Annotated in this window: 102 protein-coding genes, 1 pseudogene and 1 riboswitch (1 of these 104 only partly in view); of the genes and pseudogenes, 48 read left to right on the top strand and 55 right to left on the bottom strand. The window is 71.5% G+C overall.

Features of this window, described 5'->3' with window-relative positions; genetic code table 11:
- From IPH07_00750 to IPH07_00690, 13 genes are all read right to left on the bottom strand, one after another.
- A protein-coding gene (locus IPH07_00750; GenBank protein ID MBK6915904.1) for a PD40 domain-containing protein crosses the window boundary here: on the bottom strand, positions 1–1,760 show its 5' portion. Its footprint begins 1,312 nt before the window's first position; only the first 1,760 of its 3,072 coding nucleotides appear in the window; the start codon lies at positions 1,758–1,760; its stop codon lies off the left edge, out of view.
- A complete protein-coding gene (locus tag IPH07_00745) occupies positions 1,757–2,629 on the bottom strand; it encodes an alpha/beta hydrolase (protein MBK6915903.1) in 873 nt (290 codons plus the stop codon). The genes IPH07_00750 and IPH07_00745 overlap by 4 nt, the downstream gene beginning before the upstream one ends.
- A complete protein-coding gene (ptsP, locus tag IPH07_00740) occupies positions 2,626–4,515 on the bottom strand; it encodes a phosphoenolpyruvate--protein phosphotransferase (GenBank protein MBK6915902.1) in 1,890 nt (629 codons plus the stop codon). Before ptsP ends, IPH07_00745 begins: the two co-directional genes overlap by 4 nt.
- Complete coding sequence (locus IPH07_00735) at positions 4,512–4,784, bottom strand: HPr family phosphocarrier protein (protein MBK6915901.1); 273 nt, start codon at positions 4,782–4,784, stop codon at positions 4,512–4,514. The genes ptsP and IPH07_00735 overlap by 4 nt, the downstream gene beginning before the upstream one ends.
- A complete protein-coding gene (locus IPH07_00730) occupies positions 4,781–5,230 on the bottom strand; it encodes a hypothetical protein (protein MBK6915900.1) in 450 nt (149 codons plus the stop codon). Before IPH07_00730 ends, IPH07_00735 begins: the two co-directional genes overlap by 4 nt.
- Positions 5,227–6,081: an RNase adapter RapZ gene (gene rapZ, locus IPH07_00725; GenBank protein ID MBK6915899.1), complete on the bottom strand. Its 855-nt coding sequence runs from the start codon at positions 6,079–6,081 to the stop codon at positions 5,227–5,229. The genes IPH07_00730 and rapZ overlap by 4 nt, the downstream gene beginning before the upstream one ends.
- A 2-nt stretch (positions 6,082–6,083) precedes the next feature.
- Complete coding sequence (gene hprK / locus IPH07_00720; protein MBK6915898.1) at positions 6,084–7,094, bottom strand: HPr(Ser) kinase/phosphatase; 1,011 nt, start codon at positions 7,092–7,094, stop codon at positions 6,084–6,086.
- A gap of 42 nt (positions 7,095–7,136) precedes the next feature.
- Positions 7,137–8,618, bottom strand: a complete 1,482-nt coding sequence (gene rpoN / locus IPH07_00715) for an RNA polymerase factor sigma-54 (GenBank protein MBK6915897.1) — start codon at positions 8,616–8,618, stop codon at positions 7,137–7,139.
- A 278-nt stretch (positions 8,619–8,896) separates the two neighbouring features.
- Entirely contained in the window at positions 8,897–10,528 is a 1,632-nt protein-coding gene (locus IPH07_00710; protein ID MBK6915896.1) for a CTP synthase, read from the bottom strand.
- A gap of 79 nt (positions 10,529–10,607) precedes the next feature.
- Complete coding sequence (locus IPH07_00705; GenBank protein ID MBK6915895.1) at positions 10,608–12,191, bottom strand: acetyl-CoA carboxylase biotin carboxylase subunit; 1,584 nt, start codon at positions 12,189–12,191, stop codon at positions 10,608–10,610.
- The gene (locus IPH07_00700) at positions 12,112–12,453 is read right to left on the bottom strand and encodes a hypothetical protein (GenBank protein MBK6915894.1); all 342 of its coding nucleotides are present in this window, start codon (positions 12,451–12,453) and stop codon (positions 12,112–12,114) included. The genes IPH07_00705 and IPH07_00700 overlap by 80 nt, the downstream gene beginning before the upstream one ends.
- The gene (locus IPH07_00695) at positions 12,453–13,019 is read right to left on the bottom strand and encodes a DNA-directed RNA polymerase subunit omega (GenBank protein ID MBK6915893.1); all 567 of its coding nucleotides are present in this window, start codon (positions 13,017–13,019) and stop codon (positions 12,453–12,455) included. The genes IPH07_00700 and IPH07_00695 overlap by 1 nt, the downstream gene beginning before the upstream one ends.
- A gap of 199 nt (positions 13,020–13,218) precedes the next feature.
- Positions 13,219–13,650 (bottom strand): TerB family tellurite resistance protein, encoded by a 432-nt coding sequence (locus IPH07_00690; GenBank protein ID MBK6915892.1) that lies wholly within the window; start codon positions 13,648–13,650, stop codon positions 13,219–13,221.
- 330 nt (positions 13,651–13,980) lie between these two features.
- A riboswitch (cobalamin riboswitch) is annotated at positions 13,981–14,162 on the top strand.
- A gap of 159 nt (positions 14,163–14,321) precedes the next feature.
- Here IPH07_00690 and IPH07_00685 point away from each other — a divergent pair.
- The 7 genes from IPH07_00685 to IPH07_00655 all read left to right on the top strand — a co-directional run bounded on the left by IPH07_00685 (position 14,322) and on the right by IPH07_00655 (position 21,821).
- A complete protein-coding gene (locus tag IPH07_00685; GenBank protein MBK6915891.1) occupies positions 14,322–16,352 on the top strand; it encodes a TonB-dependent receptor in 2,031 nt (676 codons plus the stop codon).
- Positions 16,349–17,548: a hypothetical protein gene (locus IPH07_00680; protein MBK6915890.1), complete on the top strand. Its 1,200-nt coding sequence runs from the start codon at positions 16,349–16,351 to the stop codon at positions 17,546–17,548. Before IPH07_00685 ends, IPH07_00680 begins: the two co-directional genes overlap by 4 nt.
- Positions 17,545–18,231 (top strand): cell surface protein, encoded by a 687-nt coding sequence (locus IPH07_00675; GenBank protein ID MBK6915889.1) that lies wholly within the window; start codon positions 17,545–17,547, stop codon positions 18,229–18,231. The genes IPH07_00680 and IPH07_00675 overlap by 4 nt, the downstream gene beginning before the upstream one ends.
- Positions 18,228–19,079: an ABC transporter substrate-binding protein gene (locus tag IPH07_00670; GenBank protein ID MBK6915888.1), complete on the top strand. Its 852-nt coding sequence runs from the start codon at positions 18,228–18,230 to the stop codon at positions 19,077–19,079. The genes IPH07_00675 and IPH07_00670 overlap by 4 nt, the downstream gene beginning before the upstream one ends.
- On the top strand, positions 19,076–20,080 hold the full coding sequence (locus IPH07_00665) for an iron ABC transporter permease (protein ID MBK6915887.1): 1,005 nt from the start codon (positions 19,076–19,078) through the stop codon (positions 20,078–20,080). The genes IPH07_00670 and IPH07_00665 overlap by 4 nt, the downstream gene beginning before the upstream one ends.
- On the top strand, positions 20,077–20,856 hold the full coding sequence (locus tag IPH07_00660; protein MBK6915886.1) for an ABC transporter ATP-binding protein: 780 nt from the start codon (positions 20,077–20,079) through the stop codon (positions 20,854–20,856). Before IPH07_00665 ends, IPH07_00660 begins: the two co-directional genes overlap by 4 nt.
- A gap of 86 nt (positions 20,857–20,942) precedes the next feature.
- On the top strand, positions 20,943–21,821 hold the full coding sequence (locus tag IPH07_00655) for a TIGR01777 family protein (GenBank protein ID MBK6915885.1): 879 nt from the start codon (positions 20,943–20,945) through the stop codon (positions 21,819–21,821).
- Between the two features lie 11 nt (positions 21,822–21,832).
- Here IPH07_00655 and IPH07_00650 read toward each other — a convergent pair whose 3' ends face one another.
- The 3 genes from IPH07_00650 to IPH07_00640 are packed head-to-tail and all read right to left on the bottom strand — an operon-like array spanning position 21,833 to position 24,420.
- Positions 21,833–22,516: a hypothetical protein gene (locus IPH07_00650; GenBank protein ID MBK6915884.1), complete on the bottom strand. Its 684-nt coding sequence runs from the start codon at positions 22,514–22,516 to the stop codon at positions 21,833–21,835.
- Between the two features lie 33 nt (positions 22,517–22,549).
- The gene (locus tag IPH07_00645; protein ID MBK6915883.1) at positions 22,550–22,936 is read right to left on the bottom strand and encodes a hypothetical protein; all 387 of its coding nucleotides are present in this window, start codon (positions 22,934–22,936) and stop codon (positions 22,550–22,552) included.
- Positions 22,937–22,980: 44 nt separating this feature from the next.
- Positions 22,981–24,420, bottom strand: coding sequence for an adenylosuccinate lyase (locus IPH07_00640; GenBank protein MBK6915882.1), 1,440 nt, complete (start codon positions 24,418–24,420; stop codon positions 22,981–22,983).
- A gap of 227 nt (positions 24,421–24,647) precedes the next feature.
- Between IPH07_00640 and IPH07_00635 the strand changes: the two genes are divergently transcribed.
- The 6 genes from IPH07_00635 (at position 24,648) to IPH07_00610 (ending at position 32,777) form a co-directional block, all read left to right on the top strand.
- Positions 24,648–25,295, top strand: coding sequence for a sigma-70 family RNA polymerase sigma factor (locus IPH07_00635; GenBank protein MBK6915881.1), 648 nt, complete (start codon positions 24,648–24,650; stop codon positions 25,293–25,295).
- Positions 25,292–26,188, top strand: coding sequence for a zf-HC2 domain-containing protein (locus tag IPH07_00630; protein MBK6915880.1), 897 nt, complete (start codon positions 25,292–25,294; stop codon positions 26,186–26,188). The genes IPH07_00635 and IPH07_00630 overlap by 4 nt, the downstream gene beginning before the upstream one ends.
- Before the next feature lie 147 nt (positions 26,189–26,335).
- Positions 26,336–28,273 carry a response regulator gene (locus IPH07_00625; protein MBK6915879.1) on the top strand — a complete coding sequence of 646 codons (1,938 nt, stop codon included), beginning with the start codon at positions 26,336–26,338 and terminating at the stop codon, positions 28,271–28,273.
- Positions 28,270–30,069, top strand: a complete 1,800-nt coding sequence (gene hflX / locus IPH07_00620) for a GTPase HflX (protein ID MBK6915878.1) — start codon at positions 28,270–28,272, stop codon at positions 30,067–30,069. Before IPH07_00625 ends, hflX begins: the two co-directional genes overlap by 4 nt.
- A 26-nt stretch (positions 30,070–30,095) precedes the next feature.
- A complete protein-coding gene (locus tag IPH07_00615; GenBank protein MBK6915877.1) occupies positions 30,096–31,136 on the top strand; it encodes an undecaprenyl-diphosphate phosphatase in 1,041 nt (346 codons plus the stop codon).
- 90 nt (positions 31,137–31,226) lie between these two features.
- Positions 31,227–32,777, top strand: coding sequence for an AMP-binding protein (locus IPH07_00610; GenBank protein MBK6915876.1), 1,551 nt, complete (start codon positions 31,227–31,229; stop codon positions 32,775–32,777).
- Here IPH07_00610 and IPH07_00605 read toward each other — a convergent pair.
- Together IPH07_00605 and IPH07_00600 are read right to left on the bottom strand one after the other, a co-directional pair.
- Positions 32,735–34,108 (bottom strand): amino acid permease, encoded by a 1,374-nt coding sequence (locus IPH07_00605; protein MBK6915875.1) that lies wholly within the window; start codon positions 34,106–34,108, stop codon positions 32,735–32,737. The genes IPH07_00610 and IPH07_00605 overlap by 43 nt on opposite strands.
- Before the next feature lie 37 nt (positions 34,109–34,145).
- Positions 34,146–35,264, bottom strand: a complete 1,119-nt coding sequence (locus IPH07_00600) for a hypothetical protein (protein MBK6915874.1) — start codon at positions 35,262–35,264, stop codon at positions 34,146–34,148.
- Positions 35,265–35,398: 134 nt separating this feature from the next.
- Here IPH07_00600 and IPH07_00595 point away from each other — a divergent pair, with 134 nt between their 5' ends.
- Complete coding sequence (locus tag IPH07_00595; protein MBK6915873.1) at positions 35,399–36,355, top strand: AraC family transcriptional regulator; 957 nt, start codon at positions 35,399–35,401, stop codon at positions 36,353–36,355.
- On the opposite strand, the gene IPH07_00590 is transcribed toward IPH07_00595, so the two are convergent.
- Both IPH07_00590 and IPH07_00585 read right to left on the bottom strand, forming a co-directional pair.
- Positions 36,318–37,565, bottom strand: coding sequence for an MFS transporter (locus IPH07_00590; GenBank protein ID MBK6915872.1), 1,248 nt, complete (start codon positions 37,563–37,565; stop codon positions 36,318–36,320). The two genes, IPH07_00595 and IPH07_00590, sit on opposite strands and share 38 nt — an antisense overlap.
- The gene (locus IPH07_00585) at positions 37,562–37,975 is read right to left on the bottom strand and encodes a hypothetical protein (GenBank protein ID MBK6915871.1); all 414 of its coding nucleotides are present in this window, start codon (positions 37,973–37,975) and stop codon (positions 37,562–37,564) included. Before IPH07_00585 ends, IPH07_00590 begins: the two co-directional genes overlap by 4 nt.
- Here IPH07_00585 and IPH07_00580 point away from each other — a divergent pair.
- Positions 37,942–39,216 (top strand): ADP-ribosylglycohydrolase family protein, encoded by a 1,275-nt coding sequence (locus tag IPH07_00580; GenBank protein MBK6915870.1) that lies wholly within the window; start codon positions 37,942–37,944, stop codon positions 39,214–39,216. The two genes, IPH07_00585 and IPH07_00580, sit on opposite strands and share 34 nt — an antisense overlap.
- 7 nt (positions 39,217–39,223) lie before the next feature.
- On the opposite strand, the gene IPH07_00575 is transcribed toward IPH07_00580, so the two are convergent.
- Positions 39,224–39,970: an SOS response-associated peptidase gene (locus IPH07_00575; protein MBK6915869.1), complete on the bottom strand. Its 747-nt coding sequence runs from the start codon at positions 39,968–39,970 to the stop codon at positions 39,224–39,226.
- A 143-nt stretch (positions 39,971–40,113) separates the two neighbouring features.
- Between IPH07_00575 and IPH07_00570 the strand changes: the two genes are divergently transcribed.
- From IPH07_00570 to IPH07_00545, 6 genes are all read left to right on the top strand, one after another.
- A complete protein-coding gene (locus tag IPH07_00570) occupies positions 40,114–40,962 on the top strand; it encodes an acyltransferase family protein (protein MBK6915868.1) in 849 nt (282 codons plus the stop codon).
- Entirely contained in the window at positions 40,959–41,876 is a 918-nt protein-coding gene (locus tag IPH07_00565; protein MBK6915867.1) for an NAD-dependent epimerase/dehydratase family protein, read from the top strand. The genes IPH07_00570 and IPH07_00565 overlap by 4 nt, the downstream gene beginning before the upstream one ends.
- Positions 41,877–42,047: 171 nt before the next feature.
- Positions 42,048–44,795 carry a protein kinase gene (locus IPH07_00560; GenBank protein MBK6915866.1) on the top strand — a complete coding sequence of 916 codons (2,748 nt, stop codon included), beginning with the start codon at positions 42,048–42,050 and terminating at the stop codon, positions 44,793–44,795.
- Positions 44,796–44,825: 30 nt separating this feature from the next.
- Positions 44,826–45,410: a TetR/AcrR family transcriptional regulator gene (locus IPH07_00555; protein MBK6915865.1), complete on the top strand. Its 585-nt coding sequence runs from the start codon at positions 44,826–44,828 to the stop codon at positions 45,408–45,410.
- Between the two features lie 73 nt (positions 45,411–45,483).
- Positions 45,484–46,356 carry a hypothetical protein gene (locus IPH07_00550; protein MBK6915864.1) on the top strand — a complete coding sequence of 291 codons (873 nt, stop codon included), beginning with the start codon at positions 45,484–45,486 and terminating at the stop codon, positions 46,354–46,356.
- Positions 46,353–46,784 (top strand): DUF4281 domain-containing protein, encoded by a 432-nt coding sequence (locus tag IPH07_00545; GenBank protein MBK6915863.1) that lies wholly within the window; start codon positions 46,353–46,355, stop codon positions 46,782–46,784. Before IPH07_00550 ends, IPH07_00545 begins: the two co-directional genes overlap by 4 nt.
- 17 nt (positions 46,785–46,801) lie before the next feature.
- Here the strand turns inward: IPH07_00545 and IPH07_00540 are convergent, their stop codons facing one another.
- Positions 46,802–47,137 (bottom strand): hypothetical protein, encoded by a 336-nt coding sequence (locus IPH07_00540; protein MBK6915862.1) that lies wholly within the window; start codon positions 47,135–47,137, stop codon positions 46,802–46,804.
- Positions 47,138–47,261: 124 nt separating this feature from the next.
- Here IPH07_00540 and IPH07_00535 point away from each other — a divergent pair, with 124 nt between their 5' ends.
- The 3 genes from IPH07_00535 to IPH07_00525 are packed head-to-tail and all read left to right on the top strand — an operon-like array spanning position 47,262 to position 51,568.
- Positions 47,262–48,923: a von Willebrand factor type A domain-containing protein gene (locus IPH07_00535; protein MBK6915861.1), complete on the top strand. Its 1,662-nt coding sequence runs from the start codon at positions 47,262–47,264 to the stop codon at positions 48,921–48,923.
- Between the two features lie 2 nt (positions 48,924–48,925).
- Positions 48,926–50,782 (top strand): HAMP domain-containing histidine kinase, encoded by a 1,857-nt coding sequence (locus IPH07_00530; protein ID MBK6915860.1) that lies wholly within the window; start codon positions 48,926–48,928, stop codon positions 50,780–50,782.
- 57 nt (positions 50,783–50,839) lie between these two features.
- The gene (locus IPH07_00525; protein MBK6915859.1) at positions 50,840–51,568 is read left to right on the top strand and encodes a response regulator transcription factor; all 729 of its coding nucleotides are present in this window, start codon (positions 50,840–50,842) and stop codon (positions 51,566–51,568) included.
- A gap of 12 nt (positions 51,569–51,580) precedes the next feature.
- Here IPH07_00525 and IPH07_00520 read toward each other — a convergent pair whose 3' ends face one another.
- Positions 51,581–52,057: a CBS domain-containing protein gene (locus IPH07_00520; GenBank protein ID MBK6915858.1), complete on the bottom strand. Its 477-nt coding sequence runs from the start codon at positions 52,055–52,057 to the stop codon at positions 51,581–51,583.
- Positions 52,058–52,222: 165 nt separating this feature from the next.
- Between IPH07_00520 and IPH07_00515 the strand changes: the two genes are divergently transcribed.
- Complete coding sequence (locus IPH07_00515) at positions 52,223–52,900, top strand: Spy/CpxP family protein refolding chaperone (protein MBK6915857.1); 678 nt, start codon at positions 52,223–52,225, stop codon at positions 52,898–52,900.
- A 56-nt stretch (positions 52,901–52,956) separates the two neighbouring features.
- Here the strand turns inward: IPH07_00515 and IPH07_00510 are convergent, their stop codons facing one another.
- Complete coding sequence (locus tag IPH07_00510) at positions 52,957–53,640, bottom strand: isochorismatase family protein (GenBank protein MBK6915856.1); 684 nt, start codon at positions 53,638–53,640, stop codon at positions 52,957–52,959.
- A 30-nt stretch (positions 53,641–53,670) separates the two neighbouring features.
- Positions 53,671–55,134 carry a nicotinate phosphoribosyltransferase gene (locus IPH07_00505; GenBank protein MBK6915855.1) on the bottom strand — a complete coding sequence of 488 codons (1,464 nt, stop codon included), beginning with the start codon at positions 55,132–55,134 and terminating at the stop codon, positions 53,671–53,673.
- 265 nt (positions 55,135–55,399) lie between these two features.
- Between IPH07_00505 and IPH07_00500 the strand changes: the two genes are divergently transcribed.
- Positions 55,400–56,281 (top strand): hypothetical protein, encoded by an 882-nt coding sequence (locus tag IPH07_00500; GenBank protein MBK6915854.1) that lies wholly within the window; start codon positions 55,400–55,402, stop codon positions 56,279–56,281.
- Between the two features lie 19 nt (positions 56,282–56,300).
- Here the strand turns inward: IPH07_00500 and IPH07_00495 are convergent, their stop codons facing one another.
- From IPH07_00495 to IPH07_00480, 4 genes and pseudogenes are all read right to left on the bottom strand, one after another.
- Positions 56,301–56,879 carry an RNA methyltransferase gene (locus IPH07_00495; GenBank protein ID MBK6915853.1) on the bottom strand — a complete coding sequence of 193 codons (579 nt, stop codon included), beginning with the start codon at positions 56,877–56,879 and terminating at the stop codon, positions 56,301–56,303.
- A 2-nt stretch (positions 56,880–56,881) separates the two neighbouring features.
- A complete protein-coding gene (locus IPH07_00490) occupies positions 56,882–57,091 on the bottom strand; it encodes a hypothetical protein (protein MBK6915852.1) in 210 nt (69 codons plus the stop codon).
- Between the two features lies 1 nt (position 57,092).
- Positions 57,093–58,097, bottom strand: a pseudogene (gene plsX / locus IPH07_00485) (phosphate acyltransferase PlsX).
- Positions 58,098–58,225: 128 nt separating this feature from the next.
- A complete protein-coding gene (locus IPH07_00480) occupies positions 58,226–58,945 on the bottom strand; it encodes a GNAT family N-acetyltransferase (GenBank protein ID MBK6915851.1) in 720 nt (239 codons plus the stop codon).
- A 113-nt stretch (positions 58,946–59,058) separates the two neighbouring features.
- Between IPH07_00480 and IPH07_00475 the strand changes: the two genes are divergently transcribed.
- On the top strand, positions 59,059–59,850 hold the full coding sequence (locus tag IPH07_00475) for a hypothetical protein (protein MBK6915850.1): 792 nt from the start codon (positions 59,059–59,061) through the stop codon (positions 59,848–59,850).
- A 12-nt stretch (positions 59,851–59,862) separates the two neighbouring features.
- On the opposite strand, the gene IPH07_00470 is transcribed toward IPH07_00475, so the two are convergent.
- The 3 genes from IPH07_00470 to IPH07_00460 are packed head-to-tail and all read right to left on the bottom strand — an operon-like array spanning position 59,863 to position 62,377.
- On the bottom strand, positions 59,863–60,456 hold the full coding sequence (locus IPH07_00470) for a hypothetical protein (protein MBK6915849.1): 594 nt from the start codon (positions 60,454–60,456) through the stop codon (positions 59,863–59,865).
- Entirely contained in the window at positions 60,435–61,148 is a 714-nt protein-coding gene (locus tag IPH07_00465; GenBank protein ID MBK6915848.1) for a hypothetical protein, read from the bottom strand. Before IPH07_00465 ends, IPH07_00470 begins: the two co-directional genes overlap by 22 nt.
- Positions 61,145–62,377, bottom strand: coding sequence for a thioredoxin domain-containing protein (locus IPH07_00460; protein ID MBK6915847.1), 1,233 nt, complete (start codon positions 62,375–62,377; stop codon positions 61,145–61,147). The genes IPH07_00465 and IPH07_00460 overlap by 4 nt, the downstream gene beginning before the upstream one ends.
- A gap of 248 nt (positions 62,378–62,625) precedes the next feature.
- Between IPH07_00460 and IPH07_00455 the strand changes: the two genes are divergently transcribed.
- The 3 genes from IPH07_00455 to tsaA all read left to right on the top strand — a co-directional run bounded on the left by IPH07_00455 (position 62,626) and on the right by tsaA (position 65,451).
- Entirely contained in the window at positions 62,626–63,345 is a 720-nt protein-coding gene (locus tag IPH07_00455; protein ID MBK6915846.1) for a TerB family tellurite resistance protein, read from the top strand.
- 158 nt (positions 63,346–63,503) lie between these two features.
- Entirely contained in the window at positions 63,504–64,700 is a 1,197-nt protein-coding gene (locus tag IPH07_00450; GenBank protein MBK6915845.1) for a VWA domain-containing protein, read from the top strand.
- A 55-nt stretch (positions 64,701–64,755) separates the two neighbouring features.
- On the top strand, positions 64,756–65,451 hold the full coding sequence (gene tsaA, locus IPH07_00445; GenBank protein ID MBK6915844.1) for a tRNA (N6-threonylcarbamoyladenosine(37)-N6)-methyltransferase TrmO: 696 nt from the start codon (positions 64,756–64,758) through the stop codon (positions 65,449–65,451).
- A gap of 77 nt (positions 65,452–65,528) precedes the next feature.
- Here tsaA and IPH07_00440 read toward each other — a convergent pair whose 3' ends face one another.
- Entirely contained in the window at positions 65,529–67,166 is a 1,638-nt protein-coding gene (locus IPH07_00440) for a PPC domain-containing protein (GenBank protein MBK6915843.1), read from the bottom strand.
- Positions 67,167–67,365: 199 nt separating this feature from the next.
- Between IPH07_00440 and IPH07_00435 the strand changes: the two genes are divergently transcribed.
- Positions 67,366–69,015, top strand: a complete 1,650-nt coding sequence (locus IPH07_00435) for a beta-lactamase family protein (GenBank protein MBK6915842.1) — start codon at positions 67,366–67,368, stop codon at positions 69,013–69,015.
- Positions 68,922–69,803 carry a hypothetical protein gene (locus tag IPH07_00430; GenBank protein MBK6915841.1) on the top strand — a complete coding sequence of 294 codons (882 nt, stop codon included), beginning with the start codon at positions 68,922–68,924 and terminating at the stop codon, positions 69,801–69,803. Before IPH07_00435 ends, IPH07_00430 begins: the two co-directional genes overlap by 94 nt.
- Before the next feature lie 6 nt (positions 69,804–69,809).
- Here the strand turns inward: IPH07_00430 and IPH07_00425 are convergent, their stop codons facing one another.
- Both IPH07_00425 and IPH07_00420 read right to left on the bottom strand, forming a co-directional pair.
- Positions 69,810–71,249, bottom strand: coding sequence for a toxin-antitoxin system YwqK family antitoxin (locus tag IPH07_00425; GenBank protein ID MBK6915840.1), 1,440 nt, complete (start codon positions 71,247–71,249; stop codon positions 69,810–69,812).
- A gap of 11 nt (positions 71,250–71,260) precedes the next feature.
- Positions 71,261–72,289: a hypothetical protein gene (locus IPH07_00420; GenBank protein MBK6915839.1), complete on the bottom strand. Its 1,029-nt coding sequence runs from the start codon at positions 72,287–72,289 to the stop codon at positions 71,261–71,263.
- A 119-nt stretch (positions 72,290–72,408) separates the two neighbouring features.
- On the opposite strand from IPH07_00420, the gene IPH07_00415 reads away from it, so the two are divergent.
- On the top strand, positions 72,409–74,136 hold the full coding sequence (locus IPH07_00415) for an outer membrane protein transport protein (protein MBK6915838.1): 1,728 nt from the start codon (positions 72,409–72,411) through the stop codon (positions 74,134–74,136).
- 108 nt (positions 74,137–74,244) lie between these two features.
- Positions 74,245–74,697 (top strand): hypothetical protein, encoded by a 453-nt coding sequence (locus IPH07_00410; GenBank protein ID MBK6915837.1) that lies wholly within the window; start codon positions 74,245–74,247, stop codon positions 74,695–74,697.
- 38 nt (positions 74,698–74,735) lie between these two features.
- Here IPH07_00410 and IPH07_00405 read toward each other — a convergent pair whose 3' ends face one another.
- Positions 74,736–75,536 carry a hypothetical protein gene (locus IPH07_00405; GenBank protein MBK6915836.1) on the bottom strand — a complete coding sequence of 267 codons (801 nt, stop codon included), beginning with the start codon at positions 75,534–75,536 and terminating at the stop codon, positions 74,736–74,738.
- A 158-nt stretch (positions 75,537–75,694) separates the two neighbouring features.
- Here IPH07_00405 and IPH07_00400 point away from each other — a divergent pair, with 158 nt between their 5' ends.
- A complete protein-coding gene (locus tag IPH07_00400; GenBank protein ID MBK6915835.1) occupies positions 75,695–77,527 on the top strand; it encodes a protein kinase in 1,833 nt (610 codons plus the stop codon).
- A gap of 10 nt (positions 77,528–77,537) precedes the next feature.
- Here the strand turns inward: IPH07_00400 and IPH07_00395 are convergent, their stop codons facing one another.
- Together IPH07_00395 and IPH07_00390 are read right to left on the bottom strand one after the other, a co-directional pair.
- Positions 77,538–79,325: a choice-of-anchor L domain-containing protein gene (locus tag IPH07_00395; protein MBK6915834.1), complete on the bottom strand. Its 1,788-nt coding sequence runs from the start codon at positions 79,323–79,325 to the stop codon at positions 77,538–77,540.
- Positions 79,326–79,422: 97 nt separating this feature from the next.
- A complete protein-coding gene (locus IPH07_00390; GenBank protein MBK6915833.1) occupies positions 79,423–80,967 on the bottom strand; it encodes an OmpA family protein in 1,545 nt (514 codons plus the stop codon).
- A gap of 241 nt (positions 80,968–81,208) precedes the next feature.
- Here IPH07_00390 and IPH07_00385 point away from each other — a divergent pair, with 241 nt between their 5' ends.
- On the top strand, positions 81,209–82,084 hold the full coding sequence (locus IPH07_00385; protein MBK6915832.1) for a carboxypeptidase regulatory-like domain-containing protein: 876 nt from the start codon (positions 81,209–81,211) through the stop codon (positions 82,082–82,084).
- Positions 82,085–82,135: 51 nt separating this feature from the next.
- Here the strand turns inward: IPH07_00385 and IPH07_00380 are convergent, their stop codons facing one another.
- Complete coding sequence (locus IPH07_00380; protein MBK6915831.1) at positions 82,136–82,756, bottom strand: hypothetical protein; 621 nt, start codon at positions 82,754–82,756, stop codon at positions 82,136–82,138.
- 167 nt (positions 82,757–82,923) lie between these two features.
- Here IPH07_00380 and IPH07_00375 point away from each other — a divergent pair, with 167 nt between their 5' ends.
- Positions 82,924–84,318 (top strand): hypothetical protein, encoded by a 1,395-nt coding sequence (locus IPH07_00375; protein ID MBK6915830.1) that lies wholly within the window; start codon positions 82,924–82,926, stop codon positions 84,316–84,318.
- A gap of 375 nt (positions 84,319–84,693) precedes the next feature.
- The gene (locus IPH07_00370) at positions 84,694–85,032 is read left to right on the top strand and encodes a hypothetical protein (GenBank protein ID MBK6915829.1); all 339 of its coding nucleotides are present in this window, start codon (positions 84,694–84,696) and stop codon (positions 85,030–85,032) included.
- A gap of 55 nt (positions 85,033–85,087) precedes the next feature.
- On the opposite strand, the gene IPH07_00365 is transcribed toward IPH07_00370, so the two are convergent.
- Entirely contained in the window at positions 85,088–86,110 is a 1,023-nt protein-coding gene (locus IPH07_00365) for a hypothetical protein (protein ID MBK6915828.1), read from the bottom strand.
- A gap of 137 nt (positions 86,111–86,247) precedes the next feature.
- Here IPH07_00365 and IPH07_00360 point away from each other — a divergent pair, with 137 nt between their 5' ends.
- Positions 86,248–86,742, top strand: a complete 495-nt coding sequence (locus IPH07_00360; protein ID MBK6915827.1) for a biopolymer transporter ExbD — start codon at positions 86,248–86,250, stop codon at positions 86,740–86,742.
- Positions 86,743–86,815: 73 nt separating this feature from the next.
- Here the strand turns inward: IPH07_00360 and IPH07_00355 are convergent, their stop codons facing one another.
- From IPH07_00355 to IPH07_00340, 4 genes are read right to left on the bottom strand one after another with little or no spacing between them, the layout of a single operon-like run.
- Positions 86,816–87,676: an OmpA family protein gene (locus tag IPH07_00355; GenBank protein ID MBK6915826.1), complete on the bottom strand. Its 861-nt coding sequence runs from the start codon at positions 87,674–87,676 to the stop codon at positions 86,816–86,818.
- Positions 87,677–87,725: 49 nt separating this feature from the next.
- Positions 87,726–89,225, bottom strand: a complete 1,500-nt coding sequence (locus tag IPH07_00350; protein MBK6915825.1) for a DUF2083 domain-containing protein — start codon at positions 89,223–89,225, stop codon at positions 87,726–87,728.
- A 40-nt stretch (positions 89,226–89,265) separates the two neighbouring features.
- Positions 89,266–90,336, bottom strand: a complete 1,071-nt coding sequence (locus tag IPH07_00345) for a hypothetical protein (GenBank protein ID MBK6915824.1) — start codon at positions 90,334–90,336, stop codon at positions 89,266–89,268.
- A 39-nt stretch (positions 90,337–90,375) separates the two neighbouring features.
- On the bottom strand, positions 90,376–90,819 hold the full coding sequence (locus IPH07_00340) for a response regulator (protein MBK6915823.1): 444 nt from the start codon (positions 90,817–90,819) through the stop codon (positions 90,376–90,378).
- 359 nt (positions 90,820–91,178) lie between these two features.
- Here IPH07_00340 and aceB point away from each other — a divergent pair, with 359 nt between their 5' ends.
- The 4 genes from aceB (at position 91,179) to IPH07_00320 (ending at position 97,330) form a co-directional block, all read left to right on the top strand.
- Positions 91,179–92,780, top strand: coding sequence for a malate synthase A (gene aceB / locus IPH07_00335; protein MBK6915822.1), 1,602 nt, complete (start codon positions 91,179–91,181; stop codon positions 92,778–92,780).
- Positions 92,781–92,818: 38 nt separating this feature from the next.
- Entirely contained in the window at positions 92,819–94,090 is a 1,272-nt protein-coding gene (gene aceA, locus IPH07_00330) for an isocitrate lyase (protein ID MBK6915821.1), read from the top strand.
- Between the two features lie 219 nt (positions 94,091–94,309).
- Positions 94,310–95,674: a hypothetical protein gene (locus tag IPH07_00325; protein ID MBK6915820.1), complete on the top strand. Its 1,365-nt coding sequence runs from the start codon at positions 94,310–94,312 to the stop codon at positions 95,672–95,674.
- Between the two features lie 114 nt (positions 95,675–95,788).
- Positions 95,789–97,330 carry an alkaline phosphatase family protein gene (locus IPH07_00320; GenBank protein ID MBK6915819.1) on the top strand — a complete coding sequence of 514 codons (1,542 nt, stop codon included), beginning with the start codon at positions 95,789–95,791 and terminating at the stop codon, positions 97,328–97,330.
- Between the two features lie 17 nt (positions 97,331–97,347).
- On the opposite strand, the gene IPH07_00315 is transcribed toward IPH07_00320, so the two are convergent.
- Positions 97,348–98,073, bottom strand: coding sequence for a class I SAM-dependent methyltransferase (locus IPH07_00315; GenBank protein MBK6915818.1), 726 nt, complete (start codon positions 98,071–98,073; stop codon positions 97,348–97,350).
- 86 nt (positions 98,074–98,159) lie between these two features.
- On the opposite strand from IPH07_00315, the gene IPH07_00310 reads away from it, so the two are divergent.
- Entirely contained in the window at positions 98,160–98,765 is a 606-nt protein-coding gene (locus IPH07_00310; protein ID MBK6915817.1) for a hypothetical protein, read from the top strand.
- A 36-nt stretch (positions 98,766–98,801) separates the two neighbouring features.
- Positions 98,802–99,749 carry a hypothetical protein gene (locus IPH07_00305; protein MBK6915816.1) on the top strand — a complete coding sequence of 316 codons (948 nt, stop codon included), beginning with the start codon at positions 98,802–98,804 and terminating at the stop codon, positions 99,747–99,749.
- Here IPH07_00305 and IPH07_00300 read toward each other — a convergent pair.
- The gene (locus IPH07_00300; GenBank protein MBK6915815.1) at positions 99,736–100,980 is read right to left on the bottom strand and encodes a hypothetical protein; all 1,245 of its coding nucleotides are present in this window, start codon (positions 100,978–100,980) and stop codon (positions 99,736–99,738) included. The two genes, IPH07_00305 and IPH07_00300, sit on opposite strands and share 14 nt — an antisense overlap.
- 12 nt (positions 100,981–100,992) lie before the next feature.
- Complete coding sequence (locus tag IPH07_00295; protein ID MBK6915814.1) at positions 100,993–101,988, bottom strand: hypothetical protein; 996 nt, start codon at positions 101,986–101,988, stop codon at positions 100,993–100,995.
- Positions 101,989–102,227: 239 nt separating this feature from the next.
- On the opposite strand from IPH07_00295, the gene IPH07_00290 reads away from it, so the two are divergent.
- Together IPH07_00290 and IPH07_00285 are read left to right on the top strand one after the other, a co-directional pair.
- Complete coding sequence (locus IPH07_00290; protein ID MBK6915813.1) at positions 102,228–102,743, top strand: hypothetical protein; 516 nt, start codon at positions 102,228–102,230, stop codon at positions 102,741–102,743.
- Entirely contained in the window at positions 102,743–103,360 is a 618-nt protein-coding gene (locus IPH07_00285) for a hypothetical protein (GenBank protein ID MBK6915812.1), read from the top strand. The genes IPH07_00290 and IPH07_00285 overlap by 1 nt, the downstream gene beginning before the upstream one ends.
- Positions 103,361–103,375: 15 nt before the next feature.
- Here the strand turns inward: IPH07_00285 and IPH07_00280 are convergent, their stop codons facing one another.
- The 7 genes from IPH07_00280 to IPH07_00250 form a co-directional block, all read right to left on the bottom strand.
- Entirely contained in the window at positions 103,376–104,797 is a 1,422-nt protein-coding gene (locus IPH07_00280) for a DUF1552 domain-containing protein (GenBank protein ID MBK6915811.1), read from the bottom strand.
- Positions 104,797–106,530 carry a DUF1588 domain-containing protein gene (locus IPH07_00275; protein ID MBK6915810.1) on the bottom strand — a complete coding sequence of 578 codons (1,734 nt, stop codon included), beginning with the start codon at positions 106,528–106,530 and terminating at the stop codon, positions 104,797–104,799. The genes IPH07_00280 and IPH07_00275 overlap by 1 nt, the downstream gene beginning before the upstream one ends.
- A 76-nt stretch (positions 106,531–106,606) precedes the next feature.
- Complete coding sequence (locus IPH07_00270) at positions 106,607–106,774, bottom strand: hypothetical protein (protein MBK6915809.1); 168 nt, start codon at positions 106,772–106,774, stop codon at positions 106,607–106,609.
- Between the two features lie 77 nt (positions 106,775–106,851).
- Positions 106,852–107,085, bottom strand: coding sequence for a hypothetical protein (locus IPH07_00265; protein ID MBK6915808.1), 234 nt, complete (start codon positions 107,083–107,085; stop codon positions 106,852–106,854).
- A 207-nt stretch (positions 107,086–107,292) separates the two neighbouring features.
- Entirely contained in the window at positions 107,293–110,412 is a 3,120-nt protein-coding gene (locus IPH07_00260; protein MBK6915807.1) for a hypothetical protein, read from the bottom strand.
- A 170-nt stretch (positions 110,413–110,582) separates the two neighbouring features.
- A complete protein-coding gene (locus IPH07_00255) occupies positions 110,583–111,710 on the bottom strand; it encodes a hypothetical protein (GenBank protein ID MBK6915806.1) in 1,128 nt (375 codons plus the stop codon).
- Positions 111,711–111,762: 52 nt separating this feature from the next.
- On the bottom strand, positions 111,763–112,953 hold the full coding sequence (locus tag IPH07_00250; GenBank protein MBK6915805.1) for a hypothetical protein: 1,191 nt from the start codon (positions 112,951–112,953) through the stop codon (positions 111,763–111,765).
- Positions 112,954–113,187: 234 nt separating this feature from the next.
- Here IPH07_00250 and IPH07_00245 point away from each other — a divergent pair, with 234 nt between their 5' ends.
- A complete protein-coding gene (locus tag IPH07_00245) occupies positions 113,188–113,862 on the top strand; it encodes a hypothetical protein (protein ID MBK6915804.1) in 675 nt (224 codons plus the stop codon).
- A 26-nt stretch (positions 113,863–113,888) separates the two neighbouring features.
- On the opposite strand, the gene IPH07_00240 is transcribed toward IPH07_00245, so the two are convergent.
- Positions 113,889–115,325: a DUF1565 domain-containing protein gene (locus IPH07_00240; protein MBK6915803.1), complete on the bottom strand. Its 1,437-nt coding sequence runs from the start codon at positions 115,323–115,325 to the stop codon at positions 113,889–113,891.
- Positions 115,326–115,343: the final 18 nt, after the last annotated feature.

Below are 115,343 nucleotides of genomic sequence, written 5' to 3'. Positions count from 1 at the left end.
ATCAGCCACAGGTCGTAGCCGTAGGTCGAGTAGCCGACGTACGCGACCTTGCTGCCGTCGTTGCTGATCGAGGGCTCGAACGCCGCGCCGAGCACGTTGCTGACCTGGAACAGCTCGCCGCTCGCGACCTCGTAGGCGTAGAGGTTGAACACTGCGTCGCGATCGCTGGAGAACACCACGTAGCGCCCGTCGGGCGACCACGTCGGCGACAGGTCCATGTGGCGGTCGGCGGTGATGCGCGTGGTCTCGTCGCGGTCGCGATCGTAGAGATAGATGTCGCGGTAGCCGCCCTCGCGCCAGCCCGAGTACGCGACCGTGCGGCCGTCAGGGGAGAAGCGCGGGGTGAACACCTGCGAGATCTTCGACACCGCCGGCAGCTCGGTGACGTCGCCCGAGGCCAGGTCGAGGAAGCCCAGACGGCTCTGCGCGACATCGTTGCGGCGGAACACCACCGTGCGGCCGTCGGCGGACACGTGCGGCTCGGAGGCCCGCAGCCCGAAGGTCAGCTGCTCGGCGTCCTTGGGGTCGCCGCCGTTGTAGCGGTAGAGGTCGCTCCAGCGGTAGCGGAACTCGAACGCCGCGGTCTGCTCGAAGATGATGTCGCCGGTGTGACCGACGAACGACGACTCGCCGGTGCTCTCGATGTCGAGCACATGCTCGACATCGAGATCGACGCCCTGCCGCCCGATGCCGACGCCGTCACGGATGCGACCGCCGGTGGACGCAATGCGCTTGAGGCCCTCCTCGCGGTGGCCGTCGGCCTTGTAGAAGTAGATCCAGTCGTCGTCGGGTGACCACACGGGGTAGCGGGTCGCCTCACCCGAGAACGTCAATCGTCGGCCCTGCCGCAGGCCGCGATGGCGGATGCGCCGGGCCTCGGCCTCGAAGCGCTCGGTGGTGTCCTGCTTGAACTCCTGCCACAGGGTCTGGAAGTCGACCCCGAGCACCTTCATCACCGCGCGGTTGATGCCGAACGGCACCACCTGCCGCGCGTACATGTGGCTGAGCTCGCCGAGCTTGTCGTGGCCGTAGTGCGCCGCGATGTAGCCCATGAAGTGCGAGCCGTAGAGGTACACGCTGTTGCCGTGCGGGAAGATGCGCGCGACGCTGGAGACCTGATCGAGCGCCTGGAACTGCCGCTCGAGCACCGCCATGCGCATGAACGCGTCGAAGTGCGCCGAGCGACGGCGCCCCTGACTCGACAGCCGCGACTCCTCGACCACCGCCACGCCCTCGACCATCCACCGCGGCTGCACGACGTTGGGCGAGGTGATCTTGCCCAGCACGCCGAAGCCGAGCAGCGCGTTCGCCAGCCGCGAGAGCCCGTGCACGGTGTCGAGGTGCACCACGTGGGTGAGCTCGTGGGTGATGAGGATGTCGAGCCAGTCGTCGTAGGCCTCGAGCGGCGACTGGGCCTCGGGCGCAGTGGTGAACGCGTTGATGCGGGGATACGGCACCACGTTGGCGCTGCCGTTGGCGGTGTCCTGATCGTCCACCAAGGTGACGTGGATCTTGAGGAAGACGTCGTGCGACCACCCCAGGGAGAGCTCGCCGTAGGCCTTCTCGGCCACCATCGCCACGCGATCGGCGGCCTCTTCCTGGCCGGCGTAGTAGTGCACGAAGAAGTGCTCGGTCTCGATGGTTCGCCAGCGCAGGTCGGGGTTGCCGGCGCGCGCCGAGCCCGGCCACGCCAGCAGGACCCACAGCACCAACAGCGCCAGCGCCGTGGCCGGGCGCGACCGCAGGCGGCCGCGCCTCACCGCGCCTCCGCCGTGCTTCCGGCGAAGGCATCGATCGCCGCCAACAGCTCGCGCGGGCACTGCTCGGGCACCGCGTGGCCGCAGGCGAGCTCGCACCGCTGGGCCCGCGGCAGCGCCTCGTGCCAGCGCGTCGGATCGCCTGGCACGAGCGCGACGTCGTGCTGCGCGCCGACCAGCAGCGTGGGCGTCGGCACAGCTGCAAAGGCCCCCGCGAGCGCCGGCACGCGCGATAGCTGCAGCAGCATCGCCCGCGCGGCCGCGAGGCCGCCGTCGCGACCGAGCCGATCCCAGTAGACCGACGCGGCCAGCTCGTCGAGCGTGGCAGCGCCACTGCGCCAGCTCGTGAGGGTGCGGCGCAGATCCGCCGCTCGGTAGCCGCGCACGAACGCGACCTCGCCGATGCCGGGCAACGCCGCGAGTCGGCGCTCGTGGGCCAGCGCGAGCTCGCCGAACGGCGGCGTGATCGCGACCAGCCGCACGACCGCGTCGGGGCGCAGCACTGCCAGCGCCATGCCGACCAGGGCACCGACACCGTGCCCGACCAGCTCGACCCGCGGCACCGCCATCGCGTCGAGTGCCGACGCGACCACCAGCGCCAGCCACGACAGCTCGTAGTCGCGGACGTCGGCCGGCGGCGGACGATCGCTCTCGCCCGCACCCGGCAGATCGAGCACGAGCTCGCGGCGGCGCTCGTCGGCGAGCTCGACCACGGCACCGAACTCGTGCCCGCACAGCAGCAGCTCGTGCAGCCACAGCCGCGGCAACGGGTCGTCGGCGGGGCCGGTGTCCGAGACGAACAGCCGCAGCCCCTGCCCGCCCGCGACCGTCAGCAACCGCGAGCGATCGCGTGCGCCGACGGCCCCGCTCACCCGCCGTCCTCCTGCGCTTCGGCGGCGCGACGCGGTCGCCCCTCGTTGACGAACCGCTGTCCGCCGCCGTGCTGGAGGTGCTCGGGGAAGCGCCGCTCCATGATCTCGAGCACGCGCACCTCGGCGTCCTCGGCGTCCTCGACCTCGAGCACCTCGCGCGCCAGCGCCTCCATGTCGGACAGCGTCGAGCCGCGGATGATGTTCTTGATCACGGGAATCGCCGAGGGGTGCATCGACAGCTCGCGCACGCCCAGCCCGACCAGCACCCAGGTGTAGCGCGGGTCCGCAGCCATCTCGCCGCACAGGCTGACGTTGATGCCGGCGGCCTTGCCGGCAGCGCTGACCTTGTGGATGAGCCGCAGGATCGCGGGGTGCAGCGGACGATAGAGATACGACACCTCGTCGTTGGTGCGGTCGATCGCCAGGGTGTACTGGATCAGATCGTTGGTGCCGATGCTCATGAAGTCGACGTGGCGCGCGAGCACGTCGGCCACGAGCGCCGCCGATGGCATCTCGACCATGATGCCGATGGGCACCGACTGCGCGTGGGCGATGCGCTCCGACTCGAGCTGCGAGCGCGCCTCGGCGATGGCCGCCAGTGCCGCCCGCAGCTCACCGACGCCGCTGACCAGCGGCAGCATGATCCGCAGCGGACCGTGGACCGCCGCCCGCAAGAGCCCACGCACCTGGGTGATGAACATGTTGCGCTCGCGCAGCGCGAGTCGCAGCGAGCGCAGGCCCATCGCGGGGTTGTGCTCGCGTTCGCCGTAGCGCACGAGATCGGTCGGCTTGTCGGAGCCGAGGTCGAAGGTGCGGAACACCGCCGGATGGGGCGCGACCCTGCGCAGCACCTGCTTGGCGTGGCGGTAGTGCTCGTCCTCGGTCGGCGGCACCTCGCGGTCCATGTAGATGAACTCGGTGCGGTACAGCCCAACGCCCTCGGCGCCGTGGAAGAGCGACGATGCGATCTCGGCCTCGAGCGCCACGTTGGCGCGCAACACGATATGCGTGCCGTCCTTGGCGATCGCCGGCAGCCCGTGCTCCCGCTGCACCCGCTCCTCGAAGACGTCGTAGCGGGCGCGCACGTGCTGCCAGCTCTCGAGCTCCGCGGCGGTCGGGCGCACGAGGATGCGCCCGTCGATCGCGTCGACCACCACGGTGTCGCCGCTCTGGACGTGCGCGAGGATGTCCTCGACGCCGACCACCGCGGGAATCTCGAGCGAGCGCGCCATGATCGCGCTGTGCGAGGTCTGCCCGCCGACGCCGGTGACGATGCCCACCACCTGCGCGCGCGCCAGCTCCGCGGTGTCGGCCGGGCTGAGATCGTGGGCGATGACGACGCTGCCCGGCGGTGGCTGCAGCTCGCCGTCCCCCTGATCGCTCATGTGCAGCAGCACGCGCTCGGCGAGGAAGCCGATGTCGCTGCTGCGCTCCGCGAAGTACTCGTCGTCGGCACGCTCGAGCGTCTCGCGGATCTCGCCGGCGACGCGGTCGACCGCCCACTCGGCGCTGATGTTCTCGTCGCGGATCAGCGCCTCGACGCGCTGGCGCAGGTCGGGGTCCTGCACCATCAGCTGCTGCGCTTCGAGGATCGCCCGGTGCTCGCCGTGGGGTAGTCGATTCTTGATGGCCTCGAGCTGCGCGTGGGTACGCCCGATGCCGAGCGCGAAACGAGCGACCTCGCCGTCGGCCTCGCCGCCAGCGATCGCGCGGCGGGGCACGTGGAAGTGTCGACGATCGATGACGTACGCGTGACCGATGCCGACCCCCGGGCTGGCTGCGGTGCCCGACAGCTCCCTGCGCTGCTCGAGCGCGGCGTTGGCGATCGGCCGGCTGCCCTCGGAGCTACGCCGCGGCCGCGCGCCGTCCTTGTCGGAGTCGCTCACGTCTCACCAAAGCCCTCGACCACCAGTGCGGACAGCGCCTCGTATGCGGCATCGGCCTGGGCACCGGTGCAGCGCAGGGTCACGGTGGTGCCCTTGGCCGCGGCCAGCATCAGCACGCCGAGGATGCTCTTGCCGTTGACCTCGCGATCGCCGGCGCCGATCCACACCTCGGCGTCGAACTTGCTGGCCAGGCCGACGAACTTGCTGGCCGCCCGCGCGTGCAGGCCCAGGGTGTTCACGATGGTCAGGACGCCTCTTTTCTCGCTCATCCGCTCTCGCCCGCTCCCTCGGCGTCTTCGCCGGTTCGGTTGCGTCGCGTGACCGCGACGGCGCGACGACCCGCTTCGGCGCAGGCCTCCGCGATGCGCTCGAGCGGCAGCCCGACGCGATCGACGTGGCTGAGCTTGAGCAACATCGCGATCGAGAGGCCCGACACCACCACCAGCGAGTGGTCTTCGCCCTGCCGCTGCGCGCACTGGCAGGGGCTCGCACCCAGCAGATCGACCAGAATCACCACGCCACGGCCACGATCGGCGGCCGTGATGGCGGTACACATCACCGCCGACAAGGTCGCGTTCTCGCCGACCCCGGCGTCGATCGCCACCACGTCGTCGAGCGAGCCCGGCGCCGCGATGCTGCGCGCCGCCGACAACATCGCGCTCGCGGTGTTGCCGTGCCCGACCACCGCGACGCCCACTCGTGCCTGCGCGTTCATGTCGACCTCCCGACGTCACGATGACGCACGACCACCCGTACGCGCTCGTTGTCGACGGCCATGCCGACGATGCGCTGCTTGAGCGCCTCGACCAGCGCGACCGATCGGTGCTGGCCGCCAGTACACCCGAGCGCGACCGTCAGGTACGAGCGCCCCTCGGCGCGCATTCGGGGAATCACGAACTGAACCATGGTCTCGACGTGTCCGAGGAACTCGCGGGCGTCGGCCTGCTCGAGCACGAACCGCGCGACCGGCTCGTGCAGCCCCGAGAGCGCGCGCAGCTGCGGGTCTTCGTAGGGGTTGGCGAGGAAGCGACAGTCGAACACCATGTCAGCCTCGCTGGGCACGCCGCGGCGGAACGCGAACGACTGCAGCACCACGCGCAGCCCGGTGCCGCCGGCGTAGCGGTCGCGCACCAGCTGCCGCAGGGCTCGGCCGACCAGCATGCTGCTGTCGACGATGGTGGTCGCGCGCTCGCGGATCGTCGCCAGCGCGGCGCGCTCGAGATCGATCGCCGCCGGCAGCTCGCCCATGGGATGCAATCGACGGGTCTCCGCGAAGCGCCGCACGAGCACCTCGTTGGCGGCCTCGACGAACAGCACCTCGATCGCGACGCCGGCCTGCTCGAGCCGGGCATGGATCTCGGTGAAGGCGGCCAGGTGCTGGGTGTCGCGGGCGTCGACACAGACCGCGACCGCACGCTCGGGGTCGCTGCGCTGCACCAGCTCGACGAGCTCCGGCAGCAGCGGGATCGGGCAGTTGTCGACGCAGAAGACCCCGAGGTCCTCGAGCGCGCGCAGGGCGGTCGACTTGCCGCCGCCCGACAGCCCGGAGATGATCGACAGCCGCATGGTCACTCGACCTCCGTCATCGGGATGATGCCCGACGAGCCGGCCGGCAGCGGCTCGGGGCTCCAGTCACCGCCGCCGGCGGCGGCCAAGCGGGCGTTGATCTTGTCCTGGAACTCCCGCGCGCTGTCGTGCCCGCGGTACTTGAGCAGCTGGTTGCGCGCGACGACCTCGATGAGCGAGGCGATGTTGCGACCCGGTCGCAGCGGCATGCGCACCAGCGGCACGTCGACGCCGAGGATCGGCCAGACCTGGCCCTCGGTACCGAGGCGGTCGAAGTCGCCCTCGTCGACCTCGGACAGCTCGACGACCACCTCGATCTTCTTGTTGTCGCGCACGGCCGCCACGCCGAACAGGTGCGTGATGTTGAGGATGCCCATGCCGCGGATCTCCATGTGGTGCTGATGGAGATCGTTGGCGGCCCCCCACACGGTGTCGGGCGGGCGCACCGTGACCTCGACGACGTCGTCGGCGACCAGGCGGTGCCCCTTGAGCACGAGGTCGAGCGCGGCCTCGCTCTTGCCCACGCCGCTGCGGCCGATGAGCAGCACGCCGACGCCGAGCACATCGACCAGCACGCCGTGGATGCTGGCGGTCGGCGCGAGCAGCTCCTCGAGCCGTCGGGTGATGCGCGAGATGAAGGTCGAGCTCATCAATGGCGAGCCCAGCAGCGGCACGCCGGCATCACGCGCAGCGTCGACGAGCGCGTCGGGCGGCTCGAGCCCGCGCGTCACGACCAGCACGCAGGGATCGCGGGCGAGGTACAGGCGCAGCGCCTGCGCGACCATGCCGGGCTCGAGGCTGAGCAGATAGTCGATCTCGGTCAGCCCCAGCACCTGCACGCGATCGGGGTACACGTGCTTGGTGAAGCCGGCCAGCGCGAGCCCCGGCTTCTGGATGCGCGGCCGCGCGATGCGTCGCTCGAGGCCACCCCAGTTCGAGAGCAGCTGCAGCTGTAGACCGGCGGTGCCCTCGGACAGCAGCTGGCGAACTTCGACCCAGGCCTCGCGGCGCATCGTGGACTCGGCTTTCTTCGCGAGGGTTCGGACGCCGCGGCGCTAGAAGAGCCGCCGCCGCTTGCTGCTCGACAACAGGCCCAGCTGCTCGCGGTACTTCGCGACCGTGCGCCGCGCGATGTCGATGCCGTCGGCCTTGAGCAGCTCGACCAGGCGTTGATCGCTGTACGGGTGGGAGGTGTCTTCGTCGTCGATGAGCACCTTGATCTTGGTCTTGACCGCCTCGGACGCGAGGTCGTCGCCGTTGCTACGGCTGATGCCGGCGTTGAAGAAGTACTTGAGCTCGAAGATGCCCTGCGGCGTGTGCACGTACTTGTTGGTGGTCACGCGGCTGACCGTCGACTCGTGCATCTGGATGTCCTCGGCGACGTCCTTGAGGATGAGCGGCCGCAGGTGTTCGACCCCGCGATCGAAGAACTCGCGCTGGAACTTGAGGATGCTCTTGGTGACCTTGAGGATGGTGCGCTGCCGCTGCTGGATCGAACGGATCAGCCACTGCGCCGAGCGCAGCCGCTCGGTGATGTACTCCTTGGCCTCGCGGCTCTGGCCCATGGCGCCGCGGTAGAAGCCGCTGATCTTGAGCTTGGGCAGGCCGTCGTCGTTGAGCGTGACGATGTACTCCTCGCCGATCTTGGCGATGTACACGTCGGGCACGATGTACTGCGGCTCCTCCGACGCGTAGGCCCGCGCGGGGCGCGGCTCGAGGCCGAGCACGATCTTGGCGGCCTCGTAGACCTCTTCGATGTTCTCGCCCGTGTCGCGGGCGATCGCCGGGTAGGCGCGCTTCTCGAGGTTGCCCAGGTGCTTGGAGATGATCGCTCGCACCAACGGATCCTCGATGGGATCGTCGGGGTGGTTGACCTGCACCCACAGCGCCTCCGAGAGGTTGCGCGCGGCGATCGACACCGGATCGAGGTTCTGGATCCGCCGCAGCACCTCCTCGATGCGCAGGCAGGAGTAGCCCGAGCGCTTCGAGATCTGCGGCACCGTCTGGTCGCGCATGTAGCCCGCCGGCGACAGCGAGCGCACGATCCACTCGGCGATGTCCTCTTCGACCGGCGTGAAGTTCGACAGCCGGATCTGCCACATCAGGTGCTCGGCCAGGGTCTCGGGCCGCGACGCGGTGGCCTCGAGCGACGGCATCTCGTCGTTCTCGACCCGCACGCCCGAGCCGGTCGCCGGCGCGTAGCTGTAGTTCTCGAGGTAGGCCTCCCAGTCGAAGTTGTCCTTGGGACCATCGTCGACCTTGAGCTCCTCGGCGCGCTCGCGGGTGGCGCTGCGATCGCCGGCGTCGTCACGTTGGGTGTCGAGACCGTCCTGCATCTCGACCGACGACACCGGCTCGTCGACCGTCGAGCCCAACTCGGCGTGTTCGTCGAGCAGCGGGTTCTCGAGCAGCTCCCCGCGCACGAGGTCCTGCAGCTCGATGCGCGAGAGTTGGAGCAGCTTGATGGCCTGCTGCAGCTGCGGCGTCATCACCAGCTGCTGGCTCATCCGCAGCTCTTGGCGCATGTTGAGGGCCATGAGCGATCAGGAACTCCGTCGAGGCATCCGCGGCAAGGGTGGGCTCGTTCGCCAGGCCGACGGACGTCGGACGGCGGCGTGACCGCGACCGGCAGGATAGCACTGTCGGCGTGCGATGGCGGCCCGACGATTGCAAGTCGCGGCGGGCCCCGCAGCGCGATTGGGGCGCTCGCGTCGGCGCGCCGGGCCGCCCGCGGGTGGGCGGCCGAGCGCGCGACGCTCTGGGGTCGCCGCGGGGGCGCGCGCTCGTCGGTGCGCGGCGGCCCTCGGCGCGCGCGCTACATCTGTGCGCGCGCGTAGTCCGTGACCGCGGCGATGTACGCCGCGAACAACGGGTGCGGCGCCGTCGGGCGGCTGCGGAACTCCGGGTGGAACTGGCAGCCCACGAAGAACGGGTGCGCGCTGGTCGGCAGCTCGACCATCTCGACCAGCCGCGCGTCGGGCGACAGCCCCGACAGCACCAGGCCGGCGCCCTCGAGCTTCGCGCGGTAGTCGTTGTTGACCTCGTAGCGGTGACGATGGCGCTCCGAGATCAGCGGCGCGCCGTAGATCTTCGCCGACAACGTACCGGGCACCAGCTGACACTCGTAGGCGCCCAGCCGCATGGTCCCGCCCTTGTCGATCACCTCGGCCTGATCGCTCATCAGATCGATGACGCAGTCGGAGCCGGTGGGCGCGAACTCGCGGCTCTGTGCGCCGGTGATCCCGGCGACGTCGCGCGCGTACTCGATGACCGCCATCTGCATGCCGAGGCAGATGCCCAGGAACGGGATCTTGTTCTCGCGGGCATAGCGAATCGCCTCGATCTTGCCCTCGCTGCCCCGCTGTCCGAAACCACCGGGCACCAACACGCCGGCCATGCCCCGCAGCAGCTTGGCGGCGCCACGCACCACGATCTCCTCGGCATCGACGTAGGTGATGTCGACCGCGGCGGCGTGCGCGATACCACCGTGCACGAGCGCCTCGGAGAGGCTCTTGTACGACTCGGCGAGGTCGACGTACTTGCCGACCATCGCGATCTTCACGCGCTGCTTGGGTGCGCGGATCGACTCCACGATGCGCTGCCACTCGCCGAGCTGGGGATCGCGGCTCCAGATGTTGAGTAGGTCGCACAGCTTGTCGTCGAGCCCGGCCTCGTGCAGCGCCAGCGGCACCTCGTAGATGGTCGGCTTGTCCTCCAGTGGGATCACGCAGTCCATCTGCACGTTGGTGAACATCGCGATCTTGTCGCGGGTCGAGCGATCGATGCGCTGGTCGCTGCGGCACACCAGCAGATCGGGCTGGATGCCGATCTCCCGCATCTTCATGACCGAGTGCTGGGTCGGCTTGGTCTTCAGCTCGCCGGCGGTGGCGATGTAGGGCAGCAGCGTCAGGTGCACGAACACCGCGTTCTCGCGGCCGACCTCGAGCCGCAGCTGTCGAATCGCCTCGAGGAACGGCAGACTCTCGATGTCGCCGACGGTGCCGCCGATCTCGACGATCAGCACGTCGACGCCGTCGGACGCCGCGGTGATGGCCTCTTTGATCTCGTTGGTGACGTGCGGGATGACCTGCACCGTCTGCCCGAGGTAGTCGCCGCGCCGCTCCTTGCGGATGACGGACTCGTAGATCTGCCCCGAGGTGTAGTTGCTGTGCCGCGTCATGCGATGCGACACAAAGCGCTCGTAGTGTCCGAGGTCGAGATCCGTCTCGGCGCCATCGTCGGTGACGAACACCTCACCGTGCTGGGTGGGGTTCATCGTGCCGGGGTCGACGTTGAGGTACGGGTCGAGCTTCTGCAGGCCAACGGTGAGCCCGCGTGCCTCGAGCAACGCGCCCATGCTCGCGGCGGTCAGGCCCTTGCCGAGCGACGACGCGACGCCGCCGGTGACGAAGATGAACTTGGTTCGCTTGGATCGCCCGGGTCGCATCGCGCTGCACCTTTGCCACGTCGGGTGCAACCGCGAAAGCGGCGAGCCCGACTCCCGGGCGTGCACGTTATCACGGATGTCAGCGCCGCCAACGTGCGGCGTGACGCCACGCGAGTGCGTCGGCGTCGGCATTGTCTGCGCCGCCACCGGTGGCGCCACCGCCTGCGGCGGGGCCGCGCGTGCCGGCGCGCCGTTGCACGGCCACCGCGGCTGCGGCGGCGACGTGCGCACTCGCCCGCTCCGACAGCGCGGCCGTGGGCTCGGTCACGTGGGGATGCTCCGCGATGTAGCGGGTCGTGACCGAAGTCCCCCGCGCAAAGTCGGGCTCGTCGAGGATCCGCCGGTGCAGCGCGAGGTTGGTCTCGACGCCGAGCACCACCGTCTCGCGCAGCGCCCGACGCATGCGCGCGATCGCCTCGTCGCGATCGCGACCCCAGGTCGCGAGCTTGGCGATCATCGGGTCGTAGTGCCGCGACACCTCGCTGCCCTCGGCGACCGCAGCGTCGACCCGCACCTGGCCGCCCTCGGGCCAGCGCAGCGTCGTCACGCGACCGGGCCGCGGCAGGAATGTCACCGGATCCTCGGCGTAGATGCGGCACTCCACCGCGTGACCGCGTCGCACGACGTCGGCCTGGCCGTAGCCGAGCGGCTCGCCGGCCGCCACCCGCAGCTGATCCCACACGAGATCGCGACCGCAGCACAGCTCGGTCACCGGGTGTTCCACCTGCAGGCGGGTGTTCATCTCGAGGAAGTAGAAGCGCGGGCCGTCGGCGGTCTCCTCGAACAGGAACTCGACGGTGCCGGCGCTGCGATAGCCGACCGCGAGTGCAGCCCGCACCGCGACCTCGCCCATGCGCGCGCGCACCTCGTCGTTCATCTGCAGGCTGGGTGAAGGCGATTCCTCGATCACCTTCTGGTGGCGACGCTGCACCGAGCAGTCGCGCTCGCCGAGCCAGACGCAGTTGCCGAACGCGTCGGCCATCAGCTGGATCTCGACGTGGCGGGCGGTCAGCACCGCGCGCTCGATGAACACGCGACCATCGCCGAACGAGGCCTCGGCCTCGCGCTGCGCCGCTGCGAACGCGGCCCCGACGGCGCCCCGCTCGGTCACCACGCGCATGCCCTTGCCGCCGCCGCCGGCGCTGGCCTTGATCATGACGGGGAAGCCGATCTCGGCCGCGACCGCATCCGCGTGGTCGGCATCGACGACGTCGTCGACACCGGGCACCACCGGCACCCGCGCGGCGGCCATGGCCTTGCGCGCGCGGACCTTGTCGCCCATCACGTCCATCGCGGCCGCGGGCGGACCGATGAACGCGATGCCGGCGGCATCGCAGGCGGACGCGAGCGCTGGACGCTCCGAGAGGAACCCGTAGCCCGGGTGGATGCCGTCGGCACCGCTGCGCCGGGCAGCGTCGATGATCGCCTCGACCCGCAGGTAGCTCTCCCGCGCGGGCGCGGGTCCGATGGCGATCGCCTCGTCGGCCTCGAGCGCGTGGAGGGCGTCGATGTCGGCGTCGCTGTAGACCGCGACCGTCGCGATGCCATGCTCACGGCAGGTGCGAAACACCCGCCTGGCAATCTCACCGCGGTTGGCGACCAGGACCTTTCGCAGGCTCGGCACGATGCGGCGCGGTTGTACCACGGCCGTCGCGGGCCGCATCCCGCGGCAGCGCGTCGGGGGCCGCGCTCGGACCGTCGGCCTCGGTGCTCGACGCGGCCTCGCCGGGCTCGTGCGCCGGGGTCGACGGCGGTGCCACGTCGGCGGCCCCGGTGACCACCGCTGCGGCGTCCTGCTCGACGCCGATCGGACGCGCCAGCGTCGGCGGCGGCGGCTCAGGCCACAGGGCCGGCGGTGAACGGTCGCCGCAGCCCGCCAGCATCCAACAGGCCGCGCTCGCCAGGGCCCGCGCGGCCGGACGCATCAGTCGTCCTCGTCTTCGGCGGCCGCGGTCTCGTCGGCGTCGCCACCGGCGGCGTCGTCGTCACCGATGCCGGGCGCGTCGATCTCGGCCGCGTCGTCCGGCAGATCGTCTTCGCCGAAGGTGCCTTCCTCTTCGAAGTCGGCGTCGCCGTCGGCGTCGGCCTCGGTGGTGTCGTCGTCCTCGGAGCTCGCGGCCTGCTTGTTCAGCGCCTCGGGGTCGGCCTGCAGCTCGTCGACCTCGGCCTCGTCGTCGTCGGCCTCGCCCTCGTCCTCTTCGAGCGCGCGCAGCGACGCGGCCTCGAGGAAGGTGTGCTCGCCGGCGGTCACGCGGAGCTGGCGACGCTGCTCCTCGATGAAGTCGAGCAGCGCCGAGTCGACGTCCTCGCGGAAGCGGACCGAGTTCGCACTCACCTCGCGCAGCGCGGTCACGCCTTCCTTGTTGTCGCACTCGATCAACGCACGACCCCGCCCCTCACTCAGCGCACGGGCTCGCCGCGAGGCGAGGATCGTGAGCGCGAAGCGATTGGGGACGCGAGCAAGGCAATCCTCGACGGTGACGCGGGCCATGGGCGGCGAAGTATGTCGAGCACCGCACGGGGGTGCAAGCGCCGATGGCCGACCGCGTCGGCGGGGCCGTGGGCGGCGCAGCCAGGTCGCGTTCGGCCGTGGCGGGGCGTCGTGGGTCCGGGGCCGATCGAGGGGGAGCCAGCGGGGAGCCGGCGCTACGCCGGGATCGGCCGGCTGCTGGCGCGGCGCCGCCGACGGCTCACATCTCGACGAGGATCTGCTGCCCGCGCTCGCGCAGCTCGAGGCTGTCCTGCACCCAACGCACGAAGCGCTTGGCGACCTCGGGCTCGAACTGGAACGCGTCGGCCAGCTGCAGCAACGCGTCGACCTCGCCGTCGACCAGCTTGTTGTCGGCCATGGCGGCGCACACCGCCTGGTAGAAGAGGAAGATGCGGGCCTCGCGGTGCTGCACCGCCCGGGCGACGCGCAGGAGGTCCGAAGGCGCGCTGAACTCCTTGCGCACGAGGTCGCGCTCTTCGGGCAGCAGCATCATCTGCCCCATGAGCTCTTCGACGAAGTGCCGCTCGCTGTCGGAGACCTGGTCGTCGCGCGACGCCATGATGGCGACCGCGCGCGCGACCGCGACCTGCTCCTCGGGTGTGATGAGTTCGCCGATGGGGAAGTCGAGCATGGTCCGCTCCGTTCTCGCAGGGTATCCGATCGCGGGCGAAGATCACAACCTGCAACTTTGCCATCGCCGGTCGCCATCGCCCGTCGCCATCGTCGGTCGCCATCATCGGTCGCCATCATCGGTCGGCGGCGTCGTCGGTGGGACGCTCGGCGGTGCGGCTGGCGGACACGAGCTCGCGAGCGATGGGCGTGCTTGACAGACGCGGCTCGCCCGACGATCCAATTGCAGGTCACCGCAGGGCCGCTGCCCTCGAGGCGACCGACACCAAGGGGCGCAGCGAACTCGCGGCCCGACGTTCTCTGACAAGTTCCGACCTGACCGTCCGAAGCCAAGGGAAATCGGTGCGAATCCGATGCGGCTCCCGCCACTGTGAACGGCGACGACGGCAGCAACGCCCGTGATCCCCACGTCGAGTTCGACGTGGGTCCGCGGGCGCGGCCACTGGGCGAACGCTCGCGCGAGCGCCTGGGAAGGCGCTGCCCGAGGTAGACCCGTCAATAGCCAGGAAACCTGCGGCGGTCAGTCCGAGCGTTCGACCCGGTGAGACGGGAGTTTCTCGCCCTTTGCTCGCGACCAGCACCACCTCGGTGTTGTCGGCTGCACTCTGGTGCGCCGCGGCACCTCCTTCTCCGCCGCATGCCGCGGCGGACGAGCCGCGCTTTCGCACCGTCGTGCGTGCCAAGCCGTCGCGTCGCAGCGCGCCGCGGCAGCCGGGCTTCGTCACCGTCATCGCGACCGATGATGCCGCGGGCGGCAGCCACCGCGATGGTCTGGCCGAGCTGCTGTCGGCGGCGCCGGCGACCCACGTGCGATCGCTGGGCGGCCTGGGCCAGTTCGCGTCGGTGTCGATCCGCGGCAGTGCGCCCGCGCAGGTGGCGATGTTCCTCGACGGGGTGCCGATCGGCAGCAGCATGGCCGGCCTGGTCGACCTCGCAGATCTGCCGGTCGACGGGTTGTCGCGCATCGAGGTGCACCGCGGCCACGTGCCGATCGCCTTCGGCGCCGCGGCGATCGGCGGCGCAATCGATCTCGTGAGCACCCCGGACGCGCGCGACCACGACGATGATGGCCACGCGCGCATCGAGGCCGGGCTGGGCTCGTGGTGGACCCGCCAGCTCGCGACCGAGCTTCGCGCCCGCACCGGGCGCACGCACTGGGCGGTGCGGGCCGCCTATGGCGGCAGCACCGGCGCCTTCGGCTTCTATGATGATCGCGGCACGCGGGCCAGCAGCGACGACGGCATCACGCGACGCACCGGCAACGCCTACGATCGTGTGCTCGCACAGCTACGCCTGCTGGCGCGCGCCGGCGCGTGGCGCATCGCGACGCACCAGCTGGTCGTGGCGAAGCGAGGCGGTGTGCCAGGGCCCGGGAGCGCGCAGGCCCGCGCGGCCGCCAACGATCAGCTGTGGTCACGCACCACCGTGCGCGCGCGACACGACGGCATCGGCCGCCCGGGCGCGCGTCTCGAGTGGCTGCTGGGCCTCGGGCTCGAGGCCCGCCGCTTCCGCGATCCGCTCGCCGAACTCGGCGTCGGACGTGACGATCAACGCAGCGTCGCGCTCGATCTCTACCTCTCGCCGCGACTGCGCCTGCCGCTGTGGCGCGACGCCTACGTCACGCTGATGACCGATGCGCGCATCGAGGCCATCGCAATCGATCAGCGCGTCGAGCGGCCCGATGGCTCTCCGACCGGCGACGCGACCCGCCGACGCGCAGCAGTCGGCGCCGGCGTGGAGCTCGAGCAGTTCGCGTGGGGCGATCGCCTGCAGGTGGTCCCGGCCCTGCGTGTCGACGCCATCGCGAGCGCGTTCGCGGTGCGACGCGGCCAGGGCGAGCAGGACGACGCCGGCCGCAACGGCGCCACCGCGGCGGCCTCACCCCGGGTCGGCGTGCGGCTGTCGCCGTGGCGATGGCTGGCGCTGCGCGGCAGCGCCGGGCGCTACTTCCGTGCGCCGTCGCTGGTCGAGCTGTTCGGTGACCGCGGCTTCTTCGTCGGCAACGAGGGCCTCGCACCCGAGCGCGGCTGGGTCGTCGACGGTGGCGTCACGCTCGAGCACGAGGGGGACGCCGGCGCGGTGCAGGGCCACGTCGCCGGCTTCTGGACCCGCACCCGCGACCTCATCCAGTGGATCGCGGCCGGCACCATCGCGCGCCCGGAGAACCTCGCTGGCGCGCGGGTGCGCGGCCTCGAGAGCTCGCTGGCCTGGCAGTCACCGGGTGAGCACTGGAGCGTGGCGATCAACTACACGCTGCTCGACAGCGAGGATCGCAGCGGCGCACCCGGTCGCGACGGCCGGGCGTTGCCGGGCCGGCCCCGCCACGATCTGTTCGCACGCAGCGGATTCGGCTGGCGCTTCTCGCCGCGCGGCGTCGAGCTCGCGCCGCGGTTCGACTACACCGTCGAGCTCGTCGCCAAGACCCAGCTCGACCCCAGCGGGCGGTACGTGCTGCCCCCGCGGGCGCTGCAGTCCCTCGGCGTGCGGCTGCAGATCGATCGACGCGTGACGATCGGCGTGGAGCTGCGCAACCTGCTCGACGCGCGCACGCAGACCGTGGTGGTACCGGTCGGCGATCGGCGGCCACAGCCGGTCGCGATCGCCGACTTCATCGGCTACCCCCTGCCCGGCCGCAGCGTGTGGGCCACGCTGCGGATCGATCTCCCCCATCCGCTGACCCGACGTCGCAGGAGCCCCGCATGATCGCGTCGCACCGACCGAGTCCGCTCGCCGTCGCGCTGGTCCTCACCGCCTGCGCACCGCTCCCCGACGATGCCTGCGACGGGGGATCGCCGCCGAACGCCAGCCTCGCGATGCCGCGGCTGGAGGCGCCATGCGACGTCGAGGTCGCTGCGCCGACGCGGCTGCTGCTCACCACCACCGACTTCGCGACGGGAGCGGTCAGCGTGGTCGACCTCGCCACGGGCACGGTCGCTCGCGACGTCGCGCTCGCGACCACCGACTCGATCCCATCATGGCACGACGGCCACGCGTGGCTGCTCGACCGCTACCAGTACGACCGCGTCGAAGTGCTCGATCCATCACGCGACTGGGGGCTCGTCGCCGAGCACCCGCTGCCGCCGTCGTGCAGCGCGTCGCCCAACCCGCAGGCGCTGGTGTTCGCGCCCGACGGCAGTGCATGGGCGACCCAGCTCGACGTGCCGGCGCTCGCCCGCGTGGTCACGGCGGGCGACGACGACGAGCACGAGTCGATCGACCTGCGCGCGATCCCCAGCGACGACGACAACCCCGACGCCGGCCTCGCGGTCGCGTGCGGTGACGTGGCCTGGGTCGCGGTGCAACGGCTCGACGCCTCGTACGGTCGCGTCGGCCCCGACGAGCTGGTCGCGGTCGATCTCGCGGCGCGCACGGTGCTCGATCTCGATGCCAGCCGCGACGGCGCGCAGGGCATCCGCAGCGAGGGCGCGTGGCTGCGACAGCTGCGGCGTGACCCGCAGGACCAAGCCGGCCACACGGTGCTGGCGCTGTCGACCGGCATCGAGCGCATCGACCTCGGCGCCGGCACGCGCGCGTGGTCAGTGACGCCCGCGCGCTTCGCCGCGGTGGGCCTCGGCGGCGGGCGAGCGCTACAGGCCTTCGACGTCGACGACGGCGGCGAGACCGCCTTCGTCGCCGCGTACGACGACGACTTCGCCCAGGTACGCCTGTGGCGAGTCGGGCTCGACGACCACGAACCCGCCGAGCCGGAGGCGTTCGCCGACGGCTTCGACTCGGTCGAGCGCACGCTCGAGCTCGTCGACGACGTCCTGTGGTATGGCAGCACGCGTCGCGCCGCACCCGGCCTGTGGCAGTTCGACGTCACCGTCGATCCACCCGCGGCCGCCCCCGGCCCGCTCTCGACCGGCCTGCCGCCCTACAGCATGGTGGCGATCCCATGAAGCTGCGCTCGATCCTCGTCGCGTGTTCGTCGGCCCTCGCGGCCTGTGATCCGGCCGCCGCCGAGCCGCCGCAGCCGGTGCCCGGCGAGCCGCCCGTGCGCGCTGCGTGCGTCGAGGATCGCGGCGATGCGTTCGTCGACTGCATCGACACCTTCGAGCCTTCCGCGCCCGCCAGCTTCGGCCACGACGCCATGCCGGCGATCGTGCTCGGTCCGCCGAGGGCCGACGGCGACGGCGACGGCGGCATGGACGTGGCCTCGCTCGGCTGCGGCGGTCGCATCACCCTGGGCTTCGCGGGCGACGCGATCGTCGATCACGGCGGCGACGACTTCATCGTCTTCGAGAACGCCTTCGCGACCGCCCAGGGTAGCTTCGCCGAGCCGGCTGCGGTGCTGGTGAGCGACGACGGCGAGCGCTGGTACGCGTTCGAGTGCGCAGCATCGCCGGGCGACGACGCCGACGGCTGCGCCGGCGTGACGCCGACCGAGGCGCGCTCGGCCGCAGCCGCCGTCGACCCCGCGCGGGCCGGGGGTGACGCCTTCGATCTCGCCGCGCTGGGGCTGGCGCGCGCCCGCTACGTGCGGCTGGTCGATCGCACGCGCGAGTACTACGGCGACGACAGCTGGTGCGGCGGCTCGGCCGCTGGCTTCGATCTCGACGCCGTCGCCGTGGTGCCGCGATGACGCGCGGGGCTCGACGTGCGCTCGCCGGGCTCGCGCTCGCGCTCGCATGCGGCCCCGCGCCGCAGCGATCCGACGCCGGCGCGCGACGGATCGTGTCGCAGGTGGTGTTCGCCGACGAGGAGCTGTTGCAGCTGGGCGACGACGTGCGCGCGCGGGTCGTGGGCGTGTCGAGCCTCGCCGACGATGGTCGCTACAGCGGCGTCTCAGCGCGCTGGCCCGACACCGTGCCACGCGTCGCCGGGGTCGAGGCCATCGTCGCGCTCTCGCCCGATTTGGTCCTGACCGCCGAGTTCACGGCGCCCGAGACCCGAGCGCAGCTCGCCGACCTCGGCATCGCCACCGTCGAGCTCACCGGCTGGAACGGCTTCGACGACTACCGCCGCCACGTCACGGAGCTCGCGGCGGCCGTGCACGCCGAGGCCGAGGGGCGCGCGCGTGTGGCCGCCTTCGACACGCGCCTGGCCTCGCTGCGCGAGCGCTTCGCGGGCGGGCCATCACCGGGCGTCGTCAGCTGGCAGGAGGGTGTCGTCGCCGGCCGCGGCACCATCTTCGCCGACGAGCTGGCCGCGGCGGGCTTCCGCGATCTCGCCGGCGAGCAAGGTGTGGTCGGCCACGCGACCGTCGCGCTCGAACGCCTGCTGGCGTGGGACCCCGAGTACCTCGTGGTTCCCTGCGAACGCGACTGTGCCGAGACCGCGCGCAGCTTCGCCGCGCGTCCCGGAATCGCCAGCACCGCGGCGGCGCGCGCCGGGCACGTGGTCGCGATCGAGGCACCACTGCTCTTCAGCACCGGCGCCGGCATGCTCGACGTCATCGAGCGCCTGGGGCCCGCGCGCGGGGTGCCATGAGCTCGACGCGACTCGCGGCGCTGCTGCTGGCGATCGTCGCGGTCGTGGTGGTCGCGCTCGTCGTCGGCCCGGGTGCGCTGGATCCGTGGCGGGCCGCGGCGGCACTCGGCCGCGGTCTGTTCGGGCCCCACGACCCACGCGACGTCGACCTCGCGTTGGTGTGGACCCTGCGGCTGCCGCGGGTGTTGCTGGTGGCGCTGGTCGGCGCGGCACTGGCGAGCGCCGGCGCGCTGACGCAGGGCCTGTTCCGCAACCCGCTGGCCGATCCCAGCGTGCTCGGGGTCTCGCTCGGCGCCGCGCTGGTCGCCGTGATCGGACTCTTCCTCGGGCTCGACCGCGCCGGCCTCTGGGTCACGCCGGTGCTGGCAGCGACCGGCGCGGCGGCGACCCTGGGCATCCTCTGGTGGCTCGCATCGCGGGGCCACGACGGCACCACGCTGCTGCTCGCCGGGGTCGCGATCGCGGCGGCGTGCGGCGCTGCGACCTCGAGCGTGCTGGCGCTGGCCGGCGATCGCCCCGAGCTCGGCGTCCGCGTGATCCGCTGGTTGATGGGTTCGTTCGAGGGCCGCAGCTGGGGACACCTCGGCGCGGCCGTGATCCCGATCGTCGCCGGTGTGGCGCTGGCAGTCGCGATGGCCCGCGATCTCGACGGCCTCCTGCTCGGCGACGAGATCGCCGCCTCGCTCGGCGTCGAGCTGGCGACGCTGCGCCGCGGCGCCATCGCGGCGGTCGCAATCCTGATCGGCACCGCAACCGCGATGTGCGGCGTGATCGGCTTCGTCGGCCTGGTCGTGCCCCACGTGGTGCGGCGGTGGCTGGGTAGCGGCCATCACGGGCTCGTGGTCGGCTCGGCGCTCGTCGGCGCGCTGTTGTTGATGATCATCGACACGCTGGGCCGCGCCGCCGATCTGCCGCTGCCGCCGGGCGTGGTCACGAGCCTGCTCGGCGCGCCGGCGTTCCTGTGGATCCTGCTGCGGACCGGCGCGCGGAGAGCTGCGTGAGCGCGCTCCATCTCACGGTGCGCAGCGTTGGGCTCGAGGTCGGGCGCGACACCGCTCGGCGATGGTTGATCCGCGGGCTCGAGCTCGACGTGCGCGCGGGCGACTGGGTCGCCGTCGTGGGCCCGAGCGGCGCCGGCAAGTCGACCCTGCTGCGCGCGCTCGCAGGATTGCGGGCGCCCGACGAAGGTCGGATCGCGCTCGACGACCAAGCCCTCACCGCGATGGCGCCGCGAGCCCGCGCGCGGCGCATCGCCTATCTCCCGCAACACGGCGAGCCGTGGCTCGAGCTACCGGTGCGCGAGCTCGTGTTGCTCGGTCGCCTGCCCCACCTGGGCCGGCTGGCGCGCCCGGGCCCACGGGAGCGCGAGCTGGCGGATGCGGCCTTGGCTCAGGTCGGCGCGGCCGCGCTGGCCGAGCGGGCGTGGTCGAGCCTGAGCGGCGGCGAGCGACAGCGGGTCATGCTCGCGCGCATGCTGATCACCGACGCGCCGCTGCTGCTGCTCGACGAGCCCACCACCGGCCTCGACATCGGCGCCGCAGCCCGCATGCTCGCCGCGTGCGCACCGCTGGTCGCGTCGGGACGCGCGATCGTCATGGCCATGCACGACCTCGAGCTCGCGCGCCAACACGCTCGCACGGTGGTTTGCCTCGGGCGCGACGGCGTGCGTGTGGGCGCCACCGACGACGTGCTCACCGTCGAGCATGTCGCACGTGCGTTCGACGTCCACGTGCGCATCGGCCCGCGGATGATCTTCGAGGTCGACGATACGCGCTGAGGCGCGCCCCGAAGCCACCGACGTCGCGGCGCCGCGCAGGTCGGCGGCGACTTGTCGATTCGGGGGTTGTCGCGCAAGCTCGAGCCGTGCGCGTCGCCATCACCGGTTCGAGTGGTCTGGTCGGACAGGCGATCGTGGCCAAGCTGCACGGGCGCGGCGACGCGGTGGTACCGATCCGCCACGGCCACGGTTGGGACCCCCTGCGCGGATTCGACGATCCGCAGGCGCTGGCGGGCTGCGACGCGGTCGTGCACCTCGCCGGCGAGTCGATTGCCGGTCGCTGGACCGAGGCGCGACGCACCGCGATCCGCGACAGCCGCGTGCTCGGCACGCGCCACGTGGTCGCCGCCATCGCGGCCGCCGATCCATCGCCGCGCGTGCTCGTGTGCGCCTCGGCGGTGGGCATCTTCGGCGACCGCGGCGACGAGGTGCTCTCCGACGACGCCGCGCCGGGGACAGGCTTCCTCGCCGAGGTCGCGAGCGCGTGGGAGCACGAGGCCGCCGCGGCCACCGCCCACGGCACACGCGTGGTGTCGCTGCGACTCGGCATCGTGCTCGCGGCCCACGGCGGCGCGCTCGAACGCATGCGTCCGCTCTTCCGCAGCGGCCTGGGCGGACGCTTGGGCGACGGCAAGCAGTGGATGTCGTGGATCCACCTCGACGACGCCGCGTCGGCGTACGTGCGCGCGCTCGACGACGCGAGCATGCATGGCGCGTACAACCTCGTCGCCCCCGACGCCGTACGCAACCGCGACTTCACGACCGCGCTCGCACAGACCCTGCATCGGCCCGCGTGGCTGCCCGCACCCGCATTCATGCTGGAGCTCGCGCTGGGCGACATGGGTCGCGAGCTGCTGCTGGCCAGTCAGCGCGTGCAGCCCGATCGCCTGCTCGCGGCCGGCTTCAAGCCGCGCTTCGCGAGCCTGCAGGCCGCGCTTGCCGACGTGTGCGCGCCCCAGCGCTGAGCCTTCGGCGGTCAGCCGCAGGGCGACGCGGCTGCCAGCTTGAAGCTGCGATCGGCGGTGAACGTGAACAATCCCGTTGGATCATACGCGTGCAGGATCGACAGCACGGTCGCGGCGCCCGCGGTGTTGCCGGGCGTGTCGTCGCTCCACGGCCCGAACTGTGTCACCGGAGCCTCGGCGACGGTCGCCGGCCACCACCACGTACGGGTGAGCGAGAGTGACGCTGGCGCGCTACCGGACAACGTCGCGTCGTAGCGGTCGCGGACCAGCAACGTCGGCGACGACTCGCCGTCGGGGATTGCCCACAGCTCGCTCTCGGCAGCCCACGCACCCGCGCCGCCCGAGCCGCCGTCGAGCCGCACATACGCACGGCCGCTCCACGGCGCGATCGCGGTCATGCGCTCGGGCGCCGCCAACCCGAGGTAGCCACCCATCGGCGTGTACCCCAGCCGCGTGCGGAACGGCGCTTCGACGGCCACGCCCAACGCTGCCTCGGTGTCCCACGGCAGCGGCTGATCCCAGGCGTCGAAGTGCAGCACCAACTGACCGCTGCTCACCCAGAGGAAGCCGTCGCCGCCGCCCTCGCGCACGCACGCGGCGTCGTACTCGCTCCACGTGAAGTCACCCGCCGCGTCGATCGTCAGCGTCACGCTCGGCACGCCGACGGGCTGCCACGGCAGGGTCCACACCCCCACGAGATCGAGCTCGCGGACGTCGTCGCCGAACGGCTACACGCCGGGGAAGCCCGGCGGTAGCTCGCCGCCATCGGTGTCCCATCCACCGCCGGTGTCGCCACCGCCACTGCTGCCGGTGCCGTCGAGCGCGGCCGTCGTCGCGGTGCCGGTGGTGTCACCGCCGCCGCTGCTGCCCTGCGCGCCGCCGGTCGACCCACCGCTCTCGCTGCCGAACGGGGACTCGTCACTGCCGCCGAGATCGATGCCACTGGTGCCAGAACCGGCGAGCGCGGTGTCGGACTTGGGCGCCGGGAAGCAGCCCCCGACCAGCACCACGCCGACCGTCACCGACGCCATCCTCGATCCCATGCAGGCCACCACGTTCGGGCCATCGACGGTGCGCGCGCGAGCCTTGAAGCGACCGCGTGGGCGGGCGCGCACCTGCCTCGCCGATCGTCCCGCGGTGGGCTCCCGGCGCGGGGCCCTCACACCGCGACGCGGGCGGCGAAGCGACCCCGTCGCGCGGCGTGGGCCGCGAGCAGCGGCGACATCACCTCGCGCACGAACTCGTCGACCTGCTGCGGCGCCCGCCCGACGTACGCAGCGGGGTCGATCGGCGAGGACGGCACGTGGGGACCGAGCAGGTCGTCACCGCGCATCCGCTCCAGCAGATCGTTGGCGCAACCCTCGGCTTTCATGCGCGTGGCAGCGGCGTGGGCGTGCCGACGCACGCGCTCGTGCAGCTCCTGGCGACTGCAACCCGCCTTGGTCCCGGCCATGATCACGTTCTCCGTCGCCATGAACGGCAGCTCGTCGCGCATGTTCGCGGCGATGACCCCGGGGTTCACGACCAGCCCGGTCACGACGTCCACCACCAAGTTCAAGATCGCGTCGGTGGCGAGGAACGCCTCGGTGATCACCAGCCGTCGGTTCGCACTGTCGTCGAGGGTCCGCTCGAGCCACTGGTTGGCGTGGGTCTGCGGCGGACTGCTGGCCAAGGACTGCACGAAGCGCGCGAGGCTGCAGATCCGCTCGCAGCGCATCGGATTGCGCTTGTACGCCATCGCGCTCGAGCCGATCTGATCGCGCTCGAACGGTTCCTCGAGCTCGCGCTCGTGGGCCAGCAGGCGCAGATCGGCGGCGAACTTCGCCGCCGACGCGCTCACGTCGGCGAGCACGTTCACCACCCACGTGTCGATCTTGCGGGTGTAGGTCTGTCCCGTCGCGGCAATCGTGTGGGCGAAGCCCATCGCCTCCGCGACGCGGCGATCGAGCTCGCGGACCTTGCCATGGTCGCCCTCGAACAACGCCAGGAACGAGGCCTGCGTGCCGGTCGTCCCTTTGACCCCGCGCATCGGCAGCCGCTCGCGCAGCGCCGCCAGCGACTCGAGGTCGAGCGCGAGGTCCTGCGCCCACAGCACGGCGCGCTTGCCCACGGTCGTGAGCTGGGCGGGCTGGAAGTGGGTATAGGCGAGGGTCGCGAGGTCGCGATGCGCGACCGCGAAGTCGCGCAGACCTTCGAGCGCCGCGAACACCCGGTCCATCAGCAGCTCGAGACCGTCGCGCATCATGATCAGTTCGGCGTTGTCGGTCACGTAGCAGCTGGTCGCGCCGAGGTGGATGATCTTCTCCGCGCCGGGGCCGACCAGCTCGCCGAAGTGGTGCACGTGGGCCATCACGTCGTGACGCAGGCGCGCCTCGTGCTCGGCGACGCGCTCGAGATCGACATGGTCGCGGTGCTGACGCATCGCGTCGATCTGCGCCTGTGCGATCGGCAGGCCGAGCGCACGTTCGGCGTCGGCCAGAGCGATCCACAGATCGCGCCAGAGTACCGCGCGGCGGTGGTCGTCGAAGTTTGCGACCATCGCTCGGGTCGCGTAGCGCGTGGCCAGGGGGCTTCGATGCTGCGGGGCGGGCACGACCATGTTCGGCCCGAACCTACCGAAGTTGGCGGTCCGGGCGGCGCGCTTCGGGGGGCGGCCCGCGCGGCGGCGGGCTCGTGAAGGGCTCGAAAACCCGCCCATCACGGCTCCAGGAACTGGCATGGGCGGGGAAATGTCGACGGATTCCCCGGAGTTGACGCCGGGTGCCCGGGCAGGGATGCCCGGGGTCGGAAATATTGTCACGGTGGCGCTGGTCGCCGGCTGGCCCGATGGAAATCACTGCCCGCCAGGAGTTCGAAGCCACCGCGCTTCCCCAGTTGGATGCCCTGTACGGGGCGGCACTGCGACTGACCCGCAATGCCGCCGAGGCCGAAGACCTGGTCCAGGACGCGTACGTCCGCGCCTACCGCTTCTGGCACACCTTCAAGAGTGGCACCTCGGTGCGCGCGTGGCTCTTCACGATCCTGCGCAACACCTTCATCAACCGCTACCACCGCGCGAACCGCAACCGCGCCGCGACCCACGACCTCGAGGCGCAGCTGCCGGCGATCGGCGTCGAGGCGGCGGTCGGCCACCCGACGACCTCGATGCCCAACCCCGAGCTCGCGCTCGGCGCTCGCATCACCCGCGAGCGCATCATGACGGCTCTGGAGTCGGTGCCCGAGGACTACCGAATGGCCGTGATCCTCGCCGATCTCGAAGGCCTCGCCTACAAGGAGATCGCCGAGATCATGGACTGCCCGATCGGCACCGTGATGAGCCGCATCTTCCGCGGTCGCAAGCTGCTGCACAAGCTGCTGCACGACCACGCGGTCGAGCTGGGGTTCGCAAATCCCGGCGATCGCAACCACCGCGACGAACAGACGCGCGGCAACACCGTCCATATCGAAGACTATCGTATGCGAGGACAGGCATGAGCTTGCAGGACATCCGCTCGGAGTGCTCCGACACCGCCGCGCTGCTCCAGCCCTACGTGGACGGCGAGCTCGCGGTCGCCGAGCAGGAGCGGGTCGCGTGCCACCTCGAGGACTGCCGCCCCTGTCGTTCGGCCGTGGCCGAGCAACAGTGGGTGCGCGCCACGCTGCGGGCGGTCGATCGCGACGCGGCGCCCAAGGCCCTGCGCGCGCGGATCGGCGCCGCCCTCGATGCGATCGACGCCGAACAACCCGCGCTCCCGGTCACCCGCCCCGCGCCCGTACGCGGGCCCTCGATGTGGGCGCGCCTGGGCGGCGCGGTGGCAGACATGGCCCGCGGCGCAATGGTGATGGTACCGGCGAGCGCCGTCGCCGTCGGCCTGTTCTTCGTCGCCCGCGAGGGCTTCGTGCCGGTCGAGCGGATGCCCGCGCAGGGGCTCGGCGCTGCGCTGGGCACTGCGCCGCAGGCCGCCGACCCGCCGCAGCCGCAGACCGTGGCCGTCGCCCCCGCAGCTCGACCCGGCGAGTCGTTGCCACCCATGCACGCGGTCCCTCGCGGTGAGCTGCAGCTGGTCCGCGCCGACCTCGAGCCGGGCGATCACAGTGCCGCCGGCGCGCGGCTGCGCTACCAGGTGCTGCGCGAGGGCCTGCCCACCGGTCAGCACGTGATCGACCACCAGGCCCCGCGCGGGGTCGCCCCGATGCAAGGCCTCCCGGTCGAGTTCCGCGGCCACCGCTTCCTGGTCGACCACACCGTCGGGGGTGAACCGGCGCTTCGCTTCGACTACGGCGGCGTGGCGCACCGGCTCGTGCTCGAGGGCGGTCCACGCCACGGCGACATCGCAGTCCTGCTCGAGCTCGCCGAACAGAAGGTCACCGAGCAACCGCGGCCGTAGCGGGTCCGCGCGGGCGACGGGTCCGTGCCGGCACGACCGGGCCGCGGCCCGCGAGCGGACGAGGAGGGCGAGAGCCCCGCGATCTCGCGGGCCTGCACGCGCGTTCGGCCCTGGTCGGACCCCAGGCGAACCGCTACTCTGGGCGCCGTGTTTTCGGCGCTGATCATCGACGCGGATCCCGATGCAGCTCGTGCCATCGAGGTCGTGCTGCGGCCCCACGGGTTCGAGTTCACCACCACGCAGGACGCATCCGACGCGATGACGCTGGCGCGGACCTCGACGCCCGACATCATCTTCCTGCGCGTGGAGCTCCCCAACGTCTCGGGGTTCTCGGTCTGCAACAAGCTGCGCCGCAACGACGAGACGAAGTACGTCCCGCTGGTGATGTACGCGTCGGGGGTCTCGGACGACGTCTTCAACCAGCACCGCAACCTCAAGACCCACGCCGACGAGTACCTCAAGCTGCCGTTCGCCAACGGCCAGCTGCTGGAGGTCGTGCGGACCCTCATCGAGCTACCGGCCGGTGACGACGGCGACGCCGCCCTGGACGTCGACATCGACGACACCGAGGAGCCGTCGACCAAGGCAGCCGATGCCCTGGCGATGCACGAGTTCGACGCCGAGTTCGCGGCGATGTCCCACGAGACCGGGCCGCATGCGCCGGTCCCGGCCGGGCCTGCGCCGGTGGAGGAGGTCGCGCTCGGGGTCGAGACCGACGCGGCGTTCGACGCCCTCACGCTCGACGAGGGCCTGACCGAGGAGCCCTTCGAGGCGGCATCGTCGATCACCGGCGCCGCCATCGTCGACGCCGATGCGGAGCCGGAGGCAGCGCCCGAGCCGACGCCGGCCGAGGCGCCCGAGCCCGAGCCCGTGCGGGCGACCGCGCCCGAACCCCAGCGGGCCGCGACGCCCGAGCCCGTCGCGTCGGAGCCCGAGGTCAGCGGCGACGAGGGCGAGGGTGCGACTGCGCCCGGCGAGTTCCGAGCCCAGCGCGAGGTCATCCAGCTCAAAGCCCAGCTCAACGCCAAGAACCGCGAGATCCTCGCGCTCAAGGAAGAGCTCGAGAGCCGCGACCGCGCTGCGCTCGACCTCAAGCACAAGAACCGCGAGCTCCAGGCGCAGATCGGCGACATCGAGGAGAAGCTGATCGGCTCCGAGGAACAGGTCATCACCGCTCGCGAGCGCGCCGATGCGGCCACCCGCGACAAGAACACGATCCTCAAGCGCGAAGAGGGCCTCAAGGCACGGCTCGAGCACGCGCAGAAGAAGATCAAGGACGCCGAGGACGAACTCGCCGGTGCCGCCGCCACCGCGGCCGCAGCCGAGCAGAAGCTGCAGGCGGAGATCGCCGGCCTGCAGGCCCGCGTGCACGCCAGCGAGCACGATCTCACCGAGTCGCGCGGCAAGGTGGAGGGGCTCGATCGAGAACTCGCGACCTCGCGATCGCAGCTGGCGGAGCTCAGCGCCGCGCTCGACCAGGCCCGCGCCCGCAGCAGCGAGCTGAGCACGGCCGTGTCGACGCTCGAGGACGAGGCCGCGAGCCTGCGTCGCGACATCGAACGCATCAAGCGCGAGGGCGAGGAGGAGCGCGCCGCGGCGCTCGCCGAGGCCCGCGAGCAGGCCGAAACCGAGAAGGCGGCGGCACTGCGGGCCCAGGCCGAGGAGCAGCAGGCCGAGCTCGAGTTCGCCGAGAGTCAGCGACGCACCGAGGTCGAGAAGATCCGCAGCGAGGGCGAAGACGCGCTGGCGGCTGCCCGCAGCGAGACCGAGAAGCTGCGCGTGCAGCTGACCGAGGCCGAGGAGACCGCCCGCGCCGAGCGTGAGCGCGCGAGCAAGCTGCTCGCGGAGACCCGCGACGAGGCCGCCGCCACCGCAGCACGGCTCACCGAGGAGCGCGACGAGTTCGCCGCGGCGCTGGAACGCGAGAGCCAGAGCCTGCGCGACGCGGTCGCCGACCTCGAGCGGACGCGCAGCTCGCTGCGCGGCACCGAGGCCGATCTGTCGGCGCGGCGCGACGCCGTCCGACGTGCCGAGCAGGCGCTCGCGGTAGCGATGCGCGTGCTCGATGAGCGTGCGCCGCAGTGAGCGTCCACGAGATCTTCGGCGACACCGCGAACCTGAAGGCCAGCCAGGTCAAGGCGCTGCAGCGCCTGGCCGAGCGCAACGTGCCAGCCGACCGCGTCGTCAGCGGCGCGCTGGCGCGCGAGCTCGTCGACCTCGCGGTCGAGCTCAACCGTCGCATCGGCCTGTTCATCGATCGACGTGGCCGCATCTCGCGGGTCATCCTCGGCAACGCGCACAGCGTGCAGTTGCCGGAGTTCGCCCGCGTGCGCGGCGTGGCGGGGCGCCTGCGCGGCGTGCGACTGGTGCTCGCGCACCTGGTGCCCGAGCCACTCGCGCGCGAGGAGCTCGCCGATCTCACCAAGCTGCGGCTCGACCTGCTGGTCGCGATCCACCGTGGCCCGGCGGGCCTGCAGGCCGACCTGGCGTGCCTGGCCCCCGCGCCCGACGAGGCCAGCGAGGCCTTCATCACCCGCACGTGGCCGCGCACGACCCTGTCGGCGCTCGTCCGCGACGACGAGGACATCGAGGCGCCGCCGGATCTACCGCTGCCGTTCGACGGCTTCGTGCGCAACCTCGAGGCCGAGTTGGTGGCGGCCACGGCCCGCGCACGCGCGCTGCAGCAGGGCACGCGCGCGATGGCGCTGCTCGTCCACGACGGCGGCCCCAACGTCGCCGCGCGCAAGGCCGAGCTGCGCGAGCTGTGCCGCACGGACTCGCTCGCGCTCGTCGAGCTGGTCGAGCAGCGTCGACCCCACCCCGACCCGCGGACGTTCTTCGGCCAGGGCAAGCTGCGCGAGGTGCTGGTGCGAGCGCTCGAGCAGGACGTCGAGGTGCTGGTTTGCGACCCCGAGCTCACCGCGTCGCAGGCCCGCACCATCGCCGACGAGACCGACCTCAAGGTCATCGACCGCACGATGTTGATCCTCGACATCTTCGCGCGCCACGCCAAGAGCTCCGACGGCAAGCTGCAGGTCGAGCTGGCGCAGCTGCGCTACAACCTGCCGAAGATGGTCGGCAAGGGCACGATGATGTCGCGCCTGGCCGGCGGCATCGGCGGGCGCGGCCCGGGCGAGACCAAGCTCGAGGTCGATCGTCGCCGCGCGAAGGACCGCATCGTCGATCTCGAGCGGCGGCTCTCGACGCTCCGCAAGCGCCGCGAGCAGCAGCGCGCAGAGCGTCGACGCACCGCGGTACCGGTCGTCGCCATCGTCGGGTACACCAACGCCGGCAAGAGCACGCTGCTGAACGCCGTCACCAACAGCAGCGTCGACGCCGAGGACAAGCTGTTCGCGACGCTCGATCCGACGGTGCGGCGCGTTCGCTTCCCGCACGATCACGAGATCGTGCTGCTCGACACCGTGGGTTTCATCCGCGATCTGCCGCCGGCGCTGCTGCAGGCGTTCTCCGCAACCCTCGAGGAGCTCGCCGACGCGGATCTGCTGCTGCACGTGGTGGACGCCGGCGACACCGACCAGGAGCAGCAGATCGCGAGCGTCGAGCACATCCTCCACGACCTCGGTGCCGCCAAGGTCCCGCGGCTGATGGTGTTCAACAAGGTCGACACGCTCGACCCCACCTCACTGGCGGCGCTGCAACGCCATGCCGAACGGCGCGACCTCGACGTCGTCCGCAGCTTCCTCGTGAGCGCGCTCGAGCGCCGCAGCACCCGGCCGCTGATGCATGCGATCGAGGACACGCTGTGGGCGCGCGGCCGTGTGGATCGACGCGACCGCGACTACTCGGAGGTCGCCGGCGAGTTCGAGTTCGATCACGAGTCGACCCAGGAGCTGCCACGCCACCGCGTCGGTGAGGGCTAGCCGTCGAAGAAGCCGGGCACACGCACGTGGACCACACCCGAAATCAACCCGACGACGCCGCCGATCGCGACGACGACCCCGAGCGCACGCCGCCCACGGCCCAGCCAGGCAGCCCCCTGCAGCGTCGCGACGATCCCCGCGGTCAGCAGCAGGTAGCCCACCGACGCCATGGTATCGCACCGCTGCTCGCGGCCGCGATCTGCGTGTTCGCGTGCAGCGCCCTGGCGTGGGCGGCCGATGCCGCGCCCGGCCAGGCGCTGTCGGTGCCGTGGGCGATCGCGCTGGGGGTGCTGCAGGGCATCACCGAATTCCTGCCGATCAGCTCCGACGGACACCTCGCGCTGGGACAGCGGCTGCTGCACATCGACGCCGGCGGCGGCGGGCACCAGTTCACGATCATCGTGCACGCCGGCACGCTGCTGGCGGTGATCTGGACCTACCGCGCCGATCTGTGGCAGCTCACCCAGGCGTTGCTGCGGGCGCGGCCAAGCGACGACGAGCGCCAATTGTTGGTGGGCATGATCGTCGCCAGCGCTCCGCTGGGGCTGGTCCTGCTGCCGGGCGTGGAGGACGCCGTGATCGCGTTCGAGTCCAGCATCCCGTGGATCGGCGTGTTCCTCTGGATCACCGGCGCCGCGCTGTGGCTGGGCTTTCGCCACGAGCGACGCCACCCGCCGCCGCACCCCGGACGCATGCCGTCGGCGCTGCAGGCCCTGCTCATCGGGCTGGCGCAGGTGACCGCGATCCTCCCGGGGGTCTCGCGCAGCGGCACGACGATCTCCTCGGCGCTGCTGCTGGGCATCGATCGCGTTGCCGCGGCGCGCTTCTCCTTCCTCATCAGCGTCATCGCCGTCGGCGGTGCGGTCGCGAAGGAGGGGCTCGATCTGGTGCGCCACGGCGCCCAGGGCTCGCTCGGGGCCGGGCCGGCCGCCGCCGGGTTCGCGGCATCGCTGGTGGTCGGGCTGCTGGCACTGCGCGCGCTGCTGCTGCTCGTGAAGCGCGGTCAGGTCATGGGCTTCGTGGTCTATCTCGCGATCCTCGGTGGCCTCGCGGTCACGCTGGGCTAGCCACGTGGGATCCGGCGTCGCGATGCCCCCGTGCTCGGCCGCCGTGGGGACGCGGTGTGGAGCTGTGTGCGCGCCGGGGGACGCGTGCCGATGACGACGACGATCATGGGCCCGGCGCGCGCGCGCTGGTTCGCCGCGCTGGCGCGACCACGGTCGCGCGCGCTCGAGGATGCCCGGCAAAGCCTCGATGCAGCCGCGCTGGTGACCCGCATCGGCGGCGCCGCGTCGATGCTGCGCTCGCTCGGGGTCGTGCCGGGTGATCGCGTGGCGTTGCTAGGGCCGCCCAGCGTCGAGTTCGTGGTCGCCGTGCTCGCGGCGCAGGCGCTCGGCGCGATCGCGGTGCCGATGTCCCCGCGCCACACCGAGGGCGAGCTGGTACACGTCGTGTCCGACAGTGACCCGCGTCTGCTGGTGCTGGCGTCGACGCAGGATGAACGCCTGGTCTCGATCGGCCCCGAGCGACGCCGTGTGGGGCTCGACGCGCTCGCGCACGTCGACGCGGCCCCGCTCGAGCCGGTCGCGCTGGAGGACGAGGCGATTGCGCTGCTCATCTACACCTCGGGCACGACCGGCCGCAGCAAGGGGGTCGCGCTGCCGTGGCGGGCGCTGATCGGCAACATGGCGGCGCTCGGCCGCGCGTGGCACTTCGGTCCCGACGACGTGCTCTCGCTGGCGCTGCCGCTCTTCCACGTGCACGGCCTGGCGATCGGCATCTTCGCCGCGATGCTCCACGGCGTGGCCGTGCGCCTGCACCCGCGCTTCGACCCCGCGCAGGTGGTGCGCGACGTCGCCGACCACGGCGCGAGCGTGTTCATGGGGGTGCCGACGATGTACGTGCAGCTGTTGGCCCACCTCGCGCGCGAGCCGGACGACGCGGCCGTGCTGGCACGCGCGCGCCTGTTCACGGCCGGCAGCGCCGCACTCACCCCGGATGTGTTCCACCGCTTCGAGGCCGCGACCGGCCACGCGATCCTCGAGCGCTACGGCATGACCGAGACGCTGATCACGCTGTCGAATCCCTACCAAGGACCGCGACGGGTCGGCACCGTCGGGTGCCCGGTGCAGGGCGTGGAGATCCGCGTCGTCGACGACGACGGACGACCACTGGACGCCGTCGACGGCCGCATGGGCGAGCTGCAGGTGCGTGGGAGCTCGCTGATGCAGGGCTACTGGCGCGACGACGTGGCCACCGCGGCGGCCTTCGACGGGCCGTGGTTTCGCACCGGCGACGTGGTGACCATCGATGCGTGCGGGCACGTGCGCATCGTCGGGCGCAGCAGCACCGACATCATCAAGAGTGGCGGCTTCAAGCTCTCGGCCCGCGAGGTCGAGGACGTGCTGCGCGAGCACGCCTGGGTCGCGGACATTGCCGTCTTTGCGGTCGCCGACGCGACGTGGGGCGAGCACGTGACGGCCGCGATCGTGCCGGCGCCGGGCTGCCCCGCCCTGGCGGAGCTCCACACCGTGCTGACCGCGTTCGCGCGGGCACACCTGGCTGACTACAAGTGCCCGCGACAGTGGCTGCTGCTCGACGAGCTGCCGCGCAACGGCATGGGCAAGCTCGAGAAGAGCGCGCTGCGGCGCCGCGTCGAGCGCGACTACCCCGACGACGTCGACCTGCGCGCGATCCAGACCCGATAGACCGGCACGCCCAGCCCGATCACCCCGAACGACGCCAGGAACATCAGCGGCTGGGTCACGAGATACGAGCCCAGCAGGTAGAGCGTCGCCAGCAGGAACACCCCCGGCACCCACGGATAGCCCCAGGTGCGGTACGGCCGTTCGCGTGTGGGCTCGCGCCGCCGCAGCACGAACACCGCGAGCACACCGGCTGCGTAGAACGGCCAGATGCCGATCACGAACTGATCGGCCAGCTCCGCGAAGCCGCGGATCGACACGAACACGATGCCGAGCACCACCGACATCCCGATCGCGCGACTGGGCGTGCCGTGGCGCGGATCGACGTGGGCGAGCGCGCGGAAGAACAAACCATCCTCGGCCATGGCGTAGAACACTCGCGGGCCGGTCATGAGCGACCCGTTGAGGGTGCCGAAGGTGCTCACCGCGACCGCCGCCGAGACGAACGCGACCCCACCCTGCCCGATCGCGATCGCAGCGACGTCGGCCGCCACCAGCTCCCGCCGCGGCATCTCGGCCAGCGGGATGACGGCCAGGTACGCCACGTTCACCGCGAGGTAGAGCACCGCGACCGCCAGTGTGCCGAGCAAGAACGCCCGCGGCAGCGTTCGCTGGGGATCGCGGACCTCACCGCTCACGAAGCCGACGTCGCTCCAGCCGTCGTAGGCCCACAGCACCGACACCATCGCGAGCCCGAACGCGGCCGTCGGCGTCTCGAGCGTGCGCGTGGTGCCGCCGACTGCGGGCCCGACGTCGAACGCGTAGCGGGCCCCGAGCCCACACAGGGCCAGCAGCGCCGCGATCTTGAGCACGGTGCTGACGTTCTGAATCGCGGCGCCGAGCGTGACCCCGCGCATGTTGGCGACCCCGACCACCAGGATGAGGCCCGCGGCCGTCAGCTGCGTACGCGTGAGCCCGAGCAGCGCCGCGGCCTCGCCGTCGGCACCGAGCAAGCGCCAGGTGTAGTCCGCACACGTGATCGCGATCGCACCGTAGGCCGCAGGTCGCAGCACCAACAGCTCGGCCCAGCCGAACAGGAACGCCGGCAGTCGCCCGAACGCCTCGCGCAGGTAGACGTAGATGCCGCCCGTCCGCGGCATCATGCTCGACAGCTCCGCGTAGGTCAGCGCGCCGCACAGCGCGATCACGGCCCCCGCGACCCAGACCAACGCGAACATCGCGAGACTCTCGACCCGCTCGGCGATCACCGCCGGCGTGCGGAAGATGCCGCTGCCGATGGTCGAGCCGATGACGACGGCGCCGGCGCTCCACGGGCCCAGCCGCCGCGGGAGGCGCTCGCCCCATCGATCCGGTTCGTTGTCCTGGACAGCCACGGTTGCGCCGGCAGTGTAGCGCGGCCAAGACCGCGGATCAGGCGTCGACCGGCGCGTCGTCGGGCATGAATCGCTCGAGCTGCAGCTCGAGCGGCTCGCCCTCGCGGCTGCAGCCGAGGGCCACACGCATGCGTCCCTGCGTAGGCAGCATCGCGATGCGTGCACAGGTGCGCGACGCCGAGGGATCGTCACCCTCGACGTGGGTGCAGATGCTCCGCGGCTCGCCGTCGTGGCTGCCGAGCAGCGACCACAGGCCCTCGAGATCGCGCGGCCGCTGCTGGGCGTAGAGGGTCGTGGCCATGTTCAGCCGCGCGAACGTGGTCGTCACGCGCGGCACCGCCTCGCACGTGCGCAGCACCGGATCGAAGCAGTGGTTGGTGTGCAGGTGCGCGGCCTTGGGCCCGCTCTGGGTGAGCACCTTGTGTGCGCCGCTGCACTCGACGCCGTAGAAGGCGCGCGCATCGGCGATCATGTAGTGGTGGCCCGAGCCCAGCGGGGCGCGGCGCAGGCGTGCGTACGCCGTCGGCGCGTCGGGGCACGCGAGCAGCGAGCGCACCAGCGCTGGCCACACCAGGCCCACGCGGGCGTCGGTGCTGCAGAGGTTGTTGATCGTGACTGCGACGCCGTGCTGGCCGATGCCCGCGAGCGCGAGGCAGCCGACCAGCGTCAGGCACAACACTTCGGTGCCGCCGTGACGGGGCGCGATCCGCATCATGCGGACATACGGCGCCGCGCTGGCATGCATGTCCCAGGTCTGTCCCAGCGTGGGCCCCTCGCGCCCGTGGAGATAGATCGCCGTGCAGCCATCGGGCTCGCGCGTGAGCGCGCCGGGCGAGAACAGCACGTCGCGCAGATCGGTGTAGTGGTTGAGCACCACGATCCGCTCGGGCGACAGATCGGAGCCGGTCGCGATGCCGAGCAGCTCGGCGTGGGCCTCGGGCTCCTCGCGGGCGAGCAGCGGCAGATGGGTGCCGGCGAGGGCTTCGAGCCCGGCGCGGTCGAGCCGAACGCCGACCGCTGCCGCGTCGTGCAGCATCAGCGCACAGCGGATCTCGGCCAGCTCGTGGATCTCGGCGCGCCACAGCTCGCCGTGCGCGCGCCCGCGCGCGGCAGCGTCGTCGTGATCGAAACAGACCGGCTCGAGTGGGTGCGTCATGGGCAGTGCGATCGCGCCCCGCGTGGGTTCCCACGCCGGGATCCAGCCGGTGGTCCACCGGCGCCATGCGAGCTTCTCACGACCGACGCCGCTCCGCATGGCCGACGCCTCGCGTTGGTGTAGAGTGCGAGCCGATGCGGCCTCGACTCACCGCGGCGTTCTACGGCGGACCGGGATTCTCGCTGTATCACGCGTGCGGCAGCGCGAGCCGCGTCCCACTCGCGCCGCACTTCCACGACGAGTACCTCATCTGTGCGCAGCTGCGCGGTGACGAGCAGTGCCACGTGGCCGGCAAGCTCCATGAGTTCCGCGCCGGCGACGTCGCGCTCATCAACCCGCTGCAGGTGCACACCGGCAACACCGAGGGCGAAGAGATCGAGTACATCAGCCTGTACGTCGACGCGGCGTGGGTGCAGCGGCTCGCGTCCCAGCTCGACACGCCGGTTCGACAGCCCGAGTTCACGGTGGTGCGCATCGCGAACCAGCCCGCGCTGGTCGAAGAGATGTGCGGTCTCCTGGCCGCGGTCCAGCACCACGACGCCGCGGTGTTGTTCCCCGCCGAGGGCACCGTCGACGACCCCGAGCTCGACGTGCCGCGACGACTCGCGCCACCCCAGCTCGCGCCCACCCGGGTGCGCGAGCCGACCGCCGGTGATCCTCTCGCGATCGAGGCTGCGCTCACCCGCGTGGTCGTGCACGCGTTCGAGGAGTTCTCGAACCTGCGCACGCCGATGCAGCGCTCGAGCAGCCGGGTGCCGCACCGCAAGATCGCGCGCGCGCTCGAGTACATGCGCGAGCTGCCGCCCGGCGCGGCCGCGGATCAAGTCAGCCTCGATCGGCTGGCCGAGATCGCGGAGCTGTCGAAGTTCCACTTCGTGCGGCAGTTCGACCAGGTCGTCGGCATGACGCCGGGAGCGTTCCTGCGCACGCTTCGGCTGTGCCACGCCGCCCGCATGCTCCGCACCAGCGACACCCCGATCGTCGACATCGCGGTGTCGATCGGCTTCGCCGATCATCCCAGCTTCAGCCGCGCCTTCGCGCGCGCGATGGGGCTCACCCCGAGCGACTATCGGCGCCTGGGTCCGCTGTGAGCGGCGCGGCGATCCGTTCGCGGCCGACGAACCCGAGCCACGCAATCGCGATGGTCAGGAAGCCGCCCGCGGCCATCACCGGCGTGATCCCGACCGCGTCCGCGAGCGCCGACGCGATCGGACCCGCCAGCGCAGCGCCCAGCATGTAGGTCACCTGCGCGGCGGTGAAGTCGACCCCGCCGGCCTCGGGGCTGCAGCGCGACATCGCCAGCATGAAGACCGCGACCGCGACCGCGCCGCCGCCGAGGTGCTCGAGCGCCGCTCGCAGCCCGAAGCCCAGCGGCGTGACCTCGCCGGCCTGGTAGTACGCGAGCACGACCAGCGCAGCGCCTTGCAGGCACGACGCCGCCACGAAGCAACGCGCCCAACCGAGCCGCCGCGCCAGCACGCCACCGAGCCCGGCGCCGGCGATGGTCGCGATGCTGCCGAGCACGCCGTCGAGGGTGCCGATGAGCTCGCGCGTGAACCCGTGCTGCACCATCGCCGGCTTGACCAACACGCCGCCGGTGCTCTCGCCGAACTTCGCCGCCACCAGGAACGCCACGAACGCGGGGCGGCGCAGCAGCGTCCGCACGCTGCTGCGGACCAGCGCCCAGGTGTCACCGCTGGGGACGCGGTCGTCGCTGGGCTCGCGCAGCACCACCACCGCGACGAAGGCGGCGGCGATGCAGCCGGACATGATCGCGAACACGCCGCCCCAGCCCAGCCACCCCGAGGCCGCCAGCAGGACCCCGCCGCCGACCAAGTTGCCCAGCTTGAAGCCGCCGACCTGCGCCGCGTTGCCGGTCGCGAGCTCGCGATCCCGCAGCAGCGAGACCGCGTAGCCGTCGACCGCGATGTCCTGCGTCGCGGCGGCGAGGTTGAGCAGGCCGAACAGCGCGAGGATCGGCACCAGCGATTCGCTCGGATCGAGCACGCCGATGCTGGCGGTGCACAGCAACATCACCAGCATCGCCGGCAGCATCCAGCTGCGCCGACGGCCGATGCGGCGGCTGTAGCGACGATCGACCCACGGCGCCCACAGCAGCTTGAGCGCCCACGGCAACGACAGCGCCGACACGAAGCCCACGCGCGTGAGATCGACGCCCTGCTGCAGCAGGATCACCGGCAGCGCGACCGCGAGGAAACCGCCCGGCAGCCCCTGGCAGAAGTAGAGCAGCGTCAGCAAGGCGATGCGGCGATCGAACCGCGCGCCCGCCGGCGTGCTCAACCGTCCTGCAGGCCGGCCTTCTGTTGCCACGCGCCCTTGTCCCACGTCGCGTCGGTGGTCACCGTCCAGCGCTTGCACGCACCGCCGAGCTCGAGCGCGGGGTAGTCGGCGCGGGTGATGACGACCGCGTACGAATCGGCCTGTCCCGCGATGCCGTGGCCACCGGGGGCGAGCACCTTGTCGGCCGGCACCTCGGCCTGATGCCCGGCGCAGTCGCTGACGTGGGCGCTGAAGCTCTTGGGTGGCTTGCCGGCGTTGAACACCACCGCGACGCCGTTGGCGATCTTGCCGTGGGCGACGGTCACGTCGCCCTCGCGGTGGGCCTTGCTCGAGCGCTGCATCTGCGCTGGCGCACAGCCAGCCTTGGCGCAGAACCATGCCCCGCGCACCGACACGAACTCGTTGCGCATGTTCTGTCGCATCTCGGCGCAGCCCCAACCGACCAGCGTCGCGAGTGCGGCGGTCGAGATCAGCCCCGCGAGGGAGTGACGGGCCGGGGTCCGACGGGCGACACGCGGATGCGACATGGACACGATGTCTACCATGGGCCGGGCGACGGCGGTTCGCCGCGGTGGCCGGGTGCGTCCCCTGCTACGATGTCGCCCAGGTGACGCACCCGGATCTCACCCCGCGCTTCCGCGGCTGCCTGCTCGGCGGGGCGGTCGGCGATGCGTTGGGGGCCGCGGTGGAGTTCATGCGGCTGCCGGAGATCCAGTCGCGCTTCGGCGCCGCGGGGACGCAGGACTACGCCGAGGTCTACGGTCGTCGCGGGGCCATCACCGACGACACCCAGATGACGCTCTTCACCGCCGAGGGCCTCATCCGCTGCCGCGCCGCCCGGGCCCGCGGGGTCGCGCTCGATCCGGTCGAGGCGTTGCACCGCGCATACCTTCGGTGGTTGCACACGCAAGCCCAGCGCTCGGCGAGCCCCAACTACGACGACGCGCTCGACGGCTGGCTCATCCGTGTTCCCGCGCTGCACAGCCAGCGCGCGCCGGGGAACACCTGCCTGTCGGCGCTGACGCTCGCGCAGGCCGGCAGCGTGCAGTACCCCATCAACGACTCCAAGGGCTGCGGCGGCGTGATGCGGGTGGCGCCGGTGGGCCTGCTGGGCGAGCGCCCGTTCGAGATCGGCTGCCAGGCCTGCGCGATCACCCACGGTCATCCGGCGGGCTACCTCGCCGGCGGCGCGTTCGCGGCACTCATCGCCTATGTCACCGGCGGCACCCCCATCGCGCAGGCGGTCGCGCGTGTGCGCGACGAGCTCGGCGCCGTGCTCGGTGGCGAGGTCGGAGCCGCGATCGATGCCGCGATGCTGGCCGCGGCCCGGGCCCCGCGGGGGCCCCACACCGTCGAGTCGCTCGGTGGCGGCTGGATCGCCGAGGAGGCGCTGGCGATCGCGATCTACTGCGCGCTCTCGGCCCGCGATTTCAGCGACGGTGTCCTGCTCGCGGTCAACCACGGTGGTGACAGCGACAGCACCGGATCGCTGGTGGGGAACATCCTCGGCGCCGCGTGGGGAGTCGACGCGATCCCCAGGCCCTGGCTCGATCAGCTCGAGCTGGCAGAGGAGATCACCTGCGTCGCCGATGATCTGCTGGCCGCCCACCTGGGTGCGCCGCTCGACGAGGCTCGTTACCCGCCGCGGTAGCGCAGGGTCAGAACAGCGTCAACGGTGGCTCGAGACACGCCGGGTCGTCGTTGCGCACGTCGTTGACCCGCGGTGACGCCGGCGTGGCCACGAGCGCGTCATCCGGGGCCGTGTGCAGCAGCGCGGTCAGGCCCGCCAGCCACGCGTCGGGCTCGGCGTCATCGGGCTGCGGCGACAGCCAGGCATCGACGTCGTCGTCGTCGAGGATTACCGGCATGCGGTCGTGCACCGCCGCGACCTGGGCGTTCGGCGCGGTGGTGACGATCGCGAAGCGCGGCAGCGCGACCGTGCCCTGGGTGGTGCGCGGGCGCGTGGCCACGGCCGCGAACACGAACGGGCGACCATCGCGGCGGTGGAATCGAATCGGCTGCCGCGCCTGGCGGGGTCCCGTCCACTCGTAGAAGCCGTCGGCGACCACGCCCAGTCGCAGCCGCTGCAGTGGCCCGCGGAACAGCCCTCGTCCCGCGAGGGTCTCGGCCCGCGCGTTGATGTGGATCGGCGGCCGCGGCAAGCCCTCGTCGCGGGGTGCGACCAGCCCCCAGGTCGCCAGCGCGAGGCGGCGGCGGCCATCGTCTCGCACCAACACCGGGTGTCGATCGGTCGGCGCGACGTTGAACCGTGGGCGCCACGCCGCGGCCGCCTCGGGATCGAAGTCGGCGTCGAGCGCCTGCGCGACGTGTTCGTAGTCGGCGGTGGTCAGGGTGAAGCGGCCGCACATGCTGCCCCAAGCGCGGGGCGGCGCCTGCGGCCGCACCCGCGCCAGAGCATAGCATCGCCGCGCGCACGCCCTCGCGGCCGCCTTCGCCCCGCCTGCACTGCGAGCCCCGGCCGCGCAGGCACGCACCGGTTGGCGAGCGCACTTGATCGGAGGCGTGGGCATCGGGAAAGCTCGCCCCGATGATTCCTGCCAGCCTGATCCCGCTGCCGACCAACGACGACGTCCTGCGTCGCGTGCGTCGCATCGAGCTGCCGTGGAATCGACACGGCGTCGATCCCTACGGCATCGACCAGCGCGAGCTGGCGCGGCTGTTCACGCTGCTGTCGTTCTTCTACCACCGCTACTTCGACGTGAAGGTGTACGGCGCGCACAACGTGCCCGCACGGGGACGGGCGATGCTGGTCGGCAACCACTCGGGCGGCTGGGCGCTCGACGCGGTGATGGTGATCGCGTCGAGCTTCTTCGCGCTCGAGCCCCCGCGACTGGCCCAGGGCATGGCCGAGAAGTTCATCCAACACATGCCGTTCTTGGCATGGTTCACCAGCCGCATCGGCCAGCTCACCGGCCTGCCCGAGCACGCCGTGCGACTGCTCGAGGACGAGCGCCTGCTGATGGTGTTCCCCGAGGGGGCCCGCGGCACCGCGAAGCTCTACCGCGAGCGCGACTCGCTGGTCGGCTTCGGCACCGGCTTCGTGCGTCTGGCGCTGCAGACTCGATCGCCCATCGTGCCGTTCGCGTTCGTCGGCGGCGGCGAGGCCATCCCCACCGTGACCAACCTGTACGGCCTCGGCAAGCTGTTCGGCGTGCCCTACGTGCCGGTGACGCCGTGGGGTGTGGCGGTGCCGCTGCCGGTCACGTTGCAGCTGCTGTACGGCGAGCCCATCATGCTCGAGGGCAGCCCGGGCGACACCGACGACGTCATCGCCAAGCACGTCGAGCGCATCAAACAACGCATCGCCGGTCTCATCCGCCAGGGTCGCGAGCTTCGCGATGGCAAGCGACGCGAGCAGGAGCTGGATCTGTCATGAGAGTGCTCGTCACCGGCATCTCCGGCGCACTCGGCCGCGAGGTCACCCGCCGCCTGGTCGACCGCGGTCACAGCGTGGTCGGCATCGACGTACGACCCTGGTACCACCCGCCCGAGGGCGTACAGGTGGTGCAGACGGACATCCGCAAGCGCCCGGCAGAGGACGTGTTCCGCACCATGCGGCCCGAGGCCATGATCCACATGGCCACCGTCACCCACCTCACCCATCGCAGCCGCGATCGCTACCGCATCAACCTCGGCGGCACCCAGGCGGTGTTCGATCACTGCGCGACGTGGGGCGTGCGCCAGGCGGTGTTCGTCGGCCGCCACACCTACTATGGCGTGGGGCCCGACTCGGCGCTCTACCACACCGAGAGCGAGCCGCCGATGGCGGTGCACACCTTCCCGGAGCTTTCGGATCTGGTCGCGTCGGATCTCTACGCCGGCAGCGCGCTGTGGCGCTACCCGGCGATCGACACCTCGGTGCTGCGACTGTGCTACAGGCTCGGGCCGCTGCGGCAGGGCACGTTGGCGGCGTTCCTGCGCGGGCCCCGGGTGCCGACCATCCTCGGCTTCGATCCACTGTTCCACTTCGTCCACGAGTACGACGCCGCCGATGCAATCGTGCTCGCGCTCGAGTCGAAGCTGCGCGGCGTCTTCAACGTCGCGGGCCCGCCACCCGTGCCGCTGTCGGTGATCGTTCGCGAGACCGGTCGGCAGGCGGTGCCGCTGCCGCAGGCGCTGCTGCGCCCGCTGCTGGGTCGCTTCGGGCTGCCCAAGCTCCCGCCCGGTGCGCTCGAGCACGTGAAGTACCCGATCGTGATCGACGGCACCGCGTTCCGGAAGGCGACCGGCTTCGCCCATCACTTCGACGAAGACGCGACCATGGCCGCGTTCTGCCGCGCGCACGGCTAAGGCGCGGCGACGCGAGGGCGGCGCCCGCGGGGTTGCGCTACGCTGCCGGCGGCCCGGTCGCGGTCCTCGAGTATGCGTCGCACGCCATCCGAATCGGGCCCGGACCAGACACCGGGCCCCGAGACGCGTCGCCCGCCCGATGCCCGCGGCGACGACACGCTGCAGTCGGCCATGTCGGTCGTGCCGGGCATCCGCCGGCTGCGTCCGGACGTCGACGAGGTCGAGGACGCGGTGCGGCTGGCGCGGCTGCGTGCGCAGCTGCTCGAGCAGGACGACGCCGCGGTCCGCATGGGCCGGTTCATCCTGCTGACGCCGATCGGGCGCGGCGGCATGGGCACGGTCTACGAAGCGTACGACCCCCAGCTCGAGCGCAAGGTCGCGATCAAGCTGCTGCGCTCGGTCGACGACGACACCCGTGACGCGCTGCTCGAGGAGGGCCGCACGCTCGCGCGGCTGATGCACCCCAACGTCGTCACGGTGTACGAGGTCGGTAGCCACGACGGCCACAGCTTCGTCGTGATGGAGTTGTTGCGCGGACCGAACCTCCGCGCGTGGATGCAGGCCGGCGCGGACGGGCGGCGCGCATGGCCGCAGGTCGTCGACGTGTTCTTGGCCGCCGCCCACGGCCTGGCGGCCGCCCACGCCGCCGGCATCCGCCACGGCGACGTGAAGCCCGACAACATCGTCATCGGCGACGACGGACGGACCCGCGTGGTCGACTTCGGCATCGCGCGCTCGACCGCGGCTGGGTCGGAGACCGAGGCGGCCGCCGGGACCCCGCCGTACATGGCCCCGGAGCAGATCGAAGGTCGCGCCGTCGATGCCCGCGCCGATCAGTACGGCCTGTGTGCGTCGCTCTACGAGGTCCTGCAAGGCCGTCGCGCCGCCGCGTGGCCCCCCCGGTTCGAGGGTCGCGTGCCGCCGTGGTTGCAACGCATCGTCGTGCGGGGCACCGCGCCTGAGCCTGCCGATCGCTTTGCGTCGCTCGACGAGCTCGCGCAGGCGCTCGCGCGGGGCCGTCGCAGCCGCACCCGGCAGGTGTTGCTCACCGGCGCCGTCGCGGCGGGTGCACTCGCGCTCGGGCTGCAGCTGCGCGCGCCCGCCGAGGACCCCTGCGCCGCGATCGAGCTCGACCTGCCGAACGAGGCCGCCCACGCCGAGCCCCGCATGCTCGCCCACCTCGCGCAGCTGCGGGTGCTGGCCACCGATCTGTGCGTCGCCGAGCACGCGGCCCCCGAGGCGCGGCCCGAGCTGTTGTCGGCGCGACGCAGCTGCGTCGACGAAGCGATCGCGGTCACCCGCGAGGCGCTGCTCAGCCACGACGTGCCGCCGCTGGTGTGGCCCTACGCGCTCGACGGGCTCGAGACGATGGCGCGATGCGACGATCCGGCGCTGCTGCGACTGCGGCCCGCGAGCCCCGAGGATCCGCAGCTGCGCGAGCGCGTTGCGGCGATCGACTGGGCCATGCAGGTGGCGTCGGCCCAGGCCGCGGCGGGGTTCGCCGAGACCGCGCTCGACGGCCTCCAGCGCCTGCGGGACGAGCTCGACCCGAGCGCCGTCGCCCATCGCGACGCGGGCCTGCGACTGCTGGAGAGCCGCATCGGCCTGCAGGAGGCGCGACCGATCGCCGCCGACGAGCTGCGCGCGGTGCTGTGGTCGTCGATCGCCGCCGACAACCTCGCCGACGCGGTACAGGTGGCCGCGCTGCTCCACGCGGTGGTGGCCGAGCGCGAAGGTGTCACGGCGGCCGCGACGTGGTTCGAGCTCGCCGAGGCGCTGCTGCACCGCGCCGGCGACCCCGCGCCGCTGTGGGCGGCGTTGTGGCGCGCGCATGCACGGGCGATGTCCGCGACCGACCGCCACGCCGACGCCGAGGCGGCGCTGTCGAAGGCGGCCGAGTACACCGACCCGGCCGACCTCGACGCCGAGCTGGCGCTGCTGCGCGAGGTCGCGTCGTCGAGTGGACTGGCGCGACGCTGGCACGACGCCGAGGAGGCCTACGCGCGCGCCATCGCCTTGCATCGCTTCCGCCACGGCGACGCTCACCCCGGCGTGCTCGAGCTGCAGCTCGAACACGCCCTGGCGCTCGCGGGCTCGGCCCGCTCCGACGACGCCATCGCAGCGCTCGACGGGGTGATCGAGCGGTTGACCGCGACCGCCGGAGCCGACCACGGTCGCACGCTGCGGGCCCGCACTGCCCGTTGCATCGTGATCGGCGGCGCGCAGGGCCCCGCGGTCGAGGAGGCCTGCCTGGCCGTGCTCGCCGACGACTACGCCCGCACCGGTCGCACGCGTCGCGCCGCCGCGCTGCAGCTCGACCGTGCCACGCTGCTGACCACGCTCGGCCAGCACGACGCGGCCGCGACGATCCTGCGCACGATGTTGGCCAACGACGCCGCGCCGTGGCCGAAGCTCCGCATCACGGCGGCGCTGGCCCGGGTCGAGTTCGCCGCGGGTCGTCGCGCATCGGGCCTCGCACTGCTGGGCGAACGGCTCACCAACGCCGACGATCGCAGCGACGTCGCCGATGCGGCACGGCTCACCGAGGTCGACCTCCTGCTGCAGGCGGGTGAGGTCGAGCGCGCCGCGTCTGCGCTCCAGCGCGCGCGCGAGCTCGCGGTCGGCAGCCCGATCGCGTTCGTCGGCTGGCGTGGCATGATCGAGGCCGCGCAGGGGCGACGCGCCGATGCGATCGCCGATCTCGAGACCGGCCTGCTGATGTCACAGGTCGACGTCGACACCCTGGGACCGTTCGCGCAGCGGCTCGCCGAGCTGCGCGCCGAGCTCGACCCCACCGACCCCCGGGTGCGCGAGGCCGCCGAGATCGCGATCGACCTGTTCGAGTACGCGCCCGCGACCGCGGCCCGGGCATCGGCGCTGCGCGGTTGGCTCGCCGCGCTGCCGCAGCCACCCGCTTGACGCGAAATATAACGGTGTTATAACCACCCCGTGCCGGCCCGACGTCCCGCGACCGCCCGCGTCCGCGTGGATCTGCGGCTGGCGATCCTCGACGCCGCCGCCAAGCTGCTCGCGCAGGGCGGCCCCGAGGCGCTGTCGGTGCGGCGCGTGGCCGAGCAGGTCGGCGCGTCGACGATGGTCGTGTACACCCACTTCCACGACAAGCAAGGCCTGGTCGACGCGGTGCTCGAGCACGCGTTCGCGGGCTTCGCCGGCGCGCTCGCAGCGGTCGAGGTCGCGGACCCGTGGCAGCACCTTCGCGCGCTGGGCCACGCCTACCGCAGCTTCGCCAGCGCCCGCCCCGACGCCTATCGGCTGCTGTTCGAGCGCTGCGAACCGAGCGTCGCGGTGCCGGGCTCGGCCGCGCGTGCGTTCGAAGCCCTCACGGTCGCGATCGCCAAGGTGATGGCCGCGCTCGACCGACCAGCCCGCGACATCGAGCCCTTCGCGCTCGACGTATGGGCCGCGACCCACGGCATCGTCCAGCTCGAGCTCGCCGGTGTGATCCCGGCCGAGCGCGCCGACGCGACCTTCGAGCACATGCTCGACTTCATCGTCGCCGGACTCCGCGGCTAGCAGCTCGCGACCGCCCCGTGCCGACGCCACCTTCCACGCCCCAGCAATAACAACGTTATCGGAGAATCCAGCGATGCCGATCCGCCCCAATCCCATCGACCACCTGCGCCTGCGTCCTGCACGACTCGATCGCGAGCAACGATGGTTGCTCGTCCTCGCCGGGCTCTACGCCGGCGCCGGCCTGCTGCACGTGATCGTGTGGTGGCTCGATCCCAGTCCGTGGGCGGGCGACGTGTCGTGGCGAAAGCCCATCGTCTTCGGGCTCTCGGGGGCCATCACGACCGCGTCGCTGGCATGGGCACTGGGCGGCGTGCCGGCCTCGCGCGGGCGCACGGGCGGCGCATGGATCTACGGCGTCGCGATGACACTGGAGATCGGGCTCATCACGATGCAGCGCTGGCGCGGCGTCGCATCGCACTTCAACACCGCAACGCCGTTCGACGCCGCGGTCTTCAACGCCATGGGTGCGCTGATCGTGGTCGCGTCGCTACCGGTGGTGTCGTGGACGCGGGCCGCGTGGCGCAACCCCGCGCTCGACCCGGCGCGGCGCGCCGCGATCGTCGGTGGCCTGGTGCTGCTCGACGTCGGGCTCCTCGTCGGCGTGTCGATCGCCGGCCTGGGCAGCGCGATGCGGGCCCTCGGCGACGCCGGCGGCATCGCGACCGCCCGCGCCCTGGTGCCGGCCCACGCGCTGGGGCTGCACGGCCCGCAGCTCACGGCCGCGCTGGCGTGGTGGTGGGCCGGTCGTGCACCGGCCAGCACCGCGACCGCGTTGTGGCGCGTGGTCGGCTCGACGCTGCTCGTGATCGCGGCGTTGGTGGGCTGGGCATTCGGCTCGTTGGCAGTCACGCTCGCCGCCGTGACGGTGGTTGCCGCGGCGGTCGCTGCAACGGCGCGACGGCTCCCGCGGGTGCGCACCGGCGACGTGGGGCAGGTGCTGCCATGAGCGCGGTCTTCGACGCGATGGCGCTGTTGGTGATGCCGCTGTGGTTCGCGATGATCCTGCTGCCGACCCGGCGCATCACGGCGCGGCTGTTGTCGTCGCCGTGGGTCCTGGCCCCGATCGCAGCGGTCTACGTCGCGCTGGTGCTACCGGAGCTACCGAGCGTGCTGCCGTTGGTGATGCGCCCGCGGCTCGACACGATCGCACGGCTGCTGGGCACCGAGCGCGGGGCCACGATCGCGTGGGCGCACTTCCTGGCGTTCGATGCCTTCGTGGGGCGTTGGGCGTGGGCCGACGCGCGTGCGCGCGGCATGTCGCCGTGGCTGGGCTCGCCGATCCTCTTCTTCGTGCTCATGCTCGGGCCGCTGGGGTTGACGCTGCACCTGCTGCTGCGACCCCGCGCCCGCGCCGGCGAGGCCGCGGCGCTCTAAGAGGACCACGGCATCCGTCACGGCGCGAAGAACGTGATCTCGCCCAGGCACGGCAGATCGGGCGCGGACTCCCGCGCGGCAGCCACCACGGTCACGCCCTGTCGCGTGCGCATGGCCTGGAACATCTGCTCCACCACCGCGGCGTCGATCTTGGCACCGTGGCAGCGCTTCGCGCCGTAGGCGAAGCGCGCGCGGCTGTCGGCGAGCGCGAACGGCTGCACCAGCATCACCCCACCCTTGCCGTCGAGATCGGGCGTGATCGACTCGATGCGCGAGGCCGGTCCGGGGGCGTCGAGGCCGTCGGCGGGTGCGGTGCCGAGCGCGATCAACCATCCAACGAGGTGCAAGGACATCGCAGTCATCTCCGACGATCCCGAACGCCGGCGCACGGCCACCACTTACGGCGCCCCCGCCGAACCATGACGCGTCAGGGCTTTCTTCGGCGCCGGGGACGGGCCAAGATGGTGCAGGACGCCCATGGGTCGACATCGCCACGCCGCCCTCGCGGGCCTGCTCTCGCTGGCCGCATGCTCGCGGTCATCGCCGCCCAACGCGGCGGCGCGGACCGAGGTCGAGGCGGGGTCGCCGGGCGCTGTCACCATCGGGCGCACGCGGGCACCGCTGCGACCACGCGCGCCCGGGGCCGCGACCGCGGCCAGCTCGACGAGCAAGGACCCCCCGCTCGACGCCGCCGCGCCGGTGCTCCCGCCGGCGGCGTTGACCGAGACCTACTTCAAGCACTACGGCATCAACCCGACCATCGACACCGAGGAGGAGTCGATCTCGAGCTTCGCCCTCGACGTCGACACCGCCTCGTACACGCTCGCGCGCGCCTATCTCGACCGCGGTGAGATGCCAGAGGAGTCCGCGATCCGCGTGGAGGAGTTCCTCAACGCCATCGACTACCGCTATCCCCTGCCCGAGCGCGAGGATTTCGCGCTCTACACCGATCTGGTGCCGTCTGGGCATCGCAACGGCTACTACGTGCTGCACGTGGGCCTGCGCGCCCGCGAGGTCGCCGGCAAGGACCGGGCCCCCGCCAACCTGGTGTTCGTGGTCGACGTCTCGTCGTCGATGGCGCTCGATGCCCGCCTGCGACTCGTGCAGGACGCGTTGGCATCGCTCACCTCGCGCCTGGGTCCGCGCGATCGCCTGGCGCTGGTCTCGTACGGGAGCACCGCCGAGATCGTCCTCGAGCCGACGGCGGGGGATCGCACCGACGTCATCCTCGCGGCGATCGACAAGCTCGCACCGGCCGGCTCGACCGACGTCGACGCCGGCCTGCGCCTGGGCTACGAGCTCGCGACCAAGGGCATGATCGACGGCGGCATCAACCGCGTGCTGCTGTTCTCGGACGGCGTGGTCACCTCGGGGCCGAAGGCCGCCGAAGAGCTGCTCGATCACGTGGCCGAGGCCGCGCAGCGCGGCGTGAACATCTCCACGCTCGGCGTCGGCGTCGACAACTACGACGACGTGCTGCTCGAGCAGCTCGCCGACCGTGGCAACGGCAACTACGAGTACCTCGATCGCCTCGGCGAGGCCGAGCGGGTGCTGGTGCGCAACCTGACCGGCACCCTGCAGGTCATCGCCCGCGACGCGAAGCTGCAGCTCGAGTTCGATGCCGCCTCGGTCGCCCGCTATCGCCTGTTGGGTTACGAGAACCGCGGACTCTCGTCCGACGCATTCGCGAGCGAGAACACCGACGCCGGCGAAATCGGCCCCGGTCACGCCGTGACCGCGCTCTACGAGCTGCAGTTCCGCGGCGAGCCCACTGCGCCGTTCGGGCGCCTGCGGCTGCGCTACCGCCAGCCGCACACCGGCCTGGCGCGGGAAGTGATCCAACCGCTCGCGATGCGACCCGACCCGTCCTCACCCGGTAGCGACGCGACCCGCTGCGCGCTCGTGGTGGCCGCACTGGCCGAGAAGCTGCGCGGCTCCTACTGGGTGCGCGACCTGCCCTGGCGGCAGATCCAGGAGTGGTACCTGGCGCTCGACGAGGCCTGGCGCGGGCGCACCGAGATCGCCGAGCTCGGTCACCTGATCGACACCGCGGCGCGCATCGACCGACGCCTCCCCGTCCCCGATCGCGACGTCGCCGGCTCGCAGCTGGACTTCGACCGCATGCCGGTGCTGCAGTAGCGATGCGACGGCTGCTGCCGACGCTGCTGGTGCTCTCGACCGGCCTGCTGACCCTACTGTGGGGCCTGGCCTCGCTGCAGGGCATCTTCGTCGCGGAGCGCGACCAGGCCACCGCACGCGTCGATGCCGAGCGCGGCGCGCTGCAGGAGTACGCGCGGCGGACCCTGGAGCAGCTGCTCGAGGGTGAGCTCCACCCGGCCGAAGACGAGATCAGCCGCGCGCTCGACGATCCACTCGCGGCAACCGCCGACCTGCTGCTGGTGGTCGACGGCCGCCAGCGCTTCCCACGGCCGGTCAGCTTTGCCTTGGGCGACGCGACCCCCGCGCGCTCGCTCTACCTCGCGCTGCGCGGTGGCTACGAGATCGCGGTGCCGGACAAGACGTCGCCGTGGGCCGAGCGCCTGCAGCTGCACCGCGAGCTGCACGAGGCCATGCGCGGCGGCGGACACGGTCCGATCGAGCGCGCGTTTCGCAACCTGCTGCGGCACCGCACCCGCTACGTCATCGACAGCACGCTCGACCTGCCATCGATGATCGCCGCACTCGACGAGTTGGTCGACCGCGCGGCGCCCAACCTCACGCTGCTCGGTGCACTGTTGCGTAGCGGTCTGCGCGACGGCGGCATCGTCGTGGTCGAGGGTCTGCAGCCGGCGCTGCTACGGCGACGAGACCGCTTCACCGAGGCCGACTTCCGCTTCCTCGCCGAGCGCGTCGCGGCGCTGTCGGAACGCGCCGGCACCGAGGTCACGGATTTCCGTGATCGCATGGCCGAGCCGCTCAGCACCCCGCTGCGCATGCCGGTCGCACTCGACGGTCCCTCGCTGGTGTTGGGCGGGCGCTGGTACGCGCGCACCGACGCCTACGGCGCGGTGGTCGGCACCGCGGTCGATGTCGACGCGCTCATGGCCGTGATCGACGAGCAGATGCGGGGCCGTGCGCTCATCGAGCCCGACGACCGCCTCGACATGCCGGTGCTCACCGATCCGATCGTGCCCATCGCCAGCCTGCCGATCCAGGTCACGTCGCCGCGCTTCGCCGCGGGCATCGCCCAGGCCGGCGACAACTACCGCATCAAGAGCGTGTTCCTGGTGGGTAGCTTCGGCCTCGCGCTGGTCGCGGTCGTGCTCGCGACCGTGCTGGCCTCGCGCAAGCAGCGGTTCGTCGAGCTCAAGAACGACTTCGTGGCGACGGTCTCCCACGAGCTCCGCACGCCGCTGGCGTCGCTGCGGCTCATGGCCGAGACCATCGAGCGCCGCACCGCCGGCCTACCGGCGGCGCGCGACTACCCGACGCGGATGATCCGCGAGATCGACGACCTCAACTTCCTGGTCGAGAACATCCTGTCGTTCAACCGCCTCGACAAGGGTCGGTGGCGCCCTCGTCCAGAGCTGGTCGATCTCGCCGCGCTGGTCGAGGACGTCGGTCGCGAGCTGCAGCAGTGGTCCAGCAAGCGTGTCACCGTCACGGTGCACCAGCTCGAGCGCGCGTGGCTACGGGCGGATCCCGAGCTGCTGCGCCTGTTGCTGCGCAACCTCGGCAAGAACGCGTGCAGCTACTGTGCACACGACGACGTCGAGCTGAAGGTCGACGCCGTCATCGCTCGCCGTGGCCTGCGTCGCGTCTTCCGCGTGACGGTGCGGGACAACGGCGTCGGCATCCCCCGACGCGATCACCGACGCATCTTCGACGACTTCTACCGTGGCCACGGCATGCAGCGCTCCCGCGGCAGTGGCCTGGGTCTCGCCATCTGCCGCAAGACCATGATCGCCCACGGCGGCACCATCCGCATCGTCGAGAGCAGCAGCGCGGGCACGACCTTTGCGTTGGAGTTCCCGCGCTCGCTGCTACGGGAGGACTGACCCGCGCGGCGCGGCTTCTGCTACGCTTGCGCCCATCGTCCCCACGCGAGGCACCGGATGACGCCCACCGGCGAACACAACGCGGCCGTGCAGGTCCTGGTCGTCGAGGACGACGAGAACCTGCGACTCGCCCTGGCCGACAACCTCACCGAGGAGGGCTACGGCGTGCACGCGGTCGCCGGGGCCGCGGCTGCGCTGCAGGCCGCCGCGGTGCGCAGCTTCGCGGTGGTCGTGCTCGACATCATGCTGCCCGACGGCGACGGCTACTCGATCTGCAAGCAGCTACGTCAGGCCGGCTGCCAGGCCGGCATCCTGATGCTGACCGCACGCACGCTGGAGGACGACATCGTGCGCGGCTTCGACTCCGGCGCGGACGACTACCTCGCGAAGCCCTACCGCTTCCGCGAGCTTCTCGCGCGGGTCGGCGCGTTGGCTCGGCGCGGCAGCTCGGCAGCCGCACCCGCCCCGACCGCACGACCTGACCGCATCGCCGACATCAGCATCGATCGCAAGGCCCGCGTCGTGACCCGCGGCGGCAAGGAGATCGAGCTCACCCGCACCGAGTTCGACCTGCTGGTATGTCTGGTCGATCACGTCGGCGAGGCGCTCGCGCGCGAGACCATCCTCGATCGCGTGTGGGGCACCGGCATCGTCGTCGAGCAGCGCACGGTCGACAACTTCATCTCCAGCCTCAAGCGCAAGCTCGGCTGGCGCGAGGGGTGCGGCTTCAACATCCGCGCGGTTCGAGGGATCGGCTACCGCTTCGACGTCGAGCGCCGCTCGTGACGTGCCGCGGCCTCACCCGTCGCCGCCGTGCAGACGCGCGAACGCCCGCAGCAGATCGACGGTGCTGACGACACCCGAGAGCCGCTCGCCGTGCACCACCAGCAGGCGATGCACACCGAGCTGCAGCATGCGATTCGCGGCCTCCACCACCGTGGCGTCCGCGGGCACCGAGATCACCGCCGCGGTCATCAGATCGCGCACGCAGCCTGGCCGTGACCACGCGTGGTCGCCGAGTTCGTCGGTCCAGCCGTCGGTGACGCGGTAGAACACGGGGTAGCCGGGATCCTCCGACGGCGTGCGATCGGGATCGGCGAGATCGGAGAGGCTGATGACCCCGACGACGCGATGTTGCGCGTCGATCACCGGCGCGCCGCTGACGCGGCGCTCGGTCAGCAGGCGCGCCGCAGTCTCGAGGCTCGTGTCAGGGGCGACCGCGAAGACCTCACGGGTCATCACTTCCATCACCAGGGGCATCGCATCGGCGGGCATGACCACCCAAGTGTGGCCTGATGCCCCGCGCGATGCGACCGTCGTGTCGTCGGCGGCCGCGACGGCGCTTCAGCAAAGCCTGCGCGCATCGCTTCGCCGGCGGTTGACCCGCGGCTTACCACGAAGGCGGGTCGGTTTTCGAAGCCACGACGATTGGAGCGCGACGTGCTGCCGTCGAAGGCCAGCGAAAGGAAGGACAAGACAATGTTCTTCGCCCGCCTGCCCCTCATCGTCACCACTGCGCTGCTCTCGCTCGTTGCCGCGGATGGTCGCGCCGCATCGCTCGCGAGCGCCGACACCACCAACGTGGTCGCCCCCGCCGACGCCGCCCGGCCCGGCAAGGCCAAGGCCCAGGGCCGCGTCGGTGGACTCTGCGAGGCGCTGGCCTGCACCGACGCTCAGGCCGCCGAGATCGCTGCGCTGCGTACGTCGCTGCACGAGCGCAACGCGGCGGGCAAGGCGGACCGCGAGGCCGCACAGCGCGAGCTCGCGAGCATGGTCCGCAGCGGCAAGCTCGACGCCGCAAAGGTCGAGGCGCTGTTGGCGAAGCGTCACGAGGCGCAGCGTGATCGCGACGCTGCGATGGCCAAGGGCCTCGTCGAGCTGAACGCGATGCTCGACCCCACGCAGCGCACCAAGCTCGCCGCGATGATCGAGAGCCGCGGCATGCGGGCCGTCTTCGGTGGCCACGGCAGCGGCGGCAAGGGTAAGCACGGCAAGCGCGACGCCGCCACGCGCGGCAAGGGCCCCACTGGCAAGGCCAAGGCCGTCAGCACCGGCGCTGGCAAGGCCAGCAAGGGCACCAAGGGCAAGCAGAAGCGTGCGCGTCGCTTCGCGCAGTAGCCCGCGAGCGCAGCGCCCTCACCCCACCCACGTGGGGTGGGGGCGGCGCGCTTCGACTACGGCGCGATGACCCACTCGATGCCCTGGGCCTGCAGATCGGCGGCCGAGCGATCCGCTGCGCTGGCGCCCCCGATCGGCGCGGTCGCGTACGCGAGCACCCGGACGTTGTAGCCGAGCTTGCGCAGCCCCGTGGCGGCCGCATCGACGCAGTAGCCACCGGTGCAGTACCCGATCACGTCGAATCGCACGGCCTCCACGCCCCCCAGCGCCTGCACGAGCGCCGCGACGACGGGCGCCGCGGCCGGGTTCGCGAACAGCGAGTAGACCTCCTTCTCGAAGTACACACCGACGCCATCGAGCGCCTCGGCGGCCAGCGCATCGGCGTCGAGCGTGCGGTTGCCGGCGCCCTTGCTGCGCTCGCCCACGAGGTTGTGCACACCACCGTCGACCCCCTGCATCGGCACGAAGCGGGTCCGCTTGGGCACGTCGTGGAAGACCCGCAGCCACCCCGGTGAGCCCTTGATGCAGTGCGGCGGGAATGGGCCACCGTTGGGCTGGAACTCCCAGGCGTCCCACGCGTGGGAGTCGACCGAGCCGAGGATCGGCTGCCCCTCGCGCTGCGCGTGCTGCAAGACCCGCGCGATCGCCATGCGCACCATGGCATCCGCGGCGACGAACAGCGCCCCGTCGGGCAGCATGAAGTCACGTTGGCTGTCGACGTCGACGATGATGCTCTTCATGGCGGGACCTTTCGTCGGTGGATCGGCGCGTCACAGTGCGGGCATGTTGGCGCGCACCCGGGCGACCAGCGCCTGGGTCGCGGGCGACAGCCGCACCACGCGGTCGCCGGGGGGCACCTGCAGCGCACGCCGCAGGTCGAGCACGTTGCACAGTCGCAGCCGCTCGAGCGCATCGGGCTCGTCGGCGAGGCTCAGATAGTTCTCCGGCGGGGTCTCGCCGGCCTGGCCGATGATGCCGACCGGGCCTTCGCCCCGCAGCCGTCGCCACGCGACCGGCCGGCCGGGTACGCTCTGCTTGCCCGCGCCGGTCTCGTTGCCGAACTTCATGCGCGGCTCGTTGCCGGTCTGGCTGAGCTTGAACACCGCGCTCACGCGGTCACGGGTGAAGGGGTTGCTCATCGGCGCGGCGACGATCGAGCCGCCGTAGCCATAGACCTGCGCGCGCTCGGACCAGCCCGTGAACTCGCGCAGCCGCTCGAAGTGCACCGTCGCCTCCAGGTCGAGCCCGTCCTCGAGCACGTGGGTCGGCTCGAGCCCCTCCTCCCGCAGCAGCTCGCAGGCGTGCAGGTACTGGATGAACTTGTTGCCGGAGTCGTAGCGGATCGCGCACGCGTGCGCACGCTCGCGCATGACCGCGACGGCGGCCTTGATGCCGGAGCCCATGGTGTCGAAGGTATCGAGCAGGTAGCTCGGGGCCGAGCTCCGCATGTCCCGCATGGCCTGGAACGCCGGCAGATCGGCACCCCAGCGCTGCACGTGCTCGTGGCCCATCGTGCCGACCGGAATCATGCCGAGCTCGTGCGCGAGGGCGACGTTGCTGGTTCGCGTGACACCCTCGGCGAGGCAAGCCTGCAGTGCGAGCCGGTGCTGCTCGGGACACACCGCCGAGCGCATGCCGACCTCGAACACCCGATCGGCGTCGCCCACCGCGCCGACCAACGCGCGCACGGTCTCGCGCACGCGCGCAGCGTAGGCGTCCTGCTCGTGCACGACCTCGACGTCGCTGCGCCCCGCGGCCGCGAGCGCCGCACGGATGAGGGCGGCGTGCTGATTGCAGGTCGCGGTCACCCACGCTGGATCGATGGGACCATCGACGCTGCGCAGCGCGGTCGCGAGCTGGATGGGATGGTTGAGCCACAGCAGCATCGGCTCGAGCCACGACACCAGGAAGCTCGGGCCCGTGATGGTCAGGATCGGCTCGCGCTCGCACACCCACGCGCCCTTGGGCACCGCCTCGATCTCGACCGCCGCGGGGTTGAGCAGCGCGGTCGACATCGCATCGGTGAAGCCGTAGCCATGATTGCGGGCGAAGCTGTGATCGGCGTCGGTCCCCACGAGGTCCGCCAGCAGGCTGCGCACCTCGGCGACGAGATCGATCGGGATGTACTGCAGGCCGCCGCGACGAAACGAGAAGTAGAACGTCTCGCGCCGCAGCGGAAAGCCCGCCTGTGCCATCGAGAACTTGTAGGCATCCGTGAGCAGGGGCGTGGACAATGTGGCGGGCTTTCGCGGGGGGACGACCTCAGGCGCGGTGGCTCGCCCCACGCCGACCTTTCGGGTGTGCCACAAATCCGCGTCGGCCGCCGCCCGAGGGCGGCCCACGCGGCCGGGACCGCGTGCGGACGCGTCGTCGAATTCGCGCTGCCAGGGCCCATTGGGGGCCGTATCGCGCCCATGAGCGAGCACACGGCCGAACCCGCGCAACCCCGCGAACCCATGTACGTCCTGGGAGCACTACGGTGTGCCCGAGGAGACCCCGATGCGCCCGACGAACCCATTGCTCCGCGATGCCCTGCGGCTCACCGCGATCTCCACGGTGATCTCCGCGTGTGCGGGCGCGCCCATGAGCCGCTTCGTCGGCGACGGTGACGACATCGGCGGTGCAGAGAGCTCCGACGACGGTGGCACCGCGTCGGTGACCGTGAGCGCGGGCGAGGCCGAGACCGGCACCGGCGAGACCGGTGGATCCGACGACGCACCCGCGACCTCGCTGACCGGCGACGCCACGGCGGCGGATTCGGGCACCACCGCGCCGGCGACATCCGACGCGAGCACCGGCGACCCGACCGACGCCAGCAGCGAAGGCAGCGGCAGCTCGGGCGGCGTGACCACCGAGGCCGGCTCGAGCTCGAGCGACGGGGGCATGGACTCCGGCGTCGGACAGGACGTGGATCTCTCGGGCTGGGTCGTGGTGCAGACCGCGTCGGATCGCGAGTTCGTGATCCCCGATGGCACCGTCGTGTCCTCGGGTGGCACCCTGGTGATCGGTCGCAACGCCTCCCCCGGCGCGTTCCAGAACTTCTGGGCGGTGAACTGGGGCAGCGACGTGACGTACCTCGACGGCATCGACCAGTTCCCCAGCATCAACGGCGCCGAGACCTACGCGCTGCGCATGCCCGACACCACCTTGGTCGATGGCCCGACGCCGGCACTCGACCTGTCGACCGGGAGCGCCCGCAACGACGCCGACGGCAACGGTGCGGCCGCGTGGGACGTGACGTTGTTCCCCAACGACGACGCGACCCCGGGCTCGAGCACCGCCAGCGGCGGGACCCCGGGCGTGCCCTTCATCTCCGAGGTCGCCGACCCCACCGGCGCCGGCAACTTCGTGTACGAGTTCGTCGAGATCCACGTGCCGTGAGCGCGGCGCGTTCGGGCTGCTAGGCCATCCGCAGCGCCCACAACAGCACCGCAGCGGCGGCGCCGACGTTGAGCGAGTCGACCTCGGCGGCCATCGCGATGCGCACGGCGGCGTCGCAGGCGGTGGTGACCGCCGTCGATACGCCGTCGCCCTCGTTGCCGAGCACGAGGCCGAGTCGATCGGGTGCCGCAATCGTGCCCAGCGGGGGCGCGTCGCCGTCGCCGCGGGTGGACCACCACCGCAACCCCGGCAGCACGACGCGGCATCGTTGCATTGCGGCCGCGAGATCGTCCACCCGCGAGCACGACAGCGACAGCCCATGGCCCATCGAGGCCCGTAGGCAGCGACGCGACCACGCGTCCGCGCAGCCCGGCCCCAGCAGCACCGCACCGATGTCGAACGCCCGCGCGCAGCGCAGCACGGCGCCGAGGTTGGCGGCATCGGCGATGCGATCGAGTGCGAGCAGACGCAGCCGCGGGCGCTCGTGCAGCGCTGCGATCGCGGCGTTCGGGGGCGTCGCGGCCGGCCGCTCGGCGACCGCCAACACACCGCGATGGAACTCGAAGCCGGCGAGCTCGCCGATCGCACGCTCGTCCATGGTCAGCACCTGCGTGCGCGCGTCGAAGGGCGGAGGCGCTCGGCAACGCTGGCCGCGGCGACCACGAGACTGGGCACGACGCCGGCCGCACGCGCACGCGCGAGCACCAGCTCGCCCTCGAGCACGAGCACGTCGGCGCTGCTGGCCGCGCCGCGACCGAGCCCACGCAACAGCGCCAGCCGCGGGTCGTCGGGCAGCACGGTCGTGGCCACGTCAGCCCTGCCGCGCCTCGAAGTCGGCGACCGAGCGCGCGATCTCCTCGCAGACCCCGTCGCGCGCGGCCTTGGCCGCGACCTTGATGGCGTTGCCGATCGCTCGCGCGCTGCTGCGGCCGTGGGCCTTCAGGATCGGGCGCGCGAACCCCAGCAGCGGTGCGCCGCCGTACTCGCTGTAGTCGGTAACCTGCTTGAGGCGACGCAGACCTCCCGAGAGCAGCAGCAGCCCGAGCTTCCACAGCAGGCTCTGCTTGAACGCCCAGCGCCCGAGGTTGCGGAACAGCTCACCGGTGCCCTCGGCCATCTTCAGGGTCACGTTGCCCAGCAGCCCTTCACACACCACGACGTCGACCTTGCCCAGCGGGATGTCGTTGCCCTCGATGTTGCCGACGAAGCCGAGCCGCTACTCCCCCGAGAGCAGGCGGTGCGCCTCGACCAACGTCTCGCCGCCCTTGGTCGCCTCGCTGCCCATGTTCAGCAGCCCGATGCTGGGCCGCTCGACCTTGCTGATGCGACTGGCGTACGCGTGGCCCATGTACGCAAAGAACAGCAGGTCCTTCGGACGGCAGTGCACGGTCGCGCCGACGTCGAGCATCAGCGCGAAGCGGTCGCGGTTGGCACCACGCTCGGGCGTGGGGTAGACCGCAGCCAGCGCGGCGCGATCGATGCCCTCGATGCGCGGCACCCAGGTTGCGGCCGCCAACACCAGCGCGCCGGTCGAGCCGGCCGACACCAACGCGTCCGCGCGGCCGTCCCGCAGTCCTCGCATCGCCACGCACAGCGACGCGTCGGGCTTGGCCTCGAGCGCCTCGCGGGGCTTCTCGTCCATGCCGATGACCCCGCTGGCGGGCAGGACCTCGACGCGTTCGGCGGCGTGCTCGTGGCGCGCGAGACCGGCCGCAATCGCGTCGGGGTCGCCGCACAGCACCACGTGGATCTCGGTGGTGCGACTGATCTCGGCCGCGGCCGCGATCGTCTCGGCGGGCGCGTGGTCGCCCCCCATCGCATCGAGCAACACTCGGATCGGCGCGGCCACGGGTCGCGAGCGTAGCACGGCAGCCGTGGCCCTCCGCGGCGCTCGCCCGCCCTCGCGGCCGCGGCACGCAGGCGCCGGGCGGCCGGTGCCGTCGGTCACTCCTTGCTGCGGCTGGGTGCGAGGCGCTGCAGCTGCGCCAGCAACCACTCGCGATCGAAGATCATCTCGAACCACCGCCGCAGCTCGACCGCGCGGCTGGCCGACAGCCGCAGCCACTCATAGAGCGGCCAGCGGCGCGACTCGATCTCGGGCTCGCGGCGGACCAACGGGAACTCGCCGACCACCGTGGCCCCCTCGCTGACGAAGCGCGCCTCGGGCGACAAGCCCTCGAGGAGATCCTTCATCGAGTTGTTGACGGCCAGGAACTCGGTGCGGAAGCGCGTGATGCCGCGCTCGCGTCCGGCCTCGACGAGGCGCTCCATCAAGCGACGCCCCAGGCCGCGCCCCTGCATGTCGTCGACCACCGCGATCGCGGGCTCGGCGACCTCGGGGTCGTCGGGCAGCCGCACGAAGCGGGCAACCGCCACGCCTTCGCCCTCGGTGCCGTCGTCTTCGAGGCGCGCGATGCCGATGGCGTAGTGGTTCCAGCCGTCGACCTCGGTCAGGTAGCGCAGCTCGGCGTCGGTGAAGCGCGTCTTGGCGGTGAAGAAGCGCAGGTACTGCGACTGCGTCGACAGCCGCGCGAGTCCGGTCGCGATGGCCTGCTTGTCGTCGGGTCGCAGCGGCCGCATGCGCAGGCGCTCCCCGGTCGAGAGCGTGAGGTCCTCCACCCACGCCGCGGGTTCTGGCGTACTCGAGGTGTCGTCGGCGCTCACCGCATCCGTCAGCTTACCATCGGCGACGCGCCGCCGGGCCGTCGACGCGCGCGCGCAGCCCATGCCGCCCCCGTCCCTCGGACTGCTAGACTGTGGCGGCCGCTGCGACGCCCATGCCCGTACGACTGACGCCCGCGCAGGCCAACGCGATCGCCGAGGACTACCGTCGTCGCCTGAGTTCGTGCGTGCCGTGGACACCCGCGATCAAGTGGGCGCACCAGCTCGACATCATCGGCGACACCTACGAGGTTCTCGAGCTGTTCGCCGGCGTCGTCGCGTCGGACGCACCGGTGGATCAGCTGGACCGCGGCATGTACGTCGACTCGCCGGGCGGGCGCTTCCGCTACTGCGTGCGCTTGCATCGAGCCGGCCATCCGCTGCTCACGTGGTGGGGCGCCGAGGTCGGCACCGTCGTGTTCGACAGCGACGTCATCATCCCGGCGCTGTACCAGGCCAAGGAGGACCCCGCGCCCGGCGAGGGCAAGTGGAACGAGGCGCCGTGGATGTCGCTGACGCCCGGCGAGATCCTCACGTTGCGGCCGGGCACCCGGCAGGCCCGCGGCAAGGTGGTGATCGCGGGCCTCGGCCTCGGTCATCAGCTCATCGAGGTGTCGAAGCGGCTGCAGGTGAAGAAGATCGTGGTCGTCGAAATCGATCGCGAGCTCGCCGAATGGATCTTGCCGGCGATTCGCCCGCACGTGCGCAAGCCGCTCGAGGTCATCATCGGCGACGCGTTCGAGGAGATTCCCAAGCTCACCGCCGACATCGCACTGGTCGACACCTTCCCCGGCTATGGCGACGGCTTCCGCGTGGTCGAGCAGCTGGCGAAGCGCAGCCCCGGCATCAAGCGCTTCTGGGGCTGGGGCACCTCCGAGATGACCGGCCTGGGTCAGCGCGAGCGCTGATCGAAGCAGACGTCAGCCGCCGCGCACGAGGCCGCGCACGGTCTCGTAGTGGCGTGCCTCGACCTCGCCCATCCGCACGCAGCGGATCCGCTGCTGGTCGTCGACGAACAGGTGGATCGGCAGCGCGCTGTTCTCGTCGAGCCCGATCGAGGTCAGCCACTGCGGCAGCGTCGCGGCGTCACGGATCCGCAGGCCCTCCGGGGTGCCGGGATGATCCTTCGCGAACCTGGCGACCAGCTCCGCCTCGCCGTCGACCGACAGGAAGGTCAGCTCGAGTGGCAGATGATCGGCCGCGATCGAGCTCCGCAGGCCCGCCAGCATCGGCAGCTCCTCGACGCACGGCCGACACCAGGTCGCCCACACGTTGATCCACCGCCAACCGGCGGTCGCCTTGGGCGCCTCCGCGGCGAGCGTGGGCCAGGCAAACTTCGGCGCCGCGTCGGCGCTGGGATGCACATCGCAGAAGCCGTCGAGATCGACCTTGGGCGCCTTCGCGACGACCGCGTCGACGCGCCCGCCCGACTTCGCTGGCGGCGGCGCGTCGCCGTCGCACGAAAGCACCGCCGCGAGGCTCGTCAGCGCGATCAGAGTCGGCAGTCGATCCATGCCACGAACGCGCTGCGGTTGAGGTCCTTGGGCTTGCATGACTCGGCCTTGCCGCTGCGGGTCCACCGGCAGAAATCCTGTTCGAGCTGGGCGTACTCCTCGCCCAGCCATAGCAACCCGACCTCCTTGTCGAGGTCGGGGTCGTTGAAGGTCGTGCGCAGGTGGGCGAGCACCGCGTCGGCGCGGGCCTGCGAGAGCTGGCGGTTGTGCTCGGCGGCACCCTCCGGCGAGCTGCGGGCGACCACGAAGAAGTAGCTCGCACCGCCCTGTGCCGCGAAGATGCGATCGAGCAGCGCGATGTCCTGGCCGTCGAGCTCCGACGAGTCCTTGTCGAACTGGATGATGCCCGCGCGGTCCTCGAGCGGCAGGAACAGCGCGTTGAAGTCGGCGCCCGCCATGGTCGCGACGCTCTTGGCCTGCACCGGCTGGCAGCCGCGCACCTCGCCCTCGCCGAGCAGGCCACAACTCTTGAGGACGCGCCGGAGGATCTTGCGCAGGTCGCCGTTGCAGTAGGCGCGGTCGGCCGCCTCGGCGACCGCGACCTCGCCCGACGCAGCGTCGTCGCCGACGTTCTCACCGGCTTCGATGCGCTCGAGCCGTCGCCCTGCGCCGCCCACCCAGCTGCTCGCCAACAGCGTCGGGAGCCCGGCGCACGCGGCCCCGATCAGCACGCGCGTGATCATCGGATTCATGGCTGTCCTCCTTGGCGCGCGAGCATGCGCGACAGGCTGTACTCGAGCCCGAGGTCGGTGTCCTCGGGGCACAGCTTGGTGCCGCCGACGTAGAGCTGCGGTGTCGACACCGGGATGTGATGATCGACCGCCCAGCGCAGCGACTTGTTGAGCCGTTGCTGCACCTCCGCGCTGCCGAGACAGCTCGACAGCTCACCGAAGCGCTCGAGCACCATTCGCTTGGGCGCCGCGGGATCGGTCTTGCCGGCGGCGCGAATCTGGTCCTGCTGCGCGAAGGCCCACTCGATGACCTGCGCGGGCGCGACGGCGTTGGAGGTCTGCGCGCAGAGGATCGCCTCGCTCACGGTGCACGCACCCGGGTGGACCGCGCCCTCGACCATCCAGTTGCACTCCTGCTCGAGCGGGAAGAGCACCGCCATGCGGTGCATCTTGCGATCGAGCTTGGCATCGACCACGCTGCGATCGAAGGCGCGGCACGCCGGGCAGAGCGGATCGAACACCTCGATCGCCACCGGTGCACCGGCATTGGCGTCGAGTGGCACCATCACGCCGCCGGGATCGGCGCTGTCGGCCAGCTTGCCGCAGGTGCCGACGTAGCGGGAGTAGTCGGGCATCAGCGCCACGTAGGCGAGCACCGGCACCGCCACGAAGGCGGCCAGCTGCAGCAGGCCCATCAGCCACACCTTGCCGGCCCCGCCATCGCTGGCGTCGTCGGGCTCCTCGTCGACCGCGCGCCGCAAGCTCGCGAAGCACAGCCCCGCCGCCAGCAGCGACACCAACGACGCGCCGTAGATGCCGATGCAGACCTTGCACGCCGCCTCGAGCTGCACCAACGCGATCGTGCCCATCACACCGGAGGCGACCACCGGGATCGCGGCGGCCGCGAACAGGAATCCCGCGGCGGCCCGTCGCTCGCGCCCACGACGGCCGAACAGATCGACGCCGCGGAACAGCAGGAACGCGAACACCGCCATGGCCGGCAACGTGATCGGGATGCCGCCCCAGACCATGCTGCGCAGCACCGAAGAGTACGGGCTCATCAGCGTGACCTGGCAGCCCTGGGTCTCGCCCGCTGCGGCGTCACCGTGCTGGCCGGGGATGAACGAGCAGTGCAGCTCGTGCATCTGTCGATCGAGGTGCTGCGCGAAGTCGTAGGTGGAGACCGACGCGAACGCCAAGCCCATCGCGGCCGCGAGCAGCAGGATGACTACATGGATTCGTCCGGGCATGTCGCTTCCGGCCGCCATGATATGCGAGGCGGGGAGAGAGTTGGGTGACCCGCGTGCGGTCGTCGACCCCGGGCGAGCCCTCGCACACCGCCAAAGAGGTGCGCACTGCAGGCGCCGCACCCCGATCGGGCGCACCCGGGCGGTCGCGGAGGGCCGCGCCACCGTCGCGGCCGCGAGCTGCGCTACCGCGAGATCCCCGGCGGCGCGACGGGAGGTGGCAGCTCGATCGCCTGGGCTATGATGCCCAGGTGGCGCTCGACCCCATCAAACAGTGGACGCTGGTGTGCAGCGGGCTGGTCGCGCACGCCGACGGCGTGCTCGACGGCAGCGAGTGCGAGCGGCTGATGAACGTGCTCGAGGGCAGCGACGATCTCGACGGCGAAGAGTACGGCGCGTGGATGGCCGCGATCAGCGACGCGACGCGTCTGGAGGAGTTGCTCGCGGTGCTGCAACCGCCGCCGGCCGAGTCGCATCGCGAGCTGCTCGAGGGCGCGTGGGTGATGGCGGTCGTCGACGGCCAACGCACGCCGGAGGAATCCGCGATGCTCGAGCGGCTGGCCGCAACGATGGGTGTCGAGCCGTTGCAGCTCGAGTACTGGCGCGAGGCGTGGAGCTCGGCCGAGCAGGAGTTCGCGCGTGGGGTCGCGTGCGTGTTGGCATGGGTGATGGGCAACGGCGCGCCGGCGCCGAGCAACGTGCGGGCTGCGGTCGCCGACGCGCTGTGGGCAACCCCCTGCGAGCAGGCGCTGCGCGACGAGCTCGTCGGTCGCGCCATGGCGCCGTGCACCCGCGACGAGGCGGCCGCCGCGGTGGCCGGCATGTCGCGCGCGCGCCGGATCGCCGCGCTGCAGCGATCGGTGGTGGCGATCTCCCGTCTGCCGCGCAGCGACGAACATCGTCGACGCCTCGTGGACCTGGCGTGGGCGGCGTCGGTACCGGCCGAGCACGTCGACCGTTGGTTCCACTGATCGAAGCCGCGCATCGCCCTCGCCGGTGGCCGTAGGCCCGCGCACCAACGGGCGCGTCGTCTCCGCATCGCTCGACTGCAAGTGAATCCATGCACTTGCGGCGCTTCCGTGGGGCCCGGTCGTCGCGTAAGACGATGGGCGTCGAACGGGGTGCATGTATGCAACGGTATTCGCTTCTCGCAGTCTCACTCGCCCTCGCCTGTGGCCACCCGGCCGCCTCCGATTCCAACTCGGCGTCCGCCTCGATCGGCTCGGGCGACAGCAGCTCGGGCGCCGACGCCACCGACACCGACGCCTCGGCCGACGCGGGCGAGCAGGATGGATCGAGCAGCAGCACCGCCGCGAGTGACTCGGCGGAGTCGTCGAGCGGGGGCGAGAGCTCGTCGGGCGGGCCGTCGTGCGAGCAGGGCGAGCACCAGTTCGTGCTCGAGCCCAAGGCCCCGCGGGTGATGCTCGTGCTCGACAAGTCGCGCAGCATGTCGAACCTCTGGGACCACGACGCGGATCCGTCGACGGCCGAGATCTCGCGCTGGAACAGCCTCTACAACGTCGTCGAGACCCTCACCAGCGAGTTCGCGGATCGCATCGAGTTCGGCGCGCAGCTGTTCCCATCGGCGGACGCGTGGCTCGACGAGCCCACCAACGCGTTCTCGTGTCTGGTCAACCCCGAGCCCGAGGTCGAGGTCGCCACCGGCACCGGCGCTGCAATCCTGGCCTCGATGCCGCCGGCCGGCGACTTCTCGATCTCCGGCGGCACGCCGACCACCGCGGGTCTGAACAGCGCGCTCGCCCACCTCGAGACGCTGCCCACCGACGCGCCGCGCGTCATCCTGCTCATCACCGACGGCGCGGCCAACTGCGATCCCAGCGAGGCGCCCGCCGACACCCTGTTCGTCTACGACGAGCACGTGCCCGAGACCGTGGCGGCCGCGTGGCAGGACCATTCGATCCCGACCTACGTGGTCGGCATCAACATCCTCGACGAGCTCGGCACCAAGCCGGCCGTGAACCCCTACGAGGCGCTCACCACGGTCGCCGATGCCGGTGGCGTGCCCTCGCCCGGCGTCGACCACTTCTATAATGCGTTCAACGAGCTCGAGCTGGCCGACGCGCTCGACCAAGTCGCCAACAAGATCGAGTGCAGCGTGAGCCTGCCCGACCTGCCCGACTTCCCCGACCTCGTGTCGGTGAGCGTCGACGGCGTGGCCCAGTCCCCGGTCGCCGACTGCAAGTCCGGCGACGGCTGGGCCTACACGAACCCGGCGGGGCCATTCGACGCGGTGCAGCTGTGTGGCAGCGCCTGCGAGGCGCTGCAGGGTGGCGGCACCGTCACGGTGGACTACAACTGCCCATGACGTGAGCGACGCCCCCGAGCCCCCCAAGGACCCCGCGCCCGTCGCGGGGTTTTTCATGTCCGCGATCGGACGCGTGCGCACGCCGTTCGTCGAGCTGTTCGGCATCCCGCGCCAGGCCGCGCTGACCGACATCACCGCGCGCATCGAGCTCGACCCCGCCCGCGTGGTGCCCGAGGCGCTGCGCGGGCTGGAGTCGGTCAGTCACCTGTGGTTGTTGTTCGTCTTCGATCGCGTCACGCCAGACGAGGTGCACCCGACCGTGCGACCGCCCCGCCTCGGTGGCGATCGACGCATGGGTGTGTTCGCCACGCGTTCGCCGTTCCGCCCCAACCCCATCGGGCTGTCGGCGGTGCGACTCGTGGCGATCGAAGGCCTCTGCCTGGTGATCGCCGGCTGCGACCTCGCCGACGGCACGCCGATTCTCGACATCAAGCCCTACGTCGCCGCCGTCGATCGCCTCGACGGCACCGAGGTGGGGTGGCTGCCGCGCGACGACGGGCCGCCGCTGGCGGTTCGCTTCAGTCCGGCGGCGCAGGCGGTGCTCGACGGCCGCGACGACCCCGACGCGTTGCGTCGCGCGCTGGTCCAGCTGCTGCAGCTGGACCCGCGGCCGAGCCATCGTCGCGGCGAGCACGACGGCTCCCGCCACTACGGCCTCGCGTACGGCGAGCACGACGTGCAGTTCTTCGTCGACGCGCAGGGCGCCTGCGTGGTCGAGCTACGGCCGGCCAGAAACGGCGAACGCCGCTAGGTCGGCCCCTGACGTCGGGGCGACGAAGCGGCGTGACCGGGCGACCGCTCACCGATCGCCGTCGTAGCCTCCGCGACCTACTCGCGGCCGGCGGACAGCTCGAACTGCGAGCTGGCCGAGAAGCCCCGCACCATCACGTGGATGACCGCCGGTGCCGCGAGCTCCACCGCGCACGATTCGTTGCTGCCCGACTTGAACGGGCGGCACTCGAAGCTCTGCTGGGTCGGCTCGCTGCCGGTGCGGACGTAGAGGTCGGCGTCGCCGGTGCCGCTCAGCTCGAACACGTAGCGGCCGGCGGCCAGCTGCGGCGTCGCGAAGCGCTGCTCCTGGTTGCGCGCGAGCGTACCGCGCTCATCGAGCCCCGCCCAGCCGTCGACGACATCACCGTCGTCGTCGTCGCCACCGGGCACGAACACGTTGTCGTGCTCGCCCGACACCAGCACGACCTCGTCGGAGTCGATGCCAGCCATGATCTGCTCGAAGGTCTGCGGGTCGTCGTAGCGCATCAGGCCGCGGAAGATGGCCATGGTGCCGTTGGTCATCTCGGCGAAGAACGACGGCATCGCGTTGGTCATGATGTCGAGGTGCTTGGTGCCGTCCGGGTCGTCGGGGTTGACCAGGGCGTGGGCGTCGGCCAGCGCCGAGTCGACGTAGGCGTAGGTATCGCAGCCGTTCATGAACACCAGCGCGTACTGCCCGCGCACCCAGTGGCCCTTGCGGGCGAGCGCGCGGATGTTGGCGCCGAGACCAGCGTGACCGTTGTAGACCATGAAGTCGGCCGAGCTCGACAGCGCGCCGTAGCGGGCATCGAAGGCCGGTCCGCCCTGCCGCACGTTGTCGACCAACAGCGACACCACCTCGACCCGACGGCCGTCCTCGAGGGTCGCGCTCCAGGTGACGTCGGGGGACGCGACACCGGGGTTGCTGCCGACGTTGGCGGGCACCGACACCGGCGCGTGCGCGGCCAGCTCGGTCTTGATGGCGCGGTTGAACTCGTTGAACGCCGAGATGCCGGCGTCGGTGTTGCTGGTCGCGCCGTCCTCGTACTTGCCGAACACTGCGACGACCCGCAGCACGTCGTCTTCCCAGACCTTGTCGTACTCGGGGTACTTGCCGCTGGTGTTGGTGTCGGAGACGCTGACATCGGCGCGCACGCGCACGACGTCGCTCTCGGCCAGGTTGCAGCCGCTGCGACCGGGACGATAGTAGTACCACATGTTGCCGGACTCGACCTCGTGGGCACCGAAGTCCACACAGCTGTGCGAGTAGCTGTCGGTGAAGCGCTCCAACCCATCGAAGGTCGCGTCGCTCGGCAGCGTCAGCGTGTAGCTGCTCGGCACCGCGTTCTTGCGCCCCCATGCGACCGGCAGCTTGGCGTGGTAGTGGATGCGCACCAGGTCGCCGGCGGCCTCGGTGCGGATGTCGCTGAGCTCGAGCTTGTCGAGGCGTCCGACCGAGTTGTCGCCGTTGAAGTGACCGATGGTGTAGAGCAGCTGGCTCTCGATCGTATCGCTGGCGCCGAACGCCGAGTTCGCGAGCAACGAGCCGTCGAACTCGAAGTCGAGCACCACCGCCTGCACGCTGGCGTCGGCCTTCCCCGAGCCGCCACCCTTTTGGTAGTCACCCTCGCCGAGCTCGAGCAGGCCGTCCTCATCGGAGGGGTCGCAGGCGGACAGCGACAGGGCCAGGGACGCGAAGAGGAACGTGCGGGTCATCGGCGGCTCGCTTTCGGGGCGGGTTGCGAGCGCCCCTCATCCACGCGGGATGCCACATGTAGGACAGACACACCTTCACATGATTCCGATGACTTGAGACCGCTCCCGAGGGGGAGATCGCGCGACGGCCTGGCTGCTCGCGTGGCCGGATCCGCGGGCCCCGACGTCGGCGCCTGGCTAGGACGCTAGCCTGCAGCCCATGCGCCAGAAGCTCGGCCCCGCGCTCGTGCTCGCCGCGGCGGCGCTCGCCTGTCGTCCGGTTCCCGTCGGCACCCAGAGCGAGCCGCCGAACACGACCACGACGACCGCCCCCGACGCGAAGGACGACAGCGATGCGCGACTCGTCGCGCTCGACGAACGCATCGAGCGTGAGCGCGAGCGCCTGGGCATCCCCGGCCTCGCGCTGGTGATCGTCCGCGACGGCGAGGTCGTGCATGCGCGCGGCTTCGGTGCCCGCGAGCGCGGCGACAAACGACCCGTCGATGCCGACACGTTGTTCGCGATCGGCTCCACCACCAAGGCCTTCACCGCGATGCTCGCGATGATGGCGGTCGAGTCCGGCGCGCTACGCCTCGATGCGTCGCCGCGCAGCTGCCTGCCCGGCTTCAAGCTCGCCGATGCCGAGCACGACGCGGCGGTCACGGTCCGCGACTTGCTCACGCACGCCAGCGGACTCCCCAGCGCCGACTTGGCGTGGGCCACCGGCGCACTCGATGCCGAGCAGCTGGTGTCGCTGATGGCGGAGATCGAGCCGACCGCCCCGGTGCGGACTCGCTTCCAGTACTCGAACCTCGGCTACGTTGCCGCGGGCCTCTGCGCCGCGCGTGCGCTGGGCGACGACTATGCGACGGCGTTGCGCTCGCGCATCCTGGCGCCGATCGGCATGGGCGACGCGACCCTGCGGGTCGCCGAGGTGCTCGCGCGTCCCAACGCGGCCCACGGCCACCACCGCGATCCCGGCGGCGAGGTGCGCGAGGTGCCGATGCGGGTGCTCGACGGCATCGCGCCCGCAGGCGGGCTGAACGCCTCGGCGCAGATGCTCGGGGGCTGGCTGCAGCTGCTGCTGGGCAAGGGCCAGCGCGGCGGCGTGCGGCTGCTGTCCGCGGCCAGCTTCGAGGAGCTGGTGCGGCCGCAGTTCTCGGCCGGAGGCGGTCTCGACTACGGCCTCGGCTGGCTGCGGACGCAGTGGAAGGGCCACGCGATGCTCAGCCACACCGGCGGCATCGATGGCTTCTCGGCGCTGGTGTCGTTCGTCCCCGAGCGCGGCATCGGCTTCGCGTTGCTCACCAACGTCGACCACGCCGACATCCACGGCTTCGTCACCCACGAGGTGCTCGGCTTGCTCGACCCGGCCCCTGCGCCGCACGCTCGGCTCGCGCTACGCACCGCGGACCTCGGCAGCTACGGCCACCTCGGCGGATTCCGCGTCGAGGTGCTCGGCGACGGCGACCGCATGTCGCTGCGGGTCGAGGGCCAACCGCCGTACCCACTCGAGCACGAGCACGATCGCCGCTTCCGCCTGGGCTCGCCGGCGCCGGCCGGCTTCTTCGCCAGCTTTCGCGAGGACGAGACCGGCGCACGCTCGTTGCTGCTCGAGCAGCCGTTCGGCAACGTCGAGCTGCCGTTCATCGATCCCAGCGCGCTGGCGGCCGCGCTCGTGGCCGAGCCGCCGGCGGCCCTGCGCGAGCTGCTCGGGAGCTACGTCGCCCCCGATGACGCCACGCAATTCGAGGTCATCGCCCGCGAGGACAGATCGTGCTGTCGATCCCGGGCCAGCCGCCGCACCCCATCGCCGCCGACGGCGACGATCGCCTGGGGCTGGTGGGCCTGCCGAATACCTTCTGGCTGACGGTGGAGCGCGATCGAAGCAAGCGCGTGGCAGCGCTGGTGCTGCACCAGCCCGAGCTCACGCTGCGCCTGCGCCAGATCGGCTCGAGCGCGCCGCCGGCCGTGACGCTCGCCGAGCTGCTCGCCCGCCGCGCCAAGGCCCATGGCAGCCCGGCGCTCGCACGGCACCGGAACCTCCGCATCCGCGCAGAGCTCGACTTCGCCCAACAAGGGGTGACGGCGCTGGCGACGACGCTGCGCGCAGCACCGAATCAATGGCTCGACGAGGTGCGATTGTCGGCGCTCGGGGTGGATCTCGGGCAGGTGCGTCTCGGATTCGATGGTCGTGCCTGGCAATCGGTTTCGTTCGACCCGGCCGGTCGACTGGGCGAGAACGGCGCCCGCGCCATCGCGCTCGAGGCCGGCTTCGACCCCTACCCGCCCGCGCTCGCGCCGTTCGCCGGCGGCGCGATCTGGCGTAGCGGCACCATCGACGGCCGCGACGTGGTGGTCGCGCGATTCACCACCGAGTGGGGTGCGGTGATGATCGATAGCTATGACGCCAAGACGTATCTGCTGCGCCGCCGCGAATTCGACCTACCCGCCGACGACGGCGCCCGCCTGAACGAGACCCGCGACTACGGCGATTGGCGGCGACACGCCGGGGTCATGATTCCCCACCGCGTGCAGGTCCAATCGGTGCAGGGCCGCGTGGATGCGCGGGTAACCGACGTCGCGTTCGACGTCGAGCTCGCTGCCGACGCCTTCGCGCCACCACCGGCCGCGGCAGTCGGCGGCGCGGCGCGCTAGCAACCCTCAGTCGTTGGTGTCGGGCTTGCGGAACTTGATCGGCCGCCGCGGCGGCCGACCGATCGGCACGTCGTCCTTGAAGATGACATCTTCGCTGAGGCGGCCGCCCTCGAAGAAGCGCCACGCGCCCTGCTTGAGGTCGTCTTTCCACTGCCCGACCGCCTTGGGCTTGCCGTCCTCGTCCCAGTACTCCGCCTTGCCGTCGCGCTTGTCGTCCTTGTACTGCTCTTTGTACTCGCGCTCGCCGTCGGCATAGAACGACTCCCACTCGCCCTGCTTGTCGCCGCGCTTGTACTCACCCTCGAGCTTGCGCTGCCCGTCGTCGTACCACCACCGCCACACGCCCTGACGGTGGTTGCCCCAGTACTCGCCCTCGACGCGCTTCTGCCCGTTCTTCCACCACGCCGAGAACGCACCCTCGCGCTTGTCGTCGCGCCACTGCACGCTCTCCTTGGGCGCCGAGCTGGCGTAGAACTCCTCCCAGGTGCCCTGCTTCTTGCCGACCACGTACTCGCCCTGCAGCGCCACGTGCAGGCCCTGCGCGTCGTGCCACTTGCGATAGGCGCCCTCGCGCTTGCCGTCGGCGCTCTGACACCACGCCTCGGTGCCCGACGGCGGCGGCGTACCAGCGCGCACGAGCGGAGCCGTGCAGGTGAAGCCGGTCTCGGCGGCCGGCGCCGCCTGACGCACGCCGTCGACCCACGTCTCGCGCGAGAGTTCCTTGCCGGTGGTGTCGAAGGTCAGGAACTCGCCGTGCTTCTTGCCGGCCACGAAGGTACCCTTGGCGAGTTCACGGCCGGCGTCGTCGAACGACGACCACGCGCCGTCCTCGAGGTCGTCGCGGTACTCGGTCTGCGTGCGCAGCTTGCCGCTCGGCCAGTACTCGCTCCAGCGGCCCTGCTTGCGGCCAGCGCGATAGTCCCCCTCGGTCGCGCGCGTGCCGTCGGCGGCGAAGGTGGTCCAGCGGCCGTCCTTCTCGTCGGCGGCATAGCTGCCCTCCTCGGACTTCTTGCCGTCCTCCAGCCACACCGTGGCCCGGCCGTCGCGCTTGCCGTTGCGGAATTCCTGCTCCTGCCACACGCGATCGGTACCGTCGAACCACCGCGTCCATCGACCATGCCGCTCGGTGACGCCGGCGACGGTGCGCTCGCACCACTGCTCGTGACCTGCGGGCGGCGCCGCGCCCTTGGCGGCCCCGCCGTCGGGGCACACCAGCGTGGGCGCGGCCACGACCGGCGCGGGGGTCGGCGCGGGCTCGACCGGCGCGGCCGCCTTGTCGTCGGCTTTGATTGGCGGCGCGGCGTCGCTCGGCGCCGCCGGCTCGGCGGGCGCCGGCGCATCGCCGGATTCCTTTGCGGCGGATTCGTCACCGCCCTTCAACCGATCGCACGCGAGCGTCGGCAGCAGCACGAGCGACAGCAATGCGCAGGGTCCAAGGTGACGCATCGACGGACTCCTCACCCGCAGGTGGACGGCACATTTGGCAGCGCGGTCGCGGTGAACCCGAGCTGCAGATCGTATGCGTCCATGCCCAGCAAATCGGTGCATCGCGGCGAAGGATTGATGCCCAGGAGCAGCTCCTGGAGCGGCACGCTGCCGTTGGGGCAGCCACCACAAGCGGGGCTCATGGTCGCGGGATTGCACATGCCCAGGCACGAACACAACGCGGCCGCCTCCGACTGCAGCAGGCAGCCGGTCAGCTGGCCCGCCACGCTGCTGCCGTCGGGGGCCGCGGTGAGCTGGGCCTCGACCGCGCGCACCGGCACCGCGTCGGGCAGCGCCGGATCCTCGGTGCAATTGAAGGTGGTGCCGTCGTCGTCCTGGGCGTAGATGTAGACCAGCTGATCGCCGGTCAGCGTCATGGTGTAGCTGCCGCCACTGGCGGCACCGGGCGCCGCGGCGACGCTGCACGCATCGGCGGATTCCATCGGGCTCCACAGCGCCGTGCTGGCGTCGTAGGTGACGTCGATGAGGTCGGTCTGCGAGCTGGCCTCCGCGCACAGCGAATCGGGTCCAGCGCCCACGCCCGAACGAATGCCCACCTGGGCCATGCCACCACCTTCGTCGCGGGTGGCGACCTCGAACATGATGTTGAGTTTGTAGTTGTCGACGTCCGAGTTCCAGGTGTCCTCCAGCAGGTTGGCCTGGAAGGCGGTGCCATCGGCGTCGCCGAGGGTCTGGATGTCGATGCACTCGAAGCGATAGGTCACCGGCACAACGCCGGCACCGCCGGTCGAATCGGCGCTCGAGCCATTGCTGGTCATGCTCGCCGCGCTGGTCTCATCGCTGCTGCTGGCCCCCTGCGTCGGCAACAGGTTGCCCTCGTCGCTGCCGCCGTCGTCGGGGCAGCCCGAGAGCAGCGCCACCGCCAGCGCCATCGCGGCGCGCGAGCGCTGCGGCAGCCGGGGCCCGGTCGTACGCGCATCCGAGGCGATCACGTGCAGGGGTTCGTTGGCGACGCGGAGCGACGACGAGGGCATGTGCATGGCCGCGTAGCGTATCAGGGCGCTGTCGCCCCCGCCAACCCGGGCGCGACGGCGCTGTGGTAGCGTCCGCAGCCATGCACGGCTCGCCTGCACGCCCGCTACGACGACGATGGCAACGCGTGGGTGCGTTCGCACGCCTGCTCGCGACCACTGCCGTACTCACGACCCCGGCGCTCGCGCGCGCCGGCGGCTTCGAGATCCCGGACACCGGCGCGCGCGCGGCCGGACGCGGCGGTGCGATGGTCGCCGGCGTCGACGACCTCACGGCGATGCACTACAACCCCGGCGCGCTGGCGAAGCAGCGCGGCACCACGTTCCTGTACAACCAGAACCTCGCGTTCCACCGTGCCAGCTTCCAGCGCGCGCCGCTCGACGCCGCGGTGTGGGGCGTCGATCGACAGTTCGGCACCGTCCGCGATCGCCGACGGGTGTTCCCGCTGGGACTCTTCGCGGTGGTCGCCTCGGACTTCGGGCTCGAGAATTGGACCTTCGCCGCCGGCATCTACGGACCCTCCGCGGTCGGCAAGCACGACTATCCCGCGTATGGGCCGCAGTCGTTCATGCTCACGCGCATGGACGTGCTGATGGCCTACTACAACGTCGCAGCGGCGTGGAAGCTGCGCGACGTGTTCGGCATCGGCGTGACCGTGCAGTACGTCGATCTCATCCAGATGAACTATGCACTGGTGGTCGATTCGACCGCGGTGCCGAATCTGCACGCCGACCCCGACGCCAACAGCACACAGCTCGAGACCGAGCTGCGCATGAAAGATCGCACCGGCGCGACCGCGCTCGTGGGTCTGTGGTATCGGCCGCACCGCCGCGTCGAGCTGGGGCTGTCGAGCCGCGTGGTGCCGGTGTTCCTGCGTCCCAAGGGCGGGGTCGCGGTCGACAAGCCAACGCTCGTCAGTCGCGACATCCGGGTCGAGATGCCGCTGGTGCTGCCGGCGACGCTGCGCGGCGGGGTGCGCTACATCCACGAGGTCGAACGCGCCGGCAAGGTGCGGCGATGGTTCGACCTCGAGCTCGACGCGGTCTACGAGAACTGGAGCTCGGTCAAGGCGTTCCAGCTGAAGTTCGATGGTGCGATCAGCGGACAGGAGCTCACCGATCTACGCATGCCGAAGAACTGGCGCGATACCGTTTCGGTGCGGCTGGGCAGCGACATCTACGCGCTACCGCCGTATCTGACGGTGCGCCTGGGTGGCCTCTTCGAGACCGCGACGCAGGGCGCGAACGACTCGCACCTCGACTTCCCCGCGTTCGCGCGCGGCGGCGTCGGTGCCGGGTTCTCGGCCGGCGCAAAGGGGATCTACGCGACCGTCGGCTATCTGCACATCTTCCAGGCCAAGCGCGAGATCTCCGAGGCACAGGCACAGGTGTTCCAGCAGCGCCCGCTCGCGCCCTGCCCCGCGGAATGCAATGGACTCTCCGGGGTGCCGGCGAACGCCGGCGTCTTCCGCTCCAGCTACGACATGCTGAACCTGGGGATCGAGTTTCGTTTCCAGGAGCTCCTCGCGGGGCGCACCCGCCGGGGCAAGCGGCGCGCGCACGACACCCCCGCGTCGCCGCCCCCATCGACCACTGGAGATCGCTCCGTCGCACCCGCCGCGGCCGAGCCCCCCGCGCCCGCGGAATCATCGCAGCAGGACCGGCCCGAGCACGACCCCACCGCGCCGGCGGCCGGTGACGACGCAATGTCGGCGCCCGAGCCGGCGACGGTCTCCGAGCCCGCAGAACCCACGCCAATGCCCTCCAGCTCTGCGGCGACGGCATTGTTTTCGTTGCGAGGGGTCGCCCGTGCCGCTGGGTTGCTGGCCGCCGCCCCCAGTGCCGAACGACGGTGACGGGCGTCGCGATGATGCCGACGAAGCGGGGTGGCGGCCCCGCCGGCGCGCACGAATCGCGGGGGGCTGCCTGTTGCATTTCGGACGCCCGTGGTATCTGCTCTCCCCGTGAGCACCTCCCTCGAAAACCTCGTCTCTGGAATGACGGTCGCCGAGCTCGCGCAGCGTAGCGGGCACAGCGTTGCCACCCTCGTCGAGCTGGCATTCGGCAGCCGTGCGGCGGCCGCCCCAGCCATCGCCCGCCCCGCCAAGGGCAAGCGCGGCGCGGCCAAGGGCAAGCGCGGCGCCAAGAAGGCCGCCCCGGCGGCCACCAAGCCGGCCGCCAAGGCCGAGGGCGCCAAGAAGGCGGGCGTCGATACCCGTGCGCCGTCGAGCCGCGCGAAGTTCGACGAATCCGTGCTCGCGACCATCAAGGGCGCCAAGGGCCGCATCAAGGCTGCCGACCTGCGCAAGCGCCTGGGTGGTACGCCGCTGCAGATGCGCACCGCGCTGCATCGCCTCCTCGCCGAGGGCAAGATCAAGTCGCACGGCAAGGCGCGCGGCACCACGTACTCGGGCTGAGGCGTCGCCACTTCCCTCGCGCACGCGGGCGCGCGGCCTCAACAGCCCGCGTAGCAGGGATCGTAGCAACCGTCGTCGAGCGGGGTCGCACGCTCACGACATGTCTTCGCACACCGCAGGGCGCAGCGTGCATGCTCGCCACCTTGCCAGTGGGGATGGGCGCGACGCTGCCACACCTCGCGCGACGCGGCCACGATGGCAGCGGTCTCCGGCGCGTCGGGATAGCGCGCGATCCACCAATTGCAGGTGGCCATCGTCGCCGCGCAGCCATCGGCCTGTAGCGCGCTCGAGAGTCGTCGCTGCACGGTGACCGCGTGACTGCGACGAATCGCCTGCGCCTCGCGACACGCCGCACCGTGACCACCCTTGGCGTCTTCGCGGGCGTGACACCACGCGGTGCCGCCGTCGAGGAAGTCGATCACGAGCGGACCGGCGGGCTCGCGGTAGAGCGCGTCGACGACGTCGGAGAGCAGCGTGGCCGCGCTGAGCTGACCTGCGATGGTGTCCGGATAGCGCTCGGCGATGCGCCCGAGCTGCGCCGGGCTGGCCGTGCGCCGCTGCTCGTCGATGATCGGCCGTGCGCGGTCGTAGTCGTGCAGCGCCACCACCTCGCGCCAGACTCCGAGGCTCTCGTCGTCGCGATGCTGCTCGAGGTAGCGCTGCAGCGGGCCGACGTCGTCGTCCTCGCGCCATGCGTCGATCGCCGCCTGCAGCTCGGGCGATGTGATCCCGTGCGCTGCCCGGGGCGGCAGGGGCGGCGCGCTCGCGTTGCCGTGCTCGCACGCCGCTGGGGCCACGACGGTCAGCAGGATGCCGAGCGCGATCGCCAGCGGCGGCATTGCACCTGCGGGGGAACGACGAACGCGAGAGCTTCGTGGCGAGCGCATGGCCATGGACGGGCATCGTCGCGGCGCGCGGCGACTTGTGGTCCGTCGGCGCGGCCGGCTCGCGGACGGCGTCCGCAATCGGCACGGCGTGTTACCCTGGCCGCGCCACGATGCCCACCTCGGTCGCCGCGCTCGCGCCGTGCCCCCACTGCGGGCAGACCCACGCGCCGACGATCCTGCGCTGCCCCGAGACCGACATGCTCCTGCCGCTCGAGGGGCGCCGGCTCGACGGCCGCTTCTCGCTGATCCGCTGCATCGGCCGCGGCGGCATGGCCTCGGTGTGGCTGGCGCGCAACGAACGCGTCGATCGGCACGTCGCGATCAAGCTGATTCGCCCGGAGGTCGCACGCGACGACGAGCTGGTCGCACGGTTCCGCGCCGAGGCCCGCGCGGCCGGTCGCATCGGCCACGCCAACATCTGCGACATCCTCGACTCCGGGCGCTCGCCGATCGGGCCTTACATCGTGATGGAGTTCCTCAAGGGCCGCAGCCTCGGGGAGCTGGTCGCGGGCGGCGAACGATTGCCGCCCGCGGTCGCGGTGCCGCTGGTCCGCGAGGCGCTGCGCGGTCTGCAGGCCGCGCATCGGGCCGGCATCGTCCACCGCGATCTCAAGCCCGAGAACCTCTTCCTGCACTGCCCGCCCGGCGCGGAGCCCATCGTCAAGCTGATGGACTTCGGGGTCGCGAAGTTCACCGACGGCACCGGCGAGACCCAGACCCAGCACGGCGCACTGCTCGGGACCCCCGAATACATGGCACCCGAGCAATTCCGCGGGGCCGCATTCGCCGAGCCGCGCACCGACCTCTGGGCGATGGGCGCGATTCTCTATCGCGTGTTGGGTGGTCGCAATGCATTCGGCGGTCCGACAGTCGCGGCGACGTTGTTGATGGTCTCGAGCGAAGAACCGCGACCGCTGCACACGCTGGCGCCCGATCTTCCGCCCGGCCTCGGCGACATCGTCGCACGGTGTCTGCGCAAAGATCCCGACCAACGATTCGCCGATGTTGCCGCGCTCGACGAGGCGTTGGCCGCCTTCGACCCCGGCACCCGGGACTTCGAGGCGCTGCGGCAACGCGCGCTCGCGGGCGAGCCGGAGCCGCCGCCCAAGGCCGCCACCAGCGGCGACGCCCTCACGCGCCAGTGGGATCCGCACGCTCCCGACGCGCTCGCCACCGGCGCGCCCGCGCCCAAGACCACGCGCATGCGGTGGTGGGGTGCGGCGGCGATCGTCGGTCTCGGAGGGGTCGCGGCAGCAATTGCGTGGCGCTCGCGGGCCGACGACGTCGACGGCAGCGCGCAGGCGCAGCCACGTGCGCCGACGTCGACCGACGCCGCGCCGGCTCCCGACACGCCCGCGAACGACGGTGCGAACGCGCCGGTCACCACCGCCGAGACCTCGCCCGCGGTCCCCGAGCCGCCGTCGACCACGGCGCTGCCCGAGCAAGAAGCCGCCGCGCCCGACGCGTCCGCCACCGCCGACGAGGCCGGCGACGCCGCGGCGACCACCGGCACGCCCGAGGCGACCACCGGCACGTACGAGTCGACCACCGGCGCGGCCGCGCCGACCGAGAGCGATGGCGACGACGACGGCCCCGCCCGCGCCACCGGCACGGGCGAACCGCCGCCGGTCGATCCACCGGGCGTGCTGCGGGCGGGTCGTTTCGTGGCACTCGCGAAGCCCGGGCCCGCCGGCCCGCACAAGGCCGCGAAGGACTACTGCGAGGCGCTCGCGATCACCGAGCACCTCGGCATCCGTCGCTGGGAGCTGCCCAACCCCGCGGTCGCCACCAAGTTCGCCGCACTCGGTCGCAAGGGGCGCTACTGGACCTCCGCGCTGTGGCACGGCAAGGCCCTCGTGGTGACCTTCCCGACCGGACATCGCGAGTCGATTGCGGCCACCGAGCGCCGCCCCAAGGCGCTGTGCGTCGCCCGCTGGCCGTGACGCTCCCGCGTCAGCCGGGCATCACACCGGGCTCGGACGCCTGCACCGACCACACCCAGTTGTCGAGCAGCACCAACGAGTCGAAGACGTGGTCCGAGGTGTCCCAGACCGCGAAGCGGATCTCCATCACCTCGCCGGGCGTGACGTTGCCGCTCATCGTGAGCCAGCCGGTGCCACCGCCGGTCTCACCGCCCCAGTCGCACGTATAGGTGACCGCGCCCGGGGTATCGAAGCCGGTGCCGGCGAGCTCGGCGTTGCCGGTGCAGCCGGCGTAGGCGCTCGCGACCCCGCACTGGCTGATGTCGCCGTTGCTGCAGGCCGTGAACAGCCCGTCGGCGGCGGCCAGGATGTTCACCCCGACCGGCCACGTCTGCATGCCGTCGTCGTAGATTGCGATGTTCTTGTCGGCGGGATTGTCGGCGGTCGAGTCGACCAACGTGACGAAGAAGTCATTGAACGCCGTGCACACGTATTCCGGGTACTCGGCCGATAGGAAATACATGTCGACCGCGAACGAATTCGCGTTGGTCGGCACCCGCACGCGCAGCCGCAGCATGATGGGGTCTTGCGCGTTCGCGTCGATCGGCGAGGTGCAGCCGGGCGCGTTCGGCAGATCGCTGCCGTTGGCGGTGTACCAATCCGTCGGATAGGCGCTGGTGGTGCCCATCGACTGCCCCAGCTGGAACGCCGCATAGGCGGGATTGGCATCGTCGGCGTGATCGGCCGCGCGCCCGGTCGAGAGCACCGCGAGACGGCCACCGCTGCGGTTGGTGATGGCGTTGCCGAAGCCATCGCGGATCGAGCGAGACATCGCCGCCGGCACACCGATGCCGCTCGCGAGGGTGAACTCGCCCTCGATCACGCCCCACACGCGATCGGCCGGGTCCGCCACGACCTCCTGGGTGACCTGGCAGAGATCGATGGCCTGGGCGTACTCGAGCGGATCGGCGGAGTTGCTGGCGAGGCCGGCGTCGCACGCCGGCAGGGGATTGTCGACACCGCCGTCGCAATCGTCGTCGACGTCGTTGTCGGGCACCTCGAACGCGCCGGCGTTGACGAGCTCGGGGTTGGCACAGGCGGGTCCGACCTCATCGCAGCAATCTCCGCCGCACGCGCTGAAGCCATCGCCGTCGACGTCGGCGTCCTCGTCGGCGGCGCCGTCACAGTCGTCGTCGAGGCCGTTGCTGCAGATCTCGACGACGGGTGTCACGTCGCCGGTGCAGGCCCCCCACGCGGTGCCGGCCTCGTTGCACGTCTGCGTGCCGTCCTTGCAGGTGCCGACATTGCGGGTCTCGGGATCGTCGGTGTAGCAGTCCTGGCTCGCCCCCGGCGCGCACGCGCAGTCGCCGAGCGCCTCGCAGCCGTTGCTGGCGTCGCCATCGCAGTCGCCGTAGCCATCGTCGCAGACGTTGGTGCAGGCCGCGGCCACGCATGCCGGCGTGCCGTGCACGACCTCGCCGCACGGCGAGTTGCAGCCGCCGCAGTGGGCCAGATCGGTCGTGACGTCGACACAAGCGCCGCAGCAGGTCAGCTCGCCCGCGCACGATTGCTGGGCGTCGCAACCCGGCGCACAGACCCCTCCCTGGCAGGTCTCGCCCGGCGGGCACTCGGCGCTGGCGCTGCACGCCGCAGCGTCGCCGCCGTCGACGGTGCCGCCGCTGCTGCCATCGCCGCGCGTGCTCTCGCCCTGCGACAGCGAGCCGTCGCCGAAGCCTGCGCGTGGGCCCTCGCTGCTGCACGCCGCCACCGACGCCGTGCACAGCAGGAGCGGGAGCACGATCCGCATGCACGTCGCCATGCCACCCACGCTAGCAGACCGCCGGGGGATACGGGCGAGGCCGGACCTGCGGCCGCGGCCGCCGTCGTCTCCGCGGCGGCCGTGGACACGCGCGACGTCAGCCTGCCGGCTTGGCCGGCGCGGCGTCCGGCCCAGGCGTCGCGCTCGCGTCCGCACCGCCCTTGCCGGACTCGGTTCGCGGCGGCCGCGTGCCGGTGGCATCGACCGCGGTGATCTCGAACTCGATGCGACGGTTCTTCGCGCGGTTGATCTCGGAGTCGTTGGGCACGTCTGGATCGGTCGAGCCACGGCCCTCGGTGGTCACGCGACCGCTGTCGATGCCGTGATCCACGAGGTACTTCTTGACCGCCTCGGCGCGTCGACGCGAGAGGTCGAGGTTGAACTCCGCGGCGCCGACGTCGTCGGTGTGACCGACGATGTTCACGCGCACGTCCGGGTACTCCTTCAACACCGCCACGGCCTTGTCGAGCACCGTGCGCGAGACCGGACGGATGGTGTCCTTGTTGAAGTCGAACTCGATGCCGGCGATGTTGCCGTCGAACACCTTGATTGCGGGCGGCAGCTCGTCGGGGCAGCCGTCGTCGTCCTCGAAGCCGTTCTTGGTCTCGGGCTCGAACACGCAGCCGTCGTCGGGATCGAGGAAGCCGTCGTTGTCGGTGTCCTTGACGGGACAGCCGTCGGGCGCGACGCCCGGGACCTCGGGGCACTTGTCCTTGGCGTCGCGGAAGCCGTCGCCGTCGGAATCGGGGCAGCCGTGTGGCGCGACGCCGGCCACGTCGGGGCAGTCGTCCTGCAGGTTGAGGATGCCGTCCTTGTCGCGGTCGGGATCCTCTGGCGGCGGCGGCTTGATCGGCGCCGGCGGTGGCCGACGCCCGAGCGTGAAGCTGAGGCCACCGAGCACCTGCACGTTGGCCGCGCCGCTGCCCTGCAGGGCCTCGGTGGAGCTGACGATGTTGCGGACATCGACGCGCACGCCGACCACCGGCGTGAGGTTGACCTTCACGCCACCGCCGTAGTGAAACGCGGGATCGACATCGCGACCGAGCACGAATGGGCTCGAGCGCACGCCGAGCAGCCCACCGCCGGCCAGGAAGAACGGGATCACGTTGTAGTAGGGCAGCTGCAGCACCACGTGGGCTTGGAAGCCATACACGAACGCGAAGTCGTTGGTGATGTTGCGCAGGCGCGAGGGCATCGCGCTGAACTCGACCTCCGCGCCCAACACCTTCAGTGGGTAGAAGGCCGCACGCGCACCGACGTCCGCGCCCGCGCGCCAGAACGGCTCGGGCGGACGTGTGGCCGGATCGTAGAGGTCGTGATCCTCGCTGGGGATGAACACGCCCGCAAACACGCCGAGCTCGCCGGTGTTGCGCTGCGGCGCGTAGCGACGGATCCACGGCAGCCGACGGTAGCGAGCGCGGCGCTCGGCCGCGTCGGGTCGCGGCTCACGGGCCCGCTTGCCCCGCTTGCCGGCGCTGGCGTCGGCCGCGGGCGGCGCGGCCGCAGTCGGTGCCGCGACGCTCGTGCTCGCGCCGGCGTCCGCATTGCCGCCGACCTGCGAGCCGGGCGCCGCGAAGGCGACGGCCGCCGACGTTGTGATCGGGACGACGCCGACAGCCCACGCGGCCAAAGAAAGCTTCATCGTGACGATGGTTCTATCGCACTCATGGGCGCATCCGCAAAGGGCAAGCGGCGCGCGGCGGCGGGCCTGCGCGAGCCGCCGTGATCTGCGTCGCCCCGCCACGCCCACGCGCGTTCCCACGCGATCACGTGTCGGCCTCCCGAAGGCGCCGTGCACCAGCGCGCCGCCGCTCGCTTTGGGCCCAACGACGCCGTGGTACACTGGCCATCGGCTCTCTTACCCCTTGCCTTGGAGGCTTCGCATGCGTTCGTTCTCGGCTACGATCCCAACTCCCGTCAGCGCATGGCGTGCGCTGACCTGTCTGTGCCTCGCCGCGTCGCTGGGCGCCTGCGGCAACGACGACGACGCCGGTGGCGGTGAGGGCGGCTCGAGCACGTCGTCGACCACCGCCGATGGCAGCTCCAGCTCGAGCACGACCGCCCAGGCCGACAGCTCCTCGTCCGACGGCGGCAGCGTCAGCGCCGAGTCCGGCAGCAGCAGCACCACCGCCCCCGCCGATGTCGTGATTGGCGGCGTGGTGCAGGACCTCCCGCTGTTCGCCAGCATCCCCGACGCGCAGATCTCGGTGCTCGACATGGCCGGCTTCGAGACCGTGTCCGACGCCGACGGCAACTACACCCTGGCGCCGCTGCCCCCCGACACCGAGATCTTCGTGAAGGTCGAGCCGACCGCCGAACACTTCGGCTCGATCCTGCCGCTGCAGACCCCGACCGAGGACGTCGACAACCAGAAGCTCGCGCAGGTGTCGATCTCGACCGTCGAGATGCAGGTCGGGATCCTCGAGCCGATGATGCCGGCCGAGGCCGATCTGACCAAGGGTGTCATCGTCGTGCGCGTGCTGCAGAACACCGCGCTGGGGGCCGCGATCGAGCTCGATCCCCCGCCTCCGGCGGGGACCTCCTATTCGGTCGACGCCATGGGCACGCCGGTGCTGGACGGCAACACCGTCGAGAGCGGCCTGCTGCCGTTCGTCATCTACTTCAACGTCGAGGACTCGAGCGCCGGCGATCTGACCATCACGGCGACCCATCCGACGCGCACCTGCACGGTGCTGCATCCGGCGTTCCCGACGCTCGGCGGCCACGTGACACTGATCGACGTCGACTGCCCGGAGTAGCGCCGAATCGCTCGGCGGCCGGTGTCGCAGGCACCGGCCCGCCGCGGACCGCTAGTCGCAGTCCATCGCGAACTCTTGGCAGCCCGGCGACTCCGGGTCGAGCATGTGCACGAAGATGCAGTCGATGCACGGGTCGATCACGCTGCCGCCTCCGCCTCCGCCATCACTGCTGCTGCTACCGCTGCTGCCGCCCGACGAGCTGCCGTCGCTGCCGCCCGTGGTGTCCTGCGGCTCCACGCAGGCGCCCTGGTCCGCGCAGACCATCGATGCGCAGTTGCCGAGCTTGAGCAGCTTGTAGGCCTCTTGCACCGTCAGCTCCTCCTCGCAATCGAGGAAGCACGACAGATCGGGCTCGTAGGAAGGGTCGATCTGGAGCTGCGCCTGGACGGCGGCGGCGCACTCGAAGATGCAGTCGATCGCGTCGCGGCAGGTGACGTCGGGCTCACCGGTGGAGCCGGCGGTGGTCGTGGTCTCGGTGGTCGGATCGGGCGACGTCGTGGAGGTGCTGGCGCCGGTCGTGCTGGTGGTGCCGCTCTGGCGGAACTTCTCGTCGCTGTTGAAGCACGCGCTCGCCAGCGCCAGCAGCCCCAACAGCAGCAGCTCGGGGCGCACGCGCGACGGCGTCGGGTGGGATTGCCGGTCGTGCAGCCGCCAGTGGGCGCGAGCGTTCATCGACGGCAACCGTACCACGTCCGCATGCAGGCCATGCGCGCCCTTCGGGTGGCGGCGGCCTCGCCCCGCGATCTGGCGCACGTCGGATCGCCGCGCGCCGACCCGACCCGGTGCCGGCGGCCGCACGGAGCCTTGCCAGCGCGCAGAGCGTTGGGGACACTATCCCCGTGAAGCGTCCGTTGGTTGCGCGTCGTCGTACCTCCCCGAGCGGCCCGTGGGGCGGTCGCATCGCGCCCGCGACGGGCGTGCTCGCGCTCGGGATCACGGCGCTCGCAGCCACCGGCTGCCGCGGCAAGGACATCTCGTTCGACTGCGAAGAGCAGCGCATGAAGTTCAACGACCGCGCCCTCGCGGAGGAGGACGAACTGGCGGCGAGCATCCCGACCAAGGGCCCGTGGCCGGTCGCCATGCAGATCACCGTCGACGGCCTCAACCGCCTGCTCGTGAACGTGATCGACGACGACGTGCCGTTCACCGGCACGGTGCCGTTCGGCGTGCTGCCGCAGGGGCCCGCCGATGCCTCGTTCTCGCCCACCAGCGCGCCGGAGATCCGCTTCGAGTCGATCCCGAACTGCCGCGACTGCGTGGTCTTCCACCTGTCCTTCGGCGTGTCGCTGAGCTCGCCCAACATGCCGCTGTCGGCCGGCGCGGGCTTCACCGACCTCTACGTGCCGCTGCGGCTCGACGTCGACGAGGCCGGCGCGACCTCGACCCTGGTCGCCGAGTACGGCAAGGCCAAGATCGGCGACTGGTACCTCAGCGTCTACGGCTTCGACTCGGAGACGCACACCATGCTGGCCGGCGCGCTCAAGCTGCTGATGGCCGAGCAGATCGCAGAGAACTTCGGCGACATCGAGCTGCTCGAGATCGGCTCGTGGGACATCGGCAATGGCGACGTGCGCCTGCTGGTCCGCGACGTCGAGATCCAGCCCGACAACGGCAAGCTGGTGCTGGGCCTGCACACCAACCTGCCGCTGCCCAAGGGCACCGGACTCGACGTCTCGCAGCCGCTGCCCGAGGGCACCACCATGGCGGTGTCGATGGACCCGCGGCTGATGCTGCCGATGGCCCACCGCATGCTCGCGGAGGGGAAGATCGCGCGGGTCTACGACGAGAACGGCAAGCCCGATCCGAACGGCATCTACGGCGTCACGCTCGAGGACATCGCCGCGAGCGCGGTCGGCAACGAGACCCTCGACACCACCTTCCGCGTGTGGCGCGTCGATGAAGGCTACTGCGGCTACGCCGAGGCCGTGATGCCGCTGTCGCTGTCGGTCGACAACGCTCGGCAGAACATCCTCGTCGACGCCGGCAACGCGGTGCTCATCGCCGGCGAGGGCGTCGGCGCAGCCGCGATGCAGGAGCAGGACTTGGTCGACGAGAACCAGGACCTCATCGATCGCTTCCGCACGGATCTGTCCGAGCAGGTCTCCCAGACCCTGAACTACGCGGCGCTCGACCTCGCCAACGACACCATCGTGTTCGCCAACGAGGGCATCGATCTCGAGCCCGCCGAGATGCGCACGTACCTCAACTTCACGGTCTACGCCGACGACCCGTAGCGCCGCGGCGCGCCGCACCTGCGGCGGTCGCCGGACCGGACGGGCCGTTTCGGGCCACCCACGGGTGGCCGCCTCGGCTGCAGATCACCCGCCCCCGCGCGCATTCGCCATGCGGGACGTCACGATCGCGCCCCGGCGCGTGCCACACCCGTCGACGCCACAGGATCGCGGGCAGGCCCCCTGGTCCGCCGCGTTCCCTCGCAGTTTGGCCAACTCGGCCCACGCGCACGGCCGGGGCTTGGGCGTGCACGCGGTTCGTGCTACCTACCCCGCGCGCTTCCCCGGCCGCTTCGGGAGTGATCTCGAATCCGAGCCTCGACGCCGGCCCGGACGGCGTTCCGAAGCGGCCCCCCTTTACAGAGGCGGAAGGTCTCCATGAAACGCACCGACCAGGAACGCATCGAGCGCGAGCTCAAGCGACGTGAGAAGCACGCCAAGCTCGTCAAGCCCAACGGCGAGGGCGGTGAGGCTGCACCTGCGGCCGCCAGGGGCGTGAGCGACTACGTCCGCACCCTCGTCACGCTGCTGCAGTTCGACGAGGAGCAGATCTACAACACGCGCGACGACGAAGACGTCTTCGCGCTGCTGCTCGAGATGAAGTCCGAGCTGGCGGAGAAGCACTGGGAGACCGTGCTCAAGAGCGCCATCCAGAAGACCAAGGTCGCGCAGAAGGAACAGGCGCTGACCGAGCTGAAGGCGCTCATCACAGACTAGCGCGCGCGTGGTGGTGGAGCTCTGCGGCGCACGCACGCCGAGCAGGACGCGGTCGTCAGCCGCTGCTCGACGACTCGCCGCCGCCGGAGCCACCACTCGAGCTGCCATCGCCGGGATCGAAGCTGCCGTCGGGCAGCAGCCCCGGGGCTGCGATGTCGAGCAGGCCGCCGCCCTGGATCGCGACGTCGACCGCACACTCCGCGCGATCGAGGTCCATCGCCTCGGTGCCGCGCGCAGGCCCGCTGCGCGTGGCGATGATGCAGATCTTGTCGCGCGCATCGCCGAACGCGGTCGCGGCGTCGCGCAGCGCGAGCTCCACCGTGGTGGCGTCGCGGCCCGGGAAGCTCTCGACGACCCGCGCGGCGAGCTCGCCCAGACGATCGTCGTGCGCATCGCCGATGCAGCCCGCCAATGCGTCGTGGGCGATGACCTCGTCCGTGGTGGTGGCCGCAGCCGCCAGCGCGAGGTCGTAGGCCTCGTAGCAGCTGGGATAGCGGTCGCGCGCACCGGGGATCGAGAACGGCGCGATGCCGAAGTCGACGTAGGCGTCGAGTACCGCGCCGAAGTCGAGCTCGGCGCCCGCGATGCACGCGGCCGCGACCGCAGCCAGCCCTGCGCCGGACGCGTCGGGATGGCCCTCGGCGAGCACGTTGCACAGGCTGGCGCCGGTGGTGCGGTGGGACTTCCAGGCCCGCGTGACCTCACCGGCGTAGGGGTCATCGGTGGCGGACAGCAGCTCGGTGACGTGCTCGGTGACCGCATCGTTGGCGGTGACCAGGCAGTCGTTGCGATCGCGCTCGAGATCGACGATGGCGTCGTAGCGCCCCTCGCCCAGGTGCTCGCGCACGTGGGCCGCGATGTCCTCGCACTGCAGCACCGCGTCGCGGTGATCCGAGGCCGGTGCGTCGTCGGTGTCGGTCCCGCCCTCGGCGCTGGTCTGGCCGGGGTTGTCACCCTTGCCACCGCCGGTGCTGGGGCCGATGCCACGCGCACCACCATCGGCGTCGCACGCGGGGCCGACGAAGGCCACGAACGCGAGGGCCAACAGGGTGCGAGGGCGGGCGGCGGTGGTGGACACGGGCATGGAGGTTGGAGCGGGCCTCGAGCCCGAGCGGGCCTGGTAGGAAAGTGTGACGGCGGGGGAATTGGTTCACGGCCGCGTGTGCACGCGCCCCGACGGTCGGATTCTGCGCTACGGTCGCGCTCGGGAAACCGATGCCACGCGCCTGTCTCGCCCTGCTGTTGGCCTGCGCTTGCCACCGTGACGACCCCGAGGGGGCCGCGACCGCGGCCCGCATGGACCAGCTGGAGCGCCGGCTCTCCGCCCTCGAGGCGGCCGCGCGCACGCCCCCGGTGGCGGCGCCGTCGGGGCCCGTCGACGCGACCCGCCATGCCGGCGATGCGGCCCCCGGCAATCCCACCAGCGATCCCGCCGGCACACCGGCCGGGCGCGGGCCCGCCGTGCACCTGGCGCTCGCCACCGACGGCACCGTGCGCCTCGAGGGTCGGGTGCTCGGGGCCGCAGAGCTCGACCGTGAGCTCGCCGCGCTCGCGAGCTCCGCCGCGGTCGCAAGGGTCGAGATCGCGGCCGACGACGGCGTGAGCCATGCCGCGCTCGTCGAGCTCATCGAGCGCGTGCGCGGAGCCGGGCTGTCGCGCTTCGCCATCGTCGCGCGCGGCGGCGCCGACGATCCCGTCGCGCCCGAGTGAGCTGCGGCCCACGGCTGGGATCGTCCGCCCACGAAAGGCGCCACTCACCCTGGCGATGCCAGCTGCGGTCCGCTCACTGCGGCCAGATGAACTGCACGCGTCGCTCCGACGCGCGCGAGGCCTCGTCGGTGCCGCTGGCCTCGAGGTCACCCTTGGCGATCACCTGCATCGCGTCGACGGCGACGCCGTGCTCGACCAACCAGCTCTTCACGACGCTGCCACGGCGCTCGGTCAGCAAGATGTTGTACTCCTCGGTGCCGCGGTTGTCGGCGTGGGCCTCGAGGTAGAGCATTCGGCCCTGCGTGGTCGACTGGTCTTTCACACACTGGACCACGCCCTCGAGATCGGCGACCGCCTTGGTGTCGAGCTTGTCCCCGTCGAACCCGAAGTAGATCGCCGGCAGACCGCACGGCCCGCCATCGTCGTTGCCGAGCTCGCCCGAGAAGATGCACTTGCCGGCGTCGCAGATCTCGTCCATCGCGCACTGGTCGTCGGTCGCGCACGACTCGACGCCGCCGCAACGCCCGGTCTCGAGGTTGCACGTCACGCCGCCACACTCGGCGTCGCTGCTGCACGCGGCGCACTTGCCCGCGATGCAGGTGAGCCCGCCGCTGCAATCGTCCTTGCCGGTGCACGTCGCACAGTCCGCGCCGCTGCAGCCCTCGCGCCCGCCTGCGATGGCGCCTGGATCCTGGCAGCGGAAGTCCGCGCACACGTACGCCGCGGCGCCCAGCGGAGCCTTGCCCGCGCAGTCGCCGTCCTGCTTACAGCCCTGACACACGCCGGCGACGCACGACTCGGCCAGCGCAGCGTTGCACTGCTTGTCCTTCTTGCATGCCGGGTACGTGGCCTTCTCGCAGGCACCGACCGCCAGCATCGCCAGCAGGCCGAGCGCGAGCGCACCGGCGATTCGACCGCGTGGTGTCGTGTCCATGGCCACCATGTCGCGCCCCGGTTGTAGCACGGCATCTCGCGACCGTGGGCTAGCGAGCATCGCTGGAACGCCGCGGCTTGGCGCTCGGGTGCGCCGCCGCGGCGGCGTGGCCCGCCGCTTCGCGCTCGCGCGGGGCATAGATGGAAGGTCCGCGGACGTTCTCGTCGACGGCGATTCCGGCCCGGATCGAAGGGAAGGCCCGCTGCTCGCAGTCGCTGCGCTCGCACAGGCGGCACGTCACGCCGACCTCGATCGCGCCCTCGGGATTCTCCAGCGAGATGCCGTCGGAGTAGACCAGCGCCGGGGCATGCTCCAGCCGACACCCCAGCCCGATCGCGTGCAGGGTCTGCGGCGCGAGGTAGCCACCGCGACCGCGTGGAACCGTGCGGGCCATGCAGAAGAACACCTCGCCGCCCTCCATCACCGACAGCTGCACGCGGATGATGCCCGGCGTCATGAATGCGGAGAACACGTTCCACCGCGGGCACGCCCCCGAGAACCGCGCAAAGCGGATGCCGGAGCCGGAGAAGCGCTTCGAGATGTTGCCCGCCAGATCGACGCGGATCATGTGGAACGGCACGCCCGGCGCCTCGGGTCGCCGCAGCGTCGTCAGGCGATGGCAGACCTGCTCGAAGCTGGCGCCGAAGCGGTGCTGCAGCAGCTCGATGTCGTAGCGCTCGTCGCGGGCGGCGTCGAGGAACGCGCGGTACGGCATCAGCAGCGCCGCCGCGAAGTAGTTCGCGAGCACCAGCCGGCCGAGCGCGCGCGACTGCGGGTCGGGCAGCTCGGTCGCGCTGCCGAGGCGATCGAGCACCTCGCTCTCGCCCATCAATGCGATCTGCACCGCGAGCTGGAACACCCGCGACGACGGCGGCATCAGCTCGGACAGCGACAGTCGCCGCCGCTCGGCATCGAAGCGCCGCAACACGCCCTCGCGGTGGCCCTCGCGACCGACCCGCACGTCGACGCCGAGCCGCTCGGCGAGGTAGCGCACCAGGCCGCGCTGGGGATCGTGCTGATCCAGCCGCGCTGCCGCATGCACCCGCGCGGCCGCCTGCTCGAGCTCCTCGAAGTAGTTCATGCGCCGCTGGATGAAGTCACTGACGTCCTCCGATGCCATGCGTCGCCGCTCGCCGGGCAGCTGCTGATCGTCGTAGATCTGCGACGCCAGCATATCGGCCGAGCCCCGCGCGTCGCGGAAGGCGTGGTACAGCCGCAGCACGCCGCGGGCGAGCGCCGGCGAGTTCACGCACAGCGCGTCGACGTCGGCGCTCGCGACTCCGAGGTGCTCGAACAACGGGTCGCTGAGCGCCTCCACCAGGTCGTCGTGCAGCGCCGCGTCGGCACCGCCGCTGAACTCCTGCAGGTCGACCTCGAGGGTGGTCGCGAGCTTGAGCAGCAGGGGCGCCGTGAGCGAGCGCTGATCGTGCTCGATGAGGTTCATGTACGACGCCGAGATGCCGAGCCGTCGCGAGAGCTCCACCTGCGTCAACCGCTTGCGCTGTCGCAGTGCGCGAACCTTGGCACCCAGTGGTCCGGGTCGGGCCATCTCGACACCCCTCGTCACCCGCGGCGCGGCCCCCGGGCCGTCAGCCCGGCGGCACGAACTCCTCGCACGCGGCCTTGATGTCGGCCACCGCCTCGAGGAAGAACGGCTGGTAGTCGCCGCACACCGGGCCCACGTGGCCGTGGGAGAACATCCATGTGAAGCCGATCAGACGCGGCGCCTGCTCGGCGCCGTCGACCCCGTTGTCGCACTTGTCGAGCGGCGGGCACTGCTCGGGCGCGGCGGTGCCGACCAACGACAGCACCACGACGTTGGTCTCGATGCCACCCTTGGCGGCGACGATGGCGTCGAACCAGTCCTGTGGCTCGCCGGCCGAGCCCATGGACGGCGTGTTGCCACAGGCCTCCTCCATGGTCTCGTGGTCGTCCTCTTCGTCGGTGATGATGACCAGCACCAGCAACGCGTCCTCGCGCAGGAAGCCGTCGTTGCACTCGCCTGCGTCGGTGTTCGGGGGCGTCAGCGCGGCGATGATGGACTGCATCGGCTGTTCGTCACCGTCGCCACCGATGCCGACCCGTGCCGCACAGCTGAACTTGCTGGGCAGGTCGTCGTCCTGCGTCATGTAACGCGCGCCCGAGGCGTAGGGGGTGCACGTGGTGTTGCTCGAGCCGGCGGCGTAGTTGCGCGTGACCAGCACGCCGTAGCGCCCCGGCTCGCACGAGATGTCGTTGCCGTCGGTGCGGATGACGCCGACGTTGTAGCCCTCGGCACCGTCGAGCTCGGTGCGCATGGTGTCGATGAAGGCGGGGAACGCCGTGAGCAGGTTGGCCTGCTCGTCGGCCATGCTGCCGGAGCCGTCGACCACGAACAGCAGGTCGACCTTCTTGCAGCCCAGCGTGGTGTCGCCGCCCTCCATCATGCCGGTGCCACCGCCGACGTCGAGCTTCTCGCCGCCGCTGTCGGCGGCACTGGTCTGGGCCTCGGTCGCCGCTTCGCTGCCGCCCTCCGACGACGGCTCGGAGGTGACCTCGGGGCCCAGCGTCACCGTCAGCGTCGCGCTGCTCGGCTCCTCGCGCTGGTCGGTGGCGCAGGCCACCATCACGCACGCCGCGGCCAGCACCCTGCGCACTCCGGCTTGCCCACGCCACGTCACCTCGAGCAGTGTACGCGAGATCGCCCGCCGTCGGTCGGGCTAGCTCGCGACCGCCGTCGGGACGGTGTTCAGCTCGAGCCAGTAGCGCCCGAGGTCACGCGCGGCCTCGAGGAACTTCTCGAGGTCCGAGGGCTTCACCACGTAGCTGTTGGCGCCGGCGCCGTAGCCCGACAACAGGTCCTCGTGCTGCCGCGACGACGTCAGGATCACCACGGGCACCGGCTTGGTGAGTGGGTCGGCTCGGATCTGCCGCAGCACCTCCATCCCGTCGATCTTCGGCAGCGACAGATCGAGCAGGATGAGCTTCGGGACCTGCGCGGCTTCGCGGTCGCTGAAGCGTCCGAGCGCGAACAGGTAATCGAGTGCCTCCGCGCCGTCGTGGGCCACGACCACGTGATCTGCCGCGCGGAAGCTCGACAACACGCGCCGGACCAGCGCCTCGTCGTCACGATCGTCTTCGACCAACAGAATCGGTTGCGACATCGGTGTGCTGGCAGGGTACTCGGTTCGTCCGTGAATGCGAGGGGTCCGCTCGCGCCTGCCGCGCTCGATGCGTGCGCGATTCGACGGTACGCGGCGTTCGATGACACCTACGCCGGACACTCCGCGCACGCTTGCAGCGCGGTTGCATGCGCGCGGTCGCGACCGACATCACGACGGGCGACGGATCCGCGGAGGTGCCGTCGTCGCGCGGTCGGAGCCGCCGCGATCTTCACAGACTTGACAGCTTCACACGAGATCCGCCGACGGCGTTTTACAGGTTTCAGCGCCATCTGGCGCCACAATTTCGCGGACGGGCGGCCCCATGAAAATGAATTTGCGGCACACTGCCGAGGTTGCCGATGCCGCCTTCGAGCCCCGATGCGCCTGCCCGTCCGCTCGCCGATGCGAGCTCGTACAGCGAAGTACTGAGCCCGGAGGCACTCGCCTTCGTGGGTGCACTCGTACGTCGCTTCCGACCCGCGCTCGAGCGCTTGTTGGCGGCGCGCGCCGATCGGCAGGCCGAGATCGACGCAGGTGCACCGCTGACGTTCCTCGCCGACACCGAGGAGATCCGCCGTAGCGCGTGGTCCGTCGCGACGTGCCCCCCCGACCTCGCCGATCGCCGCGTCGAGATCACCGGTCCGGTCGACGCGAAGATGATCATCAACGCGCTCAACTCGGGCGCCAACGTCTACATGGCGGACTTCGAGGACTCGAGCGCGCCGACGTGGGCGAACATGATGGGCGGCCAGCGCAACCTGCAGCAGGCGGTCGCGCGCACGCTGGCGTGGACGGACGACGAGCGCGGCAAGCAGTACCAGCTGCGCGCCGACGCCGAGCTGGCCACGCTCTTCGTGCGGCCGCGGGGCCTGCACCTGCCCGAGCGCCACCTCGAGGTCGACGGCGCCGCGGCGCCGGGCTCGCTGGTCGACTTCGGGCTGTTCTTCTTCCACAACGCGCGCGCGCTGCTGGGCGCCGGCACCGGCCCCTACTTCTACCTGCCCAAGCTGCAGAGCCACCGTGAGGCCCGCTGGTGGAACGAGGTCTTCACGTGGTCGCAGGCGCAGCTCGGCATCCCGCGCGGCAGCATCCGCGCGACCGTGCTGATCGAGACCCTGCCCGCGGCCTTCGAGATGCACGAGATCCTGTGGGAGCTGCGCGAGCACTCCGCGGGCCTCAACTGCGGCCGCTGGGACTACATCTTCTCGTTCATCAAGACCCTGCGCGCGCGCGCAGGCGCGACCCTGCCCGATCGCAGCCAGATCACGATGACGCAGCCCAACATGGCCGCGTACACCAACCTCGTCATCAAGGTCTGCCACGCGCGAGGCATCCACGCGATGGGCGGCATGGCCGCGCAGATCCCCATCAAGCGCGACGCCGCGGCCAACGACGCCGCGATGGCGAAGGTCGAGCAGGACAAGCGCCGCGAGGTCGAAGCCGGCCACGACGGCACCTGGGTCGCGCACCCCGGCCTCATCGAGCTGGCGCGCCGCTGCTTCGACGCCAGCATGCCGGGGCCCAACCAGATCGGGCGCGGCCGCGACGACGTGCAGCTCGACGCCGCCGCGCTGCTGCAGGTGCCGACCGGCACGCGCAGCGAGGCCGGCCTGCGCCACAACATCCGCGTCGGCGTGCAGTACCTCGAGGCCTGGCTGGGCGGCAACGGCTGCGTGCCGCTCTACGACCTGATGGAGGACGCGGCGACCGCCGAGATCTCGCGCGCGCAGGTGTGGCAGTGGCTGCGCCACGGCGCGACGCTGGACGGTGGCGAGCGCCTCACCGCGACGCGCGTGCGGCAGGTCGTCGACCAGGAAATGGCGACCATCCGCGGCGAGGTCGGCGACGCTCGCTTCGCGTCGGGCCGCTTCGGGCTCGCGCGCGAGCTGTTCGAGACGGTCGCGTGCGACGAGACGCTGGCCGACTTCCTCACGCTTCCCGCCTACGCGCACATCGACTGATCGGCGCGAACCCACCGCGTGCACGAAAGCAAAGAGCCATGTTGACGCCCAAGACCACCTCCGCCCTGACCTTCTCCGACGCCCGCTGGCACGGCATCTCGCGCCCCTACTCCCCCGACGACGTCGCGCGCCTGCGCGGCAGCGTCGTGGTCGAGCACACGCTCGCCCGGCTCGGCGCCGAGCGGCTGTGGGAGCTCATCCACGAGCGTCCGTTCGTCGCCGGTCTCGGCGCGCTCACCGGCAACCAGGCGGTGCAGCAGGTCCGCGCCGGCCTCGACGCGATCTACGTGAGCGGCTGGCAGGTCGCGGCCGACGCCAACCTCGCGGGCAACACCTACCCGGACCAGAGCCTCTACCCCGCCAACTCGGTGCCACAGCTGGTGCGCCGCATCAACGCGGCGCTGCAGCGTGCGGATCAGATCGAGAGCGCCGAGGGCAAGATCGGCCGCAACTGGTTCGCGCCCATCGTCGCCGACGCCGAGGCCGGCTTCGGTGGCCCACTCAACGCCTACGAGCTCATGAAGAGCATGATCGACGCGGGCGCGGCGGCGGTGCACTTCGAGGATCAGCTCTCGAGCGAGAAGAAGTGCGGCCACCTCGGTGGCAAGGTGTTGGTGCCGGGCAGCCAGTTCATCCGCGCGCTGGTGGCCGCGCGCCTGGCCGCCGACGTCGAGGGCGTGCCCACGCTGCTCATCGCCCGCACCGATGCCGACAGCGCGCGGCTGCTGACCGCCGACCTCGACGAGCGCGACAAGCCGTTCATCACCGGCGAGCGCACCCCCGAGGGCTTCCATCAGATCAAGGGCGGCGTCGAGATGGCGATCGCCCGCGCCAAGGCCTACGCACCCTACGCCGATCTGCTGTGGTGCGAGACCTCGACGCCCGACCTGCACGAGGCCAAGCAGTTCGCCGAGGGCGTGCGCGAGGCGTTCCCCGGCAAGATGCTGGCGTACAACTGCTCGCCGTCCTTCAACTGGAAGGCCAAGCTCGACGACGCGACCATCGCCAAGTTCCAGCGGGAGCTGGGCGCGATGGGCTACAAGTTCCAGTTCGTGACGCTGGCCGGGTTCCACAGCCTCAACCACGGCATGTTCGAGCTCGCCCGCGCCTACGCCGAGCGCGGCATGTCGGCGTACAGCGAGCTGCAGCAGGCCGAGTTCGCCGCCGAGGCCGCCGGCTACACGGCCACCCGCCACCAGCGCGAGGTCGGCACCGGCTACTTCGACGAGGTCTCGAAGATCGTCTCCGGTGGTCAGGCCTCGACGCTCGCGATGGACGCCTCGACCGAGGCGGCGCAGTTCAAGCACTGACGCCGCGGCGCGCTCGTCACCCGCCCGAGCGCCCGCAGGCCGCGGCGCCCTCGGGCCTGGATCACCGCCCCCTTGGCCACGGTCGTCCCTTCGATCGGGGCCGCGGGATTGTGCGGGCCCCCGGTTGTGCCGCACACTGTCGCCGGCGGCCACCGGCCGGCGCGGGCCCCTCGCCCACGTCGCATCCGCGGTCCGCCTTGGTCTCGAGGAGGCGTTTCGATGAGGGTGTCACGACGAATCGGCGTGTGTCTGGCGTTTGGGTGGCTCGGCTTCGTGTCCTGCAAGGACAAGCAGGAGGGCGGCGTCGCGATCGAGTACGACGCGGTCGCGGCCGATCTGGCCCAGCTGGTCTGCCAGCCGTACGCGTCGTGCGACTGCGCGACCGGCCTCGCAGAGCCCTCCAAGTGCGAGGCCGCGGTGACCCCCGAGCTCGCCGAGGGCATCGCCGAGGCGCAGCTGCTCGGGCTGCACTACCACGCCGAGTGTCTCGACCGCGCCAACGCGTACATCGACGCGCTGGGCTGCAAGAAGGCCAACGAGGTCGCGGACGATCAGCGCATCACCGATCTCGCGTTCGCAGCGCAGCGCTGCAAGCTCGTCGCCGGCAACGGACAGCTGGGTGAGACCTGCGTGGCGATCGACGGCGGCGGTTTCTCGCAGCTCGGCGACACCTGCGAGCAGGGCCTGACCTGCGCCGACCTGTGCATCCCGATCCCCTCGAAGAAGGGCGACCTCTGCGGTGCCTTCGTCGAGTGCCCGCCGGGGCTGGCGTGCCTCGATCCCGACGCCGACGGCGGCCGCACCTGCGAGCCGGTCGCCGCCAGCGGCAAGAAGTGCAACCCCCACGATGACGGTGGCTGCGACGTCGATCTCACCTGCGATCCCAACAGCCTGAAGTGCGCGAAGCTGCCGGGCGCTGGCCAGCCGTGCCCGACCGGCGTGTGCGACACTTCGAGCATCTGCGACGGCATGAACTGCGTCGCGCTGCCCGGCGACGGGCAGCCGTGCCCCGATGCGGTGTGTGCCGCCGGCCTGTCGTGTGACTTCGACACCGGCGTGTGCGCGGCCCCGCCCGGCAAGGGCGAGATGTGCCCGACGGGCGTGTGCGCGCCGGGGTTCGTCTGCAGCGCGGGTGGTACCTGCGTCGATGCGCCCGCGGTCGCGTGCGACATCCCCGACGCGGTCGGCTTCTGCCTGTACCGCGACGACGGCGTGTGCGACGAGCCCGAAGGCACCGGCTACTGCGAGGAGGGCACCGACCCGTTCGATTGCGGCGGCATCTGTGCGACGCAGTTCGACGGCGTGTGCGACGAGCCGGAGGGCAGCGGCACCTGCGACGAGGGCAGCGATCCGTTCGACTGTGGCAGCGGCGGCGACTCGAGCGGCGGCGACACCGACGCCAGCGCGTCACTCACCGGCGCGAGCGCGTCACTCACCGACGCCAGCGCCACCGTGACCGACAGCGCCGGCTCGTCGAGCGGCGGCGGCGGGCCGTGCCCGTACACCAACGACGGCGAGTGCGACGAGCCCGAGGGCAGCGGCCTGTGCCCCGAGGGCACCGACCCCGCCGACTGCGGCGGCTGAGCCTTCGGTCGGCCCGAAGGCGGGCGCGGCACGACGCGCCCGCCGACCCGCTGCGCCGGACCTCCAGCGTGGTGCTAGCATCGGCGCCGCGTTCTTCGCGGGGGGTTGGTTTCGATGCATCGCAAGACACTGCGTGAGATCCGACGGCACTGGTCGCGTCGCCGCGCGCTGCAGGGACTCGGCGCGCTCGGCCTCGCCGGCACCGCCTGCGGCAGCGACGACGGCAACACCGCGGGTGGCGACGGCACCACCGGCGACGACCCCACCTCCGGCAGCTCCGGCGCCGGCAGCTCGGGCAGCGACGGCTCTGGCGACACGGGCAGCAGCTCGGGCGCCGACAGCTCGACCGGCGACGATGGCCCGCCGATGTCGGACTGCAGCGCGACCACGGACATGTCGCCGCAGGCGCTGCTCGCCGGTGTCGAGCACATCGTGGTCGTGATGATGGAGAACCGCTCGTTCGATCACATGTTCGGCGCGCGGGCCCTGGTCGAGGGCCTCGCCGTCGACGGCCTCGGCGGTGACGAGAGCAACCCCGACGCGATGGGCATGGCCCACGGCGTGTTCCCGCTGACCGACCCGGTGGTGGCCTTCGACCCGCCCCACGGCTGGGACGCCTCGCACGCGCAGTGGAACGGCGGTGCCAACGATGGCTTCGTCACCGAGTACGCCGACGACGGCGCGCCCGACCCCGGGGAGATCATGGGCTATCACGTGCGCGAGACCCTGCCGGTCTCGTACACGCTGGCCGACAACTACATGCTGTGCGAGCGATGGTTCGCGTCGGTGATGGGGCCGACCTGGCCCAACCGCTTCCACCTGCACCTGGGCACCTCGGGCGGCATGAAGACCAACGATCCGGTGTCGGAGATCCCGAGCATCTTCGACCGCCTCGACGACGCCGGCATCAGCAACCTCTACTACAGCTCGAATCTGCCGTTCGTGCTGACCTACGGCAAGACCGAGGGCATCGCACAGATCTCGCAGTTCTTCGACGACGTCGCCGGCGGCACGCTGCCGGAGTTCTGCATCGTCGATCCGATCCTCACCGCCAACGGCACCATCGGCAACGACGACCATCCGCCCGCCGACGTCACCATGGGCCAGGCATTCCTCGCGACCATCTACCAGGCGCTCGCGGCCAGCCCGCTGTGGGACCGCACGCTCTTGGTCATCACCTACGACGAGCACGGCGGCTTCTACGACCACGTGCCGCCACCGACGACCTCCGACCCCGACCCGGAGTTCCAGCAGCTGGGCTTCCGCGTGCCGGCGCTGGTGGTCGGCGGGATGGTCAAGCGCGGCTGCGTCAACTCGATCCAATACGATCATGTGTCGGTGGCCGCGACTGCGACGGTGCGTTGGGGGCTCGAGCCGCTCAACGCTCGGGTCACCGCGACCAACGACCTCTCGGGCTGCATCGATCCCGCGTTCATCGACGCGCCGCAGCCCCCGATCGCGCTGCCGATGACAGTCGTGCGGCGTCCGGTCGTGCAGCACGACGTGGCCGACCTGCCGGGCCAGATCGAGCTCGCCGAGCTCGCCGCCCGCAAGGGCCACGGCCCCACCCGCACGCGCGCGGCGGCCGACGACGCACTCGCGGCGGTTCTGCGCTGGGGTCAACGACTCGGCGTCGTCACGATCGCCGACGAGTGAGCGCGCCCGGACGGGCTTCAGGGCTTGATGACGTACGCCGTCGGCGTGCGCGCGTGGGCCCACGTCCGCAGGCGCACGCCGGTGCCGGCGAAGAAGCGATCGACACCATCGCTCTCGCTCCACCGCGGCGCGGCGTACTCGTCGAACACGACCACCCCGCCCGGGACCACCCGCGGCCACAGGGCCGAGAGCGCCGCGAACGTCGGCTCGCCGAGATCGAGATCCATGTGCAGCAGCGAGATCCGCAGGCCGGGATTCGTACGCGCGTAGTCGGACGCGGTGGTGCGGATGTCGCCCGCGACCAGCTCGCAACGCTCGGCGGCAATGCCCGCGGCCGCAATCGCGGCGCGCAGCGACGCGGGTGACGTGCCCTGGTGGCCGGTCTCGCGCACGAACGCCGCGACGACCGCGGCGTCGTGGCCGTTGGCGGCGGCGTCACCGGCCGGCGGAGCCGCGAACGCGTCGAAGGTGTCGAAGCCGATCACGCGACGCGCCGAGCCGGGCGCGTGCACGTGCAGGAACTTGAGCCACGTCAGCAGGCCCGCGCCCTTGAAGACGCCGCACTCGACGATGTCACCCGGCAGCTCGAGCGCGAGCCGGAACGCGTCGTAGCGCACCAACAACTTGCGCAGGCGCTCGCTGTCGGGGCCCATCAACAACAGGTGGTATGCGTCCCACAGCGCCTGCTCGGCGCTCGGGGTCGCGGGCTCGTGCGAGGCGGAGCTGGCGGGCGTAGCGGTCATTCGAGAGCCGGTCGTGCTGCACGTGGCGCCACGGTGTGCCGACCGCCACGGCGGTGGCCCATCTTGGGTGCGCTATCGTGGGGTCGATGCCGCGCCCGCTGTCACCGCCGTGGATCGTCGCCTGCACCGCCCTACTCGCGGCGGCGCTGTGGTTCGACGCGGGCACCGACGACTTCGTCGGTCTCGCGGCGGCGGTGTTGCTGTGCCAGCTCGCGGTGTGGGCCGGCATCCGTGGCGATCCGAACCGCCCGGCGAGCACCGGTGGGCGCATCGCGGTCGCGGTCGGTTGCGGCATCCCCTGCACCACCGTCGTGCTCACGGCGCTGCCGCACCTGGGCAACACCGGCGAAGGCATGCTGGGGCTCGCCCGCGTGGTCGGTGGGCTGATCCTCGGCGTGCCGATCGCCGCCGCGGGGTTCGCCGGCGTGTGCTTCGCCCGCACCGCAGTGCCGCGGGGGCGTGTGCTCGAGCGGATGCTGCCGATCGCGACCCCTGCAATCGTGGTCGCGTGGGGGCTGGTGCTCGCGTGGTGGTGGCCCACGCGCAACGGTGGTCTGGTCCGCGACGTCCGACCGCTGCTGGCGTTCGCGGGTGCAGCGACCGCGTGGCTGCTGCTGCCCGTGCTCGACCTCGCTGCCGCCGGCCGACGTCGTCGCGACACCGTGCCCGAGCGTGCACGCCCCCCGGTTTGACGCCTCGCGCGGCACCGTGCTGAACTAGGACGCCCCTTGTCCCCCGCGTTCCGCTGCTCGCTCGACCCTGCTCGACGCCTGGCGCTGCCGGCGTTGCTGCTGGCGGCGTGCTTCAGCGAGCAGTTCCGCGGTGACGATGGCGTCGCGACCGGCGGTGTCGACAGCGGAACGACCTCCGGCGCGTGCACACCGGGCGCCGAGACCTGCCCGTGTCTCGACGGCGGCGTCTGTGACGCGGGCCTCATCTGCGCATCGCAGCTGTGTGTCGATCTCGGCGGCACCAGCCGCCCGATGGCCGGCACCGACGACGGCGCCGAGGGAGGTGGCACCGCGAAGACCACCGGCGACACCGGACTCGACACCAGCGCCGGTGAAGTCGGCAGCGACACCGGCACCATCGACACGCCGGGCTCGTGCGTCGGCCAGTGCGGCAACCCGGTGCCCGATCCCGCGGGCATGTGCTACTGCGATCCGATCTGCGCCAACATGGGCGATTGCTGCGGCGACTACATGCTCGCGTGCCCGGGTGTCTGCAGCTCCAACGACGACTGCGCCGACGGCGAGGTCTGCAGCGCCTCCACGCACGAATGCCTTGCCATCGGCGAGGCCACCTACGATCTGGTCGTGGACCAGTGGGTCGATCACACGCCGATCTGCTGGGACGGCGCGATCAATTGCTACGCGGATCCGTACTACCAGGTGCTCTACGGCGGTGACATCGTGTTCACCTCCGAGACCGTCGCCAACACCACCAACGCGAGCTGGACGGTGCCGTGGTCCTCGAAGATCTCGGACGCCACGGTGCTGACCCTGGCGTTCTGGGACGAGGACAGCCTCGGCGACGAGGCCATCGTCACCGAGTGCTTCCTCGACGAGGGCGAAATCTGCGGCCCCGTGCCCGCGGCGGTGCTCCGCGACGGCGGCTTCCTGTGGGACCCGGGCGACAGCACGTACACGGTCAGCGTCCGCATCACCGCGCAGTGATCACGGGCGCGCCGGCGACCGCCTCGAGCAGCGCGCCGGTGACGGGATTGGCGGCCCACAAGCGCCCGTCCTGCACCGCCATCGGGACGTGTAAGAGCGGCGTCGGCGGTACGTCGAGCGCGAGGTCGCGGGCGGCCAGCTCACGGTACTCGACGCCATCGCCGGTGGCGAACAGCGCTCCTTCACAGAGCACCAGCAGCGCGTCCTTCGTCGCGAGCACGCCATGGGGTACCGCGGGGGTCACCAGCGGCTCGAAGCGCCGACCGCCATCGTGCGAGATCGCGAGCCCCTCGAGGCCGAGATGCACGATGCGATCGCCCCATCGCTCCCATCGCACGGTCTCGCCCGCGACCCCCGACGCCACGTGCATCCGCGGTGCGTCCGGCAGGCCGTCGATGCGCACGACCTCCGCGGCGTCCCAGTGGGAGAGCCCCGCGAGCAACACCCCGCGGTCGAGCGACAGCAGGTACGTGAAGCGCGTGACCGGCGTGTCGGTGCCCGCCGGGACCTGCGGTGTCTCGAGCACACGCGTCCACGGCCGCCCCTTGTCCCCCCGCACGAACAACGCCGCAGGTGCGCGCGACGATCGATACGGCAGATCGCCGGGCACGTAGGCGCCGGTCGACGCGACCATGCGCCCGTCGACCACCGCCACGTCGAACACGTGATAGACGGCGGGCAAGATCTCGCGCTGCGCCGCCGCGGGATCATCGGCGGCATCGAGGATGAAGACGTAGCCATCGAGGTCCAGCTGCACGATCGCGCCGAGCCCGAACGGCGCGTCGGCATCGGGCACGACGATCCGGTCGTCGATCCAGTGCGCTCGCAGGAAGCCCTGCCCTTGCCACTCGAACAACCGCCGCGCAGCCCCGTGCTCGACGCGGAACACCGCGGCTCCATCGACGCCGAGCGCATCGATCGACGCGGTGACGACCAGCCCGGACGGCGTCGGCAACAGATAGCTCGGCTGCCGATGCGGCGCGGGCAGCACGAGCCTCGTGGTCCAACGCAGCGGCCCGGTCGGCGTGGCCGGCAGCTCGGCCGCGGCCGCACGCACGAGCGCGGGGCCTTCGGGTGACGAGGCGCTGGGCGGCGGCGAGGTGGGCGGCGGCGGGGCGGCGCCGCCATGCGACGTGCCGGGCTCGCTCTGGCAGCCGAGGCCGACGAGGCCGCACAGCAGCGCGGCGGCCATCGACGGGCGCATCGAGGCACCATGGTCGTGCACGCCCACCGGCGTCTCAAGCTAGCGCGCCGACCAGATCGGCGTCCAGCCGTTCCACACCACGACGTTGCCAGCGTCCTCGACCCGCATCATCGCACCCGGGTGTCCGTGGGTGCTGGTGTGCCAGACCGCGGCGCCGTTGCCGTCGTACAGCACGAAGTTGCCGTCCTCCTGCATCACGAGCGCAGGCTGCTTCGTGCCGACGGTCTGCGTGTTCCACAGCGCCTTGCCGGTGGCCTCCTCGTACAACACGACGTTGCCGTCGCTCTGCATCCATAGCGTGAAGCGACCGTTGCACGAGCTCACCCACTCGTCGGCGAAGAGCACTTCGCCGGGGGCGAGCACGGCGTCGCAGGCGGGTGCGGGTGGCTCGGGTGGGGTCGGCTGCGGCTCGGGGGCTGGGCCCACGCACTCGCCCTGCGCGTGCAGGATCTCGATGTCGGCGCCGTAGTAGGTCCGCAGGATGTCCTCGGCACGGTAGCCGAAGTTGTTCTCGAGGCAGCGCGCGCCCCACTGCGACATGCAGCCGCGGTTGGTACCGTAGCCACCTTCGCCGGGTTGATAGACCCAGCCGAGCTCGGTCTGCTCGACGTCGTCCCCCACGGCGCCCTCGTTGTACGTCACCAGCGACTCGGTCTTCGCGCCGGGCTTGCCGACGCAGTCCGGCGGCGCGGTGTTGGGATCACCCGCGACGAAGAATCCGTAGGTGATCTGCCCGTTGTACGTGAGGATCTGTCCGGCGGTCTCGGCCACCGCGCGACGTTGTTCCTCGGTCGGCTCCGAGCCGCACGAGTAGACCTGGCAGCCCTGGCCATCGCAGATGTTGCCGTGGGTCGCCATCGACTGGTAGACCACCGAGCGCGCGGCGATCGCCTGGGCCTTGAGCGCCTCGAAGTTGGCGCCCCCGTTCTCGCAGTGCACCACGTGGGGCAGGTAGTCGTTCTCCAGATCGATCTCGCCGATGCCGATCACGTTGGCGACGCACTGCGCCTGTGGCGTGGCCTTGACCGCCGTCACCGGCGGGAGCCCTGGGCGGTCATCCCCGTCGTCGCCACTACACGCACTGCAGGCCAGCGCGGCGACGAACAGGCAAAACGGCGGCTGCGATCGAAGTGCGTGGTGGTGGCCCATCGCAGGTGCCAGTGCCACCGCCGCGAGCTTCGGTTTAACCCTCGGGTTCGATTGCGCCGCGCCGGCCCGGGGTCCCCGCCACCTGTGACATGCGCCCGCGAGTTGTGCGACGCTTTCGCGCGAGCATGCTCCACCCTCGCTGCCGCACCCCCGCCTCCGTCCTGCTCGCCGCGCTGCTCGGCCCCGGCCTCGCCTGCGACAACAAGCCCGCCGAGGCCAAGGCCGACCCCGCGGTCGACGCCAAGGCCAAAGAGGACGCCGAGGCCAAGGCCCGCATCGAGAAGCGCCGGCAGGAGCGCGAGAAGAAGGAGGCCGATGCCAAGCAGGCCGAGGCCGACATCGCCGCCAAGATCCAGCAGATCACGGTGATCCCCGACGGCACCAAGATGCCCAAGAAGATCGCCGAGGCCTGCGAGCAGGTCGTGCAGGCGCAGAGCGGCTTCATGAAGAAGTTCCACCCGCAGATCGAGGAGTCGGCCCTGACGACGCAGCTGGGCCTGCTGCGCAAGCAGTGCACCGACATGAACGACGTGAAGGTCGCGATGTGCCAGAAGTTCGCGCTCGAGGCGACCGACGAGCAGCTGCAGAAGTCGATCAACGAGTACCTGCCGGCCTGCATGGGCAAGTACGGCAAGGGCTGATGCCGGTCGCGACGCCGCGCTCGCCCGCCTGGGTGCCGCCGGCGCTGCTGGCCGCGATCGAGGCCGCCTACGCGACCCCGCCACGGGCGTACCACCACTTCGGGCACGTGCTGGAGGTGCTGCGCGACTACGACGACGTCGCGCAGACGCTCGGCTGGCGCCAGAGCGACGAGGTCCTGCTCGCGATCCTCTTCCACGATGCGGTCTATGTCGCCGGTGCCGCCGACAACGAAGCCCGCAGCGCAGCACTCGCCCGCGAGCTGGTGACGCAGCACCTGCCTGATCGAGGGCTCGACGTCGACACCGTCGTGCGGCTCGTCGAGCTCACCGCGCGCCACGGCAAGCTCTCGGGCGAGCCGCTCGACGACGACGCGCGCCACTTCCTCGACTGCGACATGGCGATCCTCGGCGCATCGCCTGACCGCTACGACGCCTACGAGGCCGCGATCGCGATCGAGTACGCGGCCGTGCCCCCGCCGCTCTACCGCGCCGGGCGGGGCGCGTTCCTGGCGGGCCTGCTCGCGCAGCCCCGCATCTTCCTCTCGGAGCGCTTCCACGCCAGTCACGACGCGCCCGCGCGCGACAACCTGCGTCGCGCCCACGCGGCGCTGAGGTAGCACTACCGGGCACCGCTACAGCAACAGCTCGTCGATGGGCCCGCCGGGGCTCTCCGCGAGGCCGCCGTCGATGGTGGTCTCATCGATGCCCATGGCCTGCATCGCCGTCAGCAGCACGTTCGAGCAGTTGCGTACCGACGACGGCGCGTCGACCGACGGCTGGTAGTGGTAGTCGGTGCGCAGGCGCCCGCCGGCCTTGCCGATGAGCAGCATCGGCGTGCCCTTGTCGGCGCCGTGGTACCGCCCGTCCATCATCTCCGAGGCGACCATGATGCAGGCGTGGTCGAGCAGGTTGCCATCGGCGATGGTCACCCCCGCGAGCTCGGTCAGCAGATCCGACAGCCGCTCGATGACGTAGGTCGCGACCTTGTCGATCATCTCGGGCTGCGACACCTGCGTGCCCGTCAGATCGTTGTGGCTGAGCAGGTGCATGCCGTCGGTGGCACCGACGTCGGCGATGACGGTGTCGGCCTGCATGGTGCCGAACATGTAGTGGATCGAGCGCGTCAGCCCGCAGGAGAGCGCCTGCGCGATGAGCTTCGAGAACGCGAGGTTCTTCTCGACCAGCGGCTCGATGAAGGCGTCGTTGGCGGGGTAGTTGCCGGTCGGCTGCGTCGGTAGCTCGCAGGTGATGCCGGCGAGGGTCTCGATGGCGTGCTCGGTCTCGTACAGCGCCTCGAGGTGGGCGTCGATGCGCGCACGATCGTAGGCGCTGACGCGATCGCGCAGCCGATTCGCGCTGGCCAGCACCGCATCGAGCGCGCGCAGCTCCACCAAGGACTGCGGGCTCGGCCCGGCAAGATCGGGGTCGGGCGAGAAGTCGGCGAAGAGCTGCTGATACAGCGCCAGCGGTGAGGTCTCGGGCGTCAGCAGCTGGTAGCCCGCCCCCCACGAGAACGACAGCCCGCGCCCGACGCCGCCGTAGTGCAGGCCGACGCTGGACAGCGACAGCACCAGCGAGCGAAACGGTGAGGCGTCGCCCTGCTCGACCAGCCGATCGGCGATGTACTGATCGATGCTGGCGCGATCGGAACCGATGCTCTGGTAGGCACCGTTGGCGTCGTACGCGGGGTCGATGCGCTGCTGCCCCGAGAACACCGTCGCGCGCAGCTCGTGGTGGCCGCCGGTCACGTACGGCCGCATGTTGGACAGCGCGGTCACGTAGGGCTTGTGGGCCGCCAGCGGCGCCAGCTCCTGTGACAGCCCCCAGTTCGCGCCGGTGCCCGTCGGCGTCCAGTGATCGAACATGTCGTCGAAGTTGCCGACGCCGCTGCCCCACGAATACGCCAGGAACACCGGTGCGATCGCGCTGCCGTCCGCGTGCGCCTCGCCGTGAGCGTCGAGCATCGCCTCGAGGATCGGCAGGCCCACGGTGAACGTGGTGCCGGCGGCCATGCCCTTCAACAGGGTCCGACGTCCGATGGTTCGTGTGCGCATCACTCCTCCCTCACAATCGTCGTGAACACGTCGTGGATCGCGACCTGTCGCATCAGCGTCAGGAAGTCGAAGTCGGCCGCCGCGAGCTGGGCGGCGAGGTCGTCGATCGCGACCTCTTCGGTGCCCTCGAGCTCGCGCCCGAGCGCGTGACGCAGGAACTGCCGCGTCACGCACGGCACCAGGTCGGGGTTTTCGGCCACCGCGGCCGCGAGCTCCCTGCTCGTGGCGAACGCGACGCCATCGAGCTCGCCGGCGAGGTCGAGCGGCAGCTCGTAGCTCTCGCCTTCGAAATCGACCTGCTCGGTCGCCCGCCACGCCCCGATCGCGTCGAACTCCTCGAGCGCGAGGCCCATCGGATCCATCATCTTGTGGCAGCCCGCGCAGGTCGGATCCGAGGTGTGACGCTCGAAGCGGTCGCGCTTGGTCTCGGCGCCCTCGGGCGGCGGGATGGTGTTGCTGACGTTGGGTGGCGGTGGCGGGATCTCGCGGCACAGCAGGCGCTGCGAGATGAATTTGCCGCGCGCCGCCGGCGAGGTCGTCGAGGGGTGCGACATCACCGAGAGGAACGCGCCGGTGCTGAGCAGGCCGCTCCGGGGGCTGTCGGGCGGCAGCTCGATGGCCTCGATCTCCGGGCCGAAGCTGCCCGCCACGCCGTAGAGCACCGCGAGCTCGTCGTTGACGTAGAGCGTGTCGGCGCGGACGGCCTTGCGCAGATCGTCGCGTCGCTCGAACACCAGGTCGTCGATCATCGCCTCGACTTCCTGCCGCATCGCGGTGCGCAGCGTCGGCGTGAAATCGGGGTACGCAGTGGGGTCCTTGCCGACCGCGTCGACCACGGTGGTGCTCCACCACTCGGCAAAGAAGCGCTTGGGCGCGCCACGGTGGGCCGGGTCGGCGACCATCTGGGCGATCAGGCGATCGACCTCGGCCTCGACCACGGCCGGATCGCCCAGCTCACCCGCGCGCGCACGGGCCAGCAGGTCGTCGTCGGGCACCGAGTCGAGGAACATCAGCGACAGCGAGCGCGCGCGCGAGTGGTCATCCATTGCGTCGGGCTGCGCGGGGTCGACCTGCGGGTAGAAGTAGAGGAACTCCGGCGTCTGCAGCAGCGCGATGACGCCCCACTGCAGACCGAGGCGCAGCTCGCCGAGCCGCGTGGTGCCGTCGTCGACGATCGCCAGCAGCTCGTCGACCGCCGCGTCGTCGGTCGCGACCGGGCGGCTCCAGGCCCGCTGCGCGATCGCACTCAGCCACGCGCGCACGCAGGGATCGTCGACGCCGCTCGGGCTGCAACCCAGCCGCGCCGCCACGCCCTCGTCGCTGGCCAACGCGAGCTCGGCGGCCTCTTTGGCGACGTTGCGATAGCGTCCGAAGTCGAGCAGCGTGGTGGTCACCCCGCCGGCGACCATGTTGGGCAGGCGGAACGCCTCGCCGCTCAGCCCCTCGTCCGGCAGCGCCACGGCGGGCGTCCAGTCGGGCAGCGCCAGCAGATCGCGGATCGACTGCACGTGCTGCCCGTTGGTGAGGCGCCGCATCGGCACCGCACCGACCTCGAGCCCGGGCAGCTCGCCGCCGCTCGAGTCGGCGCCGTCGGCCGCATCGCCGCCGCCGTCGCTGCCGGGCCCGCTCGCGCCGGTCGTCTCACCGCCGGCCTGCGGGCCATCGCCGTGCAGGCCCGAGTAGCAGCCGGTCGCGAGGGCGATGCACAGGCACAGCGGTCGAGCGCGGTCCATGACGACAGCCTGTCCGAGCGCAACGTCGCCGACAATCGGCTGGATGACCGAACGCGCGCCGCATCGGCGCGCTCGATCACAATCGTCGTGCACGATCGTGCACGACCTCGAGGAGCGCGTTGCCGCGCGGATCGAGCGGGGCTCGCCGCCGCGCGTTCACGCACCGCAGGCTGCGATCAACGCGGTCCATCTTGGCGTGGACGTGCTCGACGTGGCCGAGCCGCAGCGGGACCACGGTCACCACCGTGTTCAGCAGATTGGGCGCGAGGATCTGCGACGTGCCGGCACCTCGTCGGCCGCGGACGGGAGGGCCGTGTCAGATCACTCGAGGTTGACCTCTTGCTCGCGCTGCCATGTGCCGTCGCGGCACCACAGCGCCGAGCTGTGGCCGCCCGGCTCGCCCCACGACTCGACGCACCACGCGTCGCCGGGACGGCACGGATCGCCCTGCTTCGGCATCGGCGTGCACACGCCGGCATCGGTGCGCTCGATGGCCGGGGCGGTGATGGAGGGGTCCGGCACGGGCGTCGTGGGCTCGCCGCGTGGTGCGCTCACCGGCACCTGCCCAGCGGGGGCGTTCGCGGAGCCATCGGACGACGCGCAGGCGAGGCCGAACGCAAGCGTCGAAGACCAGCGGCGGACACGACCACGGGCGCGCATGCGTGCGATCCTCGCAGGTTCGCGGCGCCTGCACCATCGGCGGACCGCCGGATGCCACGAGCCAGTCCGTGGGGCCGCCGACCCCACGCGCTCGCGCCCGCCTCACGCGTCGTCGTCGTCGTCCTCGTCGTCCTCGTCGTCGTCGCCGTCGTCCTCGTCGTCGCCCTCGCCGTCGTCGTCGTCGCCCTCGTCGTCGCCCTCGTCGTCGCCCTCGTCGTCGTCCTCGTCCTCGTCGTCCTCGTCCTCGTCGCCGGCGATCTGTACGGTCACGCGGCAGACCTGCCCGTCGGCGTCGCGCTCGACGACGACCGGGAACGCTCCGTCGCCGACGGAGGTGAAGAAGCCGCACATCCACGCGCCGCCGATCTCGGCCGAGCCGACGCCGAGGTCATTGGCCCATGCGTGCCGGAGGATCGCGTGGTGGCTGGAGTGGGGCCGGATCTCCATCACCAGCTGCCGCGACTGCGCCGCGGCGTCGAGCAGTTCGATCCAGCCCGGGGGCAGGCCGGCCGCCGCGACGTCGGTCCAGCCGACGGTGCCGCCCCGGTCATCGAGGCCGAACCGCTCGGCGAACTCGTCCTCCCGTCCGCCCCAGAACACGAGGTCGACGCGTCCATCCAACGGGCGCTCGTGGTCCCACGCCGCGAGCGCCTCGCCATCGGCGAACATGAGCCGCGCTTCCTCCACGGCGGCGCGACCGATCGTCTCGCTGGCGACCGGCACGGTGGGCCGACACACCAACGAGATGTACTGCCAGCAGTCGTCGTCGTCGCGTCGGCCCACGACCGTCAGGGGGCGGTCCGTGGGGAGCCCGTAGACGGCGGTCACGTTGACGTGGGCGAACGAGAACTCCCCGTGGTCGAGGCCAGCCTCGGCGAGCAAGCGCAGGCGCTGGCCATGGCCCATGCGCACCGCCGCGGGCTCGAGGCGGGCATCGAACCCGTGCTCCTGCGCGTGCGCCCTGAACTGCGCGATGCCCTTCTTCGACTGCGGCGCGTTGACGTCGAAGATGTAGTCGGTGCCGTGCGCACGCACGAACGACGCCAGCGCCGCGGTGGCGTCGCGCCCGAGCACACGCATGTCGAAGTAATCGCCGCGGGTGGCCCCCATCGCGCCGGCCCAGGTGCTACCGGAGACGTCCGCAAAGTGCGGGTTCTCGTGACTCCACTGCCCCATCGCGCCCATGTCGGTGACGACGAGCGTGCCGCTGGGCAGCGTCACGCGTCCGATCGGGAACTCGCCACCGGCCTCGGGCAGCACGCCTGTGCCCTCGCGGGCGACCGCGTCGGCGAGCTCGAGGACCAGCGACGGGAGTCCAAGGCCTTCGGCGAGGGGCGCCTGCAGCCCCTGGTGTCGCTGCGCGAACAGACGCAAGAACTCCGCGACCGCAGTGCGGTCCACGCCCGGTGCGCGTGCGAGCGCGAGCAAGGGCGCGGCGAGGTCGTCGGCGCCGTCACGAAACCACCCGAGCAGCTGCGCGAACAGACCCGCCTCTTGCACGGCCGCGGCCGCACGGGCCACGACGTCGCGCACATCGGCGGGATCCTCACCGGGAGGCAGCGGCGCGGCGGCGATGCGACGCACCGCCGCGGCGACGCGCTCATCGGTCACCTCGGCGTCGATCAACGCGCCGAGCGCAGTGAGCACGACGGTGGCATCCGGGTCCTCGAGCGCATCGAGCACGCGATTGGGATCGCCCGCCGCGCGCACGCGGGCAGCGACCGACCGCAGCGCCGCCACCTCCGAAGCTGCCATCGCGGCGAGATCGATGCCGCCATCGTCGGCGTGCTCGGGTGGCTCCGCCTCACCGAGCGCATGCGCGAGCCAGTCGACCAGCGCCGCCGCATGGGGCGATTGTTCGCGCAGCGCCAGCAGCACCGGCGCCGCTTGTCGCAGCTGCTCGGGCGCCATCAAGTTGCCCAACGCCACCAAGCCAAAGCCGTACGCGTAGGGCAGATCCGACGTCAGGATGGTCATGGCGTTGGCGACGTTGGTGTGCGGCACCGGTGAGCGTGGGTCGACGGCCTCGGCCCACGGATGCGCCGCGACGAATGCCCGCACGGGTTCCGGTCGCGGCAGGTCCGCAACCACCGCGCCGAACAGGCGACCAGGGAGGAACCTGAAGGCCTCGCGCGATCCGATGTCCGCGTCGATGCCGGAGGCGTCGATCGACATCGTGCGTTCGGTGGCCCCGTGCACGGTCGCCGACGATCGGCTCGGCTCGTCGGCCGCAAACACCGTGAGTACGTGGCGACCGTCGTCGTGGAAGCGGAGCTCGCGACCGCCGGCGACCGCGACGTTCTCGAACACCAGGCGTTCCCCCGGGCCGTACTCCCGCAGCGTTCGTTCGCCCGCGTCGTCGGTCGCACGCAGCATCGCGCGTCGCAGCTGCCCGTCGCGTTGGAAGATCCGCTCTTCGAGGATGTCGTCGGCGCCGATCTCCAGCACATCGTCGGTGCCGTAGCGAATGGCGTACGCCAGCGTGCCGTCCGGTGCGAAGGCTTCGTACAGGCTCGCGCCGCCGTCGACGACCCGCAGGTGCGTGGCGATGCGACCACCCTCGCGATAGGTCTTCGACCACGACACGCGCCCGCGCTCGAGCGCGGTCTCCATCACCAGCGCGCCATTCAACGCCCAGTAGCGCCACACGCCGTGCTTCTCGCCGTCGATGCGATCGCCGTGCTCCCAGCGCGCATGGTACGAGTCGGCGTGGGCGAACTCGGCATCCGCGGGCACCCCATCCGGGCGCGGCGGGGTCGCGAGCGTCGGCGTCCACGGCTCGGATGGCTCGGCCTCGTGCGCCTCGCGGACCTCGTCCATGCGCTCGAGGAACGCCACGGCCTCGGGCGCGAGCTCGGTGCCGTCGGCATCGAACATCGCGATGCCGACCGCCTCGCCGTCGTCGTAGGTGGTGTCGATGCGGACCACCGCGGCGGGCACGTCGGGGAACGGCTCGCTCGAGGCGTCACGGGCTCGAAACGCCGACGCGACCCCGACCATGCGCCCGCGCTCGAGTTGGCCGCGCTGCGAGACGCTGCCGTCGTCGTGGAAGCGCACGTACTCCCCGTGCATCACGCCGTCGATGCAGTGCCAGCGGGCCGCGATGCGACCATCGTCTCGGTACGTCTCGACCGTGCCGGACCCCTTCGGGTCACCGACCACCCAACGCTCGTCGCTCGCGTTCCAGATCGCACCCTCGGGCACTCCGCTCGGTCGCTGCATTCCGGGCCGCACGGTGCACGCGGTGCGCCAACGTGGCAAGGCCGCGATCGCTGGCTTCGGAGCGCACGCGGCGGGGGCGGCGGTGCCCAACTGGCGCCCGCTTTGCCCGAGCCGGGCACTTCGACGGCGCCACACGGGCGGCACGCGATGACCACCCCCGCCGGGCGTGGCTACCGCGGCGCCGCGACGCGGCGGGCGAGCCCGTCGGCGTCGAGGGATCGCAGCGCCGCAGGCTCGATCGCCACCTCGGGCAGCAGCCCGACGCCGTCGACCGGCGCGCTCGGCAGTCGTCGCGAGCGGCTGGTCGGCCACGTCAGCACGCGCACGCCCGAGGGCAGCGTCGCGGCGCGCACGTCGGCGTAGTCGAGTACGCCGGCGGTGTGCGAGCCGAAGGTCGTGACCTTGTCGCTCGCGCTGGCCTCGAGCACGAACTGCTCGCACGCGCGGGCGCAGGCGCCGTCGTGCACGATGTCGACGTACCGCGGCAGCCGCACGATGGCGCGGGTCTCGACCCGATCGGGCGTGAGCTCGAGCCACGGGCCGCTCGCCCTGCGCATGCGCATCGCCACCGCCCGCAGCCGCGCAGCACCGTCGGCCGCGTCGGCGGGCAGCTCGTCGGCGGCGCGCGCCCATGCGGCCGCGTTGTCCTCGCTGACGCGGACATCGAACCCGACGACCGTGTACGGCAGCGACTGCGCGAACGCCATCAGCGGCGCCCATGCGGCCGCGGGGCCGCCGGCGTTGCCGCGCAGATCGAGCACCAGCCGCTCGGCCCGACGGATCTCGAGGCGATGGGCCTCGACCAACGCAGCGATCGGCGCGGGGTCCTCGAAGCTCGGCACCCGCAACACCACCGTGCGCGCCGAGATCGGCACGAACTGTACCGCGTCGCGCCCGACCGCCGCGTCGTCGCCGTGCACGGGGCGCTCGCCGACCTCGAGCAACGAGAGGTCGCCATCCTCGAACATCGCGAGCCACGGCCGCAACGCAGCGGTGCAGGCCTCGGCCTCGTCGTCGCCGATCGCTGCGGCGCGCGCGGCCACGTGGGCCGTCGCACCGTCGATGTGAATCGCGCCCAGGCGCTCGCACTTGTCGTCCCAGCCAGCGTAGCCGTGCTCGACGATGCGCCGCAGCGCCTCGAAGTCGCGACCACAGCGGTTGCGCGGCACGAGCTCGGGCGCAGTGGCGCCCGTCGGCGCGGGCGTGGGCGCGGGCACCAGCGCGTGGTGACACGCGACGTCGAGCCACACCAGCGCGGCGATCGCCCGCGTGCAGCCGCGCGACCGCGTGGCCGCCAATCTGCATCGTGCTCGTCGCCCGCGAACCGTCACCGTCACCGATCGTAGCAGCTCAGCGCATGCGGCTGCGACGACGGCGACCGAGCACGATGGGCGCGACGACCAGCAGCCACGCGGGCGCTTGCCCGCCGCCCCTCGATCGACAGCTGCAGCCACCACCGTCGTCTTGCTGCGCGGCGGTGCCGGTCGAATCGTCGGCCGCGGTCTCGGACGCCGCACCGCCGCCCTCCGAGCTGCCGGCACTCGCGCTCGCGCTCGCACTCGCGCTCGCGTCGGTCGCGGACGCACCGGTGCTCTCGCCTGCGCCCGCGGTGCTGCTCGAACCGCCCGCGTCGCCGCTGCTCGAACCGCCACCTTCCGACGAGCCGCTGCCGTCACCGCCCGTGCCAGAGCTGTCGCCACCGCCCTCGTCCTGACAAAGCGGATCGCAGCCATCGCCGGCGGCCACGTTGCCGTCGTCGCACGCCTCGGTGCGCTCGACGCTGCCGTTGCCGCACTGCCCCGCGGCCCACACCACCAGGTTCGCTGCCAGCACGGCGTTGTCGGCGTCGCCGAGGTAGCTGTCGGTCAGCGCGTTGTGATCGCCGATCACGAGGATGCGACCGCCGTCGACGTAGCCGGATGCGGGCTCGAGCACCGCGAGGAAGGGATCGGTGCCGAGGCTAGTGCCGATGACTTCGGCCTCCGCGGGCACCGAGAAGGTCGTCGGACTGTCGAACGCGTACTGCCCGACGCCGAAGGTGATGGGATGCTCGGCGGTCGGCATGCCGTCGGAGGGCCCGAACGACCACGCAAGCTCGCCGACCCCGAACGGCGCCGCCCAGGTGTCGTAGACGGTGTCCCACGGGCCGTCGAGACCGTTCGCGTCGATGGTGAGCACCAGCGTGCCGCCGCCGTCGAGCCACGCCTGCAGGGCCGCGAGCTCGGCCCCCGACAAGCTGCCGGGGTCGCCCGCGGTGGGGCCGGTGCCGTCGCTCAGCATCGCGGTGTAGAAGACGTCGACCCCGTCGAGGTACTCGGCCGTGAGCGTGCCGGTCGCGGCCGCGACGACGTCGCCGTGACTCGCGATCGCCTCACGCAGACCATCGTGCGCGTCACCGTCGAGCGTGCCGGTGGCGTAGGCGATGCGCGTGCCGTCGAAGCTACCCCAGCTCGCCGCGTGGCCCGGCCGGGACATGAGCACGGTACCCAGCAGCGCAGCGACGACGAAGGAGCACGACGTGAGAGCAGACGATCGAACCATCGGCGCGAGCGTACGCGCGATCCCGGTGACGCGTCGAGCATCCCGGGGCGCGTCGGCGACTTCCGGCGTCCGAACGAACCGTCCGAGGCCGAATCACCGCGACGGGGATCGAAATGGCCGCGCACCACACGATGCCAATGGGCAGCCCCACCGAACGAGCCGCTGCCCCAGCCGCACCGCGCTGCTGATGGACCACTGCACGCGACACGATTCGCGACCGAACCGAGGTAGCCCATGATCCTCATCAACGACTCCAACGACAGCGTGACCGTCTACACCTACAACGACGACGACACCGTCTACTGGGTGCACGCGCGCAAGTTCACGATCCCGCCGGCTCACCTGCATCGGCACGAGAAAGATCCGAACGCGCCGTCGTTCCGCGACACCAAGCTCGCCATCCGCATCAACGACGACCCGCGCCATGAGATCCAGCAGCCGAAGTCGGGCGCCCACGCGCCGGGTGCGACAGTTCGCATCGACGCGCAGCACGCCGTGACCCACCCCAGCTCGCTGCTGGTGGAGCCGCTGCCGAACACAGCCCCGTCCGCCCCGAACCTGCAGGGATCGGAGATCCGCGACGGCGAGGGCCTGATCTCAAGCAACGACACGAAGCTGTTCACGCCGAGCAGGAACCACTACCTCACGCTGGACCAGGCGAGCGGCCTTCAGTTCTGGCAGGCGGCCCCCGCCCCGAAGCAGCTGAGCGCCGATCGTGTGCCAGCGACCTACGGCATCTTGCTCGGCGGTGTGTTCTTCATGTGCGACCCGAGCTTCCGCGTGTTGACCTCGACCTCGGGCTACGCCGGGGACGCGCGCATGCGTGTCACGGATCGCGGATGCCTCATCGAGAAGTTCTCAGGCCAGCTGCTCTGGAGTCAGTGGGGGGATCCGAACCAGTTCTTCTGAAGCCCCACCACTCGGGCCAACCCGCGTCACTGACAGCCAGCGTCCCACTCGTGGGCGCAGATCGACAGCGGCGCGGTCCGCTGCACGCCGTCAATGTCCTCGGGCACGTCGGCCGAGACGTCGCGTCCGCCCTGCGTCACGGTGCAGGGGGCGCTGGCCGCCAGCGCCATGTCCTGCTGCGGGTCGGTGACCAGCGCCTGCAGCTTGACGTTGTCGGTGGCCCCGATGAGGGAATTCTCGAGCTCCATCACCGTCTGCCAGTTGCGCAGGGGGTCGCTGCCGAACATCGTGTAGTAGCAGTCGAGCAGGTTGTTGCGCATCGCGGTCGGCACCGACGCGCCACCCACCGACCACACGCACACGCCGTCGAAGTCCTCGGCCTCGATGAGGTTGTTGTCGATGACCGGGGTCGCCGACTGCAACCAGACGCCGACCTCGTTGGTCGATGACTCGAGCCAGATGCTGTTGGCGACGATCTGCGGCGCGCCCAGCGACAGCCGCACGCCGTATTGGAAGCTGCCGCCACTGGTCATGTCGATCACATTGCCGGCGAAGACACCATCGCTGTCCTCGGCGTCGATGCCGACCGCGACACCCTGGGCCTCCTCGACGTCGAAGGCGAAGCGATTCGACACCAACGTCGGGTCGCCACCGAGGATCCGCACCCCGACGGTGCTGACGGACTCGAACGCGATGGTCGGCAAGAGCCTGCAGTTGCGGATCGTGGCATCGCCGAACACGAGGATGCCGGCACGGAACTGGCCCACGGCGACGCCGACCTCGAAGCCGTCGATGACGGTGTCGGCCGCGACGTCCTGCGGCACCTCGATCGCGCGATGCGGCACGTCCTCGGTCGATCCGATGAACTGGCTCTCGTCGACCAGGCGGGTGACGTACTGCCACGGATCTCGGGCGCTCCAGTCGCTCGCGTAGCCGCCGACGAGCGAGACGCCATCGGCGACCACGACGTGGTCGTCGTTGCCGTAGTCATAGGCGTAGTCGCCCTGCGCCACGCGAATGGTGTCGATGCCGCCCTGCTCGACCGCCCGCGCGATCGCCCACTGGATCGTGCGCATCGGCGCCTCGATGGTGCCGGGATCGCCGTTGCTGCCGCCTGGGTGGACGTACAGCACGTTGGGCTCGCCGCCGATGCCACCGGTGGTGTCGCCGGTGGTGTCGCTGCCGCCGCTGTCGCTACCCGCCGTCGCCGTCGCCGTCGTGTCGAGCGCACCGGAGCTCCCTGCGTCGTTGCTGCTCCCGCCGTCGGCGGAGCTGTCGAGCGACGCGGTGCCGGTCGAGCCGGTGTTGCCCGCGGTCGTCGGCCCCTCGCCCGACGTGCCCGCATGGGTGGCGCCGCCGGTGGCGTCATCACTCGCGGAGCCCGATCCCCCACCGCCGTCACCACACGCGGGCGCGAGCAGCACGAGCGGAACGACGGATGTTCGCAGCAGGTCGAGACGCATCCACACGACCTACTCCGC

This window comes from Deltaproteobacteria bacterium, assembly GCA_016709225.1.
Classification (GTDB): domain Bacteria; phylum Myxococcota_A; class Polyangia; order Nannocystales; family Nannocystaceae; genus Xiheibacterium; species Xiheibacterium phototrophicum.
This window is presented reverse-complemented; position numbering and strand designations above follow the sequence as displayed.

What these genes read in the sequence shown, in the direction of transcription:
- IPH07_00735 (MBK6915901.1), bottom strand. Translation starts at nt 4,784, where the DNA reads ATGAGCGAGAAAAGAGGCGTCCTGACCATCGTGAACACCCTGGGCCTG.
- IPH07_00730 (MBK6915900.1), bottom strand. Translation starts at nt 5,230, where the DNA reads ATGAACGCGCAGGCACGAGTGGGCGTCGCGGTGGTCGGGCACGGCAAC.
- rapZ (MBK6915899.1), bottom strand. Translation starts at nt 6,081, where the DNA reads ATGCGGCTGTCGATCATCTCCGGGCTGTCGGGCGGCGGCAAGTCGACC.
- hprK (MBK6915898.1), bottom strand. Translation starts at nt 7,094, where the DNA reads ATGCGCCGCGAGGCCTGGGTCGAAGTTCGCCAGCTGCTGTCCGAGGGC.
- rpoN (MBK6915897.1), bottom strand. Translation starts at nt 8,618, where the DNA reads ATGGCCCTCAACATGCGCCAAGAGCTGCGGATGAGCCAGCAGCTGGTG.
- IPH07_00710 (MBK6915896.1), bottom strand. Translation starts at nt 10,528, where the DNA reads ATGCGACCCGGGCGATCCAAGCGAACCAAGTTCATCTTCGTCACCGGC.
- IPH07_00705 (MBK6915895.1), bottom strand. Translation starts at nt 12,191, where the DNA reads ATGCGGCCCGCGACGGCCGTGGTACAACCGCGCCGCATCGTGCCGAGC.
- IPH07_00700 (MBK6915894.1), bottom strand. Translation starts at nt 12,453, where the DNA reads ATGCGTCCGGCCGCGCGGGCCCTGGCGAGCGCGGCCTGTTGGATGCTG.
- IPH07_00695 (MBK6915893.1), bottom strand. Translation starts at nt 13,019, where the DNA reads ATGGCCCGCGTCACCGTCGAGGATTGCCTTGCTCGCGTCCCCAATCGC.
- IPH07_00690 (MBK6915892.1), bottom strand. Translation starts at nt 13,650, where the DNA reads ATGCTCGACTTCCCCATCGGCGAACTCATCACACCCGAGGAGCAGGTC.
- IPH07_00680 (MBK6915890.1), top strand. Translation starts at nt 16,349, where the DNA reads ATGATCGCGTCGCACCGACCGAGTCCGCTCGCCGTCGCGCTGGTCCTC.
- IPH07_00675 (MBK6915889.1), top strand. Translation starts at nt 17,545, where the DNA reads ATGAAGCTGCGCTCGATCCTCGTCGCGTGTTCGTCGGCCCTCGCGGCC.
- IPH07_00670 (MBK6915888.1), top strand. Translation starts at nt 18,228, where the DNA reads ATGACGCGCGGGGCTCGACGTGCGCTCGCCGGGCTCGCGCTCGCGCTC.
- IPH07_00665 (MBK6915887.1), top strand. Translation starts at nt 19,076, where the DNA reads ATGAGCTCGACGCGACTCGCGGCGCTGCTGCTGGCGATCGTCGCGGTC.
- IPH07_00640 (MBK6915882.1), bottom strand. Translation starts at nt 24,420, where the DNA reads ATGGTCGTGCCCGCCCCGCAGCATCGAAGCCCCCTGGCCACGCGCTAC.
- IPH07_00635 (MBK6915881.1), top strand. Translation starts at nt 24,648, where the DNA reads ATGGAAATCACTGCCCGCCAGGAGTTCGAAGCCACCGCGCTTCCCCAG.
- IPH07_00630 (MBK6915880.1), top strand. Translation starts at nt 25,292, where the DNA reads ATGAGCTTGCAGGACATCCGCTCGGAGTGCTCCGACACCGCCGCGCTG.
- IPH07_00610 (MBK6915876.1), top strand. Translation starts at nt 31,227, where the DNA reads ATGACGACGACGATCATGGGCCCGGCGCGCGCGCGCTGGTTCGCCGCG.
- IPH07_00600 (MBK6915874.1), bottom strand. Translation starts at nt 35,264, where the DNA reads ATGACGCACCCACTCGAGCCGGTCTGTTTCGATCACGACGACGCTGCC.
- IPH07_00595 (MBK6915873.1), top strand. Translation starts at nt 35,399, where the DNA reads ATGCGGCCTCGACTCACCGCGGCGTTCTACGGCGGACCGGGATTCTCG.
- IPH07_00580 (MBK6915870.1), top strand. Translation starts at nt 37,942, where the DNA reads ATGCCCCGCGCACCGACACGAACTCGTTGCGCATGTTCTGTCGCATCT.
- IPH07_00585 (MBK6915871.1), bottom strand. Translation starts at nt 37,975, where the DNA reads ATGCGCAACGAGTTCGTGTCGGTGCGCGGGGCATGGTTCTGCGCCAAG.
- IPH07_00570 (MBK6915868.1), top strand. Translation starts at nt 40,114, where the DNA reads ATGATTCCTGCCAGCCTGATCCCGCTGCCGACCAACGACGACGTCCTG.
- IPH07_00565 (MBK6915867.1), top strand. Translation starts at nt 40,959, where the DNA reads ATGAGAGTGCTCGTCACCGGCATCTCCGGCGCACTCGGCCGCGAGGTC.
- IPH07_00560 (MBK6915866.1), top strand. Translation starts at nt 42,048, where the DNA reads ATGTCGGTCGTGCCGGGCATCCGCCGGCTGCGTCCGGACGTCGACGAG.
- IPH07_00550 (MBK6915864.1), top strand. Translation starts at nt 45,484, where the DNA reads ATGCCGATCCGCCCCAATCCCATCGACCACCTGCGCCTGCGTCCTGCA.
- IPH07_00545 (MBK6915863.1), top strand. Translation starts at nt 46,353, where the DNA reads ATGAGCGCGGTCTTCGACGCGATGGCGCTGTTGGTGATGCCGCTGTGG.
- IPH07_00540 (MBK6915862.1), bottom strand. Translation starts at nt 47,137, where the DNA reads ATGTCCTTGCACCTCGTTGGATGGTTGATCGCGCTCGGCACCGCACCC.
- IPH07_00535 (MBK6915861.1), top strand. Translation starts at nt 47,262, where the DNA reads ATGGGTCGACATCGCCACGCCGCCCTCGCGGGCCTGCTCTCGCTGGCC.
- IPH07_00530 (MBK6915860.1), top strand. Translation starts at nt 48,926, where the DNA reads ATGCGACGGCTGCTGCCGACGCTGCTGGTGCTCTCGACCGGCCTGCTG.
- IPH07_00525 (MBK6915859.1), top strand. Translation starts at nt 50,840, where the DNA reads ATGACGCCCACCGGCGAACACAACGCGGCCGTGCAGGTCCTGGTCGTC.
- IPH07_00520 (MBK6915858.1), bottom strand. Translation starts at nt 52,057, where the DNA reads ATGCCCGCCGATGCGATGCCCCTGGTGATGGAAGTGATGACCCGTGAG.
- IPH07_00510 (MBK6915856.1), bottom strand. Translation starts at nt 53,640, where the DNA reads ATGAAGAGCATCATCGTCGACGTCGACAGCCAACGTGACTTCATGCTG.
- IPH07_00500 (MBK6915854.1), top strand. Translation starts at nt 55,400, where the DNA reads ATGCGCCCGACGAACCCATTGCTCCGCGATGCCCTGCGGCTCACCGCG.
- IPH07_00495 (MBK6915853.1), bottom strand. Translation starts at nt 56,879, where the DNA reads ATGGACGAGCGTGCGATCGGCGAGCTCGCCGGCTTCGAGTTCCATCGC.
- IPH07_00475 (MBK6915850.1), top strand. Translation starts at nt 59,059, where the DNA reads ATGCCCGTACGACTGACGCCCGCGCAGGCCAACGCGATCGCCGAGGAC.
- IPH07_00470 (MBK6915849.1), bottom strand. Translation starts at nt 60,456, where the DNA reads ATGGATCGACTGCCGACTCTGATCGCGCTGACGAGCCTCGCGGCGGTG.
- IPH07_00465 (MBK6915848.1), bottom strand. Translation starts at nt 61,148, where the DNA reads ATGAATCCGATGATCACGCGCGTGCTGATCGGGGCCGCGTGCGCCGGG.
- IPH07_00460 (MBK6915847.1), bottom strand. Translation starts at nt 62,377, where the DNA reads ATGCCCGGACGAATCCATGTAGTCATCCTGCTGCTCGCGGCCGCGATG.
- IPH07_00450 (MBK6915845.1), top strand. Translation starts at nt 63,504, where the DNA reads ATGCAACGGTATTCGCTTCTCGCAGTCTCACTCGCCCTCGCCTGTGGC.
- tsaA (MBK6915844.1), top strand. Translation starts at nt 64,756, where the DNA reads ATGTCCGCGATCGGACGCGTGCGCACGCCGTTCGTCGAGCTGTTCGGC.
- IPH07_00440 (MBK6915843.1), bottom strand. Translation starts at nt 67,166, where the DNA reads ATGACCCGCACGTTCCTCTTCGCGTCCCTGGCCCTGTCGCTGTCCGCC.
- IPH07_00435 (MBK6915842.1), top strand. Translation starts at nt 67,366, where the DNA reads ATGCGCCAGAAGCTCGGCCCCGCGCTCGTGCTCGCCGCGGCGGCGCTC.
- IPH07_00425 (MBK6915840.1), bottom strand. Translation starts at nt 71,249, where the DNA reads ATGCGTCACCTTGGACCCTGCGCATTGCTGTCGCTCGTGCTGCTGCCG.
- IPH07_00420 (MBK6915839.1), bottom strand. Translation starts at nt 72,289, where the DNA reads ATGCACATGCCCTCGTCGTCGCTCCGCGTCGCCAACGAACCCCTGCAC.
- IPH07_00405 (MBK6915836.1), bottom strand. Translation starts at nt 75,536, where the DNA reads ATGCCGCCGCTGGCGATCGCGCTCGGCATCCTGCTGACCGTCGTGGCC.
- IPH07_00400 (MBK6915835.1), top strand. Translation starts at nt 75,695, where the DNA reads ATGCCCACCTCGGTCGCCGCGCTCGCGCCGTGCCCCCACTGCGGGCAG.
- IPH07_00395 (MBK6915834.1), bottom strand. Translation starts at nt 79,325, where the DNA reads ATGGCGACGTGCATGCGGATCGTGCTCCCGCTCCTGCTGTGCACGGCG.
- IPH07_00390 (MBK6915833.1), bottom strand. Translation starts at nt 80,967, where the DNA reads ATGAAGCTTTCTTTGGCCGCGTGGGCTGTCGGCGTCGTCCCGATCACA.
- IPH07_00385 (MBK6915832.1), top strand. Translation starts at nt 81,209, where the DNA reads ATGCGTTCGTTCTCGGCTACGATCCCAACTCCCGTCAGCGCATGGCGT.
- IPH07_00380 (MBK6915831.1), bottom strand. Translation starts at nt 82,756, where the DNA reads ATGAACGCTCGCGCCCACTGGCGGCTGCACGACCGGCAATCCCACCCG.
- IPH07_00370 (MBK6915829.1), top strand. Translation starts at nt 84,694, where the DNA reads ATGAAACGCACCGACCAGGAACGCATCGAGCGCGAGCTCAAGCGACGT.
- IPH07_00360 (MBK6915827.1), top strand. Translation starts at nt 86,248, where the DNA reads ATGCCACGCGCCTGTCTCGCCCTGCTGTTGGCCTGCGCTTGCCACCGT.
- IPH07_00355 (MBK6915826.1), bottom strand. Translation starts at nt 87,676, where the DNA reads ATGGACACGACACCACGCGGTCGAATCGCCGGTGCGCTCGCGCTCGGC.
- IPH07_00350 (MBK6915825.1), bottom strand. Translation starts at nt 89,225, where the DNA reads ATGGCCCGACCCGGACCACTGGGTGCCAAGGTTCGCGCACTGCGACAG.
- IPH07_00340 (MBK6915823.1), bottom strand. Translation starts at nt 90,819, where the DNA reads ATGTCGCAACCGATTCTGTTGGTCGAAGACGATCGTGACGACGAGGCG.
- aceB (MBK6915822.1), top strand. Translation starts at nt 91,179, where the DNA reads ATGCCGCCTTCGAGCCCCGATGCGCCTGCCCGTCCGCTCGCCGATGCG.
- aceA (MBK6915821.1), top strand. Translation starts at nt 92,819, where the DNA reads ATGTTGACGCCCAAGACCACCTCCGCCCTGACCTTCTCCGACGCCCGC.
- IPH07_00325 (MBK6915820.1), top strand. Translation starts at nt 94,310, where the DNA reads ATGAGGGTGTCACGACGAATCGGCGTGTGTCTGGCGTTTGGGTGGCTC.
- IPH07_00320 (MBK6915819.1), top strand. Translation starts at nt 95,789, where the DNA reads ATGCATCGCAAGACACTGCGTGAGATCCGACGGCACTGGTCGCGTCGC.
- IPH07_00315 (MBK6915818.1), bottom strand. Translation starts at nt 98,073, where the DNA reads ATGACCGCTACGCCCGCCAGCTCCGCCTCGCACGAGCCCGCGACCCCG.
- IPH07_00310 (MBK6915817.1), top strand. Translation starts at nt 98,160, where the DNA reads ATGCCGCGCCCGCTGTCACCGCCGTGGATCGTCGCCTGCACCGCCCTA.
- IPH07_00290 (MBK6915813.1), top strand. Translation starts at nt 102,228, where the DNA reads ATGCTCCACCCTCGCTGCCGCACCCCCGCCTCCGTCCTGCTCGCCGCG.
- IPH07_00285 (MBK6915812.1), top strand. Translation starts at nt 102,743, where the DNA reads ATGCCGGTCGCGACGCCGCGCTCGCCCGCCTGGGTGCCGCCGGCGCTG.
- IPH07_00280 (MBK6915811.1), bottom strand. Translation starts at nt 104,797, where the DNA reads ATGCGCACACGAACCATCGGACGTCGGACCCTGTTGAAGGGCATGGCC.
- IPH07_00275 (MBK6915810.1), bottom strand. Translation starts at nt 106,530, where the DNA reads ATGGACCGCGCTCGACCGCTGTGCCTGTGCATCGCCCTCGCGACCGGC.
- IPH07_00260 (MBK6915807.1), bottom strand. Translation starts at nt 110,412, where the DNA reads ATGCAGCGACCGAGCGGAGTGCCCGAGGGTGCGATCTGGAACGCGAGC.
- IPH07_00250 (MBK6915805.1), bottom strand. Translation starts at nt 112,953, where the DNA reads ATGGTTCGATCGTCTGCTCTCACGTCGTGCTCCTTCGTCGTCGCTGCG.
- IPH07_00245 (MBK6915804.1), top strand. Translation starts at nt 113,188, where the DNA reads ATGATCCTCATCAACGACTCCAACGACAGCGTGACCGTCTACACCTAC.
- IPH07_00240 (MBK6915803.1), bottom strand. Translation starts at nt 115,325, where the DNA reads ATGCGTCTCGACCTGCTGCGAACATCCGTCGTTCCGCTCGTGCTGCTC.